Annotated in this window: 113 protein-coding genes, 2 tRNA genes and 1 pseudogene (1 of these 116 cut by a window edge); 67 read left to right on the top strand and 49 right to left on the bottom strand. The window is 68.6% G+C overall.

Annotated elements, in window-relative coordinates:
* Together ACZ48X_RS10350 and ACZ48X_RS10345 are read left to right on the top strand one after the other, a co-directional pair.
* Positions 1-602: the 3' portion of a 30S ribosomal protein S7 gene (locus tag ACZ48X_RS10350; RefSeq protein ID WP_336350962.1), read on the top strand. The gene continues 13 nt to the left of window position 1, outside the view; only the last 602 of its 615 coding nucleotides appear in the window; the start codon falls outside the window, past its left edge; its stop codon occupies positions 600-602.
* A 280-nt stretch (positions 603-882) separates the two neighbouring features.
* Positions 883-1,662 (top strand): hypothetical protein, encoded by a 780-nt coding sequence (locus ACZ48X_RS10345; protein WP_336350961.1) that lies wholly within the window; start codon positions 883-885, stop codon positions 1,660-1,662.
* A gap of 281 nt (positions 1,663-1,943) precedes the next feature.
* Here ACZ48X_RS10345 and ACZ48X_RS10340 read toward each other — a convergent pair whose 3' ends face one another.
* The 4 genes from ACZ48X_RS10340 to ACZ48X_RS10325 all read right to left on the bottom strand — a co-directional run bounded on the left by ACZ48X_RS10340 (position 1,944) and on the right by ACZ48X_RS10325 (position 6,161).
* The gene (locus ACZ48X_RS10340) at positions 1,944-2,696 is read right to left on the bottom strand and encodes an MBL fold metallo-hydrolase (protein WP_336350960.1); all 753 of its coding nucleotides are present in this window, start codon (positions 2,694-2,696) and stop codon (positions 1,944-1,946) included.
* A gap of 93 nt (positions 2,697-2,789) precedes the next feature.
* Positions 2,790-3,614 (bottom strand): DUF6159 family protein, encoded by an 825-nt coding sequence (locus tag ACZ48X_RS10335; RefSeq protein WP_336350959.1) that lies wholly within the window; start codon positions 3,612-3,614, stop codon positions 2,790-2,792.
* Positions 3,615-4,104: 490 nt separating this feature from the next.
* Positions 4,105-4,857: a DUF5781 family protein gene (locus ACZ48X_RS10330; RefSeq protein ID WP_336350958.1), complete on the bottom strand. Its 753-nt coding sequence runs from the start codon at positions 4,855-4,857 to the stop codon at positions 4,105-4,107.
* Between the two features lie 113 nt (positions 4,858-4,970).
* A complete protein-coding gene (locus tag ACZ48X_RS10325; protein WP_336350957.1) occupies positions 4,971-6,161 on the bottom strand; it encodes a DUF7537 family lipoprotein in 1,191 nt (396 codons plus the stop codon).
* 108 nt (positions 6,162-6,269) lie between these two features.
* On the opposite strand from ACZ48X_RS10325, the gene ACZ48X_RS10320 reads away from it, so the two are divergent.
* The 4 genes from ACZ48X_RS10320 to ACZ48X_RS10305 all read left to right on the top strand — a co-directional run bounded on the left by ACZ48X_RS10320 (position 6,270) and on the right by ACZ48X_RS10305 (position 10,484).
* A complete protein-coding gene (locus ACZ48X_RS10320) occupies positions 6,270-6,989 on the top strand; it encodes a hypothetical protein (protein ID WP_336350956.1) in 720 nt (239 codons plus the stop codon).
* A 179-nt stretch (positions 6,990-7,168) separates the two neighbouring features.
* Positions 7,169-9,355 carry an elongation factor EF-2 gene (locus ACZ48X_RS10315; protein ID WP_336350955.1) on the top strand — a complete coding sequence of 729 codons (2,187 nt, stop codon included), beginning with the start codon at positions 7,169-7,171 and terminating at the stop codon, positions 9,353-9,355.
* A gap of 160 nt (positions 9,356-9,515) precedes the next feature.
* Positions 9,516-9,992, top strand: a complete 477-nt coding sequence (locus ACZ48X_RS10310) for a pyruvoyl-dependent arginine decarboxylase (RefSeq protein ID WP_336350954.1) — start codon at positions 9,516-9,518, stop codon at positions 9,990-9,992.
* Positions 9,993-10,085: 93 nt separating this feature from the next.
* Positions 10,086-10,484: a DUF5811 family protein gene (locus tag ACZ48X_RS10305; protein ID WP_336350953.1), complete on the top strand. Its 399-nt coding sequence runs from the start codon at positions 10,086-10,088 to the stop codon at positions 10,482-10,484.
* Between the two features lie 96 nt (positions 10,485-10,580).
* Here ACZ48X_RS10305 and ACZ48X_RS10300 read toward each other — a convergent pair whose 3' ends face one another.
* The 3 genes from ACZ48X_RS10300 to ACZ48X_RS10290 all read right to left on the bottom strand — a co-directional run bounded on the left by ACZ48X_RS10300 (position 10,581) and on the right by ACZ48X_RS10290 (position 13,372).
* Positions 10,581-11,405, bottom strand: coding sequence for a DUF502 domain-containing protein (locus tag ACZ48X_RS10300; protein WP_336350952.1), 825 nt, complete (start codon positions 11,403-11,405; stop codon positions 10,581-10,583).
* 126 nt (positions 11,406-11,531) lie between these two features.
* Positions 11,532-12,590: a PAS domain-containing sensor histidine kinase gene (locus ACZ48X_RS10295; RefSeq protein WP_336350951.1), complete on the bottom strand. Its 1,059-nt coding sequence runs from the start codon at positions 12,588-12,590 to the stop codon at positions 11,532-11,534.
* 113 nt (positions 12,591-12,703) lie between these two features.
* On the bottom strand, positions 12,704-13,372 hold the full coding sequence (locus ACZ48X_RS10290; RefSeq protein ID WP_336350950.1) for an alpha/beta hydrolase: 669 nt from the start codon (positions 13,370-13,372) through the stop codon (positions 12,704-12,706).
* Between the two features lie 123 nt (positions 13,373-13,495).
* On the opposite strand from ACZ48X_RS10290, the gene ACZ48X_RS10285 reads away from it, so the two are divergent.
* On the top strand, positions 13,496-13,963 hold the full coding sequence (locus ACZ48X_RS10285) for a GNAT family N-acetyltransferase (RefSeq protein ID WP_336350949.1): 468 nt from the start codon (positions 13,496-13,498) through the stop codon (positions 13,961-13,963).
* A 94-nt stretch (positions 13,964-14,057) separates the two neighbouring features.
* Here ACZ48X_RS10285 and infB read toward each other — a convergent pair whose 3' ends face one another.
* Positions 14,058-15,866, bottom strand: a complete 1,809-nt coding sequence (gene infB / locus ACZ48X_RS10280) for a translation initiation factor IF-2 (RefSeq protein WP_336350948.1) — start codon at positions 15,864-15,866, stop codon at positions 14,058-14,060.
* 180 nt (positions 15,867-16,046) lie between these two features.
* Here infB and ACZ48X_RS10275 point away from each other — a divergent pair, with 180 nt between their 5' ends.
* Both ACZ48X_RS10275 and ACZ48X_RS10270 read left to right on the top strand, forming a co-directional pair.
* The gene (locus ACZ48X_RS10275; RefSeq protein WP_336350947.1) at positions 16,047-16,292 is read left to right on the top strand and encodes a PRC-barrel domain-containing protein; all 246 of its coding nucleotides are present in this window, start codon (positions 16,047-16,049) and stop codon (positions 16,290-16,292) included.
* A 5-nt stretch (positions 16,293-16,297) separates the two neighbouring features.
* Positions 16,298-16,756, top strand: a complete 459-nt coding sequence (locus ACZ48X_RS10270) for an NOB1 family endonuclease (RefSeq protein WP_336350946.1) — start codon at positions 16,298-16,300, stop codon at positions 16,754-16,756.
* Positions 16,757-16,799: 43 nt separating this feature from the next.
* On the opposite strand, the gene ACZ48X_RS10265 is transcribed toward ACZ48X_RS10270, so the two are convergent.
* Positions 16,800-17,576, bottom strand: coding sequence for a CPBP family intramembrane glutamic endopeptidase (locus tag ACZ48X_RS10265; protein ID WP_336350945.1), 777 nt, complete (start codon positions 17,574-17,576; stop codon positions 16,800-16,802).
* 65 nt (positions 17,577-17,641) lie between these two features.
* A complete protein-coding gene (locus ACZ48X_RS10260) occupies positions 17,642-18,940 on the bottom strand; it encodes a glucose-6-phosphate isomerase (RefSeq protein WP_336350944.1) in 1,299 nt (432 codons plus the stop codon).
* 135 nt (positions 18,941-19,075) lie between these two features.
* Between ACZ48X_RS10260 and ACZ48X_RS10255 the strand changes: the two genes are divergently transcribed.
* A complete protein-coding gene (locus ACZ48X_RS10255; RefSeq protein ID WP_336350943.1) occupies positions 19,076-19,687 on the top strand; it encodes a hypothetical protein in 612 nt (203 codons plus the stop codon).
* Between the two features lie 91 nt (positions 19,688-19,778).
* The gene (locus tag ACZ48X_RS10250) at positions 19,779-20,255 is read left to right on the top strand and encodes a DUF5812 family protein (RefSeq protein ID WP_336350942.1); all 477 of its coding nucleotides are present in this window, start codon (positions 19,779-19,781) and stop codon (positions 20,253-20,255) included.
* Positions 20,256-20,294: 39 nt separating this feature from the next.
* Here the strand turns inward: ACZ48X_RS10250 and ACZ48X_RS10245 are convergent, their stop codons facing one another.
* Positions 20,295-20,627, bottom strand: a complete 333-nt coding sequence (locus tag ACZ48X_RS10245; protein WP_336350941.1) for a hypothetical protein — start codon at positions 20,625-20,627, stop codon at positions 20,295-20,297.
* Between the two features lie 186 nt (positions 20,628-20,813).
* Here ACZ48X_RS10245 and secF point away from each other — a divergent pair, with 186 nt between their 5' ends.
* Both secF and ACZ48X_RS10235 read left to right on the top strand, forming a co-directional pair.
* Positions 20,814-21,719 carry a protein translocase subunit SecF gene (gene secF / locus ACZ48X_RS10240; protein WP_336350940.1) on the top strand — a complete coding sequence of 302 codons (906 nt, stop codon included), beginning with the start codon at positions 20,814-20,816 and terminating at the stop codon, positions 21,717-21,719.
* Entirely contained in the window at positions 21,719-23,311 is a 1,593-nt protein-coding gene (locus ACZ48X_RS10235; RefSeq protein WP_336350939.1) for a preprotein translocase subunit SecD, read from the top strand. Before secF ends, ACZ48X_RS10235 begins: the two co-directional genes overlap by 1 nt.
* A 225-nt stretch (positions 23,312-23,536) precedes the next feature.
* On the opposite strand, the gene rnhB is transcribed toward ACZ48X_RS10235, so the two are convergent.
* A complete protein-coding gene (gene rnhB, locus ACZ48X_RS10230; protein ID WP_336350938.1) occupies positions 23,537-24,190 on the bottom strand; it encodes a ribonuclease HII in 654 nt (217 codons plus the stop codon).
* Positions 24,191-24,294: 104 nt separating this feature from the next.
* Between rnhB and ACZ48X_RS10225 the strand changes: the two genes are divergently transcribed.
* Positions 24,295-25,074 carry a helix-turn-helix transcriptional regulator gene (locus ACZ48X_RS10225; RefSeq protein WP_336350937.1) on the top strand — a complete coding sequence of 260 codons (780 nt, stop codon included), beginning with the start codon at positions 24,295-24,297 and terminating at the stop codon, positions 25,072-25,074.
* Between the two features lie 168 nt (positions 25,075-25,242).
* Here ACZ48X_RS10225 and ACZ48X_RS10220 read toward each other — a convergent pair whose 3' ends face one another.
* The gene (locus ACZ48X_RS10220; protein WP_336350936.1) at positions 25,243-26,556 is read right to left on the bottom strand and encodes a tRNA pseudouridine(54/55) synthase Pus10; all 1,314 of its coding nucleotides are present in this window, start codon (positions 26,554-26,556) and stop codon (positions 25,243-25,245) included.
* A gap of 149 nt (positions 26,557-26,705) precedes the next feature.
* On the opposite strand from ACZ48X_RS10220, the gene ACZ48X_RS10215 reads away from it, so the two are divergent.
* From ACZ48X_RS10215 to ACZ48X_RS10200, 4 genes are all read left to right on the top strand, one after another.
* Positions 26,706-27,626, top strand: coding sequence for an ABC transporter ATP-binding protein (locus ACZ48X_RS10215; protein ID WP_336350935.1), 921 nt, complete (start codon positions 26,706-26,708; stop codon positions 27,624-27,626).
* Positions 27,623-28,459: an ABC transporter permease subunit gene (locus tag ACZ48X_RS10210; protein ID WP_336350934.1), complete on the top strand. Its 837-nt coding sequence runs from the start codon at positions 27,623-27,625 to the stop codon at positions 28,457-28,459. Before ACZ48X_RS10215 ends, ACZ48X_RS10210 begins: the two co-directional genes overlap by 4 nt.
* A 72-nt stretch (positions 28,460-28,531) precedes the next feature.
* Entirely contained in the window at positions 28,532-29,128 is a 597-nt protein-coding gene (gene trmY, locus ACZ48X_RS10205; protein ID WP_336350933.1) for a tRNA (pseudouridine(54)-N(1))-methyltransferase TrmY, read from the top strand.
* 86 nt (positions 29,129-29,214) lie between these two features.
* Positions 29,215-29,556, top strand: coding sequence for a hypothetical protein (locus tag ACZ48X_RS10200; RefSeq protein WP_336350932.1), 342 nt, complete (start codon positions 29,215-29,217; stop codon positions 29,554-29,556).
* A gap of 86 nt (positions 29,557-29,642) precedes the next feature.
* Here ACZ48X_RS10200 and ACZ48X_RS10195 read toward each other — a convergent pair whose 3' ends face one another.
* Positions 29,643-30,479 carry a bacteriorhodopsin gene (locus ACZ48X_RS10195; RefSeq protein ID WP_336350931.1) on the bottom strand — a complete coding sequence of 279 codons (837 nt, stop codon included), beginning with the start codon at positions 30,477-30,479 and terminating at the stop codon, positions 29,643-29,645.
* 267 nt (positions 30,480-30,746) lie between these two features.
* Here ACZ48X_RS10195 and ACZ48X_RS10190 point away from each other — a divergent pair.
* The 3 genes from ACZ48X_RS10190 (at position 30,747) to ACZ48X_RS10180 (ending at position 34,928) form a co-directional block, all read left to right on the top strand.
* Positions 30,747-30,819: transfer RNA gene (locus ACZ48X_RS10190), tRNA-Pro, on the top strand.
* Positions 30,820-32,153: 1,334 nt separating this feature from the next.
* Positions 32,154-33,152, top strand: a complete 999-nt coding sequence (locus ACZ48X_RS10185; RefSeq protein WP_336350930.1) for a hypothetical protein — start codon at positions 32,154-32,156, stop codon at positions 33,150-33,152.
* Positions 33,153-33,362: 210 nt separating this feature from the next.
* Entirely contained in the window at positions 33,363-34,928 is a 1,566-nt protein-coding gene (locus ACZ48X_RS10180) for a hypothetical protein (protein ID WP_336350929.1), read from the top strand.
* 197 nt (positions 34,929-35,125) lie between these two features.
* On the opposite strand, the gene ACZ48X_RS10175 is transcribed toward ACZ48X_RS10180, so the two are convergent.
* From ACZ48X_RS10175 to ACZ48X_RS10160, 4 genes are all read right to left on the bottom strand, one after another.
* Positions 35,126-35,587: a hypothetical protein gene (locus ACZ48X_RS10175; RefSeq protein ID WP_336350928.1), complete on the bottom strand. Its 462-nt coding sequence runs from the start codon at positions 35,585-35,587 to the stop codon at positions 35,126-35,128.
* Positions 35,588-35,670: 83 nt separating this feature from the next.
* Positions 35,671-36,435 (bottom strand): alpha/beta fold hydrolase, encoded by a 765-nt coding sequence (locus tag ACZ48X_RS10170; protein ID WP_336350927.1) that lies wholly within the window; start codon positions 36,433-36,435, stop codon positions 35,671-35,673.
* A gap of 32 nt (positions 36,436-36,467) precedes the next feature.
* Positions 36,468-37,196, bottom strand: coding sequence for an alpha/beta hydrolase (locus ACZ48X_RS10165; protein WP_336350926.1), 729 nt, complete (start codon positions 37,194-37,196; stop codon positions 36,468-36,470).
* Positions 37,197-37,198: 2 nt separating this feature from the next.
* Positions 37,199-38,269 (bottom strand): VOC family protein, encoded by a 1,071-nt coding sequence (locus ACZ48X_RS10160; protein WP_336350925.1) that lies wholly within the window; start codon positions 38,267-38,269, stop codon positions 37,199-37,201.
* 172 nt (positions 38,270-38,441) lie between these two features.
* Between ACZ48X_RS10160 and ACZ48X_RS10155 the strand changes: the two genes are divergently transcribed.
* Positions 38,442-40,037: a Na+/H+ antiporter NhaC family protein gene (locus ACZ48X_RS10155; RefSeq protein ID WP_336350924.1), complete on the top strand. Its 1,596-nt coding sequence runs from the start codon at positions 38,442-38,444 to the stop codon at positions 40,035-40,037.
* Complete coding sequence (locus ACZ48X_RS10150) at positions 40,034-40,303, top strand: DUF7513 family protein (protein ID WP_336350923.1); 270 nt, start codon at positions 40,034-40,036, stop codon at positions 40,301-40,303. The genes ACZ48X_RS10155 and ACZ48X_RS10150 overlap by 4 nt, the downstream gene beginning before the upstream one ends.
* A 48-nt stretch (positions 40,304-40,351) precedes the next feature.
* Here the strand turns inward: ACZ48X_RS10150 and ggt are convergent, their stop codons facing one another.
* Both ggt and ACZ48X_RS10140 read right to left on the bottom strand, forming a co-directional pair.
* A complete protein-coding gene (gene ggt / locus ACZ48X_RS10145; RefSeq protein ID WP_336350922.1) occupies positions 40,352-41,977 on the bottom strand; it encodes a gamma-glutamyltransferase in 1,626 nt (541 codons plus the stop codon).
* A 122-nt stretch (positions 41,978-42,099) separates the two neighbouring features.
* Positions 42,100-43,131, bottom strand: coding sequence for a DUF7544 domain-containing protein (locus ACZ48X_RS10140; protein WP_336350921.1), 1,032 nt, complete (start codon positions 43,129-43,131; stop codon positions 42,100-42,102).
* Positions 43,132-43,275: 144 nt separating this feature from the next.
* On the opposite strand from ACZ48X_RS10140, the gene ACZ48X_RS10135 reads away from it, so the two are divergent.
* Positions 43,276-43,539, top strand: coding sequence for a hypothetical protein (locus ACZ48X_RS10135; protein WP_336350920.1), 264 nt, complete (start codon positions 43,276-43,278; stop codon positions 43,537-43,539).
* Positions 43,540-43,581: 42 nt separating this feature from the next.
* On the opposite strand, the gene ACZ48X_RS10130 is transcribed toward ACZ48X_RS10135, so the two are convergent.
* Together ACZ48X_RS10130 and ACZ48X_RS10125 are read right to left on the bottom strand one after the other, a co-directional pair.
* Positions 43,582-44,346, bottom strand: a complete 765-nt coding sequence (locus ACZ48X_RS10130) for a class I SAM-dependent methyltransferase (protein WP_336350919.1) — start codon at positions 44,344-44,346, stop codon at positions 43,582-43,584.
* A gap of 80 nt (positions 44,347-44,426) precedes the next feature.
* A complete protein-coding gene (locus ACZ48X_RS10125) occupies positions 44,427-44,690 on the bottom strand; it encodes a hypothetical protein (protein ID WP_336350918.1) in 264 nt (87 codons plus the stop codon).
* Between the two features lie 80 nt (positions 44,691-44,770).
* Here ACZ48X_RS10125 and ACZ48X_RS10120 point away from each other — a divergent pair, with 80 nt between their 5' ends.
* The 11 genes from ACZ48X_RS10120 (at position 44,771) to ACZ48X_RS10070 (ending at position 55,496) form a co-directional block, all read left to right on the top strand.
* A complete protein-coding gene (locus ACZ48X_RS10120) occupies positions 44,771-45,391 on the top strand; it encodes a LysE family translocator (RefSeq protein WP_336350917.1) in 621 nt (206 codons plus the stop codon).
* Positions 45,392-45,475: 84 nt separating this feature from the next.
* Positions 45,476-46,501: an ABC transporter ATP-binding protein gene (locus ACZ48X_RS10115; protein WP_336350916.1), complete on the top strand. Its 1,026-nt coding sequence runs from the start codon at positions 45,476-45,478 to the stop codon at positions 46,499-46,501.
* Entirely contained in the window at positions 46,498-47,307 is an 810-nt protein-coding gene (locus tag ACZ48X_RS10110; RefSeq protein WP_379762444.1) for an ABC transporter permease, read from the top strand. Before ACZ48X_RS10115 ends, ACZ48X_RS10110 begins: the two co-directional genes overlap by 4 nt.
* Positions 47,308-47,342: 35 nt before the next feature.
* On the top strand, positions 47,343-48,254 hold the full coding sequence (locus ACZ48X_RS10105; RefSeq protein WP_336350915.1) for an alpha/beta fold hydrolase: 912 nt from the start codon (positions 47,343-47,345) through the stop codon (positions 48,252-48,254).
* Between the two features lie 440 nt (positions 48,255-48,694).
* Complete coding sequence (locus ACZ48X_RS10100; RefSeq protein WP_379762442.1) at positions 48,695-49,411, top strand: NUDIX hydrolase; 717 nt, start codon at positions 48,695-48,697, stop codon at positions 49,409-49,411.
* On the top strand, positions 49,408-50,427 hold the full coding sequence (locus ACZ48X_RS10095; protein WP_336350914.1) for a CPBP family intramembrane glutamic endopeptidase: 1,020 nt from the start codon (positions 49,408-49,410) through the stop codon (positions 50,425-50,427). Before ACZ48X_RS10100 ends, ACZ48X_RS10095 begins: the two co-directional genes overlap by 4 nt.
* A gap of 84 nt (positions 50,428-50,511) precedes the next feature.
* Entirely contained in the window at positions 50,512-50,676 is a 165-nt protein-coding gene (locus tag ACZ48X_RS10090; RefSeq protein WP_336350913.1) for a hypothetical protein, read from the top strand.
* Positions 50,677-50,768: 92 nt separating this feature from the next.
* On the top strand, positions 50,769-52,241 hold the full coding sequence (gene tgtA, locus ACZ48X_RS10085) for a tRNA guanosine(15) transglycosylase TgtA (protein ID WP_336350912.1): 1,473 nt from the start codon (positions 50,769-50,771) through the stop codon (positions 52,239-52,241).
* Positions 52,242-52,740: 499 nt separating this feature from the next.
* On the top strand, positions 52,741-54,522 hold the full coding sequence (gene arcS / locus ACZ48X_RS10080) for an archaeosine synthase subunit alpha (RefSeq protein ID WP_336350911.1): 1,782 nt from the start codon (positions 52,741-52,743) through the stop codon (positions 54,520-54,522).
* A 143-nt stretch (positions 54,523-54,665) separates the two neighbouring features.
* Positions 54,666-55,031, top strand: a complete 366-nt coding sequence (locus tag ACZ48X_RS10075; RefSeq protein ID WP_336350910.1) for a DUF8048 family protein — start codon at positions 54,666-54,668, stop codon at positions 55,029-55,031.
* Positions 55,032-55,106: 75 nt separating this feature from the next.
* Positions 55,107-55,496, top strand: coding sequence for a VanZ family protein (locus tag ACZ48X_RS10070; protein ID WP_336350909.1), 390 nt, complete (start codon positions 55,107-55,109; stop codon positions 55,494-55,496).
* Here the strand turns inward: ACZ48X_RS10070 and ACZ48X_RS10065 are convergent.
* The 3 genes from ACZ48X_RS10065 to ACZ48X_RS10055 all read right to left on the bottom strand — a co-directional run bounded on the left by ACZ48X_RS10065 (position 55,454) and on the right by ACZ48X_RS10055 (position 59,830).
* Positions 55,454-56,020, bottom strand: coding sequence for a hypothetical protein (locus ACZ48X_RS10065; RefSeq protein ID WP_336350908.1), 567 nt, complete (start codon positions 56,018-56,020; stop codon positions 55,454-55,456). The genes ACZ48X_RS10070 and ACZ48X_RS10065 overlap by 43 nt on opposite strands.
* An 83-nt stretch (positions 56,021-56,103) precedes the next feature.
* Complete coding sequence (locus ACZ48X_RS10060; protein WP_336350907.1) at positions 56,104-57,645, bottom strand: sensor histidine kinase; 1,542 nt, start codon at positions 57,643-57,645, stop codon at positions 56,104-56,106.
* Between the two features lie 205 nt (positions 57,646-57,850).
* The gene (locus ACZ48X_RS10055; RefSeq protein ID WP_336350906.1) at positions 57,851-59,830 is read right to left on the bottom strand and encodes a hypothetical protein; all 1,980 of its coding nucleotides are present in this window, start codon (positions 59,828-59,830) and stop codon (positions 57,851-57,853) included.
* Between the two features lie 80 nt (positions 59,831-59,910).
* Between ACZ48X_RS10055 and ACZ48X_RS10050 the strand changes: the two genes are divergently transcribed.
* Complete coding sequence (locus tag ACZ48X_RS10050) at positions 59,911-61,005, top strand: archaeosine biosynthesis radical SAM protein RaSEA (protein ID WP_336350905.1); 1,095 nt, start codon at positions 59,911-59,913, stop codon at positions 61,003-61,005.
* 54 nt (positions 61,006-61,059) lie between these two features.
* Here ACZ48X_RS10050 and ACZ48X_RS10045 read toward each other — a convergent pair whose 3' ends face one another.
* A complete protein-coding gene (locus tag ACZ48X_RS10045) occupies positions 61,060-61,320 on the bottom strand; it encodes a HalOD1 output domain-containing protein (RefSeq protein WP_336350904.1) in 261 nt (86 codons plus the stop codon).
* A gap of 703 nt (positions 61,321-62,023) precedes the next feature.
* On the opposite strand from ACZ48X_RS10045, the gene ACZ48X_RS10040 reads away from it, so the two are divergent.
* Positions 62,024-62,680, top strand: coding sequence for a lactate utilization protein (locus tag ACZ48X_RS10040; RefSeq protein ID WP_336350903.1), 657 nt, complete (start codon positions 62,024-62,026; stop codon positions 62,678-62,680).
* Between the two features lie 21 nt (positions 62,681-62,701).
* On the opposite strand, the gene ACZ48X_RS10035 is transcribed toward ACZ48X_RS10040, so the two are convergent.
* From ACZ48X_RS10035 to purS, 3 genes are all read right to left on the bottom strand, one after another.
* Positions 62,702-65,887: a PAS domain S-box protein gene (locus ACZ48X_RS10035; protein ID WP_336350902.1), complete on the bottom strand. Its 3,186-nt coding sequence runs from the start codon at positions 65,885-65,887 to the stop codon at positions 62,702-62,704.
* An 86-nt stretch (positions 65,888-65,973) separates the two neighbouring features.
* Positions 65,974-66,666: a phosphoribosylformylglycinamidine synthase I gene (gene purQ, locus ACZ48X_RS10030; RefSeq protein ID WP_336350901.1), complete on the bottom strand. Its 693-nt coding sequence runs from the start codon at positions 66,664-66,666 to the stop codon at positions 65,974-65,976.
* Positions 66,663-66,920 carry a phosphoribosylformylglycinamidine synthase subunit PurS gene (gene purS, locus ACZ48X_RS10025; protein WP_336350900.1) on the bottom strand — a complete coding sequence of 86 codons (258 nt, stop codon included), beginning with the start codon at positions 66,918-66,920 and terminating at the stop codon, positions 66,663-66,665. Before purS ends, purQ begins: the two co-directional genes overlap by 4 nt.
* Positions 66,921-67,257: 337 nt before the next feature.
* Between purS and ACZ48X_RS10020 the strand changes: the two genes are divergently transcribed.
* The 4 genes from ACZ48X_RS10020 (at position 67,258) to ACZ48X_RS10005 (ending at position 69,764) form a co-directional block, all read left to right on the top strand.
* Positions 67,258-67,563: a YgaP-like transmembrane domain gene (locus ACZ48X_RS10020; RefSeq protein ID WP_336350899.1), complete on the top strand. Its 306-nt coding sequence runs from the start codon at positions 67,258-67,260 to the stop codon at positions 67,561-67,563.
* 119 nt (positions 67,564-67,682) lie between these two features.
* Positions 67,683-68,309 (top strand): SOUL family heme-binding protein, encoded by a 627-nt coding sequence (locus tag ACZ48X_RS10015; protein WP_336350898.1) that lies wholly within the window; start codon positions 67,683-67,685, stop codon positions 68,307-68,309.
* Positions 68,310-68,451: 142 nt separating this feature from the next.
* Positions 68,452-68,625, top strand: a complete 174-nt coding sequence (locus ACZ48X_RS10010; protein WP_336350897.1) for a hypothetical protein — start codon at positions 68,452-68,454, stop codon at positions 68,623-68,625.
* A gap of 185 nt (positions 68,626-68,810) precedes the next feature.
* Positions 68,811-69,764 carry a formyltetrahydrofolate deformylase gene (locus ACZ48X_RS10005; RefSeq protein ID WP_379762433.1) on the top strand — a complete coding sequence of 318 codons (954 nt, stop codon included), beginning with the start codon at positions 68,811-68,813 and terminating at the stop codon, positions 69,762-69,764.
* A 30-nt stretch (positions 69,765-69,794) separates the two neighbouring features.
* On the opposite strand, the gene ACZ48X_RS10000 is transcribed toward ACZ48X_RS10005, so the two are convergent.
* Positions 69,795-69,974 (bottom strand): DUF7576 family protein, encoded by a 180-nt coding sequence (locus tag ACZ48X_RS10000; protein ID WP_336350896.1) that lies wholly within the window; start codon positions 69,972-69,974, stop codon positions 69,795-69,797.
* Between the two features lie 50 nt (positions 69,975-70,024).
* Positions 70,025-71,941, bottom strand: coding sequence for a DEAD/DEAH box helicase family protein (locus tag ACZ48X_RS09995; protein ID WP_336350895.1), 1,917 nt, complete (start codon positions 71,939-71,941; stop codon positions 70,025-70,027).
* Between the two features lie 207 nt (positions 71,942-72,148).
* On the opposite strand from ACZ48X_RS09995, the gene ACZ48X_RS09990 reads away from it, so the two are divergent.
* The gene (locus ACZ48X_RS09990) at positions 72,149-72,724 is read left to right on the top strand and encodes a DoxX family protein (protein ID WP_336350894.1); all 576 of its coding nucleotides are present in this window, start codon (positions 72,149-72,151) and stop codon (positions 72,722-72,724) included.
* A 136-nt stretch (positions 72,725-72,860) separates the two neighbouring features.
* Here ACZ48X_RS09990 and ACZ48X_RS09985 read toward each other — a convergent pair whose 3' ends face one another.
* Positions 72,861-73,889, bottom strand: a complete 1,029-nt coding sequence (locus tag ACZ48X_RS09985) for a phosphoribosylaminoimidazolesuccinocarboxamide synthase (protein ID WP_336350893.1) — start codon at positions 73,887-73,889, stop codon at positions 72,861-72,863.
* 238 nt (positions 73,890-74,127) lie between these two features.
* On the opposite strand from ACZ48X_RS09985, the gene ACZ48X_RS09980 reads away from it, so the two are divergent.
* From ACZ48X_RS09980 to ACZ48X_RS09950, 7 genes are all read left to right on the top strand, one after another.
* A complete protein-coding gene (locus ACZ48X_RS09980; RefSeq protein ID WP_336350892.1) occupies positions 74,128-75,642 on the top strand; it encodes a TerB family tellurite resistance protein in 1,515 nt (504 codons plus the stop codon).
* Positions 75,643-75,729: 87 nt separating this feature from the next.
* Positions 75,730-77,118: a 7,8-didemethyl-8-hydroxy-5-deazariboflavin synthase subunit CofH gene (cofH, locus tag ACZ48X_RS09975; RefSeq protein WP_336350891.1), complete on the top strand. Its 1,389-nt coding sequence runs from the start codon at positions 75,730-75,732 to the stop codon at positions 77,116-77,118.
* Between the two features lie 73 nt (positions 77,119-77,191).
* Complete coding sequence (locus ACZ48X_RS09970; protein WP_336350890.1) at positions 77,192-77,530, top strand: hypothetical protein; 339 nt, start codon at positions 77,192-77,194, stop codon at positions 77,528-77,530.
* Between the two features lie 112 nt (positions 77,531-77,642).
* Entirely contained in the window at positions 77,643-78,572 is a 930-nt protein-coding gene (locus ACZ48X_RS09965) for an SPFH domain-containing protein (RefSeq protein ID WP_336350889.1), read from the top strand.
* Between the two features lie 7 nt (positions 78,573-78,579).
* Positions 78,580-78,780 carry a hypothetical protein gene (locus tag ACZ48X_RS09960; protein ID WP_336350888.1) on the top strand — a complete coding sequence of 67 codons (201 nt, stop codon included), beginning with the start codon at positions 78,580-78,582 and terminating at the stop codon, positions 78,778-78,780.
* A gap of 79 nt (positions 78,781-78,859) precedes the next feature.
* Positions 78,860-79,237 (top strand): hypothetical protein, encoded by a 378-nt coding sequence (locus tag ACZ48X_RS09955; protein WP_336350887.1) that lies wholly within the window; start codon positions 78,860-78,862, stop codon positions 79,235-79,237.
* 128 nt (positions 79,238-79,365) lie between these two features.
* The gene (locus ACZ48X_RS09950; protein WP_336350886.1) at positions 79,366-80,262 is read left to right on the top strand and encodes a hypothetical protein; all 897 of its coding nucleotides are present in this window, start codon (positions 79,366-79,368) and stop codon (positions 80,260-80,262) included.
* Here the strand turns inward: ACZ48X_RS09950 and ACZ48X_RS09945 are convergent.
* Positions 80,246-80,473 carry a hypothetical protein gene (locus ACZ48X_RS09945; RefSeq protein WP_336350885.1) on the bottom strand — a complete coding sequence of 76 codons (228 nt, stop codon included), beginning with the start codon at positions 80,471-80,473 and terminating at the stop codon, positions 80,246-80,248. The two genes, ACZ48X_RS09950 and ACZ48X_RS09945, sit on opposite strands and share 17 nt — an antisense overlap.
* Before the next feature lie 200 nt (positions 80,474-80,673).
* Between ACZ48X_RS09945 and ACZ48X_RS09940 the strand changes: the two genes are divergently transcribed.
* The 3 genes from ACZ48X_RS09940 (at position 80,674) to ACZ48X_RS09930 (ending at position 84,497) form a co-directional block, all read left to right on the top strand.
* Complete coding sequence (locus ACZ48X_RS09940; RefSeq protein WP_336350884.1) at positions 80,674-82,947, top strand: hypothetical protein; 2,274 nt, start codon at positions 80,674-80,676, stop codon at positions 82,945-82,947.
* A 282-nt stretch (positions 82,948-83,229) separates the two neighbouring features.
* Positions 83,230-83,898 carry a helix-turn-helix domain-containing protein gene (locus ACZ48X_RS09935; protein WP_336350883.1) on the top strand — a complete coding sequence of 223 codons (669 nt, stop codon included), beginning with the start codon at positions 83,230-83,232 and terminating at the stop codon, positions 83,896-83,898.
* Between the two features lie 113 nt (positions 83,899-84,011).
* Positions 84,012-84,497 carry a hypothetical protein gene (locus ACZ48X_RS09930; protein WP_336350882.1) on the top strand — a complete coding sequence of 162 codons (486 nt, stop codon included), beginning with the start codon at positions 84,012-84,014 and terminating at the stop codon, positions 84,495-84,497.
* Between the two features lie 3 nt (positions 84,498-84,500).
* On the opposite strand, the gene cofG is transcribed toward ACZ48X_RS09930, so the two are convergent.
* From cofG to ACZ48X_RS09905, 5 genes are all read right to left on the bottom strand, one after another.
* The gene (gene cofG / locus ACZ48X_RS09925) at positions 84,501-85,649 is read right to left on the bottom strand and encodes a 7,8-didemethyl-8-hydroxy-5-deazariboflavin synthase subunit CofG (RefSeq protein WP_336350881.1); all 1,149 of its coding nucleotides are present in this window, start codon (positions 85,647-85,649) and stop codon (positions 84,501-84,503) included.
* A gap of 415 nt (positions 85,650-86,064) precedes the next feature.
* Positions 86,065-86,697 carry a 2-phospho-L-lactate guanylyltransferase gene (cofC, locus tag ACZ48X_RS09920; protein ID WP_336350880.1) on the bottom strand — a complete coding sequence of 211 codons (633 nt, stop codon included), beginning with the start codon at positions 86,695-86,697 and terminating at the stop codon, positions 86,065-86,067.
* Positions 86,698-86,715: 18 nt separating this feature from the next.
* A complete protein-coding gene (locus tag ACZ48X_RS09915; protein WP_336350879.1) occupies positions 86,716-87,492 on the bottom strand; it encodes a hypothetical protein in 777 nt (258 codons plus the stop codon).
* 25 nt (positions 87,493-87,517) lie between these two features.
* A complete protein-coding gene (locus tag ACZ48X_RS09910; protein ID WP_336350878.1) occupies positions 87,518-88,687 on the bottom strand; it encodes a tubulin/FtsZ family protein in 1,170 nt (389 codons plus the stop codon).
* 353 nt (positions 88,688-89,040) lie between these two features.
* A complete protein-coding gene (locus tag ACZ48X_RS09905; protein ID WP_336350877.1) occupies positions 89,041-89,976 on the bottom strand; it encodes a complex I NDUFA9 subunit family protein in 936 nt (311 codons plus the stop codon).
* A 106-nt stretch (positions 89,977-90,082) separates the two neighbouring features.
* Between ACZ48X_RS09905 and tmk the strand changes: the two are divergent.
* Positions 90,083-90,658: pseudogene (gene tmk, locus ACZ48X_RS09900) on the top strand (dTMP kinase); the annotation flags it as partial.
* A 154-nt stretch (positions 90,659-90,812) separates the two neighbouring features.
* On the opposite strand, the gene ACZ48X_RS09895 reads toward tmk, so the two are convergent.
* Positions 90,813-91,139, bottom strand: coding sequence for a hypothetical protein (locus tag ACZ48X_RS09895; protein WP_227133426.1), 327 nt, complete (start codon positions 91,137-91,139; stop codon positions 90,813-90,815).
* A 221-nt stretch (positions 91,140-91,360) separates the two neighbouring features.
* On the opposite strand from ACZ48X_RS09895, the gene ACZ48X_RS09890 reads away from it, so the two are divergent.
* On the top strand, positions 91,361-92,410 hold the full coding sequence (locus tag ACZ48X_RS09890) for a thiamine pyrophosphate-dependent dehydrogenase E1 component subunit alpha (protein WP_336350876.1): 1,050 nt from the start codon (positions 91,361-91,363) through the stop codon (positions 92,408-92,410).
* 109 nt (positions 92,411-92,519) lie between these two features.
* On the opposite strand, the gene ACZ48X_RS09885 is transcribed toward ACZ48X_RS09890, so the two are convergent.
* Entirely contained in the window at positions 92,520-92,750 is a 231-nt protein-coding gene (locus ACZ48X_RS09885) for an Lrp/AsnC family transcriptional regulator (protein WP_336350875.1), read from the bottom strand.
* Positions 92,751-92,847: 97 nt separating this feature from the next.
* On the opposite strand from ACZ48X_RS09885, the gene ACZ48X_RS09880 reads away from it, so the two are divergent.
* Positions 92,848-93,540 (top strand): potassium channel family protein, encoded by a 693-nt coding sequence (locus ACZ48X_RS09880; protein WP_336350874.1) that lies wholly within the window; start codon positions 92,848-92,850, stop codon positions 93,538-93,540.
* A gap of 1 nt (position 93,541) precedes the next feature.
* On the top strand, positions 93,542-93,775 hold the full coding sequence (locus ACZ48X_RS09875; RefSeq protein WP_336350873.1) for an Lrp/AsnC family transcriptional regulator: 234 nt from the start codon (positions 93,542-93,544) through the stop codon (positions 93,773-93,775).
* A 23-nt stretch (positions 93,776-93,798) separates the two neighbouring features.
* On the opposite strand, the gene ACZ48X_RS09870 is transcribed toward ACZ48X_RS09875, so the two are convergent.
* Together ACZ48X_RS09870 and ACZ48X_RS09865 are read right to left on the bottom strand one after the other, a co-directional pair.
* The gene (locus tag ACZ48X_RS09870) at positions 93,799-94,335 is read right to left on the bottom strand and encodes a DUF5813 family protein (RefSeq protein ID WP_336350872.1); all 537 of its coding nucleotides are present in this window, start codon (positions 94,333-94,335) and stop codon (positions 93,799-93,801) included.
* A gap of 89 nt (positions 94,336-94,424) precedes the next feature.
* Complete coding sequence (locus ACZ48X_RS09865; RefSeq protein ID WP_336350871.1) at positions 94,425-94,802, bottom strand: DUF7522 family protein; 378 nt, start codon at positions 94,800-94,802, stop codon at positions 94,425-94,427.
* A gap of 441 nt (positions 94,803-95,243) precedes the next feature.
* Here ACZ48X_RS09865 and ACZ48X_RS09860 point away from each other — a divergent pair, with 441 nt between their 5' ends.
* The 3 genes from ACZ48X_RS09860 to ACZ48X_RS09850 all read left to right on the top strand — a co-directional run bounded on the left by ACZ48X_RS09860 (position 95,244) and on the right by ACZ48X_RS09850 (position 96,844).
* A complete protein-coding gene (locus ACZ48X_RS09860; RefSeq protein ID WP_336350870.1) occupies positions 95,244-96,167 on the top strand; it encodes a class II glutamine amidotransferase in 924 nt (307 codons plus the stop codon).
* Between the two features lie 141 nt (positions 96,168-96,308).
* The gene (locus ACZ48X_RS09855) at positions 96,309-96,572 is read left to right on the top strand and encodes a hypothetical protein (protein ID WP_336350869.1); all 264 of its coding nucleotides are present in this window, start codon (positions 96,309-96,311) and stop codon (positions 96,570-96,572) included.
* A gap of 101 nt (positions 96,573-96,673) precedes the next feature.
* Positions 96,674-96,844 carry a DUF1059 domain-containing protein gene (locus ACZ48X_RS09850; protein WP_336350868.1) on the top strand — a complete coding sequence of 57 codons (171 nt, stop codon included), beginning with the start codon at positions 96,674-96,676 and terminating at the stop codon, positions 96,842-96,844.
* Positions 96,845-96,896: 52 nt separating this feature from the next.
* On the opposite strand, the gene ACZ48X_RS09845 is transcribed toward ACZ48X_RS09850, so the two are convergent.
* Complete coding sequence (locus ACZ48X_RS09845) at positions 96,897-97,640, bottom strand: sensor domain-containing protein (protein WP_336350867.1); 744 nt, start codon at positions 97,638-97,640, stop codon at positions 96,897-96,899.
* Between the two features lie 192 nt (positions 97,641-97,832).
* Between ACZ48X_RS09845 and ACZ48X_RS09840 the strand changes: the two genes are divergently transcribed.
* From ACZ48X_RS09840 to ACZ48X_RS09825, 4 genes are all read left to right on the top strand, one after another.
* Positions 97,833-98,177, top strand: coding sequence for an ArsR family transcriptional regulator (locus ACZ48X_RS09840; RefSeq protein ID WP_336350866.1), 345 nt, complete (start codon positions 97,833-97,835; stop codon positions 98,175-98,177).
* Complete coding sequence (locus ACZ48X_RS09835) at positions 98,174-98,512, top strand: hypothetical protein (RefSeq protein ID WP_336350865.1); 339 nt, start codon at positions 98,174-98,176, stop codon at positions 98,510-98,512. Before ACZ48X_RS09840 ends, ACZ48X_RS09835 begins: the two co-directional genes overlap by 4 nt.
* Positions 98,513-98,882: 370 nt before the next feature.
* Positions 98,883-99,167, top strand: coding sequence for a DUF7521 family protein (locus ACZ48X_RS09830; RefSeq protein WP_336350864.1), 285 nt, complete (start codon positions 98,883-98,885; stop codon positions 99,165-99,167).
* A gap of 96 nt (positions 99,168-99,263) precedes the next feature.
* Positions 99,264-99,887: a sensor domain-containing protein gene (locus tag ACZ48X_RS09825; protein WP_336350863.1), complete on the top strand. Its 624-nt coding sequence runs from the start codon at positions 99,264-99,266 to the stop codon at positions 99,885-99,887.
* A 159-nt stretch (positions 99,888-100,046) separates the two neighbouring features.
* Here the strand turns inward: ACZ48X_RS09825 and ACZ48X_RS09820 are convergent, their stop codons facing one another.
* Positions 100,047-100,868: a DUF4097 family beta strand repeat-containing protein gene (locus ACZ48X_RS09820; RefSeq protein ID WP_336350862.1), complete on the bottom strand. Its 822-nt coding sequence runs from the start codon at positions 100,866-100,868 to the stop codon at positions 100,047-100,049.
* A gap of 126 nt (positions 100,869-100,994) precedes the next feature.
* Positions 100,995-101,402, bottom strand: a complete 408-nt coding sequence (locus ACZ48X_RS09815) for a DUF5788 family protein (RefSeq protein ID WP_336350861.1) — start codon at positions 101,400-101,402, stop codon at positions 100,995-100,997.
* A gap of 108 nt (positions 101,403-101,510) precedes the next feature.
* On the opposite strand from ACZ48X_RS09815, the gene ACZ48X_RS09810 reads away from it, so the two are divergent.
* Positions 101,511-102,437, top strand: coding sequence for a DUF7351 domain-containing protein (locus ACZ48X_RS09810; protein WP_336350860.1), 927 nt, complete (start codon positions 101,511-101,513; stop codon positions 102,435-102,437).
* A 417-nt stretch (positions 102,438-102,854) separates the two neighbouring features.
* Positions 102,855-104,699, top strand: a complete 1,845-nt coding sequence (locus ACZ48X_RS09805; protein WP_336350859.1) for a multicopper oxidase family protein — start codon at positions 102,855-102,857, stop codon at positions 104,697-104,699.
* Positions 104,700-105,053: 354 nt separating this feature from the next.
* Here the strand turns inward: ACZ48X_RS09805 and ACZ48X_RS09800 are convergent.
* A tRNA-Leu gene (locus ACZ48X_RS09800) sits at positions 105,054-105,138 on the bottom strand.
* A gap of 230 nt (positions 105,139-105,368) precedes the next feature.
* Here ACZ48X_RS09800 and ACZ48X_RS09795 point away from each other — a divergent pair.
* On the top strand, positions 105,369-105,815 hold the full coding sequence (locus ACZ48X_RS09795; protein WP_336350858.1) for an SRPBCC family protein: 447 nt from the start codon (positions 105,369-105,371) through the stop codon (positions 105,813-105,815).
* A 132-nt stretch (positions 105,816-105,947) separates the two neighbouring features.
* Here ACZ48X_RS09795 and ACZ48X_RS09790 read toward each other — a convergent pair whose 3' ends face one another.
* Positions 105,948-106,289: a ferredoxin gene (locus ACZ48X_RS09790; RefSeq protein WP_336350857.1), complete on the bottom strand. Its 342-nt coding sequence runs from the start codon at positions 106,287-106,289 to the stop codon at positions 105,948-105,950.
* Between the two features lie 82 nt (positions 106,290-106,371).
* The gene (locus tag ACZ48X_RS09785) at positions 106,372-106,845 is read right to left on the bottom strand and encodes a carbohydrate-binding protein (RefSeq protein WP_336350856.1); all 474 of its coding nucleotides are present in this window, start codon (positions 106,843-106,845) and stop codon (positions 106,372-106,374) included.
* Between the two features lie 60 nt (positions 106,846-106,905).
* On the opposite strand from ACZ48X_RS09785, the gene ACZ48X_RS09780 reads away from it, so the two are divergent.
* Positions 106,906-110,349, top strand: a complete 3,444-nt coding sequence (locus ACZ48X_RS09780) for a thrombospondin type 3 repeat-containing protein (RefSeq protein WP_336350855.1) — start codon at positions 106,906-106,908, stop codon at positions 110,347-110,349.
* A gap of 48 nt (positions 110,350-110,397) precedes the next feature.
* On the opposite strand, the gene ACZ48X_RS09775 is transcribed toward ACZ48X_RS09780, so the two are convergent.
* Positions 110,398-110,976 (bottom strand): peptidylprolyl isomerase, encoded by a 579-nt coding sequence (locus ACZ48X_RS09775; protein WP_336350854.1) that lies wholly within the window; start codon positions 110,974-110,976, stop codon positions 110,398-110,400.
* Between the last annotated feature and the right edge of the window lie 83 nt (positions 110,977-111,059).

The following is a 111,059-nucleotide window of genomic DNA, read 5'->3' as shown; positions in this document are numbered from 1 at the left end:
ATACACCCGAACCCGAGAAGCCCGCCGGGACCGACGAGGAAGGCGCGCGCGCCCTCCTCTTCGACCAGTGGGACATCACGGGTATCGAGTACAACGACCCGTCCACGGAGCGCTACATCACGGTCACGCCGATCGCGCACACGATGGGCCGTCACGCGGGCAAGCAGTTCAAGAAGAGCGAGCTCTCCATCGTGGAGCGACTCGCGAACCGCCTGATGCAGACCGAGGAGAACACGGGCAAGAAGCAGCAGGCGCTCCAGATCGTGCGTGAGGCGTTCGAGATCGTCCACGAGCGCACCGAGGAGAACCCGGTGCAGGTGCTCGTCGAGGCCGTCGAGAACGCGGCGCCGCGCGAGGAGACCGTCCGCCTGAAGTACGGTGGCATCTCGGTCCCGAAGGCGGTCGACGTCGCACCGCAGCGACGCGTCGACCAGTCCCTGATGTTCCTCGCGGAGGGCGTTCACGGGTCGTCGTTCAAGACGACGACGACGGCGGCGGAGGCGCTCGCCCAGCAGCTCACGGGCGCCGCTGACTACGACGTCCAGACGTACGCGATCAACCAGAAGGAAGAGTCCGAGCGCGTCGCGGCGGCAGCACGCTAATTTCGGTCTTTCTCTCTTCGTTCGCGGAAGACTCACCCGCGAGTTCGCAGATGCTTCTTCGGTCTAACTGCCAGCTTCTGATTGCATCGAAAATTGAGATATATCGAATCTCTACCATTATTCTTGAATTTCTAAGCTCCCGTGGAATGCAGCAGGGCGTGCCGAAGAGAAAAACTCAGCAGATAAATATATATCTAAAATCAATACATTTAGGAATTTTTTAAAATACGATGGTCTTGGGTGGAATGCAATGGTGAAGCGATCTACGCGACGATCTTTGATGAAGCGTATGGGTGTTCCTGTAACTGGACTGACGGCGCTCTCCGCACCTGCGGTAGCAGCATCGGAGAAATCCTTCGATCAGCGTGTTCAACACGGGGATTCGGTGGGTGTCATCGATGAAATCACCGAGGTTGGTGAAACCGCTTCAGGAGATACACTCGTTGCTGTAAAGATCAAGGAAACCGATCGTCGAACAGGCGCGGTCCGTTATCACACGTATGGGGTTAAAGTCGAGGGCGGCAGTGGTGGAATCTCTCACACGAAGATAGACGGGAAAGCGTTCCAACAGCTCAATCAGGTCGGTACTGAGGATGGTGTCTCCATCCAGAACCACATCCCTGACTTACCCGAGTTCGGCGACCTAGTTAAGAAAAAAGATCACTATCTCGGACAGAACATTGGAAATTGCGACGCATTTAATCATCAACACACGCAGGACGGTCTCACAATGTGGTTCTACCACGACATCGGAAAGATTGGGGCTGGGACGGCTCTCGCCGCACTGGGTGGGTATATCGGTGCGCTTGGTGGAGAAACACTTGCTGCAATCGGAGCCGGTAGTGGCGTTCTGTCAACAGGACTCTTAGAGCGGTATGTAAGCACTCATGCCGTCTCCGTAGTAGCGTGGGAGTATGACGTCAGTAAGTTCGGATGGAACCAAACGATGTACGCCGTCGATTTCTCCGGTCACTGGCATCAAAATGACCCCGATCACATGTATACGGTCTCGACGATTGTGGGGCATCCCTCTTGCGGGAACTGTGGATTCGGAGTATAGACTGAACTAACTGATGTATCGACAGATACTCGTTGGTATGCTCTACCTTTCTATCTTCCCGAGCACTCTCCTCACACTCTGGGCGTTCCATTTGCGTCCTTTCGAGAGCACGCAAAACCTCGTTATCGGTGTCTTCATTGCAGGTCTGCTCGGCTGGTTAGTTGCGAAGTTACACTACAGGATTCGGTCGCAATCGAACTAAACCCTGTAACAAATTCGTTCTTTCGCCCAACGGTGCTCTAGCGTCACGCGCGTTGACAGTAATGAGGCGATGTGTGTGGTCAACTAGCGATGTCGAGTGCGGTGTCGACGTCGCCGCGCCAGGGGTTGCCGTGGCCGGGGAGGAGCGTGACGTCTCCGAGTCCGGCGAGTTCGTCGAGCGAGCGGCGGGCGAGCGCGGTGTCTTCGTCGGCGGGTCCCATGAGCTGTGGGTCGCCTTCGCGGTTCCGGTAGATGTCTCTGGTGACGATCGCGTCGCCGGCGATGAGGACGTCTCGGTCCTCGAGGTGGAGTGCGCACGAGCCCGGGGTGTGGCCGGGGACGTGAATCACGCGTGGGCTGCCGGGCACGTCCAGGACGTCGCTGTCGTTCATGGGTTCGACGTCGGTAACGGGGTCGACGTCGCGGATGCCGTCGCGGACCATCTCGACGACGTACCGGAGGAAGCCGGGGCGCCAGAGGTTCCGGAGGAACCACGCGGGCGGGCCGTGCGGGAGGTCGCGGAGGTGGTGGTGGTCGTCGGGGTGACAGTACGCGGAGCTGCCGCGGTCCACGAGGTGCCTGGCGAACCCGGCGTGGTCCGCGTCGCCGTGGGTGAGGACGAGCGCGTCCACGTCGTCGAGGGTATACCCGTGGCGGTCGAGCCACGGTGCGAGTTGGGGGTAGTGTGCGGGGAGTCCTGCGTCGACGACGGTGAGGGCGTCGTCGTCCTCGACGACGTACCAGTTGATGCGCGCGGTCCCGAACCGGTAGACGCCGGGCGCGACCTCGCGGTCGTCGGCTTCGGTAGTGTCGGTGGTCGCTGCGGGGGACATGTACGAGAAGTTCGACGGGCTTCGAGATAGCTGTTCGCCGAAGGTCGCTCCCGGCCGGAGTTTGGCGGCGGTTGCGCCCTCTGCGGGTGTCAGTTACTCGGGAACGGTCCCGAGGTCGACGTCTTCGAACGCGCTGGGGCGTTCGCCGTCGGTGGCGTACACGTAGAGCGCGAGGCGTGCGATGGAGCCGAGCGTCGCGGTGAAGATGTACGCGACGAAGATGAGGGAGGCGGCGACGAGGAGGGCGCCGCCGAAGCCGAGTGCGCCGCCGCTGAGGCCGCCGAGGACGACGATGCCGGCGGCGACGATGGCGACGGGGAGCATGAAGAGGATGGTGACGATGCCGACGCCGAACGTCGCGCCGGCGGTCTCGCCCCACGTGTTCTTGAACGTCTCGCCGCTGCGTGCGATGGCGCCGCGGACGCCGACGTCCTCGAACGTGATGACGGGGATGACGAAGTACGTGAGGATGCTCCAGCCGACGCTGATGATGCTCGCGAGGACCTCCGCGAGGAAGTTGTCCTGGCTGTCGATGAGCTGGATGATGACGCCGACGGTCGCGGAGATGGCGCTCCACGCGAGGAGCGTGCGTTTGTGTTCCCAGGCGGCGCTGATGCCGCTCTTGAACGACGGTTCTTCGCCGCGGAACGCCTTCCGGGTCTCGTGCATGAGGGCGGCGGTCGTGAACGACGCGATGAACGTCGACCCGAAGTAGAGGACGAACAGGAGGGCGTACTGGAGGACGCCAATGTCGCTACTCGCCAGGAAGAACCCGGGAACGAGGAGGAGTGCGACGTACAGCAGCCCGGCGATCGAGCCGACGAGCGGGAACACGGCGAGTTCGGGGTCGCCGCGTAACACGCGGATGCTGTCCTTCGTGAGCGCCCAGCCGGTCTTCAACCGGTTGAAGAATCCCATGAGTATTACACGCCGCGTCCACGGATAAATCAGTACGGTCGAGGGGGAAGGGGGCCGCCGTCGTCACGGGGTTTCGTAGCGAACGAGCGCCGCGCCCGTCGCGTCGCCGCGCACGCTCCGACCTGATGCCAGCGGGGGAGTGGCCGCGACCGCGTCGGCCGGGGGGAGTCACCGACGGCGGAAGGGGATGGCCGCCGGCGCGCGTCGCGGTCCACGCCGAAGCGAGTACCTCACCGTCGAGTGGGTCGTTTCCGAGAGTTCCATCGTCCAGGGAACCCACGACCCATCCACTCCTTCGACACCACCGGAAAAGAGCGTTCGCCGAACTATCACCCGACTCTTTCTAGAATTCGTCGGCGTCGTTAGCGCCGGACGCTCGATGAATCCGTAAAGAACTGGAACCGGCGGCCTGGGGGCCGCCGGACGCTCGATGAATCCGTAAAGAACTGGAACCGGCGGCCTGGGGGCCGCCGGATGCTTGCGGAGTCCGTCAGTCCGCTGCCTGTTGACCACCGAGTGCGTACTCGCGGGTGACGTCGACGAGGGCTTTGCGGTACTCGCTCTCGGTGGGGTCGTCGCCGAGGTCGAGGAAGTGGCGTTTGAAGGAGTCGACGCTGACGCCGGGGGCGTCCTCGCCGGCGGCGTGCGCGAGGTCGTAGAGCCGGTGGTCGTCGGTGACGAGGTCGTGGCGCTCGCAGAGCGCGAGCGCGAACGCGGCGTTCACGGCGGTTATCTCCGGGTCGGCGTCGGCCGTGACCGGGGTGAGTCCGGCCCTGGGTGGGGTGCCGTGGTCGGAAACGGCGGCGGCGAGGCTCGCCTCGAAGAACGAGACGAGCTTGTCGCTGTCGCCGAGACTGCACGTGATGTCGTCGGCGTAGATGTCCTTCATGTGGTTCGCGATCTGGTAGCAGTGCGCGACCTTGCGGCGTTCGACGCTGTTCCCGGCGAGCCCGAGGAAGAGGGCTTCGTCGGTGCTCTGGAGGTGCGAGGGGTGTTCCTCCTCGTAGCGCGTCATATGCGCGTACTCGTGGAGCGCGAGCTCGCGCGCCATCGCGGACGTCGCGGCCTGCTGGGAGATGTTGAGGACGTGCTTGTCGTCGTAGTGCCCGGTCCACGTGCGTTCGTCCGGGTCGCTCCGGACGTGCACGTGCACGGGGAGGGAGACGTCGTACTCGGTCTCGAAGCGGTCCTGCGCGCCGAGGAACGGAGCGGGTGGCGCACGACCCTGGACACGAACGTCCATGTTACAGTCTCACAATGGCTCGGTCGGGTATGAGGGTTGCGGCCCCGGCATCCCACCGGTCGAACCCGGATGCGACCCGCGCGGACTCGCGCTCGACGGGAACGCGACGCCCGTCAGGAGACGTCGCGCGTCTCGACGAGCGGGAGCCCCTCCGCGCGCACGTTCACGCCCGAATCCGACGACCACGTTCCCGCCGGCGAACTCGACGGCCGCGACCCCTTCGACACGCCGAGCTTCGGACTCCCGAACTCGGTCGTCTCGTCGGTCTTGTACAGATAGAACGTCGCCCCCTCGCTCGACGACCCCTCGAAGCGCCCGTTGAAGTAATCCATCTGATCGTACGCATCTATCTGGAAGCGGACGTCCGCGTCCGCGCCGATCGTCTGCCCGCCGGTCTGGACGAGTTCGATGAACGACGAATCCGACGCCATCGACACCTCGAACGTCGCCGCCTTCCGTCTCGCCGTGTCCTTCCACGTCGGCGTCGTCACGGACGTCGCCCCGACGTCGCTCGTGTTCACGACGAACTCGCCACCGTCCCCGTCCCCCTGGAGGAACGCCTCCATCTCCCGGATGACGCCCGATTCGGTGACGAGCGCGGACCCGGAGAACGACTCCAGCGGGAACTCCGACCGGCGGAAGTACCGGCTGACGATCCGCGACTCCTCGAGCACGGTCGCGTTCTCGATCTCGTCCGCCTCGAGGATGAACAGCGTCGTACCGTCGCGCGTCTGCCGGCCGACCGGCGCGAAGTTCCCCGCCCTGATCAGGGCTTCGAGGAGGTCCGTGCCGGCGAGCACCGACGGCCGGAACTCGAACCGGAGTTCCGGGCTGTACGCGTAGATCGCCTGGCCGGCGACGGTCTGGCGCTGGAAGAGCTGGCGGTCCTCGACGTACGTCTCCGGGCCGCGCGAGCTCTCGACGCGCATCCTGACGTCGTCGCCGATCTTCGTCGTCAACCGGTTGAACCCCATGTACTCGGTCTCGACGGTCCGCGGCCGGCCACTCGTCCGCTGTCGATGTTCGAGCACGAGCGCTTCGGTCACGCCGTCCTCGCTGACGCCCGGCGGGTACGTCGCCGCGTCGTCGTCGCCGTCGGTCGTCTCGGCGTCGGTCTCGGTCGGTTCCGCGGTCGTGGCTCGTTCGGTCGTCGACTCGTCCGCGCTCGTCGCGGCGCTGTCGCCGCTCGTGGCCGTCCCGGTCGGTTCCGCCTGACTCAGCCGCAGACAGCCCGAGAGCCCGAACACGCTCGAGAGTCCCCCGGCGACGAGGACGCGTCGACGCGTCGTGTCTTCCCCATCCATTGCGAGGTCCTACCGTCAGCGTCGACATAACGCTTCTCGCCGTTTCGAGCGGTGAGTTGCGACCGGGTCCCGGTGTCGTTATGGGTTCGGCGGTCGCCACGTCGACGCATGCCCGTGGATTCGCTCGCCGTCGTCGACGCGTTCGACGGTGGCTTCGGCTGGCAGGCTGCCGGCGACGAGGCGCTCGCGCGCACCAGTCACGCGCTCCGAACCGACGACGGCCTCTGGCTGCTCGACCCGCTCGACGCCCCCGGGCTCGACGACGTCCTTGCTGCCCGCAGCGCCGGTGCGGACGACGACCCCCGCGTCGCTGGCGTCGCGGTCTGCGCCGGCTGGCACGCGCGCGACGCCGCCGCCGTCGCCGCCCGCCACGACGTCCCCGTCACCGTTCCCGCGGGCGTCGACCGCGCACTCGACCACCTGCATCCACCGGCCGGCGTCGACGTCCAGCGCGTCGACGACCAGCTCCCGGGGACCGACGTCTCCCTGCGTCGCGTCTCGCCGATGGGCGCGTGGACCGAGACCGTCTGTTGGCGCGAACGCGACCGCACGTTCTACGTCCCCGAATCGCTCGGGACCGCCAGCCCGTTCGTCGCCGGCGACGAACGCCTCGGCGTCATCTTCTACGCGCGACTCGCCCCACCACGCGACGCACTCGCCGACTTCGAGCCCGACCGCGTCCTCGTCGGTCACGGCGACGGCGTCTTCGACGACGCGACCGCCGCGCTCGCGGACGCACTCGCCGGTTCCCGCAAGCGATTCCCGCGAGCGGTCGTCGAGAACGGCCCGCGAGCGATGCGGAACCTCGTCGTCGCAGCGCTCGACTGACCTCGGTCGCTCCCGCCGCGACGCGCTGCCGACCTCGGTGACTCCCGCCGCGACGACCGGAACCGTGCGTACCATTGACGCACTGAGGGGTTCTCAGACCCGCGAAAACCACGGTTTCGGGGACTCGGCGCGAATCGAAAACAGCATACTTTTACACGGCGTGACGGTATCCAACACCAATGGGCCGACGTAAGAAGATCGTCGAACAGTGCGAACGGCTGATGGACAAACCGGAGAACATCCGGAACATCGCCATCGCCGCGCACGTCGACCACGGCAAGACGACACTCACCGACAACCTCCTCGCTGGTGCCGGGATGATCTCGGACGACACCGCGGGCCAGCAGCTCGCGATGGACACCGAGGAGGACGAGCAGGAGCGTGGGATCACCATCGACGCGGCGAACGTCTCGATGACCCACGAGTACGAGGACACCAACCACCTCATCAACCTCATCGACACGCCCGGCCACGTCGACTTCGGTGGCGACGTGACGCGAGCGATGCGCGCCGTCGACGGCGCGCTCGTCGTCGTCGACGCCGTCGAGGGCGCGATGCCCCAGACGGAGACGGTGCTCCGGCAGGCGCTCCGCGAGGGCGTGAAGCCGGCGCTGTTCATCAACAAGGTCGACCGCCTCATCTCCGAGCTCCAGGAGGGCCCCGAGGAGATGCAGAAGCGCCTGCTCTCGGTCATCAGCGACGTCAACGACCTCATCGCCGGGATGACCGAGGACATGGACGACGTCGACGACTGGACGGTCAGCGTCGAAGAGGGCACCGTCGGCTTCGGGTCCGCGCTCTACAAGTGGGGCGTCTCGATGCCGTCGATGCAGCGCACCGGCATGGACTTCGGCGACATCATGGAGATGGAGCGCGCGGACAAGCGCCAGGAGCTCCACGAGAAGACGCCGCTGTCGAACGTCGTGCTCGACATGGTCTGCGAGCACTTCCCGAACCCCGTCAAGGCGCAGCCGATGCGTATCCCGCGCATCTGGCGCGGTGACGACGAGAGCGAACTCGCGGAGACGATGCGGATGGTCGACGAGGACGGCGAGGTCGTCCTGATGGTCACCGACATCGGTATCGACCCGCACGCCGGCGAGATCGCGGCGGGCCGCGTCTTCTCGGGGACGCTCGAGAAGGGCCAGGAGCTGTACGTCTCCGGGACCGCCGGGAAGAACCGCGTGCAGTCCGTCGGTATCTACATGGGTGGCGAGCGCGAGGAAGTGGAGCACGTTCCCGCGGGGAACATCGCCGCCGTCACCGGCCTCAAGGACGCGATCGCGGGGTCGACGGTCTCCAGCGTCGAGATGACGCCGTTCGAGTCCATCGACCACATCAGCGAGCCCGTCATCACGAAGTCCATCGAGGCGAAGAACATGGACGACCTGCCGAAGCTCATCGAGACGCTCCGTCAGGTGTCCAAGGAGGACCCGACGATCCAGATCGAGATCAACGAGGACACGGGCGAGCACCTCATCAGCGGGCAGGGCGAACTCCACCTCGAGGTCCAGACCCAGCGTATCGAGCGCAACCAGGGCATCCCCGTGAACACCGGTGAGCCGATCGTCGTGTTCCGCGAGGCCATCCAGCAGAACAGTGGCGAGGTCGAGGGCATCTCCCCGAACCGCCACAACCGCTTCTACCTCGAGATCGAGCCGCTCAGCGAGGACATCGTCGAGAGCATCAAGCACGGGAACATCTCGATGGACATGCCCGAACTGGAGCGCCGCGAGGCACTCCAGGAGGCCGGCATGGACAAGGACACGAGCCAGGACGTCGAGACCATCCATCGGACGAACATCCTCGTCGACGAGACGAAGGGTATCCAGCACCTCAACGAGACGATGGAACTCGTCGTCGAAGGGATGCAGGAGGCGCTCGACGACGGCCCGCTCGCCGCGGAGCCCGTCGAGGGTGCACTCATCCGACTGCACGACGCGCGTCTCCACGAGGACACCATCCACCGTGGTCCCGCGCAGGTCATTCCGGCAGTCCGGAACGCGGTCCACAACGCGCTCGTCAAGGGCAAGGTCCGCCTCAAGGAGCCGATGCAGGACGTCCGTATCGACGTGCCGAACGAGCACATGGGTGCGGCGTCCGGCGAGATCCAGGGTCGTCGTGGCCGCGTCGACGACATGTACCAGGAGGGCGACCTCATGGTCGTCGAGGGCGAGGCGCCCGTCGAGGAGATGATCGGGTTCTCCAGCGACATCCGCTCCGCGACCGAGGGTCGTGCGTCGTGGAACACGGAGAACTCCGGGTTCCAGTTCATGGCTGACAACCTCCAGCGCGAGCAGATCATGGAGATCCGCGAGCGCAAGGGAATGAAGCTCGAGCTGTACGAGCAGGTCGACTACATCTAAGCGGTCGCTGTCCGCTGGCGGTCCGGTTTCTCTCTTCGTTCTTCGCGTCGGGTAGCGACGGCGCTCGCGGGCGCGGGGGTGGTTCCGCGTGCTCGTCGCGGGTGTCTTCGCGGTCGGCGTGAATCGGAACCCACAACGTGGTGCCGGCGCGAGTACGGGTATGGAAGCGATTCGCGTCGTCTGGGGTTCGGGGACGGGCCCGACGGCGATGGCGAGTTACGACGCGGCGCTCGCGGACGCGGGCGTCCACAACTACAATCTCGTGACGGTGTCGTCGATGCTGCCGCCGGACGCGGACGTGGAGGCGGTCGGGACGGCGGGGGACCTCGGTGAGGTCGGCGGGCGGTTGACGGTCGTGGAGGCGCGGGCGACGGCGACGGACCCGGGGCACGTCTCGGCGGGGTTGGCGTGGGCGCAGTCGCCCGACGGTGGGTTGTTCTACGAGGCGGCGGGGCCGACGGACGCGGCGGACGTGGAGGAGCGCGTCCGGCAGGGGCTCGCGGCCGGCCAGGAGTTGCGGTCGGCGTGGACGTTCGACGACCCGCGAGTGCGCGTGCAGTCCGCGCAGGTCGAACCGGGGACGCACACGACGGCGGTCGTGCTCGCGGTGTACGGGACCGCGGACGCGCTCGTCTGAGTCGCTGGGTGAGCCGCGGCACCTGCGTTGGGTCGGTACTACCTCGACCGAACCTTTTTCACTCGGCTGGCGCGTAGAAGTGGTAGCTCTGCGATGAATGGAAACACGCCGTACGCTGGACTGCCGGGGATCACGCAGGCCGGGAAGCGAAACGCGGAGGACGTGCCGGAGCTGTCGAGGGCGGAGAAGAGCGCGCTCCGCCGCGACGTGTCGGCGATCGCGGCGCGGACGCGCGAGTTCCTCCCGAAGGAGTACATCGTCGACGGTGACGTCCATCAGGGTGTTGCGGGACCGCAGGCGCGGATCGCGGTCCAGCCGCCGGTCGGGGACCCCGTGAGTGCGGGGTTCACGCCGGAGGTCGAGGACCTGAATCTCGACGAGCCGTTCATCGACGCGGACGAGCAGGCGGAGGTCGCACGCGGCCTCGCGGCGAGCGCGGCGTTCCAGGTGAAGCAGGCCCTGCAGGGGTCGGTGACGCCGACCGCGCGCTAGACGCTCGGGTCTTCCCATTCGTGTCTCCCGTTCACTTCGACGGTAAGCGACTGCGCTCGGCGCCGCGGCGGGGTCAAGCGTCGGCGTCGCGGCGGGTCAGGCGTCGACGTCGGGGTGGTCCTCCTCGAGTGCGGTGACGGTGTCGTCGTCGAGGCCGAACTCGCGGAGTTCGGCGGGCGAGAAGCCGTCGGCGTCCATCGCCATCCCGCTCGTGACGAGTCCCTGGATGCCTTCCTCGACGCTCATGTCGACGTCGAGCACCTCCTCCTCGGGGAAGTGTGCGAGGAACCCGCCCATGACGGGGTTCGGGGCGAGCGGGACGAACAGCGTCCGCATGGCGGCGTTCTCGGTCGCGCCGCGGACGTTCGCGGGCGTGGTCGCGGTCTCGAACGCGATCATGTAGCTGCCGTCGGTCGGGTACTGGACGAGTTTCACGGAGCGGAAGTTCTCGGCTTCGCTCTCGATCATCGCGTCGCCCATGCGGCGGAACGCGCGGTAGACGCTCCCGATGCCAGGGATGGACGCGAACAGGAAGTCGAAGAGGTCGACGAGGCGTTCGCCGTAGCGGTTCCGGGCGACGGTACCGACGGCGACGACGACGGCGACGAGGATGAGGAACGCGGTGATGGCGCCGACGAAGTCCGCTGCGCTCTCGTAGATGCCGACCTCGACGAGGAACGCGACGACGACGTTCTGTTGGACGACCGAGAGCAGTCCGAAGTGCGCGAGGACCTTCAGGACCGGTTCGAGGACGCTGAAGATGATGCCGAACGCGGCGTCGAGGACGTAGACGGTGACGACGATGGGGAGGAGCGTGACGACGCCAGTGGTGAGGACGTCGAGCGCGTGCTGGTACGCGGACTGGCTGGCTTCCCGCGCGGTCTCGACCCCGGACCCAGGGATTCTGTCACTACCTGACATACGGCCACGGTCGGTGGGGAGGCACCTAAGGGAGGGGGCTACGCGCGATGGGCGTCCCGCATCCGCAACGCGGTGATCGGACGAGGAGTGGTCGGGGGAGGAGCGGTCGGGCGAGCGGTGGTCGCGTCAGGCGGCGCGGAGGGTGACGGTGACGGCGGTACCAGTCGGGTGGTTGTCGGCGACGGTGACTGTGCCGTCGTACGCGCTGACGAGTGCGTGGACGAGGTAGAGGCCGAGGCCGTGGTCGAGTCGGTCGACGGTGCTCGCGGTGGCGTCGAACAGCACGGCTTTGCGGTCGTCGGGGATGCCGGGGCCGTCGTCGGTGACCGTGAACGTGACGTCGTCGCCGTCGACCGCGCCGTCGACGGTGACGGTGACGTCGTCGTGGTCGGCGTGCTCGATGGCGTTCGCGATGAGGTTCCGGAACACCGACGTGAGGAGGGCGTTCGCGACGACGTTCGTCTCGGGGAGGTCGCCGACGTCGACGGTCGCGTCGGGGTACGCGGCGCGAGCGCGCTCGACCTCTTCGAGGACGACGCTGCGGGCGGGGACGGGTTCGGTCTCGACGTCGTCGTCGTCCGCTTCGATCATCGTGACGACGTCGCGGATGCTCTCGGTGAGCGTGGTGGATTCGTCGACGACGGTCAGGAGTTCCGCGAGTCGGTCCGGGGTGGCGAGCGACGGGTCTTCGGCGATGAGTTCGAGCCAGCCTTCGAGGACGTTCAGGTCGTTCCGGATGTCGTGGCGGACGATGCGGTTGACGAGTGCGAGGGCTTCGTTCTGGTCCACGAGGACGCGCTGGCGTTCGCGGTTGGCGGCGGCGGGGAGCGTGATGCCGCTGACGAGCGCGGGGTTCGTTTCGCTTCGACTGCCGGCGTCCCGGAGCCATCGGTAGCTCCCGTCGACGGTCCGGAGTCGATACTGGACGTCGTACGTGTCGCTGTCGCCGTCGACGACGGCCTCGAACGCGGCGGCGACCGCGTCGTAGTCGTCCGGGTGCACGAGCGCCGCGAAGTCCTCGACGGTCTCGAAGTCCGCGGCTTCGTACCCTCCGAGCGTCGCCTTCCGGTCGTCGAACGCGAACGCGCCGGTGTCGACGTCGTACTCCCACCATGCGACGCCGGCGGCGTCGACCGCGCGGTCGCGTGGGGTCGCTTCGACCGCCCGTCCCTGTCGCTCACCCATAAATATCACTATCTGTATGTATGCGTTGCTACTACAATACTACTTCGGCGATTCCACCCCGGACGCGTTCGCGCTACCCCGGCTCGCGGCCACGGCTCGCAGCCCGGCCGCCGTCAGCGGCCGGCGGCGAGCGCCGCGACGGTCTCCGCGACGACGACCCGTCGTCCGACGTTGAACGAGTGATTCTCGCCGGGGAGGACGCGCAATTCGGCGTCGGGGAGTACGTCAGCGAGCGCGTCGGCGTGCTCGGGATAGAAGTGGTCCTCGTCGCCGTACAGGAGCGTCACCGGGACGTCGACGTCGGCGACGTCCGCGGGCGCGATGTCGAGGCCGTCCGCGAGGTCACCGAGCGGGACGTCGCGCTGCTCGTCGAGCGCGGACTCGTCGGCGAACACGACCGCCGGCGCCCACCCGAGCACGCGCTCGACGTCCTCGGGGAGGGCCGTGAACGCGATGCGGCCCCCGAAGCTCTTCACGAGCAGCGACACGTGGTCGTACCCGCGGTCGAGGGCGTGGTCGACCGCGGCCGCCAGTTCGCGCTGCAGTTCCGCGAGCGTCTTCGCGTCGAGCTCGTCGCCGCTCGTCCAGGATTCGTAGCGGAACGACGCGACGCCCGCGTTCGCGAGCTCGTACGTCGCGATGTCGAAGATGTCACCGAACGGGCCGTGGCCCGCACCCGGGACCACGACCACGCACGTGTTCGCGTCCCCCGCAGGCGGCGTCACGAACCGTCCCTCGTACGTCTCCCCGTCGACCTCGAAGTCGAGTTGCTCCATCGGCATGGACTCGAACGGTAGCGCGTCGACGGGAAAAACCCTCGTCGCACTGACGACTCGGCGCGCGACGATGCAAGCGCCTCACACGCCGCGCGAACGCTTACGTGCCCACCGCCGGCTCTTCCAGGTATGCGCATCCGCGACGCCACCCTCGACGACGCCGAACTCCTCGCCACCGAGTTCTGGTACCCGCTCGCGAAACAGATGGAACAGTACAGCGACCTGAACGAACTCCACGACGACGCCGCCGAGCACGCCGTCGGCGGCTTCGAACGCCTCCTCGACAGCGACGACCACCGCACCCTCCTCCGCGAGGTCGACGACGACCCCGTCGCGTTCGCCCACCTCGAGTTCGGCGAACACCCCTCCCGAACACGCGACACCTACCTCAAGATCGTCGACCTCTACGTCAAAGACTCGCACCGCGGCGACGGCCACGGCACCGCCCTCGTCGACCACGCCGAAACCCTCGCCGAACGCGAAGCCTGCGACTTCCTCAAGGTCAGCGCCGAATGGCAGAACCAACCCGCCCGCGACTTCTACGAGAACCGCGACTACGAACCCAAACAAGTCACGTACGCCAAACCACTCGACTGACACCACCCCCGCACAACCCCGAAACGGCCGCCTGACGGCGTGGTGACAGCACTGAAACGGCCGCCTGGCGGCGGCCGTATGCTGGTGCGACCAGTTACTTCCCCCAGAAGGGGTCCCGATTGCGCTGCTTCTCGAGGTACTGGTTGAGGGCTTCCCGTTCGTCCATCGGGATCTCCTCCTTCAACTCCTGCTCCAAAATCTTCGCGTGCTTCTCGGGGATCTCGATCCAGAGTTCGTCGCCTTCCTCGATCTGGCGGCCGACGGTCGGGCCGTCGATGGCGAGGCTGACGCGGCTGCCGGCGCGGGCCTCGTCGACGTCCTCGCCGTTCTCCTGGATGCCCTTGAGTTGGCCGACGCGCGTCGGCTCGTTCCCCTCGAACTTCACGACGTTCATGTTGTTCTTGACCGTCCCGGAGAGGATCTCCGTGCCGACGACCGCGGGGTCGTTCTGCCGGAACGTGTGGTCCATGAGGAGCTGGAAGCGCGCGGGCCGCGTGATGTTGTCCAAGACCGTCTCCTGTTGTTCGCGCTCTATCTCCTCGACGTACTCGTCGTACTCCTCGACGAGCTGGTAGATGACGTCGCTCTCGAACACCTTCACGTCGCTCTCCTCGATGCGCCGGCGCGCGTCGTCGAGCACGTCAACGTTGAACGCGAGGATGGTCTTGTGCGTGTCCTCGTCCGCAGTGGAGGCGACGGAGACGTCACGGGGCGCGACCGCACCTACTTCGGCGCGCACGATGGGGATCTCGGCCTCCTCGAGCGCGTTCGCCATCGCCTCCAGGCTCCCGAGGGTGTCGGCCTTCACGACCACGCCCTCCTCGGCGGTCTCGACCGCGATCTCGGCGAGTTCGCTCCGGACCTCGCGTTCGACCTCCTCGACGGGACGGTCGCGAACGACCCTGATGGGAGCGCCCGACATCGCCTCGTCCAGGTCCGGCGCCGCGACCTTGATACCGGCCGCCGCCATCACCTCGTCGACCTGCTCGAAGCGACTCTCGGTCCGGATCTCCGCGAGCGGCCGCGGCTGCAAGAGCGCCCGCACCTCGGTCACGATCGGGTTGTTCTCACCGCCGACGACGATGACGTCGTCCGCGCGGATCGTCCCGTCGTAGAGCACGATGTCGACCGTCGTCCCGAACCCCTTCTCCTCCTTGACCTCGAGGACCGTGCCGACGCCGGGCCCGCCGACGTCCACCTGCATCTCCTCTTTCATGTACCGCTGCGCGAGCCCCATCATCACCGTCAGGAGGTCCGGGACGCCCTCGCCCGTCATCGCGCTCACGGGAACGACGCCGACGTTCTGCTGGAAGTTCCGGACCTGCCAGTACATGTCCGCGGAGAACCCGTGGTCGCTGAGTTCGCCGACGATCTCGTAGAGCTCCTGGTTGAGTTGCTGCTGGACGCGGTCGGACTGGGTCTCCATCGACTGCTGGATGGGGGCGTCCTCGACCGGATTCCAGCCCGGGAGCGTGTCGACCTTGTTCGCGGCGACGACGAACGGCGTCTGCGTGCGCTTCAGGATGTCGAGCGCCTCGATGGTCTGGGGTTGGAAGCCGTCGTTCACGTCGACGACGAGGATGGCGATGTCAGCGAGCGCCCCACCGCGACTGCGGAGGGTGGTGAACGAGTGGTGGCCGGGCGTGTCGATGAACAGGAGTCCGGGCAGGTCGAAGTCAGTTGGGTCGACGAGACTCCCTGCGATGTCCGAGATGACGTCGAGCGGCACCGCCGTGGCGCCGATGTGCTGGGTGATCGCACCTGCCTCGCCCTCGATGACCGCGGAGCCGCGGACCTTGTCGAGCAAGCTCGTCTTGCCGTGGTCGACGTGACCGAGGACGGCGACGATGGGCGTGCGTAGCGTGTCTGTGCCGGGGTCGCCGGCGTCCGATGAGTCCGACATGGTGACCACCCAGAAGGTATACTCAGAACCTTCTCGCGCCGGCATTTAAGATTGCCGTATGCGTCCGCGTTCGGGCGCCATCACCGCATTCGACGACGCGTCCTCGTCGCCACCGGCGATGGCTGCCGCGCGGCTGACGACCCCGTGGCGTTTATTAGCCGTCGTTCGGTACGGGAGGGTATGCCCGATATACTGGCCGAGAACATCTCGGACAAGGCCGTCATGGGGTCTGACGGCACCGAGCTCGGCGCGCTGTACAACGTCACGATGGACCTGAAGAGCGGCGAACTCCACGACCTCATCGTGGAACCCGACGAGGACACGCCGACGCGAACCATCGACTACGACCGGGACGAACAGGGCCGTTTTCGCGTGCCGGTTGCGCGCGTGCAGGCCGTGAAGGACTACATCGTCGTCGACCGCTAGCTCGGATGAAGGTCCTGGACTCTTCTGCGTTCATCAACGAGTATCATTCCGAGGACGACATCGCGACCATCCCGCTCGTTCGCGAGGAGCTCACCGACGAGAGCGGGTATCGGTTCGACGCGATGGAGGGCGCGGGGATGCGCATCCACATCCCGGACGCCGGGACGGTCGAGCGCGTGGAGCGCGCCGCGCGCGAGACCGGCGACCTCGCGGAGCTCTCGGATACCGACGTTCGCCTGGTGGCGACGACGTTCGAGCTGGACGCGACGCTCGTCACGGACGATTACGCGATGCAGAACGTCGCCGAGCGACTGGACGTGCGCGTGGAGGTCATCGCGCGCGACGGCATCAGCGAGCAACGCGACTGGACGTTCCAGTGCGCGGGCTGTGGGCGCGAGTTCGACGAGAACAAGGACCGCTGCCCGATCTGTGGGAGCGACCTCGCGCGCAAGAACCCGAGTTAACGGACGGAGTCAATCGCCTGCTTCTGGCGGCGTCGTCTCGCTGTCAGAGGAGGGCCGGGACGACGACTGCCGCGGTCTTCTCGAGGTACTCGAACCCGAACAGGATGGCGTTGTAGCTCCCGTGCACGAACGCGGGCACGACGAGGTTCTCGGTGCGTTCGTAGACGGTGCCGAGGACGAGCGAGAGCGTGAACACGACCGCGAGCGTCGCGACGAGCTCGCCGGTGGTGCCGCCCGTGGAGTACGCGGGGATGTGGACGAGCGCGAAGATGACGCTCCCGGTCAGGACGGCCGCCCAGCGTGGCGCGTGCTCGTAGAGCGACTTCTGGACGACGTTCCGGTACAGGAGTTCCTCGCCCGGGCCGATGATGAGGAGGCTCAGCGGGACGAGTGGCAGGAGGAGCGACGGTTCTGACTCCGCTGCCTGCGTCGTCGAGTGCTGGCTCGTCGAGATGCCGAACGTCTCGAACGCGACCGAGATGACTTGGAGGAGCGCGAACAACGCGACGAGCCCGCCGATCGCCCACGCGGCCTCGCGGAGCGTCGGCGTTCGCACGTCGAGGAACGACAGCGACCGGTTCGTGTACGCGAGGTAGATGCCGGCGGTCATCGTCGTCGCCAACCCGAGCGCGACCGTCGACAGTATCTGTTGCCGGGCGCCCGACAGCGGCGGCTCCCAGACGAGGTCCGTCACCAACCCGTAGACGACCGTCTGCCAGACCGCGATCGCGAAGATGCCGACCGCACCGACGAACGCCATCGCGAGCGCCGCAGCCACGAACCGACCCGGCGACCACGCGTCACGCGACTCGACGGACATGCTCGCTCGTAGCGCCTCCGCCGACATAGGCCCTTCCGTTACGCGACCGCTCCCGGAGCGACGAGCTACTCGATTATCAGTTCGTCCTTGGCGGCGACGGCGTCGGCTTCGTCGTAGTCGCCTTCGCCGAGCAGGCCTCTGGCGGCGTTCTTCCCCCATTCGACGGCGGGTTGGACGAACGTGTCGACGCCGTAGAGTTCCCCGGCGAGGACGCACGCCGCCTCCATCGCGTACAGCAGGGCGCCGAGTTCGCGTTCGTCGACGCGGTCGAGTTCCACGCGGACGCTCGGGCGGCCGGCGGCGGCGAGGCTCGCCTCGGTCGCGTCGAACTCGGCGTCCATGAGTTCGCCGAGGCCGGTGCCTTCGAGGTACGCGAGCTCCTCGGCGTCGCTCTCGGGGATGTCGTGGTCGTCGCGTTCGGTGGGCCTGACGAGCGTGACGAGCTTGTCGCGCGGGCCGGCGCGGTAGAGCTGGAGCTGGGAGTGCTGGTCGGTCGCGCCGAGCGCTCGCGCGGGCGTCTGCCCGAGGCCGTCTTTGCCCAGACTTTCGGCCCAGAGTTGCGCGAACCACTCCGCGAACGTCTCCAGCGATTCGGCGTACGGCATCATCGCGTTCACGCTCGCGCCGCGCTGGTCGAGCGCGTACGCTATCGCGCCGTACGCGTACCCCGGATTCGAGTGCAGCGAGGGGCCGAGCTTCTCGCGTTGCTCGCTCGCGCCGGCGACGAGCGCGTCCAGGTCGTGCCCGCAGACGCTCGCCGCGGCGAGCCCGACCGTCGACAGCGCCGAGAACCGCCCCGGGACGCCCTCGGGTTGCGGGAGGTTCGGGAGCCCGTGTCGGTCCGCGAGCCGCCGTAGCGGCCCCTCCTCGCCGGTCGTGACGAACGTCCGATCGGTCCAGTCGACGCCCGTCGACGTCATCGCGTCGCGGACGACGAGGAAGTTCGCGAGCGTCTCCGCCGTCGTCCCCGACCGCGACACGACGTTCACCGTCGTCGACGCGAGGTCGACCTCGGAGAGCAAGGCGGTGATCCACTCGGGGTCGACGTTGTCGAGGTAGTACGCGTCCACGCTCGACTCGTTGGCGAGCGCGTCCGTGATGGTCGCCGCGCCGAGCGCGCTCCCGCCGATACCGACGTTCAGGAGCGTCTCGGTGTCCGCGAACGCCGCCGTCGTCTCTCGGATGGCGTCCACGTCGACGTCCTCGGGGAGCGCGAGCGCGGCGTACCCGTGCTCGCGGCCCTCGATCCCCCGCTCGATGCGGTCGTGTGCGGCCGCGACCTGGTCGTCGAGTCGCGCCAGCGCGTCCCGCGAGATGCCGGGGGACGCGGTGTCGGCGAGCGCGTTCGCGATGTCCACGTGCATGGCCGAATGCGCGCCCGGCGGCGACAAGTGTTTTGCCATCACTACCGGAGTGCGGCCCGCGGAGCGTGCGGTCTCCTTTGGACGCGCTGCCGTCAACCACGCCGCTTTTGGCCGTCTCGCCCCAAGCGTCGAGGGATGACAGAGGACGGCGTCGCGACCGCGGAGGACGCTCGGAGCAGCGACGACGACGCCGACGCGGGGAGCGACGGCCGCACGTACGGCGGGCTCCTGACGGCGTTCCCGTACGCACTCCGCGAGAGCGATTCGTTGTTGTTCAAACTGTACGCGACCGTGAGCGGACTGCTCGCGACGCTGCTCGCGTTCTTCTTCGCGGCGGCGGTGACGGTCGCGGTGTCGAACACGCTCGGTGCGGGCGGTGGGACGTTCACGTTCGTCCGGTCGTTCTACGTGTTCGTCGCGCTCGCCGTCGTCTCACCTATCGTCGCACCGGTGCTGTTCGTCGCGCGCGAGCACCGCCGCGGTCGCGGCGACGCGCGCTTCGACCGCCGGATGGCGCTCTTGGGGTTCGTGTACTTCGTCGCGCTCTACGTCGCCGCGGTCATCTCGATGCCGCCCGAGTTCACGCTCGACGGCGAGGTCACCACGCGCCCCGACCCGAGCGGGCTCTTCGCGCCGCTCGTCCGCGTGTTCTACGCGATGCCGCCACTCTCGAGCATCCTCCCGCCCGCGCTCGTCGGCGTCGCGATGTACCTCCTCGACCGCCGACACAAGGCCTCGAACGCGTGAGGCCGACGGCCGCCGACGCTCGCGACGCCACTTGCGTCGCCGGCGGGTGCGTGACGAAACCCGGAAGGCCACCGAGACGCTACCCGTGGGTATGACGGAGACGACCGCGACGTTCCTCGTGACGGAGGCGGACGCCGAGAGCGCCGTGCTACGCGACGTGGACGCCGGGCAGGTGTACACGCTCGCGGCCAACGACCACGAACTCGAGTCGGAGATGGTCGTCGGCGCGACCGTGAAGCCGGTCCCGCCGATGGACGTCGTGTACGAACTCGTCGACGTCGACTACGCGCATCACGTCGACGTCGTCGACACGGACCTGTCGCCGACGACGCAAGCGATGGAGACCGCCGAAGACCTCGACGTCGGCGACGTCGAACGCATCGAGCGCGCCGGAACCGGCGAACTCCACGTCCTCTCGGTACCGCCGGAGGACACCGAGCAAGCCGCCCAGGACGTCATCGCGGACGAGGAGACCGTCGCGCGAGCGGGTCGCGTCGGCGCCGTCCGCGTCGAGGTGCGTCGCGACACCGAACTGGGCGTCCTGAACGTCCGCTACCTCCCCGACTGAGCGGAGGAGTATCGCACTCGCTCCCGAACCCGGTCGTCGCTACTCGCTTCCTTCGCTCGCGTACGGCGCCGGACCGTCCGCGCTCTGGACCTTCCAGCCGCCGCCGACGTCGCACGCCTCGCGGACGGTGTACTCGATCTCCGTGTCGGGCCCCATGCGGTCGCCGCCCTGGACCTCCTCCACCCTGAGGGGGACGTCGTACGTGCTCCCGCAGCACCCGATGTCGACGAACTCGATCCACTCGTCGCCGCGCTCGACGTCGTCGTGGACGCGACGCAGCCACGCGTGGAAGTGGTCGGTATCCACCTGTTGGCGACTCCAGTCCGAGAGGTCCATCGGGTACGAGAGCACGACGCGAGATGCGGTCGTCATACCACACGGTACGGCGTCGGCGGACAAAAGCGTGCGTCGCGATGACGCCGGGCGCGCGAAGCCACCGTCGCGACGGCGTCCGGCGACGCGAGAGGCGGTCGATCCGTGCGGAAACCGTCGGCGTTCGTCGCCGCGAGAGAAAGAGAGATAAGAAGGCTTACTTTCGCCCGCGGCGGACCGGGCGGCATGAGCAAGTTCGAGGTACCGGAGGTCGACTACGAGCGGTACTCGAACCGCCAGCTCGCGGCCATCCCTCTCGCCCTGTTGGCCGTGGCGCTGGTGGTTCTCGCCGCGTTGTGGGTGACCACTGGGACACCGGTGCCGCTGGGTATCGACTTCACGGGTGGGACAGAGTTGACGGTGCAGACGGACACGCCCCGCGGCGAGATCGGGGCGGCGTTCGACGTGGAACCGGCGAACATCCAGGCGGCCGCCGGGACCGCCGACCCGCAGTACATCGTGACGTTCGCCGATACGGGCGATAGCACGAACGGGAGCATCCTCGCCGACCAGGCGCGAGCGAACCTGGAGGCGACGTGCGACAACACCGAGGAGTGCGCGATCGTGCAGTCCCGGCAGTCGACGACGCCGCGGTTCGCGTCGTCCGCACAGAACACCGCGCTCGTCGGGCTCGTCATCGCGTTCGCCGGGATGAGCGTGCTCGCGTTCGCGCTCTTCCGGTCGTTCGTTCCGTCCATCGCGATCGTCATCTCCGCGTTCTCCGACATCGCGATCCCGCTCGCCATCATGGGGCTCGTCGGCATCAAGCTCTCGCTGGGCACGGTCGCGGCGCTCCTGATGCTCATCGGGTACTCGGTCGACTCCGACATCCTCCTGAACAACCACATCTTGCGGCGCGAGGGCGGGTTCTACGAGAGCACCGCTCGCGCGATGCGGACCGGTGTGACGATGACGCTCACGTCGCTCTCCGCGATGGCGGTGATGGCCGTGACGGCGTACCTCTTCGGCATCGAGCTGATGGCGTCGATCGGTATCGTGCTCGTCCTCGGGCTCGCGACGGACCTGATGAACACGTACATGATGAACTTGAGTCTCCTTCGCTACTACAAGCTCGGGGAGGTGGGTAACTGATGGCCGACCTCCGTAGCAACTGGCGCGTAGTGCTGCTCGTCGTGATGCTGTCGATGAGCGCGATCGTGCTGTTCGTGCCGTCGGCGACGCTCGCGGGCGGCGAGGTGACGGGGCCGACGAACCTCCAGTACGGCCTCGAACTGAACGGCGGGACGCGCATCCGGACGCCCGTGACGGGCATGAGTGCGACCCAGTTGGACGTGCAGCGCGATGACGACGACGTCGTGCGGAACGTCTCGCAGGAACTCGGTGTGCCGTCGCTCGACGTCGCGGTCCGGGACTGTACGGCGTCGAACGTCGACTGCCGGACCGAGGAGGGCCACGTCGTCGAGGTGTTCAACGACTCCGTGACCCCGGAGCAACTCGTCGACGTGTTGCGCGCGCAAGGCATCACGCGTATCGACGGGACGCAGGTGACGACCGAGCACGTCCGCGACGACCCGTCGCCGGAGACGTACGCGCGGATGGCGTCGAGCATCCAGAGCAAGCTCGACGCGACCGGGCTGTCCGGTGGGACGGCGACGGTCGCGTCCGCGGCGAACGGCCAGCGGTACGTCGTCGTCGAGGCGCCGAACCGCGAGCCGGAGGCGCTCGTCGAACTCCTCGACGAACGCGGACTCGTTCAGCTCTCGGTCCGGTATCCGGGCAACGGGTCGATGCAGGAGGAGGTGCTCGTGGACGCGAACGGCATCCGGACGGTCGACCCGCCGCGGCGCTCGCAGGCCGGGTCCGGCTGGGAGGTTCCCGTGAAGCTCACCGAGCAGGGCGGGGTGCGCTTCCAGAACATCCTGAACCGCGTCGGGTTCACGAGCAACCGGAACTACCAGTCGTGTCCGGCGAACGCGTCGCGGACGTCCACGCGGAACGAGGACGGCTACTGTCTGTTGACGGTCGTGAACGGTGACGTGAAGGGTGCGTTCTCGATGGACGGCCGGCTCGCTCAGACCATCCGGAGCGAGCAGTTCGCGAACGACCCGCGGTTCTTCTTCACCGCGGGGAACCAGAGCGAGGCCCAGCGCATCCAGACGAACATCGAGGCTGGTGCGCTCCCGGCGCCGCTCGACCTCGACCAGCGCCAGACGTTCACGCTCGAGGGCGCGCTCGCGGACCAGTTCAAGCTGAACGCGCTCATCACGGCGATCGTCGCGGTGCTCGCGGTGTCGTTCACGGTGTACATCCGGTACAGTAACGCGACGGTCGCGGCGCCGATGGTCGTCACCGCGCTCAGCGAGGTCGCGCTCCTGCTCGGGTTCGCCTCGATCGTCGGCCTCCCGCTGGACCTCTCACACATCGCGGGGTTCATCGCGGTCATCGGGACGGGGGTGGACGACCTCATCATCATCGCGGACGAGGTGATGGCCGAGGAGGTGTCGAGCCAGCGCGTGTTCCAGTCGCGGTTCCGGAAGGCGTTCTGGGTGATCGGTGCGGCGGCGGCGACGACCATCGTCGCGATGAGTCCGCTCGCGGTCCTCAGCCTCGGGGACCTCCGCGGGTTCGCGATCATCACGATCCTCGGCGTCCTCATCGGGGTGCTCGTGACGCGGCCGGCGTACGGTGACATCCTCCGTGCGCTCGTCACGGGCGACAAGTAGCGACCATCTTTTTCCCGCTCGGGTAGCGACCATCTTTTTCCCGCTCGGGTGGCCTCGCTCGCGTCGCTCGCTGCGGCCACCGCTCACGGCAAAAACATGGGTGAAAAAGGCCGACGGCTCGGCCGATGGCCTCGCCGTCGGTGAACCGCGCTCGCCGTGCTCGCGCGGACCCTGGAGGGACCGAACCGGTAGGTTCGTGGACGCACTTGACCGCCGTTCGATTTCTCAGAAGTCGTCGAGTCCGGACTGTTCGTTGGCGGCGAGGAGGTCCTCGCACGTGCTCCAGGACGCTCTGGCGAACGCGGGGAGGTCGCCGTGGGCGTCGACGTGGTCGGCGAGGAACGCGCGCGTCGTGGGGTCGCTCGGGTAGCCGGAGCCGACGTCGACGTCGCCGAGGTCGTGCTCGCTGGCGAGGCCGGCGACGTGGGTGTCGCGGGCGACCTTCGCGACGATGCTCGCGGCGGCGACCAACGCGTAAGTCGAATCTGCGCCGTGTTCGGCGGTGACGTCGACGTCGACGGTCGCGTGCTCGGTGACGCGTCGCGCGAACCGCTCCTCGCTGGTGTCGCCGGCGTCGACGACGCCCGTGTCGCCGTCGCGAGCGATCTGCGAGATGGCGTCGGCGTGGGCGGCGACGGTGAGCGTGTTCATGTCGGTGCTCGGGTCGTCGATGCGCGCGGGTGGTATCTCGGCGACGCCGACGCGGACGCGGTCGTCGTCGCGGAGTGCGGCGTCGAGCGCTTCGCGCGTCGCCGGTGCGAGGTTCTTCGAGTCGTCGACGCCGTCGGGGAGGCAGTCGGTGTCGTCGACGGCGACCGCGGCTGCGAACATCGACCCGAGGACGGGCCCTTTGCCGGCTTCGTCGGCGCCGAATCGCATACCGCGGGTTCGGCGGGGAACGCACTTGACCGTTCCCGTTTCCTATTCTTTTAACAACAAGATGGAGTAAACTTAATTCCTGGAGCGTTCATGTTCGTACATACATGGGCGTTTTCGATGCGGTGTTCGCGTCGTCGGTCAGGCAGACGGTGCTCGCGGAACTCAGCGAGCGCCCGCGGCAGCGACGCGACCTCCTCGACGACGTGGACGCGAGCAAGTCCGCGGTGTACAACGCGCTGAACGAACTCCGGGACCGCGACCTCCTCCGCGAGGGGCGGTCGCGACGCTGGGAGACGACGGGCCTGGGCGACCTCGTCGCGGACTACGTCGCCGACCGCGAACGAGCGGGCGAGGTGCTGTCGACGCACGCCGAGTACTGGGCGACCCACGACCCGGAGGCACTCCCGGAGCCGTTCCGTGCGTCCCTCGGCGCGCTCGCCGGCGCCGAACTACTGGAGTCGCCGACGTCGGAGCCGTTCCGCGTCGTCAGTCAGGTCGTGGACGTCATCGAGCGCGCGGACCGCGTCGCGCTCGCCACCCCCATCTATCACGACCGGTACGCGGCGGCGCTCGAACGGACGGCCGCGGACGCCGACGTCCGGCTCGTGCTCGCGCCGTCGGTCGTCGAGGAGGTCGACGGCCGCGAGGACGCGGACTGGGACGCGGTCGACCCCGCGGTCCGGGTCGCGGACCCCGGCGTGACCGTGCTCGTCACCGACGAGGCGCTACTGTTCGCGCTCCCGCGCGAGGACGGCACGCACGACCCCGAGGAGAAACTGCTGGCGCGCTCCGACCGCGCGCTCGACTGGGGCCATCGGTTCTTCGAGCACCACTGGCGGACCGCGACGCCGGTCGAGGCGCTCGAACCGACCGCACAGCACTGACTGGGCCGACGCTGCTCCGTCGGACACGGCGGTCCGACGCCGAGCGGACCGACGCCGAGCGGACCGACGCCGAGCGGACCGACGCCGAGCGGGCCGACGCCGAGCGGTCGGACACTGACCGGTCCGACACGGACCCGTCGGTCGCGACGCGGTCGGACGCGTTCGCGGTTACTTGAGGTAGTCGTCGGTCGCGAACGCTTCGTCCTCGCCGTCGACGCTGAGGACGTCGAGCGCGGTGACGACCGCGTCGACGCCGAGGAGGCCGGCGAGACTCGGCTCGGTCCGGCCGTCGTCGCTGCTCACGAGTTCCTTGATGTAGAGGCCGCCCTCGCCGTGGACGTCGACGGTCGCGTGCGTCTCGTCCTCGAGTTCACCACTGGCGGCGTACACCTGGCGCGTGCGGTCGATGCTCGCGCGCCGGTGGTCGACGCGCTGGGGCGTGTGCTGCGTGATTGTCGCCCCTTCGAGCTCGTCGAGCGCCGCCTCGAGTTCCTCGGCGGTGACGGGCGCGCCGAACTCGACCTCGGCGCGGTAGGTCTTCGACGCGTCCAGTTCCTTCACGCGCTCGACCATGTCGTGCTCGGCGAGCGCGAGGTCCTGCACGGCGACCGCGCCGTCGGCCGCGTCGTTGATTCGCTCCTGGAGCGCGTCCACGTCGACGTCCCGCACGCCCGGGTGCTTCACCTCGACGACGAACGGCCGGCCATCGCCGAGCATCAGGGCGTCGACGTCCTCGCGGCCCGCGCCGTGGAACACCGCCTCCGAGCCGTCCATCGCCTCCTTCACGTGCGGCGCGACGTACCCCTCGACGCTGTCGTCGTAGAGGTACCCGGAGCCGCCGCAGTGGTCGCAGGGTTCCTCGCCGTCGTCGCCGAGCTGCTTCCCGCTCGCACCGCACTCGCGGCACGGCCACTCCGTCTGCGGAATGTCACGCTCTAACTTCTTGTACCGGCCGTAGACGAACGCAGGGTTCACCTGGACGTCGACCGCGTGCGTCGACGGGTCCGCGTCCGCCGCGTCGAGGTCGAGGATGGCGAGCACGTCCGGCCGGTCGAAGTCCACCTCGGTGTCGGTGAGGCGCCCGAAGCGCTTCCCGACCTCGCGGTTGAACTCGGACTTGAACAGCTCGCCCGCATCGGGTTCGAGGCCCGCGTCCTCCCGGAGCAGGCGGTCGTTCTCCTCGACGAGCGGCGGCGTCCGCGTGCCGACCTGGTACGTCGCGAAGTCCACGCCCTCGACGCTCTCGGCGGCCAGTTCCGCGTAGTCGTCGTACTGCCCGGTCAATCCCTCGCACACCCAGCACGCGTCGCGCTCGGGCGGCTCGTGGGGGTCGTCGTCGGCGAGCGCGACGGCGACGCGCAGGCTCTTCCCGCGCTCGTCGTTCGTCAACCCGAAGCTCCGGTCCGCGAACGGCCGGCCGAGGCACGCGTCACAGAGCGGCCCCGTCGCGAGCAGGTCGCGCGCGGTAGCGAGTACGTCCATTGGGAGAACGCAAGCGTTCACGGCGTTAGTTCCTTGCCATCTGGAGCGCGGCCAGCCAGCGCACGCAGTGGTCGAGCCGACCGACCACGGTCGTTTCACGGAACGAATGATAGATTACTTAATCGACGTGTTCGTTTCACAGGATGTCGATGCCCTCCATCGAAACGAACGAACTGACGAAACGTTACGGTGACACCGTGGTCGTCGACGACCTCGACCTGGAGGTGCGAGCAGGGGAGGTGTTCGGGTTCCTCGGCCCGAACGGTGCCGGGAAGTCGACGACCATCGACATGCTGCTGGACTTCGTTCGACCGACCTCGGGCGAGGTGCGCGTGCTCGGCCACGACCCGCGGACGGAGAGCGTCGCAGTTCGCGACCGCATCGGTATCCTCCCCGAAGGCTACGCGCTGTACGACCGCCGGACCGCACGCCAGCACGTCGCGTTCGCCGTCGAACTCGAGGACGCCGACGACGACCCGGACGCCGTCCTCGACCGCGTCGGTCTCGCGGACGACGCCGACCGACCCGTCGGCGGGTTCTCCAAGGGGATGCGGCAGCGCCTCGCGCTCGGGATGGCGCTCGTCGACGACCCCGACCTCCTCGTGCTCGACGAACCGAGCGCGGGCCTCGACCCCTCTGGAATCCGCGAGCTTCGCGACATCATCCGTACGGAGGCCGACCGCGGTGCGACCGTGTTCTTCTCCAGTCACGTCCTCGAACAGGTCGAGGCGGTCTGCGACCGGGTCGGCATCCTCCGGGAGGGCGAGCTAGCCACCGTCGACACGATCGACAACCTCCGCGAGCGCGCCGGTGGCGCGTCCACGCTCTCGCTGACCGTCGACACCGTCCCCGAAAGCAGCGTGCTCGAAGCGGTCGACGGCGTCCGCGACGTCACGGTCGACGGCAACACGCTCCGCGTCGCGTGCGCCGACCCGAGCGTCAAGGCCGCCGTCATCGCCGCCGTCGAGGACGCCGGTGCGACCGTCGAGGACATCGACGTCGAGGAGATGAGCCTCGAATCCGTGTTCGAGACGTACACCGAGCGCACGCCCTCGGAGGTCGAGGCATGACGCACCCAGTCCTCGCCATCGCGCGCAACGACCTCGCCGACGCCGCCCGCTCGAAGCTCCTCTGGGGAGCCGTTCTCGTCCTGCTCGTCGTCTCTGTGCCCGGCTACCTCGGCGCTGCGGGCGGCCGCATCCTGGAGACGCCCACGCGCGGGGTGCGCTTCCTCCCGCAGGCGCTCGTGAACTTCGTCGCACCGGTCGCGCTCGTCGTCGCGCATCGCGCGGTCGTCGGCGAGCGCGAATCCGGGAGTCTGCGCGTCCTCTTCGGGCATCCGGTCGCCCGGCGAGACGTCGTCCTCGGGAAACTCCTCGGTCGGAGTGCGCTCGCGGTCGCGGTCGCCACCATCGCGATGCTCGGTCTCGGTGCGGCGACCGTCTACATCTATGGGTCACTCCCCGTCACGACGTTCCTCGCGATGACGGCGTACGTCGCGGCGTATGCGGTCGTCTGGACGGCAGTCGTCGTCGGTATCTCCGCTGCCGCCGCGACGCGACTGCAAGCCATCAGCGCCGGCCTCGGTCTGTTCCTGTTCTTCGGGCCGTTCCAGCTCTGGAGCACGCTCGCGCTCCCCGCGTTCGCGCTCGCGTTCACCGGCAGCACGTCGCTCGCGGCGATCAACCCGCTCGACCCGGGGACGTGGCCGACGTGGTACGAGTACGTCCTCCGCGTGAACCCGATGGAGAACTTCGTGCAGACGCGGTACGCCGTCGCCGGCCTCGTGGACGGCTCGACGGGCGGTGGCCTTCTCGCCGCGTCCGCCGCGTCGTTCCTGCTCTGGGCGACCGTCCCCGTCGCCATCGGGTACTGGCGGTTCGAACGCAGCGACCTCGCCTGACCAGCCACGTCGACTCGCGTTCACCGCGGCGGTTCCGACGCACTCAAGCACGCGACGTGCGCACCGTCGAGCATGCGTCAGTTCGTCGTCGTCGCGCACGACGCCCCCACCGACCCGGACTTCTCGCTCGACGCGCTCGGGAGCGACGCGGGCCGCATGGACCTGCTCGCGCGCTGCCTGAACGCCGGCTTGCTCGCGAGTCACGGCATCCGCGAGGACGCGCGCGTCCACCTCGTCCTCGACGACGCCTACACCGTCAGCGTCGACGGCGCGACCGTCCGGAACCTCCATCCCGACGAGCGCTCCATCGCCGCGCTCGTCAGGAACGCGCTCGAATCCCGCGAGGACGCCATCGGCCATCAGCCCGCGACGCCGTCACCCGGTATCGAGGTGTACCGGATGGGTCTCGAAGCGACGCTCGACCGCCTCGCGCGCGACGGTACGGTCGTCGCGCTGCACGAGGACGGCGACCCCGCGAACGAACGCGAACCACCCGCGCATCCGGTGTTCGTGCTCTCGGACCACCGCGACTTCACCGACGCCGAGGCCGCGACGCTCGACGACGCGGCCGACGTCCGGCTCCGTCTCGGCCCGACCGTCCTCCACGCCGACCACTCCATCACCGTCGCGCACCACTACTGCGACACCGACGGCTACCGCGAGTTCTAACTCCGTCACGCCACCGCCCGTCACGTCACCTCGTTTCCACGAACGCGAGGGGCAAAACTAAGGCGCGCGTCGTCCAACCCGTGGCCATGTCAGATCTTCCCTCCGGCGAAGCCGACGGCTCGACGCCAGACACCCCACAATCCGTCAGGGACGCCCTCGGCGCGCTCGTCGACGACCAGTCGATACAGTTCCGCACCGAGTTCGGCGACGAAGGCCCGCGCGCCGGCGAACGCTACGAGTTCAGCGGCACCGTCGACCGCGCAACCACCGACGCGCTCGGCGCCAGCCAGGCGCTCGTCGACGCCGACGACGGCGAACGCTACCGACTCGCCGAAAGCTACACCACCGGTCAGGTACGCGCCACTCGCCTCACCGCCGGCAACGAGAAGGAGTACGTCGGCGTCGTCACCCGACTCGACGGCGACTGAATCGACTCTCGGCGAGCGACGCGGCGGCGACTGAATCGACTCTCGGCGAGCGACGCGGCGACTGACGACGAACCGTCTTCTCGATATCAGTCGTCTGCGGGCGTCGCACCTTCGGACGCGGTATCCACGTTGCTCGCGACGAGGCTCTCGTTCGCTGCCACCCAGCGGAGCAGGAGGAACGCGAACACGTACTTCGCGAACACGTCGAGCGCGGAGTACCCCCACGAGGTGACGCCGACTGACTGGACGAGCGCGAGGCCTTCGACGCCGACGGCCCAGATGATCGGGTAGCCGAGCCAGAGCACGACGGTCAGGACGCGAAGGGTCCCGAAGATGTCCGCGGTCCCCGCCCGCTCCGCGGCGGCGGGCCACTCGGTGAGGAGCGCGTAGAGGACGACGACGAAGAACGCGCAACTGACGAGGTAGAACAGCCAGCGGAACGCGAGCGAAGACGTGACGAGCGCAGCGGCGAGCCCGGTCACGCACATCCCGATGTCCGCGGCGACGACCGTGTACAGGCTCGCCTCGTCGACCTTCGCGAGCGTCCCGAGTGCGAGCAAGATCATCGGCGTGGACAGCGCCCACGTCAGGTACCGACCCCATTGACTCATCACCTCCTCGCCAGCGAGTGCGTGCCCGGGCGGCATCTCGATGAACCCGACGGTCAGTCCCGAGAGGAGCCCGATGTAGCTCGAGATGGAGACGAGCGGGATCATGAGCGTCGCCCCCCAGATGACGCGGGCGCGAGTGCTCGTGACGTTCCGTCCCATGTACACGAACAGGAGGATGGAGAGGCCGGCGAGCGCGATATTGATCCAGAGCGACGAGCTCAACAGTACGTCATCCTGTATCTGTGAGAACGCGTCCGATTGCGTCGTCTGCAGCACGAAACTAGCCAGAACCCCGACAGTTGATGAAAGCATACGACCACTGTTGGTGACTCGAAAGCATAAGTAGAAAGACGCGTATCGCGCATTTCCGGTATCTACCCGTCGAAACGGACCACTACTCGCACCCGCCCGAACCCCTCCCTCCACCACCAATCCCGCGCTCGCGCCCACGCCGAAACCACCGCAAGTCGCCACGACACGACCACGAACTCACGGCACGCACCGACACCAACCACGACCACGCCAGCGCCTCGAACTTTCGGAAGTCTTAAAGAGACCGCAGCGTCTACATCTACGTGCGGGCCGGTGGGGTAGCTTGGTATCCTTCGGCCTTCGGGTGGCCGTAACCACGATTCAAATTCGTGCCGGCCCACTACCTTTCCCGCACTTTCAACGCCTCCGCAGCAGACGCTATGCGTGTGGGCGTAATCACGTTCTCGTGAGCGAAGTGAGCGGGAGCAAGCGAGACCGCAGGTCTCGCGTGATTCAAATTCGTGTCGGTCCTCTTCGCCCGCATTCTCGCTTCGACGAGCGACAGCGGTATTGTTCGAGAGCCACGGTTGGTCGCATCGTTCGATGGTCAGTCGTTGGTGTCGTGTCTGGCGTTCGCGGGTGGGTTCGTCTTTTCGGCTCCGACGTCGCCGAACGAGTCTGGGTGTTGGTAGTCGCGACGCCGACGGCGGCGACCGCGTCCGAGCTGTTCCAATGATGGTGGTATTCGACGCTTTGATCGTCGTTGGCGTCGGCCTAACTGTCGAAGATGAGGTTGTCGGGGGTGACGAGGTGGTTGTCGCCAGACCCGTTGAGGGTGACGCTCACGCGTTCGCGGATGCTGGCATCGTCGACGTCGTCGGCGATGGTGGGCATGGTTGATTGCACCGACAGCGCTGTTCTTCTGGCTCCTGTGCCGAGATGTGACGTGTGGCTTGACCTGTGGACCGTCGGGTGTCGGCGTTCGGGTGTCTGTTAGCACGGGTTGGCAGGAAAGGATAACCGTCGTATTTTTACACTAACAATTATTCATCTATATTAATACTCGGCCCAGATTTCGAAAATTGGGGCGGGTGGTGATTCCATATGTACGAGGAACGAGATCGCGATAATTCCGATACAGGAGATTCGGACGATGAAGGTCGGTTGAAGGCGCTCGAGGCGGAGAACGAGCGATTGCGAGAACGACTCAACTCGATGAGAGAGAGCGTTGGGGTGCTGGAAGATACGATCGAGTCACTAGAGGAGCGAATGGTGGAGGCGGGCCTCGAGGAATCCGATTCCGTGAGCGAGTCGGGGATCGGAGACGATTCGGCGGTCGGCGAGGACGAACGGGTGTCCGCGGACCGAGCCGTTTCCAGCGGTGAGCCGTCGACGTCGGAGACGATGCCGCGCCGTGGCGTGATGACGGGACTGGCGAGCCTTGGCCTCCTCGGACTCGGGTCGAGCGCGGCGGCCGCCACGAGTACGGGGGGCGGTGCCCACGTCGGTGAGACGTGGAGTGGTGATCCGAGCGCCGACCAGTTGCTGCGATTGGACGCGACGGGGTCGACGAATGCGGGGTTGTACGCAACTTCGGAATCGGACTCTGGAAAGGGCCTCATCGCGAAGGCGGCGGGACCGAACTACACGAAGGGCGTGCTTGGCCTCGTCGCGTCAGACAAAGGGACGGGCGTGAAGGGGAACGCGTTCTCTTCGAGCGGGAACACGGAGGGTGTGTTCGGCCTCGCGAAATCGACGAGCGGCACTGGGGTCAAGGGGAAAGCGAGCGCGGACTCCGGTTTCACGAAGGGTGTTCAGGGCCTTGCGAAGTCGCCGGACGGTCGCGGCGTTCAAGGCGTGGCGTACAGTACGAGCGGCGAGAACATCGGCGTGCGTGGAGAGACGAAGTCGAGCACCAAGAACGCAACCGGTGTGAAGGGCCACGCGACCGCAAGCAGTGGTCAGACCTACGGCGTCGAGGGTGAAACTGATTCCGGCGACGGTGCAGGCGTCGCCGGGAAACTGACGACGGACTCGTTCTCGTACCCTGACCTGTCGGAGAATCCATCGGGCGTGCTCGGCGTGACCGACCGGAGTACCGACGACTCGACGGTCTTCGGGCCCACTGGCGTGCTCGGTCTAGCAACGGCTTCGAGTGGGGCGAGAGTGGGTGTCATCGGGCGGACGACGTCTCCGGGCGGCGTCGGAATCTTGGGGGTGACGCAAGACAACGGCGGTATTGGTGTCTACTCCGCCGGTAATAGTGTCACTGGCGGCGACCACATCGTCAATGGGACGGTCGCGCGAAAGTCGACGTCTATCGCGTACGCGAGTTCGGACCAGAGCATCCCGTTCGGCGTGGAGACGACGGTCGCGTTTGACTCGGTGGACAAGGACGATTTCACCACGTTCGATACGGAGAACAACGAGTTCGTTGTGCCCGAATTGGGCGAGTACCGTGTCGACTTCGCGGTCAAGTGGGCGGAACCGCTCGAGTCGGGCACGGAACACGAGGTCATCATCCGGTCGTCGGTGGCCAAGGACATCACGTTCACGCGGAAGACTCCGACGAACGGGGGCAGTTCGGTCGTTCACGACACCGGGAGCACGGTCATTCCGCATCTGACCGCGGGAGATACGATCTCGATCGTCGTCAGACACGACGCCAGCTCGTCCGTGGACCTTGCTGGCGGTCGTGCCAGCACGCACGTCTCGTTCACACACCTCGGGTGACGGTGCTGATCTCGGCGGCTGTAGCTCTCCCGAAACTGTTCTCTCGGATGGGCTGGACGTTCGTTCGATTGGTCTTGGGAACGAGCCGGTCACGTCTCTTAGTAAAACTATGAATATAGCGTAATTATTTATATCTAACAGTTCTTCTCTTCTCCATCGTTCGTCTCGAACGCCAATGGTCGGGCGGGGGGAACGAGAGGATTCATCAACATGAGTGACTCTGGAGCGAACGTCGACGATAGTACAGAAACACACGGTGGGGGCCGTATCGAAGCGCTCGAAGCGGAGAACGAACGGCTTCGAGAACGCCTCGAATCGCTTGAGGAGACTCTCGAGGCCGTCGTTTCGGAGGAGTCCGACGCGCCAGTGGACTCGGGGCTGGGACCTGATTCCAAACCGGCCTCGCCGACGGCGCCCGATTCCGACGAGTCGGCATCGGGAACGACGTCGCGTCGTGGTGTGATGACGGGATTGGCGAGCCTGGGATTGCTCGGGCTCGGTTCGAGCGCTGCGAGCGCCAGTGGTGCCGCGAGCGGCGATCACGTCGGTGAGACGTGGAGTGGTGATCCGAGCGCCGACCAACTGCTGCGGTTGGATGCGACGGGGTCGACGAACGCTGGACTCTACGCGACCTCGGAGTCCGATTCGGGGAAGGGTATGGTCGCGAAGGCGAAGGGGCCGAACTACACGAAGGGCGTGCTCGGTCTCGTCGCCTCGGACAAAGGGACTGGTGTGAAAGGAAACGCGTTCTCTTCGAGCGGGAACACGGAGGGCGTTTTCGGGTTAGCGAAGTCAACGAGTGGAACGGGTGTGAAGGGGAAGGCGAGCGCGGATTCCGGTTTCACGAAAGGAATCCAGGGGCTTGCGAAGTCCCCGGACGGCCGCGGTGTTCAGGGCGTCGCGTACAGTACGTCCGGAGAGAGCATCGGTGTTCGTGGTGAGTCGAAGTCCACGACGTCTCACGCGGCGGGCGTGAAGGGGCACGCAACTGGGTCGAGCGGGGAGACGCACGGCGTCGAGGGTGAGGTGGATTCGTACGAGGGTTCCGGTGTGGTCGGTGCCGCGACAAAGGATGGGTTCTCGTATCCGGACCTGACGGGTACACCGATAGGCGTTTTCGGGGTGTCGGATTGGTCGGGAGATGATAGTAACGTTTCGTCGGGAGTCGGGATGTTCGGCTGGGCGTCTGCTTCTACTGGCGCGACGGTCGGTATGGTGGGTCGATCGGATTCTCCTGATGGTGTCGGTGTTCGTGGAATCGACGGACAGGGTGATGGATTCGCCGTCGAATCGCTTGGCGATAGCCTCACCACCGGTTCCCATACCGTCCAGGGACCCGTTTCGCGAGAGTGCACGACAGTGGTGTACCTGTCGTCGGACCAGACGGTTCCGGATGGGTCCGAGACGCGGATCCAGTTCGATACCACAGCTAAGGACGAGTTCTCCGCGTGGGACGCCAACAACTATCAGTACGTCGTGCCGTTCGCTGGTGACTACCGTGTCGATCTCGCGTTGAAATATACGCTTGCACTTCCGGCTGATAGCAGGCATAACACGTACCTACGAAGCAAATCGAACGGAACGAAACTGAGTCTCATTCGAGACACGCCGTCGAATGGCGGGAACATGTTCGTGCACGATACTGGCAGTGCATTGCTCCCTGACCTGTCTAAGGGCGAGACATTGTACTTGTCTGTCAATCAGAAGTCGGGGAGTCAGGCGGATATCCAGGCAGGGCAGGACACGTCGTTCCTCTCGATTACGCACGTCGGCTGAATGGGTCGTTTGGCGATTCTCCTCTCTTGGTCGATGTGAGGTGACTGATGTGCGGGTTGAGGCATACAGAACGCTGATAAGTCGACCGTGTACGCCAGATCGCGAGCGGTGCTTGCTGATTCGTTCTCCGGGTTCGGGCGTCGAAGAGCGACGGGGTCGTCGCGCTCGTGGCGGTTCGTATCCGATGAGAAGAAAAGCTACTGCGCCGGGTCCTCGTCGGTCGTTTCTCGCTGGTCGTGGATGGTGGCGCGGACGTCGTGGGCGGTGTCGACGGGGACGTAGTCGAAGGGGTACGTGGTGCCGTCGGCGTCGATTCTGAGTTGTTGGGGGGCGGAGAGGAACGCCTTGCCGGCGACGTAGAGGGCGGCGAGCGTGCCGATGACTGCCGGGATGAACGCGATGGGGTTGGCGAAGGCGAACGCGGCGAGGGCGCCGGCTCCGGCGAGACTGCCGAAGCCGACGTAGTCGTCGACGCGGCTCGCTGGGTCGCTGGCGTGAGAGACGGCGGTGACGGCGTCGGTGTCGAGGTGGACGAAGCCGTTCGCGTCGTCGTGTTCGAACAGGATGCGGTCGGGCGTGACGACGAGTTCGCCGAAGTCGCCGGCGTAGGCGGCGCGGGTGCGAGCGAGCACGTTGGCGTCGTCGGGGAGGGCGCGCATATCCGCGTGGACTGGTGGTGTCGGGAAAAGCGTGGTCGTCTCGCGTCGCGTTCGACGCCGCTCGGGCCGTGAGGGCCGCGGCGTCACTCGGGGGCGAGCGGGGCGGTGGCGACGTCGTCGGCGAAGTCAGCGAGGACGTTGGCGAAGGCGTCGGGGTGCTGGATGGGGGTCTGGTGGTCGCCGTCGATGCGGACGAGGTCGGCGTCGACGCGGTCGGCGAGTTCGCGAGCGTGGGATTCGAACGCTTCGTCGCGGCCGTGGACGAGTCGCGTCGGGCCGTCGTACGTCTCGACGATCGGCCAGGTGTCCTGGAAGGCGGTGGCGCGCATGCCGTCGGCGAGCGCGCTGGCGGGGTTGTGGGTGTCGACGTCGTCGGGTGGTCGCTGGCTGTCGCGGACGTCGGCGGTCGCGTCGTCGAGCCAGTTCGTCGCGCGCTCGGAGTGCGCGGCGAGGTCGAGGAGGGGCGAGAGCGCGGTGGCGAGCGCGCTCGAGGCGAGCCCGGGGATGGAGCGGAAGTCGGTGGCGGCGCCGGCGAGCACGAGGCCGTCGACGCGCGACTGGTGGGCGACGGCGGCGCGGAGTGCGACGTAGCCGCCCAGCGAGTGGCCGGCGACGACGCCGCGCTCGGTCGCCTGGAGGACGGCGCCGACGTCGGCGACGGCGCTCTCGAACGCGAAGGACGCGTCGGGGTGCGTGCCGTGCGCGGGCAGGTCGACGGCGACGACGTGGTAGTCGTCGGCGAGTCGGCGGACGTGGGGCGTCCAGACGTGACGCGTCGCGCCCGCTGGTGGGAGGAGGACGACGGTCGGGTCTCGCCGGTCGCCGAACGCGCTGGCGTGGTCGAGCACGCGAGGGGCGACGAGCGGACGCGACAAAAAACCTAGGCGCGGTCTCGGGCGGCGTCGACGAGCGCGCCGACGCGGTCGAGCGCGTCGTCGGTGACCTCGTGGCCGACGCCGTCGCTGACTCGGACGTCGACGTCGGCGCCGTGGTCGCGGAACGCGGCCGCGGTCGCGTCGACGCGCGCTCGGGGGACGTGCGGGTCGTCGGCGCCGACGGCGACGAGGACGGGCGTGCCGTGGAACGACTCGCTTCCGCGCTCGACGTCGCCGTCGACGGCGGTGTCGATGACGGCGTCGGTGTCGATGGCGGCGCCGCTGAGGAGGGCGACGCCGCCGTACCGCGCGGGGTTGGCGAGCGCGTACTCGGCGGCGACGGTCGCGCCCTGCGAGAACCCGGCGAGGACGACGCGCTCGCGGTCGACGCCGAGGTGGTCGGTGGCGTGCGCGACGAGGGCGTCGACGACCGCGACGGCCGAGGAGAGGTCGGGTTCGTTGCGCTCGCGGTCGGCGGTCGCGGCGTGGGGATACCAGCGACTGCGGTGCGCGTCGGGCGCGAGGAACGTCGCGCCGTGGCGGTACGCGGGGTCGAGGAGGTTCACGACGCCTTGCGCGGTCGCGCCGCGACCGTGGAGCGCGAGCACGACGACGTCGGTCGCACCGCGTGGTGCGCCCGCGGTGACGACGGGCTGGCCGCCGTGCGGTGGCGGTGCGCTCGCGGTCGGCGACGCGCCGGGTGGCGTCGACGCCGTCGAGTCCTCGTCGGGCATCGTCACTCGCCACCCAACAAGGGCTGGTCCGGGACCGAGAGCGGCGGGAGCTGGTCCTCGATCATCTCGCGGTCTTCTTCGGCCCACGGCGGCAGGACGAGTCGGCGGCCGAGCGCGCTCGCGGGCTCGTCCGCGGTCACGCCCGGCGCTTCGGTCGCGAGTTCGAACAGGATACCGCCGGGTTCGCGGACGTACAGCGACCGGTAGTAGTGCCGGTCGCGGACGCGGGAGACGGAGACGTCGCGCTCGCGGAACAGGTCGTGGTACGCGAACAGCGCGTCCTCGTCGGGGACGCGAACGGCGACGTGGTGGATGGTGCCGACGCCTTCGCGACCGAACCCGCCGAAGTCGGGCGCGTCGCCCTCTCGGCCGTCGACGGTGGGTTCGTCGTCGCGGTCGTCGTCGCTGTCGTGGCGGCCGTCGTCGTGGTCGCCGGAACCGGCATCGGCGGCGTTCGCGTCGTCGTGGCCGCGGTCGAGGACGTCGACGACGGTCGCGTGCGAGCCGTCGACCGCGTACCGGACCCGGCTGCCGTCCTGCCCCTGGTTCTCGAACCCGAGGGTCTCGAGGACGCTCGCGGTCTGGAACGGGTCCACGGGGAGTGCGGTGACGCCGTGGATACCCCGGATGGCGACGTCCGCTGGGACGGTGCCGTCGCCGTACGGCTCGACGGGCGAGTCCGCGGCGACGAGTTCGAGTCGCGTTCCCGCGGGGTCCGCGAAGCGGAGGACGGCGTCGTCGAACCGGTCGCGTCGTTCGACGTCGACGCCGCGCGATTCGAGGCGGTCGCGCCAGTACCCCATCGCGTCCGGCGGCACCGCGAACGCGGTCGCCGTGAGCTGCGGTGGGCCGCGTCGCCCCGGCGGCTCGTTCGGGTACGGGAAGCACGTGTACAGCGTCCCGAGGTCGCCCGTGCCGTTCCCGTAGTAGAGGTGATGCCGGAGGACGTCCTCGTAGTTCACCGTCTGCTTGACGAGCCGGAGGCCGAGGACGTCCGCGTAGAAGTCGACGTTCGCCTGCGGGTTCCCGACCATCGACGTGACGTGATGGATACCGGTCGCGTCTGGGAGCATCGTTCGAACGGACGACCGCCAGCGACAAAGGGGTACGCGCTCTCGGCGGGCGGTCGCGTCGGCATCCGACCGGTCGCCGGGGCGTGGCGCCCCCACCCGACCAATTCCTTCACGCACGAGCGCGCTGCAAAAGCAAGCATTTGACCCGGGGGGCTGTTGGCCCCGGACACAGATGCCTGATGACCGCGACCGACCGGACGCAGCAGCGGACGCCCTCGACGACGTCGGGGCGGACCTCGGCGGCGTCGACGACGCCGACGACCCGGACATCGCGTTCCGGGGTGGCAAGTGGCTGAGTGCGTTCCCACTCGCGTTCTTCGTCCTCTGGGCGATCGTCCAGAGCGGCGTGCTCCGCATCGGGGACACGACGGGGCTCGTCGCGGGGATGCTCGTCGGCCTCATCGGCGGGCTGTTCCTCGTGAAGGGCTCGTGGACGACGTACGCGAACACGATCTTCCAGGGGATGACGCGACGCGTCGCCGCGACCGCCGTCGTCGCGTGGCTCTGGGCGGGGATGTTCGCGGCGACCATCCAGACCGGCGGGTTCGTCAGCGGGCTCGTGTGGGCCGCGGACGTCGCCGGCCTCACCGCCGGCCTGTTCCCCGCGGCGACGTTCGTGCTCTGCGCGCTCCTCGCAACCGGAATCGGGACCGGGTACGGCGCCACCGTCGCGTTCAGCGCGCTGTTCTTCCCCGCCGGGGTGCTCCTCGGCGCGAACCCCGTGCTCCTGTTCGGGTCCATCCTCTCCGGCGCGGTGTTCGGCGACAACCTCGCGCCCGTCTCGGACACGACGATCGTGAGCGCGGTCACGCAGGACGCCGACATCGGCGGCGTCGTCGCGTCGCGGTTCAAGTACGCGATCGTCGCGGCCGTGTTCGCGTTCGTCGCGTACCTCGCCGCCGGCCAGGTCATGACGGGCGTCGAGGTGTCCGGGCAAGCGCAGTCGGTGTTCGTCGAGAACAGCGACCCGCTCGGGCTCGTCCACCTCGTCTCGATGCTCGTCGTCATCGGGACCGCGGTGAGCGGCCGGCACATCGTCGAAGCGATCTCGTGGGGGCTCGTCGTCGCGGCCACGTTCAACGTCGCGCTCGGGCTCGCGCCCGTCTCGGAGATGCTCGTCTTCCGGGCGTCCGACGAGCTCGCGGCCGCTCAATCCCTCGAGTTCCTCCCGTTCGTCGAGCTCGTCGACGTCTCCCAGCAGGGCGTGAGCGCGAGCGTCGGCGGCAGCCTCTACTCGGGCGCCGCCGGGTTCTTCCCGCTCATCGTCCTCGTGCTCCTCATCGTCGCCGGCGCACAGATCATGATCCGTGGCGGCGGGTTCCAGGCGATCCAGGACTGGCTGCTCGAATCCGTCGCGACGTCGGTGCGGCGCGCGGAGACGACGATGGTGCTCGGCACCGCGCTCGTGAACGCGATGATCACGATCAACACCGCCGCGGAGATCGCGATCGCGCCGTACGTCGCGCGCCTCGGCGAGCGCTTCAACGTCAACGGGTACCGGCGCGCGAACATCCTCGACGCGAACACGAGCGCGCTCGGGTACATCTTCCCGTGGTCCGGCGGGCTCCTCGTCGGGTACGCGACCCTGACGGAGCTCCCGAACCAGTACGAGTGGTTCACGCAGGCGATGGTCGTGAATCCGGCCGACGTGTTCCCGTACGTCTTCCACGGCTGGCTGCTCGTGGGCGTGTTCCTGCTCTCCGCGCTCACCGGGTTCGGGCTGGAGTACACCACTGACCGCGAGGCCGAGGAGGTGGCGCGCGTATGAGCCTCCTCGAGAAGTACACGAAGGGCTGGGGGTTCCGGACGCGCAAACCCTCGTTCGGTGTCGACGACGAACTGTCGGCGTTCGTCACGGGCGTCGACGACGACGGCATCCCGCTAGTCCGCATCGGCGACACCGTCCTCCGCCTCGAGGACGGCGACCCGGGGCTCGTCGACAAGCGCGTGCGCTGTCGCGTCACCGCGTTCGACGCGGACGCGGCCACCGGGACCGTGGTCTACCTGGAGACCGTCGGCGAGTCCGCGTTCTGAAGGGCCCGCGCTCCCCGACTTCGCGCTCCCCGGCGCCGCGACCCGCGGTCAGTACGTGCCGACGGCGCCGTCCTTCCGCGGTTCGGTGGCGGCCGAGAGCGTCCCTTTCTGGTTGCGGACGAGTTGTGCGCCGCCGAACATGCCGGTGTGGAGGACGCCGGTGTCGTGGCCGCGGCGATTCAGGGGGCCGCCGACGCGCTGCGCGAGGTCGGGTTCGAGCGCGAGCGAGCCGTCCTCGCGGTACCGCCAGCGCGGTGCGTCGAGCGCCGCCTGGATGGGCATGTCGTAGTCGACGACGTTCGAGACGACCTGGACGTGGCCCTGTGGTTGCATGTAGCCGCCCATGACGCCGAACGCCGCCCAGTCGTCCGCGTCGAACCGCGCGATGGCGGGGACGAGCGTGTGGAACGGGCGCTTCCCGGGTTCGAGCGCGTTCGGGTGGTCGGGGTCGAGGGAGAACGACGCGCCGCGGTTCTGGAGCGCGATACCGGTGTCGCCGGCGACGAGCCCGGAGCCGAACCCGGCGAACCGCGAGTTGATGTAGGAGACGACGTTCCCCGCGTCGTCGGCGACGCACAGGAGGACGGTGTCGGCGTCCTCGGCGTGCGCGTCCGGGACGCCGAAGGAGACGTCGCTCGGCTCGTCGTCGACGTCGGCGGCCCGTTCTCGCGCCCACGCCTTCGACCCGAGGTCGGGGACGTCCTCGTACGCGGGGTCCGTGATGTAGCGGTGGCCGTCGTGGAACGCGCGCTTCGTGGCCTCCGCGAACGCGTGCACGCGGTCCGGGGAGTCGTGGTCGTGCTCGCCGGCGCCGATCTCTTCGGCGACGTTGAGGGCTTCGAGCGCGATGAGCCCCTGGTTGTTCGGCGGGAGTTCGTACACCTCGGCGCCGTTGTACGTCGTGCTGACGGGGTCGACGAACTCGGGTTCGAACGCGGCGAGGTCCTCGACCGTCATGAACCCGCCCTTGTCCTGGACCTCGGTCGCGATGGCTTCGGCGATGTCGCCCTCGTAGACGACGTCCGCGCCCTCGTCGGCGATGCGCTCCAGCGAGCGTCCGAGCTTCGGGAGCGCGACCTGCTCGCCGACGTCGGGGGCGTGCCCGTTCGGGAGGAAGGCGTCGCGAGCGTGCTCGTCCGCGAACAGCTCCTCGCCGTGCTGCCACTGTGCGCTCACGACCTCCGTGACGGGGTAGCCCTCGATGGCGTACCGGATGGCTGGCTGGAGGTTCTCGCCGAGCGTCCGCCGCCCGAGTTCTTCAGTTGTCGTCTCCCAGCCGCGTGCGGTCCCCGGGACCGTGACGGCGTGCGGGCCGTGCATCGGCATCTCCACGTCGCTCGGGTCGACGTCGTCCTCGGCGTCTTCGGCGAGCGCCTCCCGCACGCGCTCGCGGGTCGCGCCCTGGGGTGCGCCGCCGCACGAGCGCATCGCGCCGACGTCGCCGTCCGCGGTCCGGTAGAGCGCGAACACGTCGCCACCGAGCCCGGTCGACGTCGGTTCGACGACGTTCAGCGCGGCGGCGGTGGCGACCGCCGCGTCGAACGCGTTCCCACCGTCCCGTAGCGTCTCCACGCCCGCCTGCGCCGCGAGCGGCTGACTGGTCGCGACCACGCCCGACTGGCCGTACACGGTCGACCGCCGCGACGAGAACGAGTCCAGGTCCGGAGCTGTCATGCTCCCGCCTACCGGTCCGTGCGGTATAATCACAGTGCCCACGGACGGTGCTGCCGGTGCCGGCCGTCACCACCAGCGGCGACGGCGACCCGGGACCGCGAGCGCGTCGGCTCTCCGGACGTTCAGGCCGCTGACTCGCCCGCGGCGTCGTCTCCGCGGACGCGAGCGCGCTGCTCGGGGACGGCGTCGAGGTCGGGGTCGACGTCGCCGAGGACGAGCATCGCGTAGTATCGGAGGTACGTCTGCACGGGAACCTGGACGAGCGCGACGACCGCGAGGACCGCGAGCGCGTAGACCGCGCCGACGAGCACGAGCAGCGCGATACCGGCGGGCTCGGAGACGAACGCGAGGACGAGTCCACCGACCGCGAACAGGACGCCGAACGGGACGAGGAGCGCGAGCGCGAGCACGAGCGTGACGACGGCGACGAGGATGCCGCCGAGGATGCTGAGGAAGAACGACGCGACGAGGTACGCGAGGAACTGGAGCGGCTCGGTCCGGACCGACGGCCAGAGGCGGCGCCAGCCCGCGAGGACGCCGCACTCCTCGAGGAGCATGATGGGGACGACGAACACGGTCGTGAACCCGTTCACGAGGCCGACCGTGATGGCGAGGACGACGAACACCGGGAGGAGCAGGAGGAAGAACGCGATCGCGAGCCCGCCGCCGACGGATGCGACGTCGAGCGCGCCGACGATGACGGGGATGGCGAGCACGAGGACGCTCCCGAACACGAACGCGAACAGGGCGAGCCGGAACCCGAACAATCGGAGGCCCTGCCGCCAGTGCGCGCCCCAGTACTCGCGGACGCGAACGGTCTCCTCGCGGAGCGACTGCACGAACACGAACTCCATCACGGACCCGACGAACCCGAACAGGACGACGAGCCCCAGGGCGAACACGACGACCGCTGCCGCGACGAGGAGTTCGACGCCGCCGATGGGCTCGAAGACGACGTTCGGCGGCCCGCCACCGCCGTTCCCGCCGCCGCCGCCGAACGTCCACTGGACGCTGTTCGCGTTCGCGCCCGGACCGCCGATGAAGAACGCGACGATCGCGAGCCTCACCCACGTCGAGCGGTCGACGGGTCGGAGGAAGCCCGTCGTCGCGTCGAGCGCGTCGTCGAGGTTCTCGAGGGCATGCAGCGGGGCCATGGCGCGCGCTACGCCGCCACGCCTGATAGTAAATCGCCGCGAATCCGTGGTAAGCGGTGACTTCCGCGGTCACGCGACCGGGACTTCCGCGGTCACGCGACCGGGATACGACGGTTTTTGCCGTGGCGGCGAGAACGCCGACGCGTGCTCAACGTCAACATCTCCGACTTCATGGTCGAACTGAAGGACGGCTCCATCAAGAACGTCGGCGCGCCGACGAAGTCCGCGGAAGCGAAGCTCTTCGACCCCGACGACGTCGAAGTCCGCGAGTTCGGGGACAGCCAGGTGAAGGTCGTCGCGACCGACGCGTCCGGGAACGAGGTCCAGATCGCGATGCTCGCCGACCAGTTCGAGGACGTGCTCGACGACGCGAACGCGCTCCGCGAGGAGAGCCGCGTCTTCGAGTGAGAGCGCCCCGGCTTTCGACGGGCGGGTGCGTCGCTGGCGGCGTCACTCAGCGGTCGCGCGAACGCAGACGAACACGGGATGCGTGGACTCCTTCTCGTAGCGCTCGGGGCGCTGTTCGCGGAACGCCTCCGTGGGTTGCGGTTCGTGGACGTCGTCGAGCCGGAAGCCGTTCGCGAGCAGCGGTCGGAGCAGCTCGCCGAACGGCCGCCGATAGTACGGCACCTCGACGTCCCACTCCTTCGTCAGCCGCTCTATCTCGAAGTAGTTCTCGGCGTCGGGCGCGTCCGGACCGAACTGGTCGAGCGGGTGCCCCGTGGAGAACACGAGGAACCCGTCGTCGCGGAGGACGCGCCGGAACTCCCCGAAGACGCCGTCCCAGTCGCGGACGTAGCTGAGCGCGAGCGCGCTCACGACGCCGTCGAACGCGTCGTCGTCGAACTCGAGGGGCTCCGCGAGGTCGCCCTGGTGGAACTCGGCGGGTGCGTCGTCGGGGACGGCGTCGCGAGCGTGCGCGAGCATCTCCTCGCTGACGTCCACGCCGACGACCTCGGCGCCGCCCTCGACGAGCCACGCCGTGTACGCGCCGGTCCCGCAGCCGGCGTCGAGCACGCGCTCGCCCTCCACGTCGGGCACGAGCGACGTCGTCCCGGGGAACTCCAGGTGCGCGTTGTACGCGTTCTCCCGGACGTTCACGGCGTACGAGTCCGCGAGTTCGTCGTAGGCGTCCCTCGCGAGGCGCTCCTCGGACCGGTCGGGGTCGTCGGCTGTACCGGGGTCGTCGTGGACTGGAGGGTCCTCGGCTGGCATGGGGACGGAACTTGCGGTGGCGGCAGAGTAGCCGTTTCGGTCGTCGTCGCGGCGTCGTGTGGTCGGTCGCTCTCGTCGGCTCACCCGAGGACGGTGACGGCGCCGGCTACGACGATGAGTGCCGCCCCCGCGACGACGAGCGCGGTCTCGAACGGGCCGGGCACGCGCTCGTCGTCGCTCCCGGACGCTTCGGCGACGGCGCCGGATATCATCCCGAGGGCACCGACGAGCGTCAAGGCTGGAACGGCGGTGGCGTCGCCGGTGAGGAGCGTCGCGGCACCTTGCGCGCCGAGCACGCACCCGGAGACGACCAGCGAGACGCGGTGGAGGAGGGCACGGTCCATATCGGTGGCAGTTGAGCCGGGCCGATAAGCGTTGCCGACCACCCAAGACATTTCGGTGGTCGCGTCGACGGTCGGCGTAGATGCTCCCGGCGCTGCTCCCGGACGTCGCGACGCTCGCGGCGTACACCGTCGCCGCGGTCGGCCTCGTCCTCGCGCCCGGCCCCGATACGGCGTTCGTGCTCGCCCAATCCGTCGGCGGCGGCCGTGGAACCGGCGTGCGCGCCGCGCTCGGCGTCGCCGCGGGCGTGCTCGTCCACACCGTCGCCGCGGTCGCCGGCCTCTCCGTGCTCTTCCGCGTGTCCGCGGTCGCGTACGACCTCGTCCGGCTCGCGGGCGCCGCGTACCTCCTCTACCTCGGCGTCGCGACGCTCCGCCAGGGCGACGGCGGCCTCTCGGTCGACGACTCGACCGCCAGCGATAGCTTCCGGCAGGGCCTCGTGACGAACGTCCTGAACCCGAAGGTCGCGCTGTTCTTCCTCGCGTTCCTCCCGCAGTTCGGCACCGGCCTCGAACTCCTCCCGCTCGGCGCGCTCTACGCCGCCATCACGGCCGCGTACCTCGGCGCGCTCGCGCTTGCCTCCGGGACCGCCCGCGCGCTCGTCGACCGACCCGGCGTCCGCACGTGGCTCCGCAGGGGCTCGGGCGGCACGATGCTCGTGCTCGGCGCCGCCGTCGCGCTCGGCGACGCCGACGTCGTCTGACACTCTCACCTGCCGGCTGGCGGGTGCGACAGTGTCGCATCCAGTTCCGAGGGTCTTTAGGCCGCGAACAGACTGAATCCGCTAATGACCGATACCGCCGCCATCGAGGTCTCCGACCTCGTGAAGGAGTACGGCGACCTCCGCGCGCTCGACGGCCTCGACCTCCGCGTCGAGGACGGCGAGTTCTTCGGCCTCCTCGGGCCGAACGGCGCGGGGAAGACGACGTTCATCGAGATACTCGTCGGCCTCACGCGGAAGACGAGCGGGCACGCCGAGGTGTTCGGGTACGACGTCGTCGACGACTACCGCGACGCCCGGAACGCCATCGGGCTCGCGCCCCAGGAGTTCAACGTCGACCGCTTCTTCCCCATCCGCGAAGTGCTGGAGCACAAGGCCGGGTATCACGGCATCCCCCCGAAGGAGGCCGAGCGCCGGGCGGACGCGGCCCTGAAACGAGTGGGTATCTACGACAAGCGCGACGAGCGCTTCGACTGGCTCTCCGGCGGGATGAAGCGCCGGCTCCTGCTCGCTCGCGCGCTCGTCACCGACCCGGACCTCCTCATCCTCGACGAGCCGACCGCGGGCGTCGACGTCCAGCTCCGCCGCGACCTCTGGAACGTCGTCCGCGACCTCAACGCGAACGGGACGACCGTGCTCCTGACGACGCACTACATCGAGGAGGCCGAGCGCCTCTGCGACCGCGTCGCCGTCATGGACGAGGGGACCGTGCTCGACGTCGCCACCCCCGAGGACCTCATGAGCAGGGGCACGGACACCATCACGATAACGCTCGCCGACGAACCGAGCGAGGTGCCCGCGTTCGACCTCGACGCGGTGCTGGACGCCGCGGTCGAAGCCGACCGACTCACGGTCCGCGTCGAGGACGGCGGGCGCGCGGTCGCGGACGTCGTCACCGCCCTTCAGGCCGCCGGCCACCAGGTCGTCGACCTCGACGTCTCCCGCACCAGTCTGGAGGAGATCTTCGTCCAGATGACCGGCGACGACGCGAGCACCGCGCGCGACGACGGCGACGCTGGCAACGGCGACGCTGGCGGCCACGACGCGGGCGACGACGAGTCCCCCGCCGAAGCGGAGGTGTCCCAGGTATGAGCGTCGCTTCGAGCATCCCGGGCGTCTCCACGGGCACGGTCACGCTCGTCCGCCGCGAGATACTCCGGTACGTCCGCCGCCCGCGGAACACGTTCCTGCCGCCGTTCATCAACAACGTCCTGTACTTCGCGGTGTTCGGCGTCATCCTCGGCGAACGCATCGGGAGCTACGGCGACGGCATCCCCTACATCCTCTTCGTCCTCCCCGGCCTCGTCGTCCTCGGCGCCGTCTCGAACGGCTTCGAGAACGCCTCCTTCTCGATATTCCACGGCCGCTGGAACGAGTACATCCACGAGGTCCTCACGAGCCCACTGAGTTACGGGCAGACGACGTTCGCGTACGTCGCCGCCAGCACGCTCCGCGGCGTCCTCGTCGGCATCATCATCGCGATAGTCGGCGTCGCGTTCACGGTCGCCCACCCCGCGTACGACCTCGTCTCCATCGCGCACCCGCTCTACCTCGCGGTCGCGCTGACGCTCGTCGCCGCGCTGTTCGCGTGCATCGGCGTCGTCGGCGGCCTCTGGGCGCGCGACTTCGACTACCTCACCGTCCTCAACCAGTTCCTCATCCGCCCGCTCGTCTTCTTCGGCGGCGTCTTCTACCCGCTCGACGCCCTCGACGGCCTCGCGTACACCCTGAGCTTCCTCAACCCGATGGTGTTCACGGTCGACGCCGTCCGCTACGGGTTCCTCGACGTCAACGTCCTCGACCCGTGGCTCTCCCTGGGCGTGCTCGCCGGTGCGACCGCGGTCGTGTTCGCCATCGACGTCGCGCTCGTCAAACGCGGGTACGGACTGACGGAGTGAGAGGAGTTACACCGCCGGCGCCCGAATCCTCCGCTATGACGGACTTCGAGACGCTCGCCGCGAACGTCGATGCCGACCTCGAACGCGAGCACGTCGCGGTGAACGGCGTCCGCCTCCACGTGGTCACCGCCGGCCCCGAGGACGGCGACGTGGTCGTCTTGCTCCACGGGTTCCCGGAGTTCTGGTACTCGTGGCGCGAGCAGATTCCCGCACTCGTGGACGCGGGGTATCGCGTCGTCATCCCGGACATGCGCGGGTACAACGAGAGCGAGAAACCGCGCGGTATCGACCAGTATCGCATCGACCTGCTCGTCGGGGACGTCGTCGGACTCGTCGAGCACTACTCGGCTTCGGGAACGGCGCACGTCGTCGGCCACGACTGGGGTGGCGCGGTCGCGTGGTCGGTCGCCATCCGCGAGCCCGACGTCGTCGGCCGGCTCGCCATCCTGAACGCGCCCCATCCCGAGCGGTTCCGCGAGCTCCTGCGTACGCCCGCGCAACTCAGGCGCTCGTGGTACATGTTCGCGTTCCAGCTCCCCGCCCTCCCCGAGTTCGGGCTGGGGCGGGACGACGCCGAAGCGATCGGGCGGCTGTTCGCGGGGTCGATGCCGCGCGAGGAGACCAAACATTACCGCGAGGCGTTCCTGCAACCCGGCGCGGCGACCGCCACCGTGAACTACTATCGGTCGTTCATCCGCGAGGGCGCCAGGGACGAACTCCCGTTCGCGTCCGCGCGCATCCCGATGCCCGACGGGCGCGTGGAGGCGCCGACGCTCGTCTGCTGGGGGCTCGACGACGAGGCGCTCGTCCCCGCGAACGCGGACGGCCTCGACGAGTGGATTCCCGACCTCACCGTCGAACGCATCCCGGACGCCAGCCACTGGGTCCAGATTGACGCTGCCGACCGCGTGAACGACGCACTCCTCGCGCACCTCGACGCGGCATGACTCCGCACCGCGACGCGGCGTGACTCCGCAGCGCGACCGTGCCACGACCCACTCGGGTTTACGTGAGACGTAAACCTCCGCGTGGCTTCGTGGTGGGTGTCCCTCGAACGCTCGATTCGACGGACGACCCGGGCCGCGAGCAGCGCGCGCCGCCGGCGCGTGCTGCGAGCAGGGGGAGGGCAGGCGCGGTGCGGTGGCGGTCGCGGTGCGGTCGCGGTGTCGTCCAGCGCACTCACCGAGCGCGAGCGAGCGAAGCGAGCGAGTCGCTCGGCCTTTTTTCCAGCAACGTTTTTTCAAGCCCGGCGAGACGGCAAGCCGTCTCGCTGCCCCACGGGCGACCAGAAGTCGCCCGTGGACGGGGGTGCGCCTGTGGCGCACCCTCCGCAGAAAAAAGGTTGTTGACCTCAACTCGTAAGGGCCACCGGGTCGAACGCCCGGGTATGACAGACGACGCCGACCCGCTGGCGTGGGAGACCCGCGCCAGCGACGTCGCGTACGCGTGCCCCGGGTTCGAGGTCGTCCATCAGGACGTCCGGCTCCCCGACGGCACCGACACGGACTTCGATTACCTGACCGAACCCGAAGCGGTCGTCGTCCTCCCGTTCGCTGCGAACGCGAGCGACGGCGACGACGCCAGCACGGAGGACGGCGACCTCGGCGCGCTCGACGCCGGCGAGGTCGTCGTCATCGAGGAGTGGCGGCAGGCCGTCTCTCGCGTGAACCGCGGACTCCCAGCGGGCAGCATCGAACCGGACGACGACGACCTCGCGGTCGCCGCTCGCCGCGAACTCCGCGAGGAGACCGGGTACGAGGCCGGCGACGTCTCGCACCTCTGCACGGTCGAGCCCGCGAACGGTCTCCTGGACTCGGTGCATCACGTCTACGTCGCCACCGGCTGCGAGCCGGCTGGCGAGCAGGAACTCGACTTCAACGAGAGCATCCGCGTGGACACCACCGGGTTCAGCGACCTCCTCGCCGCGGTCCGCGACGGCCGGATACGGGACGGTCGGACGCACGTCGCCGTCACGCGGTACGCGCTCGAACGCGCACTCGGCGACGCCCACGACGCGACCGGCGGCGCGGAGCCGGCTGCCGGCGAGGCGGCCGACGTCGTCGACGCGAACGCTCCCGCGACCCAGGGTGGTGATGGAGCGTGAGCGACGACCGCGGGTCCGACGACGGCACGGAGCGCGAGTGGGGCGACGACCGCGGAACCGACGACGGCGCGGAGCCCGAACTCGGCGAGGACACCGGCTGGACCGACGACGGCGACGAGTGGAACGACCCCGCGAGCCTCCGCGAGAACGACCCGGGACGCGACGGCAGCGCCGACGCCACCGGCGGGCGCGTCGAGGCTGGCGCCGACAGCACGCTCGCGCCCTGGGAGACCGGCGTCGGCACGGGCGGGTTCCTGCGAGCGTTCGGCGAAGCCGTCGGCGTCATCGTCCTGTCGCTCGTCGTCGCACTCGTCCTGGCGCTCGGCACCGGCCTCGTGATGCTCCTCGCCGGGTTCGAGGTGACGTCCACGCCGACGCTCATCGTCTCCCTGACCGGCACCCAGGCGGGGTTCGCGGTCGGCGTCTACGCGTACCTGCGCTGGCGGAACGAACCGATCTCGAACCTCGGCGTCGCGGTCCCCGACGTCAAGGGGCTCGTGCTCGTCGTCGGCGGCCTGCTCGCCACGCTCGCCCTGTCGCTCTCGGCGAGCATCGCGGTCACGCTCCTCGAACTCCAGCCCGCGCAGAACGCGACGACGTCGCAGGCCCAGAGCGACCCGACGTCGCTCCTCCTCCTCATCCCCGTCATGCTCCTCGTCGTCGGCCCGTGCGAGGAACTCCTGTTCCGCGGGGTCGTCCAGCGCCGCATCCGCGAGCGAACGTCCGCGCCGGTCGCCATCGTCCTCGGCGGCGCGCTGTTCGCGAGCATCCACTTCGTCGCGCTCATCGGCGACCTCTCCGCGGTCGCGACGACCATCGGCATCCTGTTCTTCCCGTCGCTCGTCTTCGGCGCGATCTACGAGTACGGGAAGAACATCGTCGTGAACGCGCTCGTGCACGGGCTCTACAACTCGGTGCTGTTGGCGCTATCGTACCTCGCGCTCCAGTTCGCGCCCGAGAGCGCGGGGTCCGACGGCGCCGCTGCGGTCCTCGACGTGATCGCGATACTGCTCTGAGCGCCACCACGACCCTTCGGCATCGGGACGACGCCACTGGCCGCCACCAGAACGACTACGCTCGCAGAGCGCCTACTCGCGAGTGTGAAGGCAGCTAACGCATCGGTCGCGGGGGTCGTCGTCGCCGCACTCGTCTTCGTCGCGTACGGCACGCTCGTCTTCGATGGCGTCGTCGGCACCGTCGTCGTCGCGGTGGCGCTCGCCGCGGTCGTCGCCGCGGTCGTGCTCTCGCGGCGCGAATCGGCCTGACGCCCCCCGGGCGACGGCCGCTGTGACGGGTTGGACGGACCGCGGCGGCGAAGACGACACCCTTACCGACGCGAGGGGCGAACCGCGGAGCAATGAGAGACCACTTCGAGGCGCGCGACTGGGACGGCGCGGGCCGCGTCGGTCGACTCGACGTCCCGCGCGCCGGCGTCACGGTGGAGACGCCCGCGCTCCTCCCCGTCGTCAACCCGAACATCCAGACCCTGGAGCCGCGCCGGATGGAGACGGAGTTCGGCGCGCAGATCCTCATCACGAACAGCTACATCATCAAGACGAGCGACGGCCTGCGCGAGGACGCGCTCGACCAGGGGCTGCACGACCTGCTGGACTTCCACGGCGCCATCATGACGGACTCCGGGAGCTTCCAGCTCGCGGAGTACGGCGACATCGACGTGACGACCGAGGAGATACTCCAGTTCCAGTACGACATCGGGAGCGACGTCGGGACGCCCGTGGACATCCCGACGCCGCCGGACGCGAGCCGCGAGCAAGCCGCCGAGGAACTCCGGACGACCCAGGAGCGGCTCGGTATCGCGGAGGGCGTCGACGTCGGCGACATGCTCGTGAACGCGCCCGTGCAGGGGTCGACGCACGCGGACCTCCGCGAGGAAGCCGGACGCCACGCGGCGAGTACGGACCTGGACGTGTTCCCCGTGGGCGCGGTCGTCCCGCTGATGAACGACTACCGGTACGGGGACATGGTGGACGTCGTCGCCGCGGCGAAACGCGGCCTCGACCAGGACTGTCCCGTGCACCTGTTCGGCGCCGGGCACCCGATGATGTTCGCGCTCGCCGCGGCGATGGGCTGCGACCTCTTCGACTCCGCGGCGTACGCGCTCTACGCTCGCGACGACCGCTATCTGACGGTGCGAGGCACGAAGCACCTCGACGACCTCGAGCACCTCCCGTGCCCGTGCCCGGTGTGTAGCGAGCACACGCCCGCGGAACTGCGCGCGCTCGGCGAGCGCGAGCGCGGCGACGAGCTCGCGGCGCACAACCTCCACGTGTCGTTCGCGGAGATGCGGAGGGTCCGCCAGGCCATCCGGACCGGGTCGCTCATGGAACTCGTCGAGGCGCGCGCCCGTGCGCACCCGGCGATGCTCGACGGGTATCGCGCGGCGCTCGACCACGCCGAGCAGCTCGAACGCACGGATTCGGCGTCCAAGGACACGTTCTTCTACCTCTCCGGGGAGAGCGCGCGTCGCCCGGAGGTCGTCCGGCACCACGAGCGCCTCGACCGGCTCGCGCCCGAGGGCGACGTGCTCCTCACCGAGGGCGACAACGACGACGACTTCGACGAATCGTGGACCGTGGAACCGCCGTTCGGGCCGTTCCCGCGCGCGCTCCGGAACACGTACCCGTTGACCGCGGAGGTTCCCGAGCGGCTGGACGGGGCGGCGTTCGACGCGGCCGCGGACGGCGTCGCAGCGCTCTGTGCGGGCAGTGACGCCGCGTTCACGCTCGCGCACCGCGACTGGCCGGAGCGCGCACTGGCGCGGGTTCCCGAGGACGTGTCGCTCGTGAACCTCCACGGTCGCGAGCACTGAGGGAACCTCTCGCGAACCTCGATGCGCTCCTCGTCGCGGATCGCGAAACCGCTCGTTCGTGCGCTGGTCGACGGGCGACCGGCGGCTGGCGCTCGCGGTCGACGACGCGCGGATTCACCGGCGGGCGCTCCACTGCGTGGGACGCGCGACGACCTCGTGAGAGAATCAGCGAACCACTGGCTCCCGGGTCTTCGAAAGGGGGGGAATGGGGGAAGTGAAAGAGGGAGTGCCTCTGACACGGATGCCCACCTCGGCATCCACAACCGAAGACGTCGTACCGGTTAATTAATTTTTGGGCGCCGGGCATCTAGCACGCATTCGGGGGACGCGACGACGTCACTCCCTTGGAGATTATTGGGAGGATACTGAAGTAGGATTTAGGGAACCTCATGGTATTCGCTGGTGGTCGCTGTCCATCCGATGCTCGGCCGCTCGGCCGAGCCGGCCGTCGGGCGCGCAGAAGGGAAGATACAGGGGAGCGCGGCCCCGACGACGCGTCATGACCGAGTACTTCGAGGTGCTCTCGCGCGACGGCGCCGCGAGAGCCGCCGAACTCCGCCTTTCCGACCCCGTGGCGACGCCGGGGCTCGTCGACGACGTCGTCGAGAACGCCGGCGGTATGTGGCCCGAGCACCGGGACGTCCCCGACGGCGACGAGCGCACGCTCACCGTCCTGCCCCACCGCGGCCTCCCCGCCGGCACCGCCGACGAGGTCGCCGACTCCTTCGCCGTCACCGCGCCCGACGTCGACTACCCGAGCGCCGCCGTCGTCAGCTCGAACCACGTCGAAGCCAGCGGCGCGGACGCGTACGTGCTCTCCGACGTCCAGGGGTTCCTCGGGCACGCTCGCGGCTTCAAGGACGCCATCCTCGCCGTGAAGGACGCCGTCCCGGAGGACGCCGCCGTCTACCTCTCCGGTGCGGCGACACCGCGGAACGTCGCCGTGCTCGCGTACGCCGGCGTCGATCTGTTCGACGCCGACCGCGCCGTCGCGCTCGGCACCCAGGGCCGGTACCTGACGACCGACGAGAACCACTTCCTCGACGACCTCGACGAACTCCCGTGTGCGTGCGAGGCCTGCCGCAAACCCCGCGAGGCGTTCGACCGGCAGGATTGCGTCGACCACAACGTCGCCGTCCTCGAAGCGGAACTCGCGCGCGTCCGCCGCCGCATCCGCGACGGCCGCCTCCGCGACTACGTCGAAGGGCAGGCGCGCCAGGACCAGTGGCTGACCGCGCTCGTCCGCGAACTCGACCAGGAGTGGGGATACCTCGAGGAGCGGACGCCCGTCTACCGGAACGCGCACATGGACGCGACGACCGAGGACACCCTCAACCGCGTCGAGATACAGCGGTTCGCGCAGCGCGTCACCGAACGGTACCGGAACCGGTTCGACGCGCCGCTCGTCCTCGTCCCGTGCTCGGCGACCAAACCCTACAGCGACTCCCAGAGTCACTACCAGTTCCGCGAGGTCATCCGGTACCGCGCGCACCTCGCGTCCATCACCTCGCCCATCGGCGTCGTCCCCCAGGAGCTCGAACTCACGTACCCCGCCCAGCACTACGACACCGTCGTCACGGGCGAGTGGACCGCCGGCGAGGTCGAGTTCGTCGCCGAGGTCCTCCGCCGGTACCTCGACGCGAACGACTACCCGCGCGTCGTCGCGCACGTCCCCGACGACTACCGCCCCATCGTCGAACGCGCGCTCGAATCCCACCCCGACCTCGACGTCGAGTTCACGGTCGCCGACCACCCCACCACGGACGAGAGCCTCGCGAACCTCGCCGCCGCACTCGAAGGGGAGTCCGCGTACGGGAAGCGCGAACGCCAGCGTAACACCGTCCGCGCGCTCGCGGACTACCAGTTCGGCGCCGACGCCGGCGACGACCTCTTCGGCGACTTCACGGTGACGAGCCGGTACCCGAAACTCCAGATTCGCGCGGACGAACCGCCGACGGCGGGCGACGACCAGAACGCCGCACCGCAGCTCGCGACGATGGTCCCGAACTACGGGACGCTCTCCTTTACCCTCCGCGGGGCGCGCCGCTGGCTCGAGAGCGACGTGCCGACGAAGCGCGTCGAGATCGACGGGTTCGTTCCCCACGGGAGCGTGCTCGCGCCCGGCGTCGTCGACGCGGACTCGGACATCCGCGAGGGCGACGAGGTCGTCGTCCAAGGGCCGAAGGCGTTCGCCATCGGTCGCGCGCAGATGCACGGCGACGCCATGGTGGAATCGACGCGCGGCGAAGCCTGCAGCGTCCGCCACGTCGAGGAGACGTAGGCTCGACGCACCGCCGCTCGCGGGCGATTCGAGCGACGCGCTCGCACGAACGAACCTGTTGCGTACCGTCTTTATGAGGCCGCGAGCGCTTGATACGGTATGATTCTCGATGCGGTCGGGAGGACAGTCACGGGTGGGTCGTCGTGAAGGACCACCCGTTCCCGGAGGAGGTGCTGTTGCTGACGGCCGGTGACGGCGTCGTCAAGCCCGGGCGGCTCCCGGAACTCCTGTCGGTCGTGCAGGCGGACCTCTCGCTGCGCCTGCAGGAGTACCGCGAGCACCACGAGTGCGCGTACGAGGACGACCACCTCGTCGCGTTCTTCGTCGCGGCCGACCACTGGCCGGCCATCGCGGACCGCCTCGGGTTCGAGACGGGCGCGGTCGACGCGACGCGGTCCGCGCACGCACGATTCCTCCTCGGGCTCGGCACGGACGTCGACCGGACCGACGAGTTCGAGACCGCGCTCGACGTCCAGGACTGCGTCGTCATCGAGAAGACCGCAGCCTGACCGCGCCGCGCTCGCCGAGCGCGTCGCTCTCCGAGCCACCGCAAGGTTTCTGCCCGCCGGCGTGCACGACCGAACGTGACCGCTCGCTCGCGCTGGCTCCTCGTCGCCGTCCTCGCCCTGGTCGTGCTCGTCGCGTCGCTCGTCCCCGGCGGTGGCGGGTCGCTCTCGAGTCCCTTCGGCGTCGTCGGCGCCGACAAGTGGCTGCACGCGGCCGGGTACATGGTCCTCGCCGCCGCCGTCACGTACGCCGACGGCCGCGCGGTCGTCGGCGTCGCCGCGGCCGTCGCGTACGGCGTGCTCGTCGAACTCCTCCAGCTCGGCGTCCCCTATCGCTCCGCGAGCGCGCTGGACGCGCTCGCGAACCTCGTCGGCGCGGCCGCCGGCGCGCTCGCCGTCGCCGCGGTCGTTCGCGCCGCCGAGCGTTACGCCGGGGACGCCGCGGCGCGCTCGACGCGCGACAGGTAGCGTTCGAGGACCGCGGCCGCGGCCGCCCGCACCCGCTGCGCGCCCAGCGACGCGACCTTCCCGGCGACGTCCATCGTCGCGTCCACGCGCACCACCGCACCCTCGGTGACGTCCGCGACCGCGACCACGACGCGCGCGTCGAACGACCCCGCGTCCCCGTCGCCGCCGCCCGAGAGCACGAGCCGGCCAGCGTCGTGCTCTTCGACCGTGAAGTACGACTCGAAGGACGCACCGGTCCCGACCGCGGACCCGTCACCGACCTCCGGGACGCCGTCGGCGTCCCGGCCCGCGGGTGCCGCGACCGTCCCGACGAACGTGTCGCCGCGGCGCACTCGAGGTGGCGGGTCGCGGACGCCGGCTCCCGGCGCCCCAGCGCGACCCGTCGACTCCCGCGTCTCCTCGCGTGCCACGCGCTCCGCGCCCCCGAGCGTCTCCGGGTCAGCGAGCACGTCGAACACCGTCTCACCGTCCACGTCGACCGTCCGTTCGACCGATATCGTCAGGTCACCGATGACGTTCGTCATACCACCGCTTGGGGTCCCACGAGGGTGAGCGCGACCCCAAGGTGCCTTGGGCGAGCGCGGCGGCGTCCGCCCGCCGACGCCGACTACTCGCTCGCAGTCGTGCGAATCTCGAAACGCGCGCCGTCATCGGCCGACGCCCCGACCGCGACCGACCAGTCGTGCGCTCGCGCGATCTCCGCGACGATACCGAGCCCGAACCCCGTCCCGTCGGTCGCCGTCGAGTACCCCATCTCCATCACCGCGTCCCGGTCGTCCTCGGGGATGCCGACGCCGTCGTCCGCGACGAAGAACCCGGTCCCGTCCGCGAGCGCCCCCACCGTCACCGTCAAGTGGTCAGCGCCACCGTCCGACGCGGACACCGGCGCCTCGTCCGAGGACGTCTCGGACCCGGTCGAGCCGTGTTCGATACTATTTCGGAACAGGTTCTCGAGGAGTTCCTGGAGTCGGTTCGGGTCCGCGTCGACGTGGAGGTCGTCCGCGCGGACGTCGAGCGTGGCGTCGTCCGTGTCGACGTGACGCCACGCGAGCGTCGCCGCGGTCGCGACGTCCACGCGCTCGGTGTCGCCGACGACGTCGCCCTGGCGGGCGAGCGTGAGGAGTTCGTCGAGCATCGCCTCCATCCGCGTGAGTTGCGTGCGGACCTCCTCGACGGCGGTCACGTCCCCGGACTCGAGCGCGAGGTCCGCGTACCCGCGAGCGACGCTCAGCGGGTTCCGGAGGTCGTGACTGACGACGCCCGTGAACGCGTCCAACCGCTCGTTCTGTCGTTCGAGCTCGCGTTCGCGCTCCTTCAGCGGCGTGATGTCCGTGTAGATGAAGTACCCCGACCGGGTCTCGTCGTCGCCCGCGACCGGAACGCTCCGCAGGAGGAACCGTCGCGTCCCCGTCTCCGTTCGCCGCTCCACCTCGTCGTCGAGGCGCTCGCCGTCGTTCACCGCCGCGTGCAGTTCCTCGGCGGCGTCCCGGTCGGCCTCGGGGACGAGCAGGTCTGTCACCGGTTCGTCGATCGCGTCCGCTGGCTCGTACCCGAACGCACGGACGAACGCGGAGTTCACGCGGTCGACGACCGGGCGACCGTCGACGAGCCGGTACTGGAGCGCGGGGTCGGGGACGTTCTCGAACAGCGCCGCGAACCGGTCGCGTTCGCGCGTCACGAGCGCCTCGTAACTCACGCGCTCCCGGGCGTGCTCGACGTACGTTACGAGCAACTCCGCGAGCTCGCGGTCGGTGTCCGTGAACGCGTCCACGTCCGTCGACAGCGCCTGGAACACCGCGTCGTCACCGACGGGTATCGAGAGCGTGGACCGATACGCCGGGTCCGTCGGCGCCGCGTCCGCGTCCGCGTTCAGGTCCGGAACCACCTCGGTCTCGCCGCGACGGAGCGTCCGCCCGGCGACGCCCTCGTTCGCGTCGAGCGTCGGCGCGTTCGGCTGGAGTTCCACCGCCACCGCCGCCGCCGGCACGAGCCGGTCGTCCTCGACGCAACAGACGACGCACGCGTCGAACGCGAGCACGTCCGCCGCCGACTCCACCGCGATGTCGAAGATCTCCGATTCGGCGTCAGCCCGCGAGAGCGCCGTCGCTGCGTCGTGCAGGCGCTCGATTCGTTCGCGGGTCGCCGCCATCCTGCCCCTCGTAGGACGGGGGGACTCTTGACTGTACGGGCTCGATGAATCGGGACCGGACAGCGACCACCCCGGCGAGCGCGAATCAGGCGACGGGGTAGAACGGCGGGGTGAGTCAGGCGACGGGGTAGAACGGCGGGGTGGGTCAGGCGACGGGGTAGAACGGCGGGGTGGGTCAGGCGACCGGGTAGAACGGCGGGGTGAGTCAGGCGACCGGGTAGAACGGCGTGAGTTCGTTCGACCAGTGGAGTTCGTCGTCGTACACGACGAGATAGCCCTCGTCGTCGAGGAAGTCCGCGAGCTCGGTCGCCGACAGCTCGAACGCGAGGCCGTTCGCGAGCAGGCGCGGTCGGACCTCCGGGACGTCCGGATGCCAGAACAACCCCGCGGTCGGTCCACCCGCCTTCCCCGTGACCGCGAACGTCCCGTCGCCGTTCGCGACCACGTGCAGCGGGATGTAGTTCACGCTGTCGTCCGCCTGGAGCGTGTGCGTGCCGTCGCCCGCGACCACCACGTCGAACGCGCCGTCGACGTACCGGTCGACGAGCCGACGCGACAACTCCAGGCCGAACCCGTTCACGAGCAGGCGGACGAACGACTCCGCGGCCGTCCGCGACACCGCGCCCGTCCGACTCGCGCCGGCGACCGCGCCGGCGTCCACGAGCGACCGCGCGACCGCGCTCGCCGCGTCCGCGTCAGTCGACGCGCCCGTCAAGTCGAGCGCGAACAGGCGCGCGCCGACCGCCTCGACCGTCTCCAGGTCGAGGACGCCGTCCGCGCACACGACGCCACCGTCGGGCGTGCGCTCGGCGACGACGTGCACGAACGCACGCCGCTCCGCGAGCGCCGCCGCGAGGTCCGCGGTCGTCGCGTCCCGTCGCTCGACCACGGACAGGTCGACGAGCCCGTCGTAGTGCCGGTAGAACGCCGTCACCGCCTCCTGGTCGCCGTCGCGGCCGTGTCCGACGACGAGCACCTCCGGCTCGCCGTCGTCCAGGCCCGCGTCGAGATGCGAGAGGTAGTTCTCGTACGCCGCCGGCGACGCCGCGTACGTCCCCGGGCGCGTCCCCGGTGCGAGCCACGCGGACGTCACGGACGGGTCCGCGCTCGCGCCGACCGCGTCGAACGCCGACGGCAGGTAGACGCGCGCCTCGTGGTGCGCGAGATGCCCGAGTGCGGTCGCGTACTCGGCGGTCGGCTCGACGAACGCGACGTGCGAGCGCGCCGGGAGTCGACTCCGGATGCGCTCGAACGGCGCGTCCAGGTACGCCACGAGGCGCTCGGCGGGCGTCGCATCGAACAGCGCGTCCGCGTCCAGGCCGACGTCGTCGAGGAACTCGGCCTCCGCGAGGTCCGTCCCGCCGCGCGCCGAGTTCACGAGACAGTCCGCGTAGAACGTCCGCTGGAAGACGTCGTTCGCCGCCACGCCGAACTCGGGGAGCGCCGGGAACTCGTGGACGACGTCGTGCTCGGGAACGCGGAGTTCCGGCGTCTCGCGGTCCGCGACGCGGACGTCGGCCGCGAGGTGGTACGCGAGCGGCGCCGCCGGAATCCCGTACGCGAACTCGTCGGGGAGCACCAGCTCGATACCGGTGTCCGGCACGGCGTCGGCGACCGCGTCCGGCACGTCGGTCTCGTCGCCGAACGCGATACGGGGCGGGTACTCGCGCCACCCCGGGAGCGTCCGGTCCGGCCCGAGCGACAGGTACGCCGACGACAGCGCCGACAGCGCGGTCGCGAGCCCGCTCGCCGTCGCCGGCACCGTCACCGTCTCCTCGGGGTAATCCACGAGACTCCAGTAGCCGAACGTCACCGCCGTCGGATGCTCGAACGACAACCGGACGCGGCCGTCCGCGAGCCGCGCGAGCGTCCCCGCGCCCGTGAACTTCAGGTACGCACCGAGCTGCGAGGTGACCTTCACCAGGTGCGCGTCGTCCGCGAGCGACCACGTCTGCGTTCCCTCGCCGAGCTTCTCGAACCCCTCCGCGTCCGCGTCGCCGAGCTCCACGAGGTCCTCGCCGAACGTCAACTGGGTCGCGCGCGCCGCCACGAACTCGTCCAAGCCCTTCACGGGGATGGCTTCGGGCGTCGCGTCGTCGTCCCACCCGACGACGTCGATCGCGAGTTCGTGACCGACCCGGTCGACCGCGCGCAACGTCGCGTCCGACAGCCCCACCTCGACCATTACCCGCAGTGCGGTCGACGAGCGTATTAGGCTTGCGGGCACTCGAAGGGGATTTGAGCGAGCGGCCCCAGACTCCGGTAATGAGCGAACCGAGTCCGGAGGTCTACGAGCGCGGTCGTGGGATGGACGCGCACAACGAGGTGATGCGCGGCATCCGCGCGCAGAAGGACGCGACGTACGACCCCCACGAGCCGACGCGCGTGTGGCTCGACGAGGACAACACGCCCGGTGGCGTCTACGACAGCCTCACCATCATCCTCAACACGGGCGGGTGTCGGTGGGCGCGAGCGGGCGGCTGCACGATGTGCGGGTACGTCGCCGAGTCCGTCGAAGGTGGGAGCGTCGCGCACGACGCGCTCATGGACCAGATCGACGTCTGTCTCGACCACGAGCGCGAGAACCTCGGCGAACCCGGCGAGGACGACGAGCAAGCGGGCCTCATCAAGATCTACACGTCCGGGAGCTTCCTCGACGAGCGCGAGGTCGGCGCCGAAACCCGGCAGGCCATCGCCGAGACGTTCGCGGACCGCGAGCGCATCGTCGTCGAGAGCCTCCCGGACTTCGTCGACGCCGAGAAGGTCGCGGACTTCACGCAGCACGGCCTGGACGTCGACGTCGCGGTCGGCCTGGAGACCGCGACCGACCGCGTCCGCCACGACTGCGTGAACAAGTACTTCGACTTCAGCGACTTCGAGGACGCCGCGATGGCCGCGAAGGAAGCGGGCGCCGGCGTGAAAGCCTATCTCCTCATGAAGCCGCCGTTCCTCACGGAACCCGAAGCCCTGGAAGACATGAAGGCGAGCGTCCGCAAGTGCGCGGGCGTCGAGGGCTGCCACACGGTGTCGATGAACCCGTGTAACGTCCAGCGGTACACGATGGTCGACGAACTCTACTTCCGCGGCGGCTACCGGCCGCCGTGGCTCTGGTCGGTCGCCGACGTCCTCGAATCGACCGCGGACGAGGACGTCATCGTCGTCAGCGACCCCGTCGGCCACGGGAGCGACCGCGGCCCGCACAACTGCGGCGAGTGCGACGACAACGTCCAGACGGCCATCAAGGACTTCGACCTCCGCCAGGACCCGTCGGTGTTCGAGCAGGTGTCCTGCGAGTGCGAGGCGACGTGGGAGACCGTGCTCGAACGCGAGACCGAGTACAACGCACCGCTGGTCGACTGAGCGCGGCCCGTCCCGCACCCGGCCCGTCTCGTTTTTCGTTCGCGTACCGAGCCGTCAGTCGTCGCCGAGCGCTTGCTCGCCGTTCGCGTAGGCGTCCGTGCGCTCGTCGACGGTGACGGCGCCGGTCTCGTCGACGGTGACGTGCATGCCGGCGTAGGGGAACGTGAGAACCGCGCTCGAGTCGTCCGCGATGGTGTCCAGGGCCTCCGGGTCCACGACCTCCGCGAGCGGTGGGAGGTCCAGTTCGTCGCGGTCGGTCCTGGCTGCGGCGGCTTCGATCACGCGCGTCGACGCGCTCCGGTCTGCACGACTCATGAGCGACCCGGGGGACGGACGCACCATAAGCGTTCGTCAGACAACTCTGAACGCCGTGCTCGTTCTCCGGATTCTCAGGGGGTCGCCCGGGGTATTCAGGGCGGTTCCGTCGATTATCGGCAACCAAAGTCGGCACGCTGGAGCAGGTACTTCCCGTCGGCGTCCGCACGCCGGCGCTGATGGCTCGCGCGCGACCACCGACGGCGACCCTCGTCTGCGGATTGCGCGAACGGCTCGCGACGACACGGCGGCGTCGCTGCGGAACGACCGCGTTTCTACGGAACTGGACGTCACAGAAGCACGTGCGACGCCGCGCGATGCGGCGCCGACCTCCTCACTACGACCCATTGCGACCAGAATGACTTAAAGAACCGTGCGGGTCGTTCTCGCGACTCGGGCCGTCCGGCGCGTCGACGAACCACGACGTCTCCGCTGGCTAGTCTGGGGTGACGCGCTGCTGTACGAGCGAGCGACGTAGAATCGCGTACGACGCCGCAGGGTGCGGCGTCAACCTCCTCACTACGACCCATTGCGACCAGAATGACTTAAAGAACCGTGCGGGAGCGTCCCAATCGACCGTCGACGACGCCCACGAATGGCGTGCCGTGTGCTATCGTTCGTCCCGGTATCGGTGGCGTCACCTACCGACACCGGTGTCCGCGTCTCGTTAAGTACGGCAGGCGGCTACGGACGCACCACGACCATGTCCCAACAGAAGGCCGACTACGTAGACGACGCCGACATCGACACCGACCTCGACGCCCAACCCGACGACGACACCATCGAGGAGGCCGTCGCGAACCTCGAAGCGAACGGGTTCGCGGTCGACGTCGTCGACACCGCCGACGACGCGCTCGACGCCATCGTCGACGAGATTCCCGCCGGTGCGTCCGTGATGAACGGGCACTCGACCACGCTCGAGGAGATCGGGTTCGTCGACTACCTCGGCGGCGACGACCACGACTGGGAGAGCCTCCCCGACCACGTCTGGAGCATCGACGACGACGCCGAACGCCAGGCCGCACGCCGCGACGCCCAGACCGCGGACTACTTCCTCGGCGGCATCAACGCCATCGCCTCCACGGGCGAACTCGTCGCCGCCGACATGTCCGGGAGCCGCATCGGCGCCTATCCGTTCGCGGCCGGGAACGTCGTCATCGTCTCCGGCGTGAACAAGATCGTCGACACGCTCGACGACGCCTTCGACCGCCTCGAAGAAGTCGCGTACCCGCTCGAGAACGAGCGCGCACAGGAGGCCTATGGCGTCGAATCCGCCATCGCGAAGCAACTCGTCTTCCGCAAGGAGATGGAGGAAGGCCGGACGACGGTCGTCCTCGTCCGCGACCAACTCGGGTACTGACCCCGAACGGTACCGACGCGTTCAGTCGTCGGCCTGGATGACGTCCGCCTCGGTCGCGATGGGAACCGAGAGCGTGACGACGGTCCCACGGGGCTCGTTCGCCTCGAACTCGATGGAGCCGCCGGACTGACTGACGACCCAGTCGACGAGCCAGAGGCCGAGGCCGCTCGCGTGCCGGAGTTGCGTTATCTCGCGCTCCTCGCCGATGAGTTCGCGCTCGGTGTCCGGGATGCCCGGGCCGTCGTCCGCGACCTGCAAGCGGAGCATGTCGTCGCGGTCGCCCGCGTACTCGGCGCGCACCGTCACCGTCGGCGTCGACGAGTCGTTGTGCTCGACGGCGTTCTCCATCACGTGATAGATCGCGGTCCGGAGCATGTCGTCCGCGCGAACCGCGACGTCCGCGGTCACGTCCACGTCGATGACCGCGTCCGGGTACTCCTCGCGGATGCGTGCCGCGCTCGTCTCCACGCTCTCGGTGACGCTCACCGGCCCCGTCGCCTGCGTATCCCGGTCGAGCGTCCGTTCGACCGCGCGCGTCTTCTCCGCGAGCCCGAGCAGGTCGTCCGCGCGCTCGATGACCTGGTCCGCGTACCCGGCCGCCGTCGAGTCCGTCACCGCGTCCTGGAGCATCTCCGCCGATCCCTTGATGATGTTCATGCCGTTCCGGAGGTCGTGCCGGAGGACGCGATTCAGTATCTCCACGCGCTTCTGGCGTTCCTTGCGTTGCGTGATGTCCGTGTACACGAAGAACGTCATCGGCTCGTCGGCGTCCGCGTCCACGGGGACCGCCGTCAACTGGAAGTCCCGCAGGCCGTCGGTCGTCCGCCGTTTGACCTCCTGCTCGACGACGTGTCCCTCGCGGCCGCGGCGGTCGATGTCCCGGGCTTCGTCGAGGCGGTCGACGGGCACCACGAAGTCGTTCAGGTTCCCGCCGACGATGTCCGCGCTCCCGTACCCGAACACGCCCTCGAACGCCGGGTTCACCGCCTCCACGATCGCGCCGTCGTCGGTGTGACGCGTCTGCACGACCGGGTCCGGGACGTTCTCGAACAGCGCCGCGAACCGGTCGCGTTCCCCGCGCAACCGTCCCTCGAACTCGATGCGTTCCAGCGCGTCCTCGACGTGCCGCATGAGGAGTTCCGCGAGCTCGAGGTCGTCCTCGTCGAACGCACCGACCTCGTCGCTGACCGCCTGGAACACGCCGTGTTCGCCGATCGGAACCGACACGAGCGACCGGTACGTGCGTTTCTCCGGCGTCGCCTCGTTGTCCGCGCGGACGTCCTCGAACAGGAACGACTCGCCCGTCCGATGGGTCTTCCCGGCGATACCGTCGCTGACGTGCGCGGTCTGCTTGTAGCCCTCCGGCTCGATCTCCGAGGACAACCCGACCGAGTACAGGTACTCGCCGCGGACCTCGTCGATACCGCAGACGTCGAAGTCGAGGATGCCTTCGGCCGCCTCCACCGTCAACCGCCAGACGTCGTCGCGTCGCTCGCAGTCGTCGAGCAGCGACGCGACCTCGTGCAGGTGCTCTATCTTCCGGCGTTTCTCGCCGAGTTCGGACTGGATGCGTTTGCGCTCGCGGACGTCCCGCACCACGCCCGCAACCCCGCCCGCGTCCACGCCACCGGGGAGGACGCCGACGTTCGCCTCGCACGGTATCTCCGTCCCGTCCACCGCCCGTATCCGAACCTCGAGCGTCCCCACGCCCGTCGTCTCGCCGTCGTCGTCCGTCATCCCGGACAGCTGCTCGGTCGCGTTCGCGTACGTGTCCTCGCCGACGAGCGTCGACGCGTGCATCCCGACGAGTTCGTCGCGGTCGTACCCCGTCATCTTCGTGAGGGTGTCGTTGACGGTCTCGACGAACCCGTCGCTGTCGAGCGCGAACACGCCCGCGCCGACCGTCTCGACGATCGTCTGCTGGAAGCGTAGTTCCGCCTCGCGACTCGTCCGGTCGAGCGCCGCGGTCGCCGCGGACGCGAGGATCGTCGACAACTGGATGGCCGTCTCGTCGAACCCGTGTTCGTCGCGCGCGCCGAGCGCGAGCGTCCCGTGGTCGCCGAGCGGATGCACGACCGCGCTCCGGATGGGGGTGTCGTCGGGGAGCGTCGTCGCCGACGGGATGTCGGACTGGACGACGCGACGGTCGCCGGTCTCGTACACCTCCCAGTTCAGGCTCTCGCCGGCGACGACCGGCGGCGGGTCGCCGAACTCGGCGGTCGCCGCGGTCGCGTGCAGTGCCTCGCCGTCCTCGTCCGCGAGGTACGCGGCCGAGTACGGCTGACCGAGGATCTCCTCGACGGCGGTGACCGCGGTCTCGGCGACGGTCTCGGCGTCGTCGGCGCGGACGAGGTCGCGCGTCACCGACCGCAGCTGGGCGATGGTTCGCTTGCGTTGCTCGCGGTCGGTGACGTCGTGAACGAGCGACACGGAACTGCGGACGTTGCCGTCGTCGTCGGTCGCGTTCGTCGAGTGCCACTCGCACGTGATGCGCGTGCCGTCCTTCCGGACGTTCTCGTTGACGTTCGTCAACCGGCCGGGCGTCGACAGCGCGGTGTCGCAGACCGATTCGACGTCGTCGCGGGCGTCGTCGGGGACGACGAGTTCGAGGAGGTGCTCGCCGACCGCTTCCGCTTTCGTGTACCCGAACAGCGCTTCAGCGCCGCTGTTCCAGCGGACGATGACGTCGTCCGTGTCGACCTCGACGAGCGCGAGCGGCGCCTCCTCGACGACGACCGCCGGGTCGGCGCGCACCGAGCCGGCCGGTACCGGATCGCTCGGTCTCGAACCGTCCGGCCTCGAGTCCACGGCGGCGTCGTCGCCGACGAGCCGTTCGACGCGCTCGGCGAGCACGGACACGTCGTCGTCCTTCGTGACGTAGGCGTCGGCGCCTGCGGCGACCACGTCACCGGCGACGCGTTCGTCGCCGTGCGCCGTGTAGACGACGACGGACGCCTCCGGGACGTGCTCGTGGACGTGCTCGCAGAACGCTATCGTCCCGCCGTCCGCGGGGTCGGCGTCCGGGAGCGCGTACTCGGTGACGACGACGTCGAACCGCGTGTCAGCGAGCGCTGCACGCGCCGCTGCTGCTGTCTCGACAGTCGTCACGTCCGCGGAAAGTGCCGACGTCACGGCCGGCACGTCTGGCGACCCGTCGACGTACAGGACGCGAGGCCCACCTCCCCGCTCGTCCGAATCCGATGCCACCACTACTCGTCTTGTGTACGGACGGCACGGGGTTTAAGCTTTGAGGCAGGTTCACAAGCGTGGTTTCGTCGGCACGCCGTCGCCGATTATTCGGCGTCGACGGCGCGCGCGAATCCCTCGAGGAGCGGGCGGCCGTCGGTGCCGCCGACGTCCGCGAGCGCCGCGCGCTCGGGGTGGGGCATCAGGACCGCGGTGGTGTCGCGCTCGCCGAGGACGCCGGCGACGTTGTGCTTCGAGCCGTTCGGGTTCGCGTCGACGGACGGCTCGCCGTCCTCGTCGCAGTACCGGAAGAGCACGCGGTCGTTCGTCTCCAGTTGCGTGAGTCGGTCGTCGTCGACCTCGTAGCGGCCTTCGCCGTGCGCGATGGGAAGCGAGATGACGTCACCGGCCTCGTAGCCGGCGGTCCACGGCGTGTCGGCGTTCTCGACGCGGAGGTGGACGTGCTCGCACTGGAAGCGCGCCGATTCGTTCGTCGTGAACGCGCCGTCGGTGAGGCCGGACTCGCACCCGACTTGCGCGCCGTTGCAGACGCCGAGGACGGGGACGCCGTCCGCGGCGGCGTCCCGGACGTCGTTCATGATGGGCGACCGGGCGGCCATCGCGCCGGCGCGCAGGTAGTCCCCATAGGAGAATCCGCCGGGGAGCATGACGCCCGTGACGTCCTCGGGGAGGCCGTCCTCGTGCCAGACGATCTCGGCGTCGACGCCGACGTCGTCGAGCGCGCGGAGTGCGTCGCGGTCGCAGTTCGACCCGCCGAAGCGGACGATGGCGACGGTCATGCCTCGCGTTCGGCGACCGCGACCTCGTAGTCGTGGATCGTCGGGTTCGCGAGCAGTCGTTCGGCCATCTCGCCCGCGCGTTCGCGGGCGGCGGCCTCGTCCTCGGCGTCGAGGTCGACCTCGAAGCGGTCGGCCGCGCGGAGGTCCTCGAGGTCGAAGCCGAGGCGTTCGAGCGCGCGCTGGGTCGTCTCGGCCTCCGGGTCGAGCACCCCGTGCTTCAGCCGGACGGTCACCGTGGCGGTGTACGCGGTCATCGACTGGAAGCGCGCGTTCGTGGTCAAAAACTCTTGTGCAATCCCTTCGTGATACACGATTGTGGATAACGCCGCGACCTTAGGGAGCGACGAAACAATCGAGCGGGGAGTGCAACGACCCGCGAGATAGACGGGGCGACCGACGGGAGCCCCGAGACGGAACGGGCTGACCGAAGGGAAGCCCGTGGAGTGCGTCGCGACCAGCGGGAGCGACGATACGGTCGAGCGGGGAGCGTAGCGACCCGCGAGCGGGTGTCGTCTGTCGTGAGGATGCGGCGGTCGACGGCGGAGTGTGCGACGGTACGATTATGCGGCTGCGAGTGTTGTTCGATAGCATATGACGAACAAGTCAGGGAAGTCGCTGGGGGGCGGCGCCGCACAGGCTTACCGCTGGGTGTTCGGTATCGGGCACGAGCGGAACGTCGGCGGCCTCGAGCGGACGATACGGTACCTCCTCGGGTTCGCGTGTCTCGCCGCCGCGGCCGGCGTGCTGCTCGCGCCCGTCCTCGAGAGCGGGCTCGGTAACGTGCCACTCGGGGCCGCCCTCGCCGTCTGTGGTCTCTATCTCGTCTACGAGGCGCAGGTCCAGTACTGCCCGCTGAACCACACCGTCGGTCGGAGCACGTATCGGCAACACGACTGAGGCGTCGCGTCCCGACCCCGGAACGTGTGGAGTCGACCCGTTGACGCCGACGAGAGCGTGGCCTTGACGGCCGCGACACCGGGGGCGCGCTTATGCTCGCAGCACTCGTATCGGTCGACATGAAGCGAGCCCTCAAGGTTCTCGGTGGCGCGCTCGGCGCGACGGCCGTTGCCGTCGCGGTCTGGGACGCGTGGGCGCGGTTCGGGCAGTCCGACGTGGAGACGGTCCCGTACACGGTCATCGAGCGCGACGGTGCGTTCGAACTCCGCGAGTACCCGGACGTCGTGGTGGCGCGGACGGTCGCGCCGAGCCAGCGCGAGGCGTTCCGCCGGTTGTTCGCGTACATCGACGGCGCGAACGAGCGCACGCAGGGCGTCGCGATGACCGCGCCGGTGGCGACGACGCCCGGCGTCGACGTCGCGATGACCGCACCCGTCACCACCGAGCCCGTCGAAGCGGGCGTCGAGATGGCGTTCTTCCTGCCGTCCACGTACACGCTCGACGGCGCGCCCGAGCCGACCGACGACCGCGTCGAACTCGACGTCGTCGAACACCGGCGCGTCGCCGCCTACCGGTTCTCGTGGTTCGCGACCGAGGCCAGCGTCGAGCGCGGCCGCCGCCGCCTCGACCACGCGCTCGCCGACCGCGGCCTCGCCGCCGCCGGCGACCACGAACTCCACCGGTACGACGACCCGCGAACGCCGCCCTGGCAGCGCCGGAACGAACTCGTCGTCGAACTCGCCTGAACGGCCGTCGACGCGACCGATACCGGGCGGCGTCTCGCATCGTCTCGACCACCGATACCGGACGGCGTCTCGACCACCGATACCGTCGTCGGGAACCCGTCACGAAGCGAGATTTATGCTCTCAGCGAGCGTCCAGTTCGGTATGCTAGAGCTGCTCGTCTCCGCGCTCGTCGTCCTCGTCGTCGTCGCCGTCGTCGCGCTCGGCGCGGTCGCCGTCGGCCTCGTCTCCGTCCGCGAGTTCTACCGCGGGCGCACGGAGCGCACCGACGTCGCCACCATCGACGACACCGACCCAGCGGACCCGACCGTCCGCTGAACGCCCTTGCAAGCCCCCGGCGACGACCGCGAACCCTAGGCACTCGCGAACGCACCGCTGCCCGCACGTGACGCGTTACCGTCCACGCGCCCCGTCCACGGTTGCGTGGAAGGGAACCCTTTTGCTCGCGCGTGGCCTCAGCGTCGACTGATGTCTCAGTCGACCAGCAGTCGGAGGTGGCACCGATGACCAGTGACTTCGCCGAGATCACGGTCGTCGGAGGAGACAAGACCGGACTCATCGCGAGAGTGACCTCCCTGCTGTTCGAGCGCGGAATCAACATCGAGGACCTCGACCAGGCGGTCCGCGAGGACGTCTTCCGGATGACGCTGCACGCGGACACCGACGAGATGGTGTGCACGCAGGCGAAACTCCGCGAGGACCTCCACGACCTCGGCGACGAACTCGACGTCGACATCCAGGTTCGGTTCCCCGAGGACCGCGAGACCCAGCAGATCGCGGTGCTCGTCACGCAGGAATCCCATTGCCTCGAACGATTGTTCCAGGCGTGGGCGAGCGGCGACCTCGGCGCGGACATCTCTGTCGTCATCGGGAACCACGACGACCTGGAGCCGCTCGCGGAGAAGTACGAGGTCCCGTTCCACGACGTCGGCGACGAGAAGGGGACGCCCGACGAGGGCGAACTCCTCGACCTGCTCGCGGAGTACGACGCGGACCTCATCGTGCTCGCGCGCTACATGCGCATCCTCAGTCCGGACGTCGTGTTCCGGTACGAGGACCGCATCATCAACATCCACCCGAGCCTCCTCCCGGCGTTCCCGGGCGCGAAAGCGTACCGGCAGGCCCTGGAGGAGGGCGTCCGCATCGCGGGCGTCACCGCGCACTACGTGACGACGGACCTCGACCAGGGCCCCATCATCACGCAGCGCGCGTTCGACGTCCCCGACGACGCCGAGATCACGGACCTCAAGGAACGCGGCCAGCCGCTCGAAGCCGAAGCACTGCTCGAAGCCGTGCGCCTCCACCTGAACGACGAGGTGAGCGTCCACCGCGGCCGGACGCGCCTCCGCGAGAACCGCGAGGAATCCTACCAGCTCGGGCTCCCCGAGGAAGCCGACCGCGCGAACCCCGACCGGCCCGTCGACGGGCTCGGCGACGTCGTCAGCGACGACGACTGACCCGCGGACGCGGTCGCGTCGGGACGCCAGTTATCCTTGCTCCCAGTTCTCGAGACAGTCGTCGTCGCAGAAGTGTACGTGTTCGCTGTCGCCGTCGACGATTCGCGAGCGGACGCGGTGACTGTCGCCCGTCACTGGCGCACCGCAGTCGGCGCACGCGGGGGCGTCGTCGGCGTCCACGTCGCCGACGTCTGACGTAGGGTCGACCATGCTACCCGAACGCAAGCCCCGGAGTGGCTTGAACGCCCCGAGGGTGGCAATTATTCGGCGGCGTCGTCTGGTGCCTCGTCGCCGTCCGCGTCTTCGTCGTCGGCGTCCGTGTCGTCGGTGGCGGCGACGAGGCCGTCGGTCGTCTCGAAGGCCTTCGCGTCGCCGTCGCGGACGCTGATACCCTTGGAGGCGAGGTGCCTGGTCTGGTTCTGCGCGAAGTCCTCCTCCGTGGTCCCTCGCGTCGCGAGGACGACGACGTGCGCCGAGCCCTCCGGACGCATGGTGCGGCCGGCGCGCTGGGTGCCCTGACGTCTGGAGCCGCCGAGTCCGGAGGCGACGACCGCGACCTCGGCGTCCGGGAGGTCGATGCCCTCGTCGGCGACCCGGGAGACGACGAGGACGCGGCGGTCGCCGTTCCGGAACTCCCGGAAGAGGCGGTCGCGTTCGCTGTGAGCCATCTCCCCTGAGATGAACGGCGCGTCGAGCGCCTCCGCGAGTTCCTGGCCGTGGTCGAGGTACTCGACGAACACGAGCGCCTTCTTGTCCGGATGCTCGCGTTCGAGGACGTGCTCGGTCTCCGCGATCTTCGCGGGGTTCGCGGCCGCCGCCTGGCGCTTGTCGTGCCCGTCGCGCTTCGCGTGCCGTTCCTGTGCCTCGTCCGACCCCCACGGCACGTACCGGACCTCGACCTCGGGGTCCTGCACGAACCCGGCGTCGAACAGCGCGTCCCAGTCGGTCCCGATTGGTGGGCCGACGAGCGTGAATATCTCCTCCTCGCGGTCGTCACCGCGAACGGGGGACGCCGTCAACCCGAGCCGGTGCTTGCTCTGGAGGTCCACGCTCCGCCGGTGGATGGGCGCGGGCACGTGATGCACCTCGTCGTAGACGACGAGCCCCCACTCGCGGTCGTCGAACAGCTGGCGATGGCGGTCCATGCCCGCGGTCTGATAGGTCGCGATGGTCACGGGTCGAATCTGCTTCTTCCCGCCGTGGTACTCGCCTACTTGCGAGTCAACCAGGTTCGTGTGCGTCAGCAGTTCCTCGCGCCACTGCGTCGCCAGCTCGCGACTCGGGACGAGGACCAGGGTTTCGCCGCCGACCGCTTCGATGCAGCCCATCGCGGCGACGGTCTTCCCGCTCCCCGGCGGCCCAACCAGCACGCCCGCGCCCTTCTCGTCGAAGCGGTCCACCCACTCCTGCTGGTAGTCACGCAGCCGCAGATGGAGCTGGACGTCGAGGGCTTCTCCGGTCTCCAGGTCGCGGCCGTCCTCGACGGGATACCCGGCCTCGTAGAGCACGCGCTTGACCTCCGCGACGCGGTCCTCGGCCACCCACGCCTCCGTATCGGAGATGACGGCGCGGAGCGCGCCCTCCGGCAATCGCTGCTCGGCGACGTTCCCCAGGAGGCTCTCGTTCGCCGCGACGAGGACGACGTAGCCGTCCTCGTGCGTCCGGAGCTCGAACCGGTGCGCGCGCTTGTACTGCTCGACCACCCACTCCTCGAACGTCGACGGCCACACCGGCAGCACCGACTGCATCGTCGCCACCAGCTCCTCGTGCGTGTCGTACGGCGCCTGCCAGACGTCCTCCCGACGCACCTCGTAGAGGTACCCGCCGGTGCGCGTGGTGTCCTTGAGGCGCGCGAACTGCGCGAGCTGCGCCCTGGTGAACTGCTCGGGCTGGTCGACGACGATCTCGCGGCGCTCCGGGAAGAACACGACGCGCTCGCGTTCGACCATCCGCGCCCAGTCGCTCGCGTAGAACACCGTCGGGTCCTCCGCGACGCTCGCGCGCTCGACGTCCCCGCGCTCCTCCAGCGCGTCCAGCGCCTGCATCGCGCGCTCCTGGCTGACGTCGAGACGGCGCGCGAGCGCCGTCGCCGTGATGACGGGCCGCCCGTGGTCCTCCAGCGCGTCGTAGAACCGGTCGACGGACAGCTCCTCTGTCTCCGTATCGCTCTCGGTCACTACCCGCCGGTAGCGGCCGCGCAGGCAAAGGGATACCGTCCCACCGCCGACCCGACGCCCCCGCTCTCGCTCGACCACCGGCGGCCCTCTCACGACCCGCCGCTATCGGTCGTTCCCACGCGCTGAGAACGGTTTCGGCGTCCTGAGAACCACTCTCTCTTTATATTGGGTTGGTAGTCGAATCCTGAAGTGTAGAGGTGCAAGCCAATGTCCGCACAAACCCGCAAACTGGACGCAGAACTGTTCGGCCGAGAGACCAACTTCGAGTATAGCGAGCACTGGATCGGCTACGCGCTCGTCGGCCTTCGGGTCGTCATGGGTTGGGTCCTCCTCCAGGGTGGGCTCACCAAGCTCGTCACGTACCTGGACGGGAACCCCGAGAACAACTGGACGGCCGCGGGGTACCTCGCGAACGCCATCCCCGAAGGCAACCCGTTCATGGGGCTGTTCGCGGACATGGCTGGGAGCGGGTTCGTCGACATCCTCGTGATGTGGGGCCTCACCCTCACGGGCATCGGCATCATCCTCGGCGCGTTCGTCCGCTGGAACGCGTTCTGGGCGGCCGTGATGATGATGATGTTCTGGGCGGCGAGCCTCACCGGCGGCCTCATGCAGGGCCTCCCGCTCGCACACGGCTGGGTCGTCGACGACCACGTCGTGTACGCGATGCTCCTGTTCGGCCTCGGCGCCATCGGCGCCGGCCGCATCCTCGGCGTCGACGGGTTCCTCGAGGAACTCGACTTCGTCAAGGAGAACCGCTGGGTCCGCCTCCTCATGGGCTGACCACGACCTGAGCCCTCCAGTTGCGCGCGGGTTGCGCGCACGAGCCGATCCTTCTTCTGAAACTACGCCACTGAGACGCAGCGCCGTCGTCCGTCCCTGCGATGGACCGTTGTCGTCCGTGCGCTACGTCGCTGTCCTACTTGTTGTCGAGCCGGCGGACCTTCCCGACCGCCGACGAGAGCGGCGGTGCGTCGAACAGCTCCAGGCCGGTGTAGGCGTTCGTGCCGGCGGCGTACATGTCGCGCGCGATGGAGAGGACCTCGTCGTCGAGCGGTTCGGGGTCGACCTCGCACAGCGCCTTCCAGTCGGCTTCGTCGCGTTCCTTCGCCGCCGTCTTCGCGTCCGCGACGGCGCGCACCCAGTCGGGCTGCGTGCGCTTGTGGTACTGGCGGATGACTTCCTTCGAGAGCTGGGTGCCCTCGTAACTGAAGCGGTTCTCGTCGAACGTCCCGACGACGTCCGCGACGCGGATCTCGCCGTCGTAGTAGAGGCACTCTATCTTCCCGTCCTCGTGCGTGAGGCCCTGCGACGCCGCTTGCTCGGTGACGACGCCGTTCACGTCGCGCGCGACGCGCTCGAGGGCGTCGATGTCGGCGACGCCCGCGATGCGGTCGGCTTCCTCGCGGGAGAGGTAGCGGTCCGAGCGCTCGTACTTCGTGGAGAACTCGACGATAGGTTCCGCGAGGTCGACCGCGTCGTCCGGCCACGCGTCGTAGTCGAGTCCGTGGTCTTCCGGGGTGGTCCGCGAGCGGAGGCTGGAGCCCACGGGGACCTCGTTCCGGAACACGATCTCGAGCGGGACGAGGTAGTTCTCGCCGGCGTCGGCGTGGTACGCGTCGTAGTCGTAGTCGCGGCCGTCGACGGGGAGGTCCGGGACCTGCGTGAGGTCGATGGCCATCTCCCACGGCGGCGTGGACGCGTCCCGGAGCGGGACGACGTCGCCGTCGTCGACGACGCCACGGTAGTGCGTGGGAATCCCTGCATCTTCCAGTAGCTCGAAGTTGAACGCGCCCATCGAGCACAGCGACGCGCCCTTGTCGGGGATGCGGTCGGGCATCTTCCCCCAGTCGAACACCGAGTAGTCGTCCGTGAACACGAACGCGCCACGCCCCAGTTCGTCCGCGGTCGCGGGCTCCTCGACGCGGAAGTCCTTCACCGAGGTCATGCCGACTCACGCTCTCCGGTTGCGGCGACGGTCATGCCGACTCACGCTCTCTGGTTGCGGCGGCGGTCATGTCTCGAACGCGGATTCGCGGGGTAATCAACTTTCATGACTGCGGTGGCTGGCCTGCCGGTTCCGACTCCTCGGCGTCACCGTCGTCGAAGGATTAATTTCGTATGTATTCGTGTGTCGGTCCAAGGATGAACGTGATTCCAGGGAACGACGTCCGTGGGTGGTCGTCGTGGTAGTGGAGCAGGTCGTCGGGGCGAGCCTCTACCTCGTGCTGCCGCTCGTGCTGTTCGGGTACTGGGTGACGATGTACGACGCACGGGTCGGTGGGGCGCTCGCCGGGTACGCGCTCGGCGTCGGCGTCGGGCTGCCGGTGAGCGACGTGGCGGCGCTCGGCGCGGGCGTCGCACTCGCCGCGGTGTTCGCGGGGGTCGCGCACTACGAGGACCGCTTCGGGTGGGCGGTCGTCGGCGGCGCGACCGGCCTCCTGCTCGGCGGGTTCGCGCTCGGCGGCGTCACGACCGTCACGGGAGCGGGCGCCGGGCTCGCGCTCGCGGTCGTCCTCGGTGCGCTCGCCTGGAAGTTCCCGCGCGGCACGCTCCCGCTCGCGACGGGCGTCCTCGGCGCGCTCCTCGCCGCGACCGCGATCACCGCGGGCGGCGATTCGAGCGGTGGCGACCTGACGAACGTCGCGGTGACCGCGGTCGTCCTCGGCGGGTTCGTCGCGCTCATGATACAGCCGTGGACCGCCGAACTCGGCGACAGCGTTCCGCCGCTGCTCCCGCTCCGGGTGCGGAACTGGTTCGACCTCGTCCCCGAGGGCGGCGTCGAGGACGCGGTCTGCCCGAACTGCGGGCAGCGCGTCGACCCGGCCGCGCCGTACTGCGGGAACTGCGACGCGTCCCTCGCCGGCATCGTCGGCCCCGCCGACGGCGCCACCGGGGACGCGACCGAGACGACCGTCACCGACGTCCCCGACGACGCCGTCGCGGTCGACGTCCCGTGTCCGGAGTGCGGCGACCGCCCCATCGAGGAGGCCGCGACCGGCGTCGGCCTCGTCGGGATGCTGCTCGCGTACCGGTGGAGTTCGCGGACCGTCGTGGGCTGCCATCAGTGCAATCGCTCGCGGCTCTGGGGGCTCGCCGGGAAGAACCTCCTCCTCGGGTGGTGGAGCATCGCGTCGCTGTTCGCGAACCCCTTCACCATCCTCTGGAACCTCGGCCGCGGCGCGGTGAACCGCGGGCCGTCGACGAAGCTCGCGCGGACGCTCGCGGAGTCCGGCGTCGACTTCCAGTACCTCGCGGACGCGAGCGAGTTCGACGCGAGCGACTACGGCGAGCACGAACTCCTCAAGCGCGGACTCCTTCGACTCGGCGTCGCGGTGATGCTCGCGGACGGCAACGCGGACCCGACCGAGGCCGCCGCCATCCGCGACCACGCCCTCGAGCTGTTCCCGGACGCCGACCGGAACGAGCTCCAGGAGCGCGTGACGGAGTACGCGAACGGGACGACGAACGCCGCGAAGGTCGCCGACGGCCTCGAGGAGACGCTCACGCGCGACGGCCGCCAGCTCGCGCTCCGGTTCGCGGCACAGGTCGCAGTCGCCGACGGCGACGTCGACGACGCGGAAGCACAACTCCTGGCGACGATAGCGGACGAACTCGAGCTCGACGACGGCGCCGTCCAGGACGCGATCGGGTCCGGCGTCTCGACGGAGGCCGCGCCCGACCCAGCTGCCGCGATGTAGGCGCGCGCACTGTCCACGACGCACGTCGCCGCCGCGAGAGGGCCGGTTCCACCACGCTTTTGCCGTCTACTCGCCTCGTTCGAGTCGATGACCAGCGCGCTCGACCCCGAGGCCGTTCCCGACGACGGCGACTTCGAGTTCGACGTCGTCCCCGAGACAGACCAGGGCTTCGAGAACGCGCTGGCGAAAGCGCGCGCCGGCGACCGACTCGACGTCGCGGACGGCATCGAACTCATCACGACCGGGACCGACGTCGACGGCATCGACCACGAGCGCAAGGAGCGCGTCCTGCAGGCCGCGGACGAACGCCGCCGGGACGTCGTCGGCGAGGACGTGACGTTCGTCGCGAACCTGAACAACAACGTCACGACCGCGTGCAACACCGGGTGTCTGTTCTGTAACTTCAAGGACACCGCGCACACGTTCGAGGCGGAGTACGACGGCGAGACGGATGGATTCACGAAGACCCCGACGGAGTCCCGGCAGGTGGTCGCCGATGCGCTCGACATGGGTATCTACGAGGTGACGTCGGTATCGGGCCTGCATCCGGCGTTCGCGCTCGACGACGAGCACCACGAGATGCTCCGCGAGAGCGACTGGCGGGAGACGAACTACAAGCCCCCGGAGCGATACGCCAAGCATCCGGGGACGTACGTCGAGCAGATGGACGCGATGAGCGTCGGCGACGTCCACCTGCACTCGATGACGCCCGAAGAGGGCTATCACGCCAAGCGCGGGACGGACTGGACGTACGAGGACGTCTACGGTCGACTCGCGGACGCCGGCCTGGATTCGGTGCCGGGGACCGCAGCGGAGATCCTCGTGGACGAGGTCCGGGACGTCATCTGTCCCGGGAAGATAGATACCGGCGAGTGGCTCGCGGCGATGGAGGCCGCTGGGAACGTCGGTCTCGACCTCACCGCGACCATCATGTACGGGCACGTCGAAACGGCCGCGCATCGCGTCGTCCACCTCGACGAGGTCCGCGCGCTCCAGGAGCGCGTCGACGGCGCCATCACCGAGTTCGTCCCGCTCTCCTTCGTCCACCAGCAGACGCCACTGTTCGAGCACGGCGTCGTCGACGGCGGCGCGTCGCCCGCCGAAGATGCACTCATGATCGCGGTCTCCCGGCTCTACCTCGACAACGTCGAGCACGTCCAGTCGAGCTGGGTGAAGTACGGCGACGAACGCGGCCTCAAGTACCTGAACTGCGGCGCGGACGACTTCATGGGCACCATCCTCTCAGAGGAGATAACGAAGCGCGCGGGCGGCGAGTACGGCGAGTTCCGGAGCTTCGACGACTACGTCGAGATGATCCGCTCCATCGGCCGACGACCCGTCGAGCGCTCCACGGACTACCGCCAGCGCCGCGCCATCGAGGGCGACGGCCCGCACGGCCCGCGGCTCGGGCCGCGCGCGGACGGCACGCCATTGCTCTCGCGCCGCGACGTCGACGGCGTCGCTGCGGACGACTGAACCGGTCGCGAGCGCGGTGACTCGAACCCGGGAGCCGCACGATTTTTCCTCGCGCCAACCGTGTCCGTCGACGATGCAGGTCGTTCCGTACGACCGGGCGGAGGCGCTTCGGATCGTGGAGGCGGCGCTGTCGGCGTCCTCGAAGGTGTCGTCGGTGGAGCCGGTGGAGACCGGGTTCGTCGGGAAGCGGCGCCCGCGGGGCATCGTCTCGACGACCGCGGCGATGGACGTCGTCGTGGACGTCTGCGACGTTCCACTCGTGGACGGCGGGACCGTGCTCGCGGTGCGCGTGCGGAGCGTCGACACCGGCGTCGGTCGGTCGACCGTGCAAGCGGGACTGGACGAGCGCGTCCGCGAGCGGTTCCTCGAGCGGCTCGCGGACGCGGTCGCCGGCTGGGACGACCCCACGTAGACCACTTGCCTGCACGGTCGTCGTCGGCGCTCGCTGGGCGTCCGACCCGTCCCGCCGCCGCCGCGAACCGAGGGACATTTATCAGCCTATCTACTCACTAATAGTAGATAACGTGACATCGAAAAATAACGCGTTCAGGAAGGCGGCGGCCGTCGGCCTCGCGATGCTCGTCGTCGTCTCCCTGCTCACCGCGGTCGCTGCCTACAGACAGGTCCCCGAAGGTCACGAAGGCGTCGAGAAGGAGTGGGGTGCCGTCTCCGGGAACACCCTCGAATCCGGCGCGCACTGGAAGATCCCCGTCATGCAGAGCGTGCAAGCGGTCGAGGTGCGACCGCGAACGTACACGATGAGCGCCACCCAGGGCGAAGGGAACCGCGACAGCGGCGACGCCATCGAGGTGAAGACCGTCAACGGGTCGACGGTCGGCGTCGACATCACCGTCCGGTACCGCATCAAGTCCGCCGAAGCGGACACGTTCGTCGTCGACTGGAACGACGAAGCCCAGATGGAGCACCGCCTCATCCGTCCGACCATCCGGACGGTCCTCCGCGACGAAGCGTCGAGCCTCCAGACGACGGGCGACGACGCGATCTACACGCAACAGGGACGCGAAGCCCTGGAGACCGCCGCGCTCGAAGCGCTCGACTCCGAGTTCGAGGACGAACCGATCGTGCTCGAAGCGGTCCAGATCCGGAACATCGACCTGCCCGACGAGATAGACAGCGCGCTCGACGCGAAGGAACGCGCGAAGCAACAGGTCGAGGTCGAGAAGGAGAAGGTCAAGCAGGAGGAGGCCAAGAAGGAGCAGGAGATCGTTCGCGCGCAAGCGGACGCCGAAGCGATCGAGATCCGTGGTGAGGCGCTCGAGAACAACCCGATCGTCCTCGAACAGCAGTACATCGAGGCGCTCGAGAACGGGAACACGATCTACGTGCCGATGGGCGAGAACGGCGGGGTGACGCTCACGCGACCGACCGGGAACTCGACGGCGACGAACTCGACGAACTCGTCGTCGAACAGCACCGCGACGGTGCTGCCCTGACGCGTCGATGGTCGCGAAACTCGTCGTCGCGTTGCTCGCGCTGGCGGTCGTCGTCTCGGTCGTCACGCTCGCCGCGTTCTGGTACTTCGACAAGGCGTCCGAACGCGAGCACGAGCGCGAGCTGCGCGAGCTCGAGCAGACGGACGAGATACTCGACGCGATGGACGACTCCATCGACCGCGAGCTGGAGCGCGAGCGCGACGAGTAGCTCGGTCGATGCCTCGGTCTGGTTCTGGGTGGCGAACGAAGTCGATTTGTCCGTCCGCGAGAATCGTTCACGAGAACGCGTGAATCATCTCGCTCCCGCCCCCGACGACGCCGACGAGAACGCTGGCGAGCGGTACCTCCTCCCGCAGCACGCGCACATCGTCGTCTACGAGCGCGACGCGTCCGACGGCGTCGACCGTGACGCGGACGGGTCCGACGGCGTCGACCGTGACGTGGATACGACCGGCGGTGAGGGCGCTGGAGCGAGCCAGCTCGTGACGATATACGACTGCGGCGCGGCACAGAAGCCGCCGTCGGCGCAGTTGCTCGGTGAACTCGGGAGCGTCCGCGCGGCCTGCGAGACCACGGAGAACCCGACGGGGTACGTCGTCAGTATGCGCGAACCGAGCGTGCTCGTCGACCAGGGCGAGGGGCACTACGTCGTGCGGTCGCGGTAGCTCCGCGAACGAGGTCGCTGTCCACTGGTAGCATCGAACCGTCTTCTGTCCGCTGCTACCACCGAACCGTCTTCTGTCCGCTGCTACCACCGAACCGCCTTTATGTCGACACCCCGAACGTTCGAGCGATGACGCGACGGTTGGTCCCCGTCCTCGTCGTCGCCCTCGTGGTGCTCGCGGGCTGTACAGCGCCGAGCACGCCCGCTAGCGATACGGAGGCGACCGGGAACGGAACGACGACAGGAAGTATCGGCACGACGACTGACGACGCCACCGCCGGGAACGCCACCGGGCCACTCGAGCGAGGTCCGACGCCGCCGGGCGTCGCCGCGAACGCGACCGGCGGCGGCGTCGTCGCGAACGCCAGCGCGCTCCTCGCCGCCCACGAGCGCGTGCTCCGCGCGGACGGCTTCCGGGCGACTCGGTCCTCGAAGGAGGCGTACGGCGACGGCCCGATGCGGAACTCGACGGCGGTCGTCGTCGCCGGGCCGAACCTGACGCGGTACCGGTCCCAGGAGACCGTCGACCGCGAGAACGGCACCGTCACGTACGACGTCTGGCAGAACGAGACCACTGCGTTCCTCCGGACGACCGCCGACGGCAACACCAGCTATCAGCGCGTCGATAGGCGAGTCGACGGGAGCGAGCTGACGCACCCGCGGTCACTCGAGGGCGTCCTCGAGGACGACGACCTCCAGTTCTCGGTCGCGAACGTCACGACCAGGGACGGCCGACGCGTGTTCACGCTCACCGCGACGGCGTCCGCCGGGAACGAGAGCGCTGACGCGACGAACGGGACGTACACCGCGCGTATCGTCGTCGACGAACGCGGCGTCGTCTCCGCGTACCGCGTCCGACAGAACGCGACCGGGCGCGACGTGACCCACGAGTGGACGCTCGAATCGCTCGGCGCCACGCCGACGCGCCCGGGCTGGGTCGCGAACGCGACCGAGCGGACGCGCCGGAACGAGCGCGTCGACGCGAACCGGACGGTAGCGACGGAGGCGGTCAGCGGGTGGCGATGAGGGTGCGGAGGCGGCGTTCGCCCTTCGCGGTGATGCTGTAGAGGCCGGCGGTCCGCGAGCGCACGCAGCCGTCGACCTCGAGTTCGTGACAGACCCGGTCGACGAGCCGCGGGTCGCCGTCGACGCGGTCGGCGAGTTCGCTCACGTGCAGGGTCGGGTTCGCGTCGAGCGCGGTCAGGACGGTCGTCTCCGGTGGGTCGTCCACGTGCATCGGTCGCTAGTTGCTCGACGCCACACATGAACGTCTCTAGGAGTGGTACGTACCGGTACACAGGGCTCTATGGCGGTTCGAACTGATACGGATCGCCCGGTGGGTGGCGTCTCCGGCGGTGCTGCGCGAGCGACTGGGAGACTACAGCATCTATCTAAGCAATCGAATTACTTACCTTTCGACAGGACGGAGTCGGAGTGATGACGCGACGGTTGGTCCCCGTCCTCGTCGTCGCCCTCGTCGTGCTCGCGGGCTGTACCGCGCCGAGCACGCAACCGTCCCCGACCGACGGGTCGACGGCGGCGGCGACCGGGACGCCCACGACTGACGCATCGACGACGACCAGCGGCGACGCCGCGGACGACGACGCGTCGACCGACGGCGACGCCGCCGACGCGAACGCGACGAACCCGGCCGGGGAGGCGCCACCGGGCGTGACCCTCGCCGGGAACGCCTCGGGAGCGCTCGCGAACGCGAGCGCGCTCCTCGCGGCACACGAGCGCGTCCTCTACGCCGACGGCTACCGGGCGACGCTCGTCTCCACGGTCGCGTACGGGCCCGGACCGGCGACGAACGCGACCGCGGCCGTCGTCGCCGGCCCCGGCGGCGACCGACTCCGGGTGTCGACGACGCGGACGCTCGGGAACCGGACCGCGGGATACGAGGTGTTCGCGAACGAATCGACCGCCGTGATGCGGCTCGACGTCCGCAACGAGACCCAGTACCGGAACGCCGAGGGACCGTACGCGACCACGGAGTACACCGGCGGCGCGTACCTCGAGGGCTACCTCGACCGCCTGAACTTCTCGGTCGCGAACGTCACCGAGCGCGACGGTCGCGACGTCTACACGCTCACCGCGTCGAAGAGCGTCAGCGCGCACCCGAACGCTTCGACGACGATGTCGAACGGGACGTACGCCGCTCGGCTCGTCGTCGACGAGCGCGGGCTCGTGGCGTCGTTCCGCGTGCACACGAACGACTCGAGTTCGACGCAGACCCACGAGTGGAGCGTCGAATCGCTCGACGGCTCCCCGACGCGCCCGGACTGGCTGTCGGCGGTCCCGACCGCCGCTCGCCGGAACGTGAGCGTGGACGCCGAGGTCCGCCGCGAGCACTACCCGAACCCGAACGGGACCGGGTACGTCGACAACCACGGCGTCCTCGCCGTCACGAACGACGGCCCTGACGCCCTCCCGGCCGGCGCGAACGTCTCCATCACGAGCAACGGGACGACGTACGCGACGACCGTCGACCGCGCCATCGCCGCGGGCGAGACGGTCGCGTTCGCGCGCGTCGACGACGACCTCGTCGTTCGCGCGAACGCGTCGGCGTTCGACGACCCGCCGGACTTCGCGAACGAGGTCGACGTCTCCGTGACCGCGGGCGGGACGTCACTCCTCTCGCTGTCCGCGAGCTACAGTCACGTCTCCATCGGTGGCGACGACGGCCCCGACGACGAGGTGTCCGCGAACGCGACGCGGTACGCGCCCGGCGTGACGAGCGACGGGGTGGTGTACGCGGAGCGCCTCGTCGCCAATCACACTGCGGCCGTCACCGCGACCGGCTTCGAGGTCCGGGGGACGGAGACCGACGTGTTCCGCGAGAACGGGACGACGACCAGTCGGTCCAGCGAGCGCGTCGTCGTCGTCGCGTCGACGAACCGGACGCGCGTCCTCGAGCGCACGGTACACGACGACGGGCGGGTCGTCACCGCCTGGAAGCGCGGCCGGCATCGGCTGACGCGCGTCGACGGCAACGAGACGCTGTACCGGCCGCGGACGACCATCCGCGCGGCGTCGTCGCTTGCCGTGCCGGTGTCCGCGTCGCGCGCACTGGCGGCCGGGGAGTTCGAGGTCGTGAACGTCACGGAGCGCGACGGCCGGACGTTCGTGACGCTCACTGCCGATAGCGCCGACCCGCCGTACGACGGCGTGGACGTGCAGTCGTTCGATGCGCGCGTCGTGGTCGACGACACCGGTCGCATCCACTCGTTCCGCGCGAACGCGACGTACGTCGACGCCGACGACGGCGACGTCTGGGGCGGGTCGGCGTCGTTCGAACTCGTGAGTACGGGCGAGGGTGCGCCGTCGCGACCGTCCTGGGTCGGGGACGTGCCGGCGAACGCTCGCCGCGACGTCGGCGTGAGCACGGACGTCGACGATCGCTCGCGCGTCGCGCTCGCGGCGTACGGCGAGCACGCGGTCCCCGCGGGGACGACCGTCGTCCTGACCGTCGACGGCGATCGCTACGAGACGACGCTCGACGCCGCGCTCGACCCCGAGACGACCCGGTATCTCTACGTCGTCGACGGCGAGCTCCGGGTCGCGACCGAGCGCGCGGACGCGGTCGGTCGACGGCTCGTCGACCCGTCGACGGTGCGCGTCGTCACGCCCGACGGCGTCCTCGTCGAGGACGACGACCTCCACCTGCCGGCGGCGAACGCGTCCGCGTCCGTCGAATCCACGGTCGGTTGACGCGCTCGCGCCCGGCGGTCGACGCGGCGGTCGCTGGTCGGTGACGTCGAGAGAAGGGCCACGCCCCCTGGGCAGGGGGGCGTTCGCGTAGCGGGGGGATAGGGGTCGGGAGATGACAGGCGATGGTGGACGCGAGTGGGCAGCTCGCGGCCGTTCGTCAGAGGTGTTCCCGACGCCTGCACGTAGTCGTCCGGGGAGCGTAACGCTGTTGCGCCGGATACGAGGGTATCTTAAGTGCCTGGTGCGACGGAGTTTAGTTCTTCGCCGCGGACCCTACGGGGTATGCGGTACGTCACTGCGGTGTATCATCCGGAGTCCGGGGACGCGTTCCAGGCGTGGGGGCAGGCGCTCGCGGACGCCGAGGGCGTCACTCGCGAGTACATCCACCGCGTGGAACTCCACGAGGACGGCACGGTCGCGGCGCTCGTCTCGGTGCGTGGGGACGCCGACGCTGCGGCGGCCGCGCTCCGCGAGTGCCCGAGCGTGCACGACGTCGCGATGCAGGCTCCGCGGGACGGGGCGGCGCTCGCGTACCTCCATCACGACACGAACCCGAAGGCGGCGGCGATGCTGCGGGCGCGCCGCCAGACGTGCGTCGTCATGGACCACCCGATCGTCGTCCGGGAGTCGGGCGCGTTCGAGGTGACGTACCTCGGGACGGACGCGGCGTTCGCGGAGACGTTCGGCGAGGTCCCGGACTTCGACGTCCCGTTCGACGTCCTGGAGACCGGCGAGTACACGCCGTGTCGGCGGGACGCGTTCGACTGTCTCACGGACCGCCAGGAGGACGTCGTCGCCACCGCGGTCGAACTCGGGTACTACCAGAATCCGCGCGAAGCGACCCAGGAGGACGTCGCGGACGCACTCGGCTGTTCGCCGGGGAACGTCGGCGAGCACCTCCGGAAGGCCGAGCAGCGCGTGTTCTCGCAGTTCGTCGACTGTCCCGATTGACCCGTTCGGCGGGACGTCCTGGCCTTGCTGGCGGCCGGAGCGTCGGTCGTCGACGGCCGGTCGTCGCCTCGACCGCCGCCGTGTTTATGATGCAACCGCGAACAAGAGGAGTCGTGCGAGTCTCCGTCGAGGGCCGACCGTGGGTGGCGTTCGCGGTCGCGGCGTACGCGTTCTACGTGCTCGTCCTCCTCCGGTCGTTGGCGGACCGCGTCGACCCGGGGTGGCCGGAGGCGCTCTGGCTGCACCCGGTCGCGGTCGTCGTCGTCCCGTTCGCGTTTGCTGCCGTGGCCCAGGGCGCGTGGCGGGTCGTCGTCGAGGGTCGGTCGTGGTCGACGCCGCGGCGCCGTGGAGGGCTCGCCGGCGCGCTCGCGGTGATGGCGACGACCGGCGGCTACGGTGCATTCCGGGAGTTCGTCGAGAACCTCGACCGCAGCCTCGGGACGCTCGGCTCCGAGGTTCTCGTGTTCTCGGTCATCGGCACGCTCTGGCCCCTCATTCCGGTGTACGGGACGGCGCTGTTGCTCGTCGGCGTCGTACCCGGGTACGCATTCGGTCGCGCGGTCGAACGCAGCGACGACGGCCCGCGCGCGGAGGACTGACTACTACGGTGCGACGACGGCGTCGCCGCGGATGACGCGACGGTAGCGGTCGCCGGCGGGGCCGTCGTCGCGGAGGGCGTCGAGGACGGGGTCGTCGAGCCAGTCGTCGCCGGGGGCGGGGGTGCCGTCGTAGTCGTCGCGGCGGAACTCGGCGGGGAGGTAGCGTTCGTGGACGGGGAGGCGTTCTCTGAGGGGGACGCCGGCGTCGCTCGCGATGGCTTCGAGTTCGCGGAGCGCGGGCCACTCGTATTCGGGGTTGATGTGGTCGTCGGTGACGGGGGAGACGCCGCCGAGGTCGTCGATCCCGCACTCGAGGAGGTCACGGACGGGTGCGAGGTTCGGCGGCACCTGCACGGACACCTCGTCGGGGAGGACGGCGCGCGCCATCGCGGTCACTCGCCGCATGGTTTCGACGTCGGGACTTCCGCCCTGCCAGCGGTCGTTCTCGACGACCGGCTGGACGATGACCTCCTGGACGTGGCCGTGGCGCTCGTGGAGGTCGCGGATGACGAGCAGGCTCTCCGCGCGGTCGCGCCAGTCCTCGCCGACGCCGACGAGGATACCGGTCGTGAACGGCACGCGCAACTCGCCTGCGGTGTCGATCGTCCGCACGCGCTGTGCGGGCGATTTCTGCCTGGGGCCCGCGTGCGCGTCGACGTCCGCGGTTGTCTCCAGCATCACGCCCATGCTCGCGTTGTACGGCGCGACCGCCGCCAGCTCCTCGCGGGTCTGGTCGCCCGGATTCGAGTGCGGGAGCACGCCCGCGTCGAGCGTGTGCTCGCAGACCGCCGCGAGGTAGTCGTGGACGCCGTCGTACCCCCAGTCGTCGAGCTGGCGGTGGATCTCGGTGTAGCGGTCGTCGGGGTCGTCGCCGAACGTGAACAGCGCCTCCGTACAGCCCGCGTCGCGGCCGCGGTCGAGGACGGCGTCCACGTCGTCGTCGTCCATCAGCGTCGCCTCACCGGGCGGGTCGAAGAACGTGCAGTACGTGCACGTGTACCGGCACGCCGTCGTCAACGGCAGGAAGACGTTCCGCGCGAACGTCAACTCGTCCGCGGGCTGGACGTCGTCGGGCGTCACCGACAGCGCCGCGTCGACGTCGCGGTCGCTGACGGTGACGTCGACGTCGTACTCGTCGGCGCCCGGAAGCATACCGCGTCCTCCGTGACGCGCGGCCAAAAGGATGACTCACCGCGGCGACGCCTGCCGGCGCTCTCCCCCGACCGACGTCGCCGTGGCTTCCGGACGAGACCGCGCCGGCGCCGCAGCTCGCAGTCGAACGAAACTGCCCCGAAGCTGCAGCTCGCAGTCGAACGAAACTGCCCGACGGTGTCACTAGCAGTCAGTCGGTCGACGACCGCCCGAACCCCACCCCTTGGGATAGCGGGTCGGTGGGCGGTCGTCGTGTGGGAAAGGTGACGATGCGCGACCGTTCCGCGCACTCGATTCTCTCTCAGAGACCCACTTCAAGGGTCTGCATGAATCGGCCGCCGTCTCCGGGTTCGTTCACGGCCCCGAATCGAGCGTCGTCGCGAGCGTCGACTCGAACGGCGACTCCGCGCTCGACTCACTCGTCGTGTCGAACCGCGTGCACCGACCCGTCAGCGCGCTCGCCGAGCGCGAACCCGCGGTCGCGGAGCCAGTCCGCCGCCGCACCCGCGCCGTGTGCGAGCACCTCCGCGAGGTCACCGGGTTCGTCCACGTCCGTCGCGAGCCGATGCGAGTCGACGACCGACAGCGTCGCACCCACCTGCGCCGCCGCCTCGCGGTGGTCGACGAACGACGCGCCGTGGTAGTCCACGCGGAACTCGGGGTGGCGCGCGACGAGCGCGTTCGTCCCGACGCGCCGCCCCGGCGCCAGCACCACGTCCGCGTCGCTCGCGAACAACCGTCGGAGCGCCGTCGGGGTCGCCAACGCCAGGTCCGCCATCACGACCGCCACGGGCTCCGTGCTCGACGCCAGCACGTCGTTCACCGCCGGCGTCAACGCCCGGTCGTCGACGACCACGTCCACGTCGAGGTCGCGGTCGAGCGACACCGTCGACAGCACCGACGGTTCGGGGACGCCACGCGTCCGCGACAACGCATCGAGCACGTCCTCGAGCATGACGCCCGCGAACTCGCGGCGCTCGGCGGCCGAGAGAACGCCCGAAAGACGCGTCTTCGGGTCTGTCGGCGAGAACGGAACGACGACCTCCACGAGAGAACCCCCCGGGCGTCAGCCCAGGCGACTGGTGTCCTGCTGGTTCTGCCGATACCAGTAGACGCCCCCACCGATGAGGAGGAGGACGACGACACCGACGCCCGCGTAGACGAGTAACTGCTGGGTCTGCTGGCTGGACTGCGCGGCCTGCTCGGCGTCGCTCGCCTGCTCCTGGGCGTCCTCGGCGTTGTCGACCGCCGCGTCGAAGTCCTCGTTCCGATAGAAGCGCTTCGCGTCCGCGAGCGAATCCTCGGCGTCGCTCACGTCACCGCCCGCGTCCTCCGCACTCGCGATCGCCTCCGTCGCGGACTCGATGGCCTCGCGTGCGTTCTGGGAGTCCGCCGTGTAGTGCGCGGCCGTCCACGTCTCGATCGTCGACGGTGCGCCCGTCGACCCGTCGCTCGTCACCGGCACCTGCGCGAGCTCCATCGCCAGGAACGACGGCCGCGGTTCGTACGACCAGTTCCCGACCTCGGGCACCGTGCCCTCGACGGTCACGCGCACCTCGCTGGTCGGCGATTCGACGGTCCGCTCGCTCACGGTGACGTTCTGCCCGGTCCGCGTCACCGTCTCCGTCACGTCGCCCTCGACGCCGACGTACTCGATCGTCCAGAGCGGGTCCCCGGTGAGTTCCGTCGACGCGTTCAGTTGCCACTTGTTGTTGTCCGTGTACAGGTCGGTGAGCGTCACCGACGCCTCGTACCCCGTCCCGGCTTCCGCCTCGCTCGGGACGTCCTCGGAGTCGACGCTCACGGCCGCCGCCGGCACGGCGACGGTGGACAGGGCGAGCATCGCGACCAGACAGCACGCGAACAGCTTAGAACAGCGGGTCGAGTTCATCTTCGTCATCTTCCACCAACTCCTCCAAATTATCTTCGCTCTCCTCCCGGATCGACTCGATGTTGTCCTGCGCTTCGATGGCGACCTGCTGCAGCTCCTTGATGCGGGGCACGTCGTTCACGCCCGACAGCAGGATACAGGCCGCGACCTGGGGCTCCTTCACGGGGAAGTCGCCGCCGCGCACCTCCATCGACCCGGTCTGCTCCTCGAGCCACTTCCGCCCGCGCTCTATGCCTTTCCGGTTCAGGTGCTTCGGCGGGCCGGACATGACCAGCAGCGCGCGTTCGGCGCCCTCGATCTCGCAGGGGAGCGTCAGGCGGCCGAGTGCGGCCTTCCGGACGAGGCTCGTGATGCGGTTCGTCGTGTGCGCGGTGTCGACCTGCTCGTCGCTTCCCGTGAATCGGGAGAGGAGACCGCCGCCGTCGTCGAGGTCGACGCCTTCGCTCGCGTACCCGACGGTGGAGACGCCACCGCCCGCGAGCGTGTTGATGATCTCGCTGGAGTCGACGACGGATTCGGCGACCTCGTCGCCTTCACCGACTTCGCCCGCGCCGAACAGCACGCCGAAGCGCGTGACGATCTCCTTGTTGATGTCGTCGTAGCCGCCTTCGACGGACTCGCCGGCCTGCCGCCAGGAGTCGTTGTCGAACACGAGGAGGTTGTCGACCTCGCGGACGAACGTCTGGAACGAGCGTGCGGCGTTCAGCGTGTAGATGCCGCCTTCGTCGCTCCCCGGCAGGACGCCGAGGCCGTACACGGGTATCGTGTAGATGCGCTTGAGGTGCTTGGCGAGGACCGGGGCTCCACCCGAGCCGGTCCCGCCACCCATCCCGGCGACGACGAGGAACGCGTCGACCTCGTGGGTCGGGATGGCGTCGATCGCACCCTGGACCTCGTCGACGTCCTCCTCGGCGATCTCCGCGCCGAGTTCGTTGTCCGCGCCCACGCCGTGTCCTTTGACGCGGGATTGCCCGATGAGTACCCGGTTCTCCTGCTCGATGTTCTCGAGGCCCATCAGGTCCGCTTTCGCGGTGTTCACCGCGATAGCGGCGCGGACGATGCCGCTCCCGGTCCGCTCGTCGTATTGGACGAAGCGGTCCACGATCTTCCCGCCTGCCTGACCGAATCCGATCATCGCCAGTTTCATGGTTTGAAGGGGGGCTCCGTTGGCTTGATTAGAGAGTGATGAACGACATAAGGCTTTGGATGGTTTAAATATACACGTGCCATCACTTTCGAGGCGATAATCGCCCGACGGTGCGTGCTTCGACCGGAATGTAGGCACACGTTATCGGGAAAATTCCGTGACACGAACCCGCTCTATTTAAGTCGGGGCGCGTCCCGGGGTGCCGTAGCGACACGTTATGCCACGTTCAAGCCGTCCTTGGACGGAATTCGGACATTTCAGGCAGCGCTTGGGGATGCCGAGGTGACGACGACGGGCGTGAAACGACCGTTCTGACGCCGCGATGTCGACGACCGTGCCGCGACGGTGCGCGCTCAGGCGGCGCTCGCGGAGTCCGTTCGCGACGTCGTCGCCTCGCTGTCGTCGTCCGCGACGCCGAGGTAGTCCGCGAGCGTCCGCAGGTCGTCCTCGTCGACGCCGAACGCGGTCACGTCGTTCTCCGCGACCGTGTTCTGTATCTTCAGCGCCTTCGCTTGCTCCGGGCCGAACGGGAAGAACGGGACCGGGCCGGCGACGGTGAGTCCGGTCTTCATGAACCACATCGGGAGCGTCACCATCTTCGGGTGCTTGCCCTCGGCCGCCCACGCGAGCTCGGTGACCTCGCGCATCGTCAGGACCTCGGGGCCACCGATCTCGTAGACCTCGCCGCGGTGCGCGTCGTCCTCGATGGCGGTCGCGACGAGCGGCGCGAAGTCCTCGATCCAGATCGGCTGGAACTCGTTCGTCCCGCCCGCGGGCAGCGGCGCGACGACGGGCGTCGTCAGTTGCTTGGTGAACCCGACGAACTCGCCGCCGTCACCGAAGATGACGGACGGCCGGAGGATGGTCCAGTCGACGTCGGACTCGCGGACGATGCGCTCGGCGTGGCCCTTCGACCGGATGTAGGAGGTGAGGCCGTCGGGGTCCGCGCCGAGCGCGCTCTGCTGGACGAGGTGCTCGACGCCGTGGTTCTCGCACGCTTCGACGACGTTCGCGGTCCCCTGCGTGTGCACGAGGTCGTGACTCAGGCCGCGCGGCGGTTTGAACAGCGGGGAGAGCGCGACGAGGTTCACGGCCGCGTCCATCCCCTCGAAGTGGCTCTCGAAGGAGTCGTACGCGGTCACGTCCCCCATCGCGGTGTCGACTGCGTCGGGGAGGTCGGCGTCGCTCGGGTTGCGCGCGAGCGCGGTGACGTCGTGCCCGCGGTCGGCGAGTACGCGACAGACGTGTCGTCCCACGAATCCGGTTCCGCCAGCGACGATAACTTTCATATCCGATATATGAATCGGCAGGCAGATAAGCGCTAGCCCAACGGCGCGTCGAGCGTCGCGAGCGGGGAGCGGAAGCGTAACGTGTTCGCGCCCGCTACGAGGGCGCATGCTCGTCACGCTCGAAGGCCTCGACGGGAGCGGGAAGACGACCGTCTGGGAGGCCCTGCACGACGTCTACCCGGACGCCGTCTTCACGCGCGAACCCACGGACTCGCCGTACGGCGAGGCGGTCTACCGGTCCATCGAGGACGACGACGCGGACCCGCTCGCGGAGCTGTTCACGTTCGTCGCGGACCACGCCGACCACCTCTCGCGCGTGGTTCGCCCGGCGCTCGCCGACGGCGACCTCGTCGTCTCCGACCGCTACGTGGACTCGCGGTGCGCGTACCAGGGCGCGAGTCTCGACGGTATCGTCGACCGGCCCGTGGAGTACGTGCGGGGCGTCCACCAGCCGTTCACCGTCCAGCCGGACCTCACCATCTACCTCGACGTCGACCCGGAGACGGCCGTCGACCGGTCGGGCGCGACGAACAAGTTCGAGCAGTTCCAGTACCTCTCGGCGGTCAGCGAGAACTACGACCGACTCCAGGAGTGGATGCCCGAGCGGTTCGTGCGCGTGGACGCGACGCAGTCCCCGGAGGCGGTTCTGGACGAGGTCGAGCACGTCATCGAGACGGTCGTCGAGGCCGGCGGCCGTCGCGCGGCGGGATACGACCCGCTGGATACGGGCGAGGGCGACCGCGAGGACTACCAGGGCGTCGGCGACGGGCTCGGCGAGGGCGTCCGCGACCCAGACGCCTGACGGCGCGGTCGCCGCTCCGAGGATGGCTCGCGCGTCACCGCGAGTCGAGCGACTCGGGGAGTTCGACCTCGTCGGGCGACGGCATCCAGAAGTAGTCGAACGTGATACCGAGCATGAGCGGCATCGCGATGACGACGAGGACGGCGGTGTACCGCGACCCGAGGTTCCCGCCGATACCGAAGATGCCCGAGAGGACGAGCGTGGAGACGAACAGGACGAACGCCCCGCCGACGGCGGCGTAGATCGCGCTCCCCCACCCGGTCTCCAGGCGGTTCCTGAACAGTCGCGTGACGAGGGCGGCCAGCGCGGTGTGCACCACCACGAGCACGCCGATGCCGACGAGGCCGACGGTCGTGACCATACCCGACCGTGAGGGCTCCACGAACTAACCCCCATCGACGCCGGGCCTTCGGCGTCGGTCGCGTCGAGGGCGGCGGGACCGACCGCGACGCCGAGGGGTTTACGTCTCACGTAAACCTCGGCGGTGGGTGCGAGCGGTCGCGACGAGTTCACTCGGCCTCGAAGTAGCGTTCTCGGCGACGGACCGCAAGTGCTTTTTCCGGAGCGCCGGGAGGCGAGTGCATGCATCGGGTCATCGGCGAGCGCGACCTCGCGGACACGCCGTTCTCGGCGGACGAGGCGCGCGCGCTCTATCGGGACATGGTACGAGCACGACGGTTCGACGAGCGCGCGCTGGCACTCCAGCGTCGCGGGTGGATGAGCGGCTACCCGCCGTACAAGGGCCAGGAGGCGTCGCAGGTCGGTGCGGCGCACGCGATGGCGGCGAGCGACTGGTTGTTCCCGACGTACCGCTCGAACGGCATGCAGATCGCGCGGGACGTCCCGATGAGCGACGTCCTCCTGTTCCGCCGCGGGTTCCCCGAGTACGAGAGCGACCACGACGTCCCGAACTTCCCGCAGGCGGTCCCCATCGCGACCCAGATTCCGCACGCGGCGGGCGCGGGCATGGCGATGAACTACCGCGGCGAGGACGACAAGGCGGCGCTGTGTTACTTCGGCGATGGTGCGACCTCCGAGGGCGACTTCCACGAGGGATTGAACTTCGCGGGCGTGTTCGACGCGCCCGTCGTGTTCTTCTGCGAGAACAACGCGTGGGCGATCTCGCTGCCCCGCGAGCGCCAGACGGCGGCGGACTCCATCGCGCAACGCGGCGAGGCGTACGGGATGATGGGCGGGCAGGTCGACGGGAACGACCCGCTCGCGGTCCGCGAGTTCACGGAGAGCGCGCTCGAGTCGGCGCGCAACGGCGAGCCCGTGCTCGTCGAGAGCCTCACGTACCGCCAGGGCGCGCACACGACGAGCGACGACCCCTCTCGGTACCGCGACGAGGCCGAGGACCTCCCGGAGTGGCGCACCCGGGACCCCCTGGAGCGCTACGAGGAGTACCTCTTCGAGCAGGACGTCCTCACCGAGGAGTACGTCGACACCATCTACGAGGAGGCCGACGAGGAGCTCGACGACGCCATCGAGACCGCGGAGAACACGGAGCCCGAGGACGTCGCGGACGTCTTCGAGCACGTCTACGACGAGATGCCCGAGGGGCTCCGCGAGCAGCAGGCGTTCATGGAGTCGTTCGCGGCCGAGCACGACGTGATGGAGCTCGACCACTAGACGCAGTTGCTCGGAGCGGTGGGAGACGCGAGGAGTGGAGCGGTTCGGTCGTTCTTCTGGTCTCGAACCCGTGGGTCAGTTCGAGGCGCGTGCGCGTCGGTGCCCGCGGTCAGTTCATTGAGATGTAGGTCTTGGTGTCGGAGACGCCGTCGAGTTTCTGCATCTCGCTGGAGACGGTGTGGAGGACGTCGTACACTTCGGGGGCGTCGACTTCGCTGATGATGTCGTAGTTCCCGGCGACGATGTGGGCGGCGTCGACGAGGTCGATGTCGCGGATCTGCGCGAGGAGGTCCTCGGATTTCCCGGCGGCGGTCTTGACCATGATGAACGCGTGAACCATCGCTGTGTGGTACACGTTGGCACGTCAAAAAACTTCCCCTCGACCACCAGACGACGGCGGGGTAAGGTACTTGAAGGGGTCCGTCGTACGTGGTAGTATGCGGTTCGTTATCATAGGAGCTGGCCGAGTCGGTCTTCGGACGGCCCGCGTCCTCCGCGAGGAGGGCCACGACGTGACGTTGCTCGAACGCGACGAACGGAAGGTCGAACGCGCCCGCGACCAGGAGTTCACCGTCGTCCAAGGCGACGGCTCTCGCGAGGACAAACTCGAGGAAGCCGGTATCGCCGACGCCGACGCCGTCGGCGCACTCACCGGCGACCTGAACACGAACTTCGCCGCGTGCATGATCGCGAAACACCACGGCGCGCGCACCATCATGCGCATCGACGAGGACTACCGCGAGGACATCTACCGGAAGTACGCCGACGAGGTCGATGAGATAATCTACCCCGAGCGCCTCGGCGCCATCGGCGCGAAGAACGCGCTCCTCGGCGGCGACATCCGCGCCATCGCCGACATCGCCCAGAACCTCCAGATCGTCGAACTCTCCGTCACCGAAGCGTCGCCCGTCAAGGGCTACACCATCAGCGAACTCCAACTCCCCGCGGACGCCACCGTCCTCGCGTTCGGGAAGGAAGGCCACCCGGTCGGCATCCCGAACCCAGACGAGTCACTCGAGCTCGGCGACCGGCTCGTCGTCCTCGCGGACTTCGAGGTGCTCGGCGACGTCAGACAGATAATCGTCGGCGACGCGAGCGGTCGCGCCGCCACCCTCACCGGAGGTGCTTGAGATGCCAGTCACTGCCTACATCATGATCAAGGCGAACACGGGCGAGGCGGACCGACTCAGAGACGACATCGAAGCGCTCGACGGCGTCGAGCACGCGTACATCGTCGCCGGCGACGTCGACATCATCGCGAAGGTGTCCGTCGAATCACCCGGCGAGGTCAAGGACGTCGCCGCGACCAAGATCCAGGGCATCCACGGCGTCGAGGACACCCAGACGTACATCGCGATGGACTGACGGCGGCTCGCCAGTTCCGTCTTCTATAGCGGCGTGCCGCTGCGGCCGTTCCCGTCGTCGTCGCCGGCGGTGTTCTGCGAGGCCTGCGACCGGAGGTCGGCGGCGACGCCGACGTAGTCGTAGCCCGGGATGAGCCCCTGCACCCACGTTCCTTCGACGTACTCGGCGAGCGCTTTCGCGTCCGCGACGCCCTCGGCGGCGTCCCAGGACTCGTAGGCCAGTTCGACGCGAACCGTCTCCGCGCCGCGGTCGACGACCGGGTCGTCGCCGTAGCTCGTCTTCGCGACGTCGAACGCGTCCTCGAGGCGTCGCTCGAACGTCTCGAACCAGCCGTCCTCGACGACCGGCGCGACGTCGTCGGGGTCGTCGACCGTCGCGGACAGCGCCGGCACCGGGACGACGACGGTGAACGCGCCGGCCTTCCCGGAGTCCGGTTCGGTTGCGGTGACTGTCACGTCGAACGCGGTCGAGTCGAGCGCGAAGCGGTCGTCGTCGGTCGCGGCGAACGCGTCGTGGCGCTCGAACGCGGTCGCGACGTCGCTCGGCGTACTCGCGGTCATGGGCTCGCTTCGAACTCCGCGGAGAAGGGGGTTGCGTTCGCGGCGGCGCACCGTCGCGGACGAACGCCGTCGCGGGCGAGCGTCGACGGTTACCGACCGTCGAGGACCTCGCGGAGCGCGCCCGCGAGCTCCTCGAAGTCCTTCAGCGTGAGGCCGTCGGTCGTCACGAACACGCCGCCGCGGTCGACGGCCACGCGGATGAGGAACCCGTTCTCGAACACGCGGATGGTGTACTCGTGCGCGCCGAGTTCGCTCCCGGCGTACGCGGACTGCGTGGTCTCCCACTCGCGCCACTCGTGACCCACGAACGTTCCGAGGTCCGCGTCCCGCTCCAAGTCCCCGCGGAGGTACAGTTGCTCGTAGTCGTCGCGCGAGAAGTACGTCACCGACCGGAGGCTGTCCCCGACGGCGGTCCGCGCCGTGGTCACGACCTGGTCCGCGACGCCGTCGTCGAGCAGAGTCGTCATACCACTCTCGTCTACCTACACGGTGAAAAACCACCCGCCACGCGTCGACGACCGCTGGCGTTCGCGACCCCCGGTTGCTCGCGGCGCGCTCGCGGCGTTCGAGATTCGACGAACGTGTACAGCGGTACCCGCGTCGACCCATCTCCTGCCCACCATGTCCGCTAATACCCTGGAATCACAGGTCTCGGGCGCTCTCCCCGACGACCGGGGGATTTACTTGGGTTCGCCCTCGACGTGTTGTTGGTCTTCGAGGATTCGGGGGCCCAGTCGCCGACCGATTCAGGCACAGGTCGTCGACTGCAGGTGGCCGCCCCTGCCATGCCCACTTCGGGCGGCCGCCAGGACCACGTCGCGAGCGACGGCTCCCGGACGAGGCCTCCCTGACGGTCGCACACTCGACGAGCCGTAGGTTCAAGCGCTTGCGCGTCGACACCTCGGGGCATGTGTCGGTTCGTCGCCTACCACGGGCCGCCGATTCGACTCGACGAACTCCTCTACGCGCCCGAGCACTCCATCGTACAGCAGTCCACGGACGCGCGGGAGCGCCCAGAACCGCTGAACGGCGACGGCTGGGGCGTCGGCTGGTACGAGCCCGAGCGCTCCCCGGAGCCGGCGGTGTACCGCGAGGTCCGGCCGGCGTGGAGCGACGAGAACATGCGTCGCATCAGTCCGCTCGTGGAGACGCCCGTGTACCTCGCGCACGTCCGCGCCGCCAGCCCCGGGCTCGCGGTCCACGAACGCAACTGCCACCCGTTCCCGGGCGGCGAACGCACGCTCGAGGACCGCCGGGACCGCGACCCCGTCGTCGAGGGCCGCCACGAGCTGTTGTTCGCGCACAACGGCGTCATCGGCGGGTACCGCGACGTCGTCCGTCGACTCCGCGAGGACCTCGCGGACGAGCACTACTTCGCCATCAGGGGGTCGACCGACAGCGAGCACGCGTTCGCACTCGTCCAGCAGTACCTCGGCGACGCCGCCGCCGACCCGACGCTCGACGACCTCGTCGACGCCGTCGAACGCACGATCGAGCACGTCGAACGCCTCCGCGTCGACGTGGGCGCGCGCGACGACCCGACCGAGGCGAACGTCTGTCTGACCGACGGCGAGCGCGTGGTCGCGACCCGGTACGCCAGCGCGAACGCCGACTCGGCGCAGACGCTGCACGTCGGCGAAGCGAGCGGGTTCGTCGCCGACGACGAGTACGCGGGCGCGGTCGACCCCGACGGGAACGCGGCGACGGTCGTCGCGAGCGAACCGCTGTTCGCGGACGACCGCGTCTGGCGGGACGTCCCCCGGAACCACCGCGTCACCGTCGCCGCCGACGGCACCACGCGCGTCGCACCGCTCGACGTCGACGTCCCCTGACCGCGCCCGGGTCCCCTCCGCCCGCGTCCGCGCGCCGGGGTGCGCTTCGCCCGCGTCCCGCGGTGCGCTTCGCCGGCGACGGCACGCCGCGAGCGGTTCGCGACCCAACGCTTTTGCTCGCGACCACGGAACGACGACGTGATGCTGCTCGCGCTCGCGCTCGCCGTCGCGTTCGCGGTCGTCGTCGGGACCGTCGCCGTCCGCCAGCGACGCCGTTCGCCCACCGTCGAATCGCTGCCGGGCGTCGTCGGCGCCACGAGCGCCGCCGCCCTCGCTGGGTACGTCCTCGGTGACGGACTCGGCTCCTACGGGACCCTACTCGGGTACGGCGTCCTCGCGCTCGCCGTCGTCGGCGTGTTCGTCGGGCACGCCGCGACGCTTCCAGCGCACGACGCCGACGCCTGACCGACGTTCCGGCCGACCCGGCCGCTCGCTTGCGTTCACGCGTCGTTTCCCGTGGAAACCGAGTCATAACGATACGCCGCCGCCACCTGCCATGATGTGCTATGCCACGACACCTCGAGTGCGTCGTCGACGGCTGCGACGCCGTCATCGAAGCCGACACCGACGACGCCATCATCGAACAGGCCGCAGCGCACGCACGAGAAGCGCATCCCGAACTCGACATCGACGACGAGATGGAGCGCGAACTCCGCTCGCACATTACAACCATCTAACCCGAGTGGCGGGGGACGGTCCCCCGACCACCGGCGACCGTCCGGGCCTCGTTCAGTTCTCGCCGGCGAGCGGCGCGTACGCGTCGTCGAGCATGAACGCCGTGTACCAGCGCGCACCGCGAGCGAGCAGGTTCAGCGCGTGCAACCCGAGGACGAGCAGGAGTGCGCCAGCGACGGCGACGAACAGGGCGTCGCCGAACGTCCTGACGCGCCACGCGTCGAGCGTCCATACCGCCTCGAAGCCGACGAGGAGCTTGTTCCACGCGACGTACAGCGACGGATGTAGTTCGACGGGACGGTCCGTCACGACGCCGACGTACAGCCCCGGCTCTCGGTAGTAAAGCGGCACGAGGAGCATGCTGACGCCGGTCGCGAGGACGCTCGTCGCGAGCACGACCCCGAGCGTCCCGAACGCGAGCTTCGACGGGAGGTAGAGCACGGTCTTCCACGTCGAGGTATCGGTCAGGACCGCGACCGTGCGCTCGCGGAGCGACCCGTCCGCGGGGAGCGCGCGCGACCCGACGTCGAGGTCGAGGAGGTGCCTGGCGAGGACGCGCTCGACCGAGCCGGCGACGAGCGCGCCGACGACCGTCAGGAGGAAGATGGGAACGCCGACGAGGACGACGGTGAGCCCGACACCGAGGACCAGGCCGACGGAGACGAACACGAGGTAGGCGACGCCGAGCGGGAACGCCAGGCAGAGATAGCAGAGGTTCAGGTACGTCTGCGAGCGGACGGGAACGTCGACGAACGCACGGAGGCGAGCGGCGAGCGAACTGGACCGCGTCGAGGACATCGGTACCTAACTCAGCCGGCAGTTCGAGTATAAACGTTCGGGTCGAGTTGGCGAGCGAGCAACTCGGCCCGGGGACTCCTGGTGGCGGCCGAGAGTGGTCGACGTGATGTGTTCGTCGGGTCCTGGTTCGCCGCAGTCGCTCGCCCGTCCGACCGCGACGCTTTTGTCGACGGTCCAAGTAATCGCGTGACGATGCCACCGGAGGCCGAGGTCGACGAGATCGTGGACCTCATCAGCGACGCCTACGCGTGGCGCATCCTCGTGCAGACGCGCAACGAGGCGAAGTCCGTGGACGCACTCAGCGACGCGTGCGACGCCGACCCGTCCACGATCTACCGGCGCGTCGAACGCCTCCAGGACGCGGACCTCCTCACGGACGACCAGATGCTCGACCCGGACGGCCACCACTACAAGGTCTACAGCGCGAACCTCGACGCCGTCCACGTCTACCTCGAAGAGCACGGATTCGACGTCGACGTCGACCGTCGCGAGGACCCGAGCGACCGCTTCACGCGCCTCTACGAGGGATTCAAATGACCGCGAGCGTCCCCCTATCGTCCGCGAGTCCGCTGCAGACGACGACCGGCGGCGATCCGCTCGTCGTCCTCGCGGCACTCGGCGCGCTGTTCGTCGCGACCGTCCTCTCGCTGTACCTCGCGCTCCGCCTCTATCGCGGCTACCAGGACGGCGGCCAGCCGGGGATGGCGGCGCTCGGCGTCGGACTCGTCCTCCTGACGACCGTCCCGATGACGCTCCGGGTCGTGCTCGCGACCGTGCCGGGCGTCGACGGGACGACGCGCGTCCTCGCGGTCACCGCCAGCCAGCTCGCCGGCCTCCTCCTCATTCTCGGGGTGGTTTACGGTGGGCGTTGACGCGTACGGGCGCCTCCAGGCGGCCGTTTCCGGTGTGCTGGAGGTGGTTTACGGTGGGAGATGAAGCGTACGGGCGCCTCCAGGCGGCCGTTTCCGGTGTGATGGAGGTGGTTTACGGTGGGCGTTGACGCGTACGGGCGCCTCCAGGCGGCCGTTTCCGGTGTGCTGGAGGTGGTTTACGGTGGGAGATGAAGCGTACGGGCGCCTCCAGGCGGCCGTTTCCGGTGTGATGGAGGTGGTTTACGGTGGGCGTTGACGCGTACGGGCGCCTCCAGGCGGCCGTTTCCGGTGTGCTGGAGGTGGTTTACGGTGGGCGTTGACGCGTACGGGCGCCTCCAGGCGGCCGTTTCGTCGTCGATGGAGGTGGCGTATGGCGGGCGTTGACCCGGGCACGATCGCGGCGATAGCCGCCGGCGGAACCGCTGCCGCGGGGAGCGTCGTCGCCGCGCTCGCGTACCGCGGCGCGAGACGGAACGACAGCGCGGCGATGCGGTACCTCGCCGTCGGTATCGCGTGCATCGCCGTCCTCCCGTTCGGGTTCCTGTACGGCCTCATGCCGCTGCTCGCGCTCTCGGACGCCCAGTCGCTGCTCGCGGTGTCGCTCGCGAACGTCGCCGGCCTCCTCGCCATCCTCTACTCGCTCGACGGCACCTGACGTCCGGATTCTGGTACTTGTAGCTTTGGGTCGGTTGGCGGCTCGGCAACTCGCCAGCGCTTGATATAGGGTGGTCGCGCGAACGTCAGGTTGCACATGACCCGATCGAACTCGTCGGCTGCGCGCCGGTCGTTCCTGGCCGCGCCCATCGACCCGTTCACGTACCGCACGCTCGGCTACCTCGCACTCGCCGCTCCCATCGGACTCGCGTACACGGTGCTCCTGAGCGTCGGCCTCGGGCTCTCGCTCGGCTTGAGCATCACGCCGCTCGGTCCCGTCGTCGTCGTCGCGACGCTGCTGGCCGTCGTCACGCTCGCGTGGCTCGACGCCCGCCTCACCGGCGGCGTCCTCGGCGTCGACGTCGCCCCCGAGTTCCCCGCCGTCGACCAGGGCGTCGTCGCGTTCCTGCAGGAGCTCGCGTTCGGTCGCGCGACCTGGACCGGCGTCGCGTTCCTCGCGTACCGCGCCGCCCTCGGCCTCGTCGCGTTCGTCGTCCTCGTCACCGGCCTCTCCCTCACGGCCGCACTCCTCCTCGCACCGTTCGCGTACGGCGACACGCTCGTCGTCCAGGCCACGACCACGCACGTCGTCGACACGTTCGCGGAGAGCGTCCTCGTCGCCGCCGCCGGCGTCCTCACCGGTCTCGGGACGCTGTACGCGACGAACCTCCTCGGTCGCGCCAGCGCACACGTCACCGACGCCCTCTTCCACGACGCCTGAGCGCGACCACGACCCCCGTCCTTCGGCTCACACCACGCACACGCGCCGCTCCTGTTCTTCCCCGTCGCTCCCGGTTCGAACTGCCGAGACCGATCCGCGACAGAATACGTGAGAAAAGGACCACACTACACAGTTGACCGCCGAACGCGGGGCGTTATCCTACCGGAGCGCCGACAGCGTCACGTCGCCCGTGTTCGTCTCGAACACGAGCTCGGGGCCGCCGTCGCCGAGCGTCCCCGACGCCGAATCCTCGCGCACCGACCCGTCGGCGAGCGACAGGTCGTTCACGACGACGTCGCCCGTGCTCGTCGACGCCCGCAGCGCCGCGTCGACGTCGGCGCCGATGGCCGCAGTCACGTCGCCCGTGCTCGTCTCGACGACCGTGTCACCGTCGATAGCGGGTATCTCGACGGTCAGGTCGCCCGTGCTCGCGGACGCCCCGCCGAACGCCTCCACGTCCTCGACGACGACGTCGCCCGTGCTCGTCTCCGCGCTCGCGGTGCCCGCGACCGACCGGAGCGTCACGTCACCGGTCGAACTCGCCGCCGTCACGTCCCCACGCACGTCCTGGACGTCGACGTCACCGACCTGCGTCTCGGTCTCGGCCACGGAGAGCGACGACGGCACCGTCACGTCCAGGTCCATCGACGGCTTCCCGGACAACCCGCCGTTCCCGGTCCACACCCCCCGCAACCGAACGCGGTCGTCGGGGCGCTCCACGCGGAACTCGAGCTTCGACAGGTCCGCGTTCACCGAACTCGACTGCTTCACGACGTCCACGTGCACGTCCTCGCGCTCCGCCGCGCGAACGGTCACGTCGCCGACGTCCACCGCCACCGCGAGCGCGGACGCGCCGTCGACGGGGACGCGCTCCGTCGACTCCTCGCGCTTCCCGACGAATGGCGTCAAGCCACTGCAGCCCGCCAGCGCGGCCGACAACGCCGCACCGGCGCCAGCGAGCAACCGCCGTCTGGAGGTCATTCCTACCATACCACAACCAACCCACCACGCATATTTCAACCGGAACGCACGACTGCGGACGCGCCAAGTCCCCCGAACGTTCAAATACGAGAAGTCACGGGGACTGGCTGGTCGACTGGAGGACGCTCAGTTCGCCGCGAGGTCCATGAGCGCACGGAGCTCCTCGGCGTCCTCCAGTTGCTTCCGGCGGAGCTGCTCCTCGATACCCGGCTCGTCCAGCCCCTCGAGTGCGTTCAACGCCCGGTCGATGCCGCGCACGCTCCGGACGATGGCCTCGCCCGCTTCGACCGAGAGGGCCTCGCGCTCCAGGCGCTGTTTGCGCTGGAGGCGCTCGCGCTTCAGCGACCGCTTCAGGGACTCCAGTCGCTCGCGCTCGCTCTCGGGTATCGCGTCGACGTCGTCGCACTCGAAGAGGAACGCCTTCACGTCCACCGTCTTCCCCTGTACGGTCAACTCGTCGGGGATGTCGCCACCGACGGTCCCCGACCGCCGCTGTAACTTCGACAGCAACCGCCGTCGCTCGCTGTCCTTCATTGGTCTACTCGAACCGACGGACGGCGGTGAATTAGGCGTTCCGAGCAACGCATTACTCTAACTCGCTCGACACGAACGCTTACGGCGGCTGCGACGAACCAGAGAACGATGGACCGCGCTGATACCGACCGGCACGGCGACCGCGCCGACGCCGACTCCCACGGCGACCGCGACCCCTACGCCGACACCGACGTGACCGCCGTCTTCGAGCGCGTCAGTCACCCCACGCGCCTCGACGTCCTCGACGCGCTCGCGGACGCCCACGCCGCCGACCCGACCGACCCCTGGCTCGCGTACACCGACCTCAAGACCGCCGTCGACGTCCGCGACAACGGGAACTTCAACTACCACCTCGACGCGCTCGACGACTTCGTCGTCAAAGCCGACGCCGGCTACCGGCTCTCCCGTACCGGCATGGAACTCCTCACCACCGCCGCCTCCGGCGTCCTCGACACCGACTGGACGTGGGGCCCACGCGACGCCCCCGGCACGTGCCCGTTCTGCGACGACGCCCTCGAGTTCCACTACACCGACGGCAAACTCCAACTCACCTGTGGCATCGACGAGCACGCGATGGCGCTCTCCGCGCCACCCAGCCTCCTCCAGACCACGCCCGACGACGAACTCGCCGACAATATCGCGTTCCTCGGCTACCAGTGGAGCCAGAGCATCCGCCAAGGCGTCTGCACCGACTGCCACGCCCACGTCACCGGCCACGTAGACCACGGCGGCCTCCAACCCGACCACCACCACTACCGCGCCGACTGCAAGCGCTGCGGCTACCAGCACGGCGTCCCCCTCGGCCTCCACCTCCTCACCCACCCCACCGTCACCCACTTCCACCACAACCACGACATCGACCCCCGCACCACCCCCTGGTGGACGCTCCACTGGACCACCCCCGGCACCGAGACCACACTCCAAACAGACCCCATCGAACTCGAAGTCGCCATCGAACTCGACGACGAAACGCTCACACTCACCATCGACCACGACGGCACCATCACCGACACCCAGCGAACGCGGAGCGAGTGACCGCTCGCCCCGAACGCACGTCCAGCCCCGTTACCAGCCGACGCCAACGCAGCACACAATCGCGAAACCTCTCACCACCCTCCTCACGACCGCACCGCCTCACTTGAACCGATAGATACAGGATGAGGCTGTATCGCGCTGGAGGAGAATCTACCTCAAAGTTGTTAGAATCAGTGTGCAAGATATAGAGGATAGTGCAGCAGACTGAGGAGGAGTCTGGGATACGTACTTGATATCGGGGATACACGTGGCTGGGATTGTGGTGTGACCTTTTGGTAAATGGGCACTACTCACTTCGTTATCTCGATTAAAAATTTGATTACAATATACGGAGCGTATCGTTAGTTGCGAATAGCCTGTTACGAGAGGGGGTCGTTTTCGCAACCTCTCCGAAGTAACAGGGAACAGCCCTTAATTATGAGTGACCGACGAAAGCAATCACGCTACCTGAATCGACGGACCGTTCTCAAAGCAGGCGGGGCTGCCGGCCTCGCTGCGGCAGCGCCCTGGACCACGGGACGAGTTGAAGCCGTTACCGGCGACACGGAGCTGCCGGTCGAAGATCACAAGTGGGAAGATCCGCTCCCGCGGCCGGGAACGTTGACGCCAGCCAGCCGGAAGGGTCAGACCGACCGCTACGAGATAGAACTGACCGAATTCACGCAGACGGTGCTTCCCAGTTCACTGGGGAAGACCACGACACTCTGGGGGTACGAAGGGACGTATCCCGCAGGGACCATCGAGGCACGACCCGGACGGTCCGTCGAAGTCGAATACATCAACAACCTCCCCTCGGACCACCTGTTGAGCGTCGACGAACGGGTCCACGGCGCGGGCCAGGGCGCACCCGCCGTCCGGACGGTTACCCACCTCCACGGCGGGGTGGCCGCTCCGGAGGACGACGGGTACCCCGAAGCGTGGATCTCGTCGGGTGGCCAGACCGCCGGGGACATCGCAAGCGTCCCGAACAGCGAAGTTCCGTACAAGAACCCCAAGGAGTACCCGAACGACCAGAAACCGGGGACGCTGTGGTACCACGACCACGCGCTCGGCATCACGCGCCTGAACGTGTACGCCGGTCTGGCGGGCTTCTACCTGCTCCGGGACCCGATGGAGAACGCCCTCCCGAGCGAGCAGTACGAGATCCCGGTCCTCTTTCAGGACCGGACGTTCGAATCGAACGGCGACCTGTTCTACCCGCCCGGAGACAATGACGAGTACGAGGCGGAGTTCGCCGGCGACATCCCGGTCGTCAACGGCAAGGTGTATCCCTACCTCGAAGTCGAACCCAGGTCGTACCGGTTCCGGTTCCTGAACGGGTCGAACAACCGGACGTTCAACCTGCGGTTCTACAACGAGGACACAGACTCGTATAGCGACGTTCCGCTGATGCAACAGATCGGTGTGGACCTCGGCTTCCTAGACGAAGTTGTCGAGGTGGGTCCTGGCGGTACGGTCGGCCCAGAGGGGCCAATCGATTCGATGCTTCTCTCTGGGGCCGAGCGGGCGGACGTGGTCGTCGACTTCAGTGGCTACGAGGGGACGACGTTCACAGTGAAAAACAACGCTGAGTTCCCCTACGCAGGCGAGAACAGCGGACCAGACCTCGACTCAATCGGCGAGATGCTTCAGATCCGCGTCACCGACTCCACCTCCAACCGGGGTAACGATGTCAATCTCGATGGGTTCCTGAATGGCGTCAACGGGAAGTATCAGGAACCGGAGACGAATCCGTCTGGAATCACCCGGACGTTCACGCTCGACAGCGCGGTGTTCACGGTCGAGAGTGGCGACTTCGAAGGAGACGAACTGGACAGCCACTTCCTCGACCTCGCGCTCTGGGAGGACGACGACGCGATCGTGAATCCGACGCTCGGCACCTCCGAAGTCTGGGAGCTGTACAACACCACGGGTGACTCCCACCCGATCCACCTACACCTCGTCGACTTCGAAGTGCTCGAACGGGAGAGCTTCACCTGGGACGACGAAGCGGGGTACCAGGACGCTGCCCAGGCCTTCATCGACGGCGAGACTACCACGAGGCCGGACATCTCGAACTACGTGACGCCCTCTGAAGCGCCCACACTACCGAACCCGAACAACCGTTTCCACAAGGATACGGTGCTGGTCAACCCGCAGGAGGTGGTCCGTATCAGGCCCGACTTCACCGGATTCACCGGCCTGTATCCCTGGCACTGCCACATCCTCGAACACGAGGACCAGGAGATGATGCTCCCCTACGAGGTGGTGTCACCGGAGTAGAGGCCATCCGTCGAAACGGGCGCTTTTCCTCCGTCTCCTGAAACTGGCTCAAGATTTTCCCCGTACCAAGCCAATGCTGAACGGAGGTACATGCAAGATTCGCGGGGTGTTTTCAGTACGACTCTTTGGACATCAACGTAATCTGGCAGAACCTATGGCGGTACCTTCGCACACCAACTTCGCGGCCGTTTCAGCGCACAAGAGGACGAAACAACCGAACAAAATGGAACCGTCGGAGCGACAATGCGAGGGGAGGGATTCGAACCACGGTCACTCCACTCGCTACGCTCGTTTCGCTCCCTGATTCGAATCCTCTTCCGATACTCGTCCCTCACGATGTGTTCGGGACGAGTATGCGAGGGGAGGGATTCGAACCCACGAACTCCTACGAGAGCGGATCTTAAGTCCGCCGCCTTTGGCCTGGCTCAGCCACCCTCGCTCGTCCGGCCTTACCGCCGGGGCCCCCAAGTCGGTTTCGCTTACTGCGGGCACCTCCACCGAACCCACTTCGCCGTTCCCGTCCCCGAACGCACGAGAACGTATCTGGTATCTTACGAATCCTATCTCTTCAAGTTCCCTGGACGCGTCTGAACGAGTGTACAACTCCCTTTCTCGCAACGGTCCATCGTCGAGGAACTGCGCGACTCGGTTTGTTACAGAGCACCCACAATGCCCACATTCGAGCACACTATCGACATTGCAGCGCCTACCGACCAGGTCTTCGCGTTCAACGACGACCCGCAGAACTGGATTCGAACGAACGCCAGCCTCGTCTCCGTCGACGTCGGCGAGGAGACCGACGACGGCATCCGGATGGACACCACGTACCGGCTGCTCGGGATGGAGCTCGACGGCGGTCTCACCCTGAGCCACGTCGAACCCACCGAGCACACCATGGTGTTCGAGAACGGCGGCATGACCGGCGAGATACACTTCGAGTACGCCGAGACCCCCACCGGGACGCGCGTCGTCCAGCGCGCCGACTACGAGTTCGGCGACAGCCTCCGCGACCGCATCGTCGCACCCGTCGCGAAGATGTACAACAAGCGCCAGTTCAAGCAGAGCCTCGAACTCACGAAGGACCTCATCGAGGCCGAAGCGAAGATCGAAGCCTGACTCACGCTCAGGTTCCCCGCCCGGTCTCGCTCCTCGAACCACACGTCTCTCTCCCGATCGAACGTGCTCTCCTTCTGCCGTCGCCCGCACGCCGACAGGACGCTGACCCCCTCGTCGACGCTCGAGGCCGACCTACCAGTCCACGCTCAGCGTGCCGTCGCCGTGCGGATTCGGTGCGATCTCCTCGTCCGTGCGGCGGTCGACGACGTGGATGATGCCGACGTCCTTCTTCGCCGGGCACGCCTCCGCCGCCGCGAGGTTGTGCTCGAGGTCGTCCTCGCCGAAGAAGTACGTCTTCGGGGTTCCCAGGCCGCTGTCGATACTCATCTCCCAGTTCGTCGACTTCTCCGCGCACTTGCCCGCGCCGAAGCACAGGTTCGCCTCGAAGATTATCTTGTACGGCGCCTCCTCGACCGGTGGCGCGTTCGCCTCCCCGATCTCGCTCGGCGCGTGCGCGTCCTCGCTGTCGCTCATTGGCGGGACTCGGGGCCGCGGTAACTTTCGGTTGTCGGTCCCGCGCTCGCTGCCGGGCCGCGGTCGAACCGGGTTGCGGCCGCTACTCGCCAGTGGACTTGCCGGCGGATTCGCCGAACAGGACGGGCGGGTCGCGGTTCGACGTGACGACGAGCTTGTCCAGCGCCGCGTCGTCCTCGCGGAACGCGACCGTGAGCGTGTGGGTGCCGGCGTCCAGATTGAAGCGTTTCGGTGGCGCGCCGTCGCGGTCGTGGTCGGGGACGGACTCCCACTCCCAGCTCCCGCGTCGCGACCGCATGCGGTCCCAGCGCACCCACTCGCGGTCGTCCACGCGGAGCCAGAACGAGTCGCTCTCGCTGTCCGGGACCTGCACGCGACCGCGGACCTCGTACTCGCCGGCGCGTTCGACGTCGAACTCGTATGTCGCGTACCCCTCGCTCGGCGGTTCGCCGCCGGCGTCCACGCCGCGGGTCGTGATGTACTTCCCGCCGCTCGCGTTCGGCGACTCCTCGACGACCCACGGCCGCTCGACGTCGTCTCGAAACCCGGGTTCCACGACCACGGCGCGCGCGCCGGCCCGACGGTCCGCGTCCGGAACCAGACCGCCGTGTCGAACATGACGGTCCGCCTTCCGGTGACGACCGACGATGCACTCGCGAACGTGACCGTCTACCGGTGGGAAGCAGGCGCCAACGAGACGTGGCACGCGACCTCGCGGAACGTCACGCGCGAGAACGGCACGGTCGCCGTAACCGTCGACGACGGCGGGTACTTCGCGGCCCTGAACCGCACCGAGTGGCGGTCGCTCACGAGCATCGACCGCGGCGAGGGCGTCACGCTCGTCGCGGGCGAAGGCGTCGACAGCGACGGCGTCGGTGTCGCGTCGGTCGACGACGAGAACGCGACGACGGTCGACTGTCACGGCGACTGCGACAGCAACGGCTCCGTCATCACCATCTCGAGTACGTCCTCGACCGACGGTCGGTCGACCGACCGCACCGCGACGGACGCGAACGCTAGCACTGCTCCGTCGAACCGCACGACGAACGCGACGAATGGTTCGACCCCCGCGAGCGACGACGCCGACGAGCAACCGCCGTCCGGCCGGAACTCGTCGACCGAAGACGGCGCCAACTCGACCGCCTACCTCCCGCCGGGCATCGGCGGTCCCGGCGGCCCCGGCGGTGGCGGCGGTGGTGGCGGTGGTGGCGGCGGTGGCGGAGGTGGTGGCGGTGGTGGTGGCGGTGGTGGCGGCGGTGGCGGAGGTGGTGGCGGTGGTGGTGGCGGTGGTGGCGGTGGCGGCGGTATCGGCATCTGTTCGCAGTCCGTCGAGCCGATGAGTCTGCCGTGCATCCCGACTCCCCCCGGCGGCGGCGGCGGCGGCGGTGGCGGCGGTGGCGGTGGTGGCGGCGGTGGCGGTGGTGGCGGCGGTGGCGGTGGTGGCGGCGGCGGCGGTGGTGGTGGTGGCTGCCCACTGTCCGTGTGGACCGACAGCTGCCCCGAGGACTCCGACGGCGACGGCGTCATGGACGAGAACGACGAGTGCCCGGACGTGCCCGGCGAGGGAACGTACGGATGCCCCGTCGACTCCGACGACGACGGCGTGGACGACCCCGACGACAACTGCGAGAACACGCCGAATCCCGACCAGGTCGACACGGACGGTGACGGCGACGGCGATGCATGCGACTCCGACGACGACGGCGACGGCCTCGACGATGGTCCCGACGAGTGTCCGAAAGAGTCCGCGGATACTGAGAGCGGCTGTCCGGACAAGGACGGCGACGGCATACCGGACGACTCCGACAACTGCCTGAACACGCCGAATCCGGAGCAGGTGGACACCGACGGCGACGGTGACGGGAACGAGTGCGACTTCGACGACGACAACGACTACGTAGACGACGACGTCGACGACTGTCCGCTAGAACACGGGACTGCGGAGAACGGCTGTCCAGACGGCGACGGTGACGGCATCCCGGATGGAGACGACGAGTGCCCCGACGAGGCCGCCAACACCGAGAGCGGATGCCCGGATAGCGACGGCGACGGCATCCCCGACAAGGACGACGAATGTCCCGAAGAGGCAGGGAATACCGAGAGCGGGTGCCCTGACAGCGACGACGACGGCGTGTTCGACCACGAGGACAACTGTCCGGAGGTCGCGAACCCCGAGCAGGCGGACGCCGACGACGACGGCAAAGGGAACGCCTGCGACGACAGCACGACCGTCTCTACGTACCAGGTCGACGTTCCCGACACGCCGCACTCGACGATCGTGATGAACATGCGCGCCACCGCACCGCGGGCGAACTCGGTGGTCGCGGTCGTCGTGGAAGGCTCCGACGGCGGGAAGGACCGCTTCGAGATCGCCGGCCCCGAAGCCGGGAGCGGGTTCACCACGAGCGACGACGGCGTCCCGCGCGCATCCGGCGAGACGCGCAACGGGTCGCAGGTCGCCGCGACGACGAACGACGAGGCGTTCAAGTACTACAGTCTCCCCGTCGGCCAGTTCGGTGGCGACACCGTCGACGTGACGTTCGTCACCGCTCGCGGCGGCACCCTCGAGATCAAGGCCGACGACGTGTACGCGTACGGCGACACCGACGGCGACGGCCTCTACGACGCCTGGGAGAACCAGGACTGGACGATCCCGCGCGGTCCCGCCGGCTCGTTCTCGCCGGACCCGACGAGCTCGGACACCGACGGCGACGGCGTCATGGACAGCGTCGAGGTCGACCTCGGCACGTTCGAGGACGCCGGCGTCGGCCAGCCCGGCGAGACGCCGTACGAGAACCGCCAGGGCGCCATCACCGTCGTCTCCGCGAAGTCGAACCCGACGCTCGCCGACACCGACACCGACGGCGACGGCGTCAGCGATCCCGTCGAGTACGACCCCTACGAGGTGAGTCTGTTCACGAGTCGGTCGGACGCGAGAGGGTTCCGGCGGGCGCTGGTGAACGACTCGTTCGATCCGACGGATTACGTGACGACGGAGACCAGCCACAGTAGCGTGTTCGCGGCGGACACGGACGGTGACGGGTTGAACGACAGCGAGGAGCGCCGGCTGGGGACGACCGCGGACGAGGCGGATGCGGACCACGATTCGGTGTCGGACGCCGAGGAGATGGCGATGAAGCCGGCGGACCCGACGATGTTCGACGCGTCGGGCCCGGAGGTGACGGTCACGAGCGCGTCGTACGCGGACGGGACGTACTCGGTGCAGGCGGTGCTGTCGGACCCGAGCGGCGTGGGCGCGTACTCGGTGACGCTGGACGGTGAACAACGAGCGTCCGGGAACGGGGACTGGGAGCGGAACGTCACGGTGAGCGAGCAGATCGACGTTGGGGTGTTCGACCGGATGACGCGGTTCCTGGAGAACAACGAGTTGCGGTTGGTGGCGGAGGACAAGCACGGGAACGCGCGGTCGCGGTTAGCGTATTCGAGTTCGGACGTGTTCGTGGAGACGATCGAAGCGCACGGGCTCGAGGAGTGGTTGACGCCGACGATGGTGGCGCGGTTGGGTGTGCTGTCGGGGACGACCCAGGGTGCAGGTGAGGTGCTCGGGCAGCTCACGTCGCTGATAAAGAAGCCGAAGGAGTTCCTGGAGAAGCTGGCGGACGTCGACAAGTACGCGAAGCTGGTGAAGAACCTGGAGTCGCTGCCAGGGTTGCTGGTGGCGGGGTATCGCCAGCAGATGAACGCGTCGAACCCGTACTACGACCGGCAGGCAGGGGCGCCGACGAACGAGACGCGGTACGAGGCGTTCGCGACGGGGTACTACGCGGGCGTGGTACTGTTCGAGGTGGGGGTGTCGGCGGCCGGCGGTGTGGGCGTGGCGAAGCACCTGAAGAAGGTCGACACGATCGCGAACGCGGTGTCGAAACCGAAGGTGCAGAAAGCGCTGTCGTACTACCGGAAAGCCAAGCGCGTGAAGGCGGATGCGGAGCGGAAGCTGGTGACGGGGCCGGCGTTCGTCAAGGTCGCCGAGGACCCCGAGAAGCTACGGTTGATCGTTCCAACGGAGTACGTGAATACGGAGCGGGACTACCAACCGTAGACGGTCCACAGAAACGAGGGTGGACTCAACCGAGTTCGGCTTTGTAGCTCAGACGTCGGCGCCGGTGAGGTCGAGGTGGCTGACGTCGTCGTGGAAGTCGATGGATTCGATGCCGGCGTCGGTGTTGGGGTTGTCGCGGCCGTCGGTGTCGAGCGCGCCGAGTTCCTCGACGACGTCCATGCCGTCGGTGACCTTCCCGAAGACGGCGTGCTTGCCGTCGAGGTGCGGGGTCGCGCCGAGGGTGATGAAGAACTGGCTGCCGTTCGTGTCGGGGCCGGCGTTCGCCATGGAGAGGACGCCGGGGCCGTCGTGCGTGAGGTCGTCGACGAACTCGTCGTCGAACTGGTAGCCGGGGCCGCCGCGGCCGGTTCCCTCGGGGTCGCCGCCCTGGATCATGAAGTCCTCGATGATGCGGTGGAAGTCCGCACCGGCGTACAGCGAGTCGCCGCGTGTCTCGCCGGACTCGGGGTCGGCCCACGTCGTCGTGTCCGGGGCGGGCTCTTCGTTCGCGGCGGGGTCGTGAAGCGCGAGGCCGACGAAGTTCGTGACCGTTCGCGGCGCCTGCTCGTCGTAGAGCTCGATGTCGATGTCGCCGTGCGTCGTGTGGATGGTCGCAGCTATCGTCATGGTCGAGGGGACGGCCGCCTCCGGGATAACGTTGCCCCATCGGGCTGGCGGGACGGTGCGGTCGTGTGCTTGGTGCGTGGTCG

The organism is Halorubellus litoreus (genome assembly GCF_055378595.1).
This window is presented reverse-complemented; position numbering and strand designations above follow the sequence as displayed.

Coding starts and splice junctions, on each gene's coding strand:
- ACZ48X_RS10345 (WP_336350961.1), top strand. CDS start 883: ATGAAGCGTATGGGTGTTCCTGTAACTGGACTGACGGCGCTCTCCGCA.
- ACZ48X_RS10340 (WP_336350960.1), bottom strand. CDS start 2,696: ATGTCCCCCGCAGCGACCACCGACACTACCGAAGCCGACGACCGCGAG.
- ACZ48X_RS10335 (WP_336350959.1), bottom strand. CDS start 3,614: ATGGGATTCTTCAACCGGTTGAAGACCGGCTGGGCGCTCACGAAGGAC.
- ACZ48X_RS10330 (WP_336350958.1), bottom strand. CDS start 4,857: ATGGACGTTCGTGTCCAGGGTCGTGCGCCACCCGCTCCGTTCCTCGGC.
- ACZ48X_RS10325 (WP_336350957.1), bottom strand. CDS start 6,161: ATGGATGGGGAAGACACGACGCGTCGACGCGTCCTCGTCGCCGGGGGA.
- ACZ48X_RS10320 (WP_336350956.1), top strand. CDS start 6,270: ATGCCCGTGGATTCGCTCGCCGTCGTCGACGCGTTCGACGGTGGCTTC.
- ACZ48X_RS10315 (WP_336350955.1), top strand. CDS start 7,169: ATGGGCCGACGTAAGAAGATCGTCGAACAGTGCGAACGGCTGATGGAC.
- ACZ48X_RS10310 (WP_336350954.1), top strand. CDS start 9,516: ATGGAAGCGATTCGCGTCGTCTGGGGTTCGGGGACGGGCCCGACGGCG.
- ACZ48X_RS10305 (WP_336350953.1), top strand. CDS start 10,086: ATGAATGGAAACACGCCGTACGCTGGACTGCCGGGGATCACGCAGGCC.
- ACZ48X_RS10300 (WP_336350952.1), bottom strand. CDS start 11,405: ATGTCAGGTAGTGACAGAATCCCTGGGTCCGGGGTCGAGACCGCGCGG.
- ACZ48X_RS10295 (WP_336350951.1), bottom strand. CDS start 12,590: ATGGGTGAGCGACAGGGACGGGCGGTCGAAGCGACCCCACGCGACCGC.
- ACZ48X_RS10290 (WP_336350950.1), bottom strand. CDS start 13,372: ATGCCGATGGAGCAACTCGACTTCGAGGTCGACGGGGAGACGTACGAG.
- ACZ48X_RS10285 (WP_336350949.1), top strand. CDS start 13,496: ATGCGCATCCGCGACGCCACCCTCGACGACGCCGAACTCCTCGCCACC.
- infB (WP_336350948.1), bottom strand. CDS start 15,866: ATGTCGGACTCATCGGACGCCGGCGACCCCGGCACAGACACGCTACGC.
- ACZ48X_RS10275 (WP_336350947.1), top strand. CDS start 16,047: ATGCCCGATATACTGGCCGAGAACATCTCGGACAAGGCCGTCATGGGG.
- ACZ48X_RS10270 (WP_336350946.1), top strand. CDS start 16,298: ATGAAGGTCCTGGACTCTTCTGCGTTCATCAACGAGTATCATTCCGAG.
- ACZ48X_RS10265 (WP_336350945.1), bottom strand. CDS start 17,576: ATGTCCGTCGAGTCGCGTGACGCGTGGTCGCCGGGTCGGTTCGTGGCT.
- ACZ48X_RS10260 (WP_336350944.1), bottom strand. CDS start 18,940: ATGCACGTGGACATCGCGAACGCGCTCGCCGACACCGCGTCCCCCGGC.
- ACZ48X_RS10255 (WP_336350943.1), top strand. CDS start 19,076: ATGACAGAGGACGGCGTCGCGACCGCGGAGGACGCTCGGAGCAGCGAC.
- ACZ48X_RS10250 (WP_336350942.1), top strand. CDS start 19,779: ATGACGGAGACGACCGCGACGTTCCTCGTGACGGAGGCGGACGCCGAG.
- ACZ48X_RS10245 (WP_336350941.1), bottom strand. CDS start 20,627: ATGACGACCGCATCTCGCGTCGTGCTCTCGTACCCGATGGACCTCTCG.
- secF (WP_336350940.1), top strand. CDS start 20,814: ATGAGCAAGTTCGAGGTACCGGAGGTCGACTACGAGCGGTACTCGAAC.
- ACZ48X_RS10235 (WP_336350939.1), top strand. CDS start 21,719: ATGGCCGACCTCCGTAGCAACTGGCGCGTAGTGCTGCTCGTCGTGATG.
- rnhB (WP_336350938.1), bottom strand. CDS start 24,190: ATGCGATTCGGCGCCGACGAAGCCGGCAAAGGGCCCGTCCTCGGGTCG.
- ACZ48X_RS10225 (WP_336350937.1), top strand. CDS start 24,295: ATGGGCGTTTTCGATGCGGTGTTCGCGTCGTCGGTCAGGCAGACGGTG.
- ACZ48X_RS10220 (WP_336350936.1), bottom strand. CDS start 26,556: ATGGACGTACTCGCTACCGCGCGCGACCTGCTCGCGACGGGGCCGCTC.
- ACZ48X_RS10215 (WP_336350935.1), top strand. CDS start 26,706: ATGCCCTCCATCGAAACGAACGAACTGACGAAACGTTACGGTGACACC.
- ACZ48X_RS10210 (WP_336350934.1), top strand. CDS start 27,623: ATGACGCACCCAGTCCTCGCCATCGCGCGCAACGACCTCGCCGACGCC.
- trmY (WP_336350933.1), top strand. CDS start 28,532: ATGCGTCAGTTCGTCGTCGTCGCGCACGACGCCCCCACCGACCCGGAC.
- ACZ48X_RS10200 (WP_336350932.1), top strand. CDS start 29,215: ATGTCAGATCTTCCCTCCGGCGAAGCCGACGGCTCGACGCCAGACACC.
- ACZ48X_RS10195 (WP_336350931.1), bottom strand. CDS start 30,479: ATGCTTTCATCAACTGTCGGGGTTCTGGCTAGTTTCGTGCTGCAGACG.
- ACZ48X_RS10180 (WP_336350929.1), top strand. CDS start 33,363: ATGAGTGACTCTGGAGCGAACGTCGACGATAGTACAGAAACACACGGT.
- ACZ48X_RS10175 (WP_336350928.1), bottom strand. CDS start 35,587: ATGCGCGCCCTCCCCGACGACGCCAACGTGCTCGCTCGCACCCGCGCC.
- ACZ48X_RS10165 (WP_336350926.1), bottom strand. CDS start 37,196: ATGCCCGACGAGGACTCGACGGCGTCGACGCCACCCGGCGCGTCGCCG.
- ACZ48X_RS10160 (WP_336350925.1), bottom strand. CDS start 38,269: ATGCTCCCAGACGCGACCGGTATCCATCACGTCACGTCGATGGTCGGG.
- ACZ48X_RS10155 (WP_336350924.1), top strand. CDS start 38,442: ATGCCTGATGACCGCGACCGACCGGACGCAGCAGCGGACGCCCTCGAC.
- ACZ48X_RS10150 (WP_336350923.1), top strand. CDS start 40,034: ATGAGCCTCCTCGAGAAGTACACGAAGGGCTGGGGGTTCCGGACGCGC.
- ggt (WP_336350922.1), bottom strand. CDS start 41,977: ATGACAGCTCCGGACCTGGACTCGTTCTCGTCGCGGCGGTCGACCGTG.
- ACZ48X_RS10140 (WP_336350921.1), bottom strand. CDS start 43,131: ATGGCCCCGCTGCATGCCCTCGAGAACCTCGACGACGCGCTCGACGCG.
- ACZ48X_RS10130 (WP_336350919.1), bottom strand. CDS start 44,346: ATGCCAGCCGAGGACCCTCCAGTCCACGACGACCCCGGTACAGCCGAC.
- ACZ48X_RS10125 (WP_336350918.1), bottom strand. CDS start 44,690: ATGGACCGTGCCCTCCTCCACCGCGTCTCGCTGGTCGTCTCCGGGTGC.
- ACZ48X_RS10120 (WP_336350917.1), top strand. CDS start 44,771: ATGCTCCCGGCGCTGCTCCCGGACGTCGCGACGCTCGCGGCGTACACC.
- ACZ48X_RS10115 (WP_336350916.1), top strand. CDS start 45,476: ATGACCGATACCGCCGCCATCGAGGTCTCCGACCTCGTGAAGGAGTAC.
- ACZ48X_RS10110 (WP_379762444.1), top strand. CDS start 46,498: ATGAGCGTCGCTTCGAGCATCCCGGGCGTCTCCACGGGCACGGTCACG.
- ACZ48X_RS10105 (WP_336350915.1), top strand. CDS start 47,343: ATGACGGACTTCGAGACGCTCGCCGCGAACGTCGATGCCGACCTCGAA.
- ACZ48X_RS10100 (WP_379762442.1), top strand. CDS start 48,695: ATGACAGACGACGCCGACCCGCTGGCGTGGGAGACCCGCGCCAGCGAC.
- tgtA (WP_336350912.1), top strand. CDS start 50,769: ATGAGAGACCACTTCGAGGCGCGCGACTGGGACGGCGCGGGCCGCGTC.
- arcS (WP_336350911.1), top strand. CDS start 52,741: ATGACCGAGTACTTCGAGGTGCTCTCGCGCGACGGCGCCGCGAGAGCC.
- ACZ48X_RS10065 (WP_336350908.1), bottom strand. CDS start 56,020: ATGACGAACGTCATCGGTGACCTGACGATATCGGTCGAACGGACGGTC.
- ACZ48X_RS10060 (WP_336350907.1), bottom strand. CDS start 57,645: ATGGCGGCGACCCGCGAACGAATCGAGCGCCTGCACGACGCAGCGACG.
- ACZ48X_RS10055 (WP_336350906.1), bottom strand. CDS start 59,830: ATGGTCGAGGTGGGGCTGTCGGACGCGACGTTGCGCGCGGTCGACCGG.
- ACZ48X_RS10050 (WP_336350905.1), top strand. CDS start 59,911: ATGAGCGAACCGAGTCCGGAGGTCTACGAGCGCGGTCGTGGGATGGAC.
- ACZ48X_RS10045 (WP_336350904.1), bottom strand. CDS start 61,320: ATGAGTCGTGCAGACCGGAGCGCGTCGACGCGCGTGATCGAAGCCGCC.
- ACZ48X_RS10040 (WP_336350903.1), top strand. CDS start 62,024: ATGTCCCAACAGAAGGCCGACTACGTAGACGACGCCGACATCGACACC.
- purQ (WP_336350901.1), bottom strand. CDS start 66,666: ATGACCGTCGCCATCGTCCGCTTCGGCGGGTCGAACTGCGACCGCGAC.
- purS (WP_336350900.1), bottom strand. CDS start 66,920: ATGACCGCGTACACCGCCACGGTGACCGTCCGGCTGAAGCACGGGGTG.
- ACZ48X_RS10020 (WP_336350899.1), top strand. CDS start 67,258: ATGACGAACAAGTCAGGGAAGTCGCTGGGGGGCGGCGCCGCACAGGCT.
- ACZ48X_RS10015 (WP_336350898.1), top strand. CDS start 67,683: ATGAAGCGAGCCCTCAAGGTTCTCGGTGGCGCGCTCGGCGCGACGGCC.
- ACZ48X_RS10010 (WP_336350897.1), top strand. CDS start 68,452: ATGCTAGAGCTGCTCGTCTCCGCGCTCGTCGTCCTCGTCGTCGTCGCC.
- ACZ48X_RS10005 (WP_379762433.1), top strand. CDS start 68,811: ATGACCAGTGACTTCGCCGAGATCACGGTCGTCGGAGGAGACAAGACC.
- ACZ48X_RS10000 (WP_336350896.1), bottom strand. CDS start 69,974: ATGGTCGACCCTACGTCAGACGTCGGCGACGTGGACGCCGACGACGCC.
- ACZ48X_RS09990 (WP_336350894.1), top strand. CDS start 72,149: ATGTCCGCACAAACCCGCAAACTGGACGCAGAACTGTTCGGCCGAGAG.
- ACZ48X_RS09985 (WP_336350893.1), bottom strand. CDS start 73,889: ATGACCTCGGTGAAGGACTTCCGCGTCGAGGAGCCCGCGACCGCGGAC.
- cofH (WP_336350891.1), top strand. CDS start 75,730: ATGACCAGCGCGCTCGACCCCGAGGCCGTTCCCGACGACGGCGACTTC.
- ACZ48X_RS09970 (WP_336350890.1), top strand. CDS start 77,192: ATGCAGGTCGTTCCGTACGACCGGGCGGAGGCGCTTCGGATCGTGGAG.
- ACZ48X_RS09960 (WP_336350888.1), top strand. CDS start 78,580: ATGGTCGCGAAACTCGTCGTCGCGTTGCTCGCGCTGGCGGTCGTCGTC.
- ACZ48X_RS09950 (WP_336350886.1), top strand. CDS start 79,366: ATGACGCGACGGTTGGTCCCCGTCCTCGTCGTCGCCCTCGTGGTGCTC.
- ACZ48X_RS09945 (WP_336350885.1), bottom strand. CDS start 80,473: ATGCACGTGGACGACCCACCGGAGACGACCGTCCTGACCGCGCTCGAC.
- ACZ48X_RS09940 (WP_336350884.1), top strand. CDS start 80,674: ATGACGCGACGGTTGGTCCCCGTCCTCGTCGTCGCCCTCGTCGTGCTC.
- ACZ48X_RS09935 (WP_336350883.1), top strand. CDS start 83,230: ATGCGGTACGTCACTGCGGTGTATCATCCGGAGTCCGGGGACGCGTTC.
- cofG (WP_336350881.1), bottom strand. CDS start 85,649: ATGCTTCCGGGCGCCGACGAGTACGACGTCGACGTCACCGTCAGCGAC.
- ACZ48X_RS09915 (WP_336350879.1), bottom strand. CDS start 87,492: ATGCTCGCCCTGTCCACCGTCGCCGTGCCGGCGGCGGCCGTGAGCGTC.
- ACZ48X_RS09910 (WP_336350878.1), bottom strand. CDS start 88,687: ATGAAACTGGCGATGATCGGATTCGGTCAGGCAGGCGGGAAGATCGTG.
- ACZ48X_RS09905 (WP_336350877.1), bottom strand. CDS start 89,976: ATGAAAGTTATCGTCGCTGGCGGAACCGGATTCGTGGGACGACACGTC.
- ACZ48X_RS09895 (WP_227133426.1), bottom strand. CDS start 91,139: ATGGTCACGACCGTCGGCCTCGTCGGCATCGGCGTGCTCGTGGTGGTG.
- ACZ48X_RS09890 (WP_336350876.1), top strand. CDS start 91,361: ATGCATCGGGTCATCGGCGAGCGCGACCTCGCGGACACGCCGTTCTCG.
- ACZ48X_RS09885 (WP_336350875.1), bottom strand. CDS start 92,750: ATGGTTCACGCGTTCATCATGGTCAAGACCGCCGCCGGGAAATCCGAG.
- ACZ48X_RS09880 (WP_336350874.1), top strand. CDS start 92,848: ATGCGGTTCGTTATCATAGGAGCTGGCCGAGTCGGTCTTCGGACGGCC.
- ACZ48X_RS09875 (WP_336350873.1), top strand. CDS start 93,542: ATGCCAGTCACTGCCTACATCATGATCAAGGCGAACACGGGCGAGGCG.
- ACZ48X_RS09870 (WP_336350872.1), bottom strand. CDS start 94,335: ATGACCGCGAGTACGCCGAGCGACGTCGCGACCGCGTTCGAGCGCCAC.
- ACZ48X_RS09865 (WP_336350871.1), bottom strand. CDS start 94,802: ATGACGACTCTGCTCGACGACGGCGTCGCGGACCAGGTCGTGACCACG.
- ACZ48X_RS09860 (WP_336350870.1), top strand. CDS start 95,244: ATGTGTCGGTTCGTCGCCTACCACGGGCCGCCGATTCGACTCGACGAA.
- ACZ48X_RS09855 (WP_336350869.1), top strand. CDS start 96,309: ATGCTGCTCGCGCTCGCGCTCGCCGTCGCGTTCGCGGTCGTCGTCGGG.
- ACZ48X_RS09850 (WP_336350868.1), top strand. CDS start 96,674: ATGCCACGACACCTCGAGTGCGTCGTCGACGGCTGCGACGCCGTCATC.
- ACZ48X_RS09845 (WP_336350867.1), bottom strand. CDS start 97,640: ATGTCCTCGACGCGGTCCAGTTCGCTCGCCGCTCGCCTCCGTGCGTTC.
- ACZ48X_RS09840 (WP_336350866.1), top strand. CDS start 97,833: ATGCCACCGGAGGCCGAGGTCGACGAGATCGTGGACCTCATCAGCGAC.
- ACZ48X_RS09835 (WP_336350865.1), top strand. CDS start 98,174: ATGACCGCGAGCGTCCCCCTATCGTCCGCGAGTCCGCTGCAGACGACG.
- ACZ48X_RS09830 (WP_336350864.1), top strand. CDS start 98,883: ATGGCGGGCGTTGACCCGGGCACGATCGCGGCGATAGCCGCCGGCGGA.
- ACZ48X_RS09825 (WP_336350863.1), top strand. CDS start 99,264: ATGACCCGATCGAACTCGTCGGCTGCGCGCCGGTCGTTCCTGGCCGCG.
- ACZ48X_RS09820 (WP_336350862.1), bottom strand. CDS start 100,868: ATGACCTCCAGACGGCGGTTGCTCGCTGGCGCCGGTGCGGCGTTGTCG.
- ACZ48X_RS09815 (WP_336350861.1), bottom strand. CDS start 101,402: ATGAAGGACAGCGAGCGACGGCGGTTGCTGTCGAAGTTACAGCGGCGG.
- ACZ48X_RS09810 (WP_336350860.1), top strand. CDS start 101,511: ATGGACCGCGCTGATACCGACCGGCACGGCGACCGCGCCGACGCCGAC.
- ACZ48X_RS09805 (WP_336350859.1), top strand. CDS start 102,855: ATGAGTGACCGACGAAAGCAATCACGCTACCTGAATCGACGGACCGTT.
- ACZ48X_RS09795 (WP_336350858.1), top strand. CDS start 105,369: ATGCCCACATTCGAGCACACTATCGACATTGCAGCGCCTACCGACCAG.
- ACZ48X_RS09790 (WP_336350857.1), bottom strand. CDS start 106,289: ATGAGCGACAGCGAGGACGCGCACGCGCCGAGCGAGATCGGGGAGGCG.
- ACZ48X_RS09780 (WP_336350855.1), top strand. CDS start 106,906: ATGACGGTCCGCCTTCCGGTGACGACCGACGATGCACTCGCGAACGTG.
- ACZ48X_RS09775 (WP_336350854.1), bottom strand. CDS start 110,976: ATGACGATAGCTGCGACCATCCACACGACGCACGGCGACATCGACATC.